The organism is Pseudoflavitalea rhizosphaerae (assembly GCF_003991355.1).
Classification (GTDB): domain Bacteria; phylum Bacteroidota; class Bacteroidia; order Chitinophagales; family Chitinophagaceae; genus Pseudobacter; species Pseudobacter rhizosphaerae.
Genome location: NZ_RCSU01000006.1, coordinates 173,015 through 288,357, shown reverse-complemented (window position 1 = coordinate 288,357; position 115,343 = coordinate 173,015). Strand labels below are relative to the sequence as shown.

At 46.3% G+C, this 115,343-nt stretch carries 104 protein-coding genes, 1 tRNA gene and 1 riboswitch (2 of these 106 running past the window's edge); of the genes, 59 read left to right on the top strand and 46 right to left on the bottom strand.

Going from position 1 to position 115,343, the window contains the following annotated elements; translation table 11 throughout:
• A protein-coding gene (locus tag D9Y29_RS12840) for a DUF5690 family protein (RefSeq protein WP_241237913.1) crosses the window boundary here: on the bottom strand, nucleotides 1–48 show its 5' end (the start). The gene continues 1,233 nt to the left of window position 1, outside the view; the window shows 48 of its 1,281 coding nt (coding positions 1–48); the start codon lies at nucleotides 46–48; the stop codon falls past the left edge of the window.
• A 379-nt stretch (nucleotides 49–427) separates the two neighbouring features.
• Between D9Y29_RS12840 and D9Y29_RS12835 the strand changes: the two genes are divergently transcribed.
• Together D9Y29_RS12835 and D9Y29_RS12830 are read left to right on the top strand one after the other, a co-directional pair.
• On the top strand, nucleotides 428–1,264 hold the full coding sequence (locus tag D9Y29_RS12835; protein ID WP_127128696.1) for a UDP-2,3-diacylglucosamine diphosphatase: 837 nt from the start codon (nucleotides 428–430) through the stop codon (nucleotides 1,262–1,264).
• A 22-nt stretch (nucleotides 1,265–1,286) separates the two neighbouring features.
• Nucleotides 1,287–2,321, top strand: a complete 1,035-nt coding sequence (locus tag D9Y29_RS12830; protein WP_127128694.1) for a glycosyltransferase family protein — start codon at nucleotides 1,287–1,289, stop codon at nucleotides 2,319–2,321.
• A 581-nt stretch (nucleotides 2,322–2,902) separates the two neighbouring features.
• On the opposite strand, the gene D9Y29_RS12825 is transcribed toward D9Y29_RS12830, so the two are convergent.
• The 3 genes from D9Y29_RS12825 to D9Y29_RS12815 all read right to left on the bottom strand — a co-directional run bounded on the left by D9Y29_RS12825 (nucleotide 2,903) and on the right by D9Y29_RS12815 (nucleotide 8,549).
• Nucleotides 2,903–4,324 carry a hypothetical protein gene (locus D9Y29_RS12825; RefSeq protein WP_127128692.1) on the bottom strand — a complete coding sequence of 474 codons (1,422 nt, stop codon included), beginning with the start codon at nucleotides 4,322–4,324 and terminating at the stop codon, nucleotides 2,903–2,905.
• A 47-nt stretch (nucleotides 4,325–4,371) separates the two neighbouring features.
• Nucleotides 4,372–7,170, bottom strand: coding sequence for a TonB-dependent receptor (locus tag D9Y29_RS12820; protein WP_127128690.1), 2,799 nt, complete (start codon nucleotides 7,168–7,170; stop codon nucleotides 4,372–4,374).
• A 158-nt stretch (nucleotides 7,171–7,328) separates the two neighbouring features.
• Nucleotides 7,329–8,549, bottom strand: coding sequence for a porin (locus tag D9Y29_RS12815; protein WP_241237912.1), 1,221 nt, complete (start codon nucleotides 8,547–8,549; stop codon nucleotides 7,329–7,331).
• Between the two features lie 215 nt (nucleotides 8,550–8,764).
• On the opposite strand from D9Y29_RS12815, the gene D9Y29_RS12810 reads away from it, so the two are divergent.
• The 5 genes from D9Y29_RS12810 to D9Y29_RS12790 all read left to right on the top strand — a co-directional run bounded on the left by D9Y29_RS12810 (nucleotide 8,765) and on the right by D9Y29_RS12790 (nucleotide 13,548).
• Entirely contained in the window at nucleotides 8,765–9,412 is a 648-nt protein-coding gene (locus D9Y29_RS12810; protein ID WP_164735392.1) for a DUF47 domain-containing protein, read from the top strand.
• An 11-nt stretch (nucleotides 9,413–9,423) separates the two neighbouring features.
• Nucleotides 9,424–10,446 (top strand): inorganic phosphate transporter, encoded by a 1,023-nt coding sequence (locus tag D9Y29_RS12805; RefSeq protein ID WP_127128688.1) that lies wholly within the window; start codon nucleotides 9,424–9,426, stop codon nucleotides 10,444–10,446.
• A 162-nt stretch (nucleotides 10,447–10,608) separates the two neighbouring features.
• Nucleotides 10,609–11,475: a glucose-1-phosphate thymidylyltransferase RfbA gene (gene rfbA / locus D9Y29_RS12800; protein WP_127128686.1), complete on the top strand. Its 867-nt coding sequence runs from the start codon at nucleotides 10,609–10,611 to the stop codon at nucleotides 11,473–11,475.
• A 22-nt stretch (nucleotides 11,476–11,497) separates the two neighbouring features.
• Nucleotides 11,498–12,553 (top strand): UDP-glucose 4-epimerase GalE, encoded by a 1,056-nt coding sequence (gene galE, locus D9Y29_RS12795; protein WP_127128684.1) that lies wholly within the window; start codon nucleotides 11,498–11,500, stop codon nucleotides 12,551–12,553.
• Between the two features lie 38 nt (nucleotides 12,554–12,591).
• Nucleotides 12,592–13,548, top strand: coding sequence for a transketolase family protein (locus D9Y29_RS12790; RefSeq protein WP_164735391.1), 957 nt, complete (start codon nucleotides 12,592–12,594; stop codon nucleotides 13,546–13,548).
• A gap of 50 nt (nucleotides 13,549–13,598) precedes the next feature.
• Here the strand turns inward: D9Y29_RS12790 and D9Y29_RS12785 are convergent, their stop codons facing one another.
• Nucleotides 13,599–15,470, bottom strand: coding sequence for an AlbA family DNA-binding domain-containing protein (locus tag D9Y29_RS12785; protein WP_127128682.1), 1,872 nt, complete (start codon nucleotides 15,468–15,470; stop codon nucleotides 13,599–13,601).
• Nucleotides 15,471–15,732: 262 nt separating this feature from the next.
• Between D9Y29_RS12785 and D9Y29_RS12780 the strand changes: the two genes are divergently transcribed.
• From D9Y29_RS12780 to D9Y29_RS12770, 3 genes are read left to right on the top strand one after another with little or no spacing between them, the layout of a single operon-like run.
• The gene (locus D9Y29_RS12780) at nucleotides 15,733–16,284 is read left to right on the top strand and encodes an RNA polymerase sigma factor (RefSeq protein WP_127128680.1); all 552 of its coding nucleotides are present in this window, start codon (nucleotides 15,733–15,735) and stop codon (nucleotides 16,282–16,284) included.
• Nucleotides 16,285–16,318: 34 nt separating this feature from the next.
• Nucleotides 16,319–17,074 carry a hypothetical protein gene (locus D9Y29_RS12775; RefSeq protein ID WP_127128678.1) on the top strand — a complete coding sequence of 252 codons (756 nt, stop codon included), beginning with the start codon at nucleotides 16,319–16,321 and terminating at the stop codon, nucleotides 17,072–17,074.
• Nucleotides 17,075–17,084: 10 nt separating this feature from the next.
• On the top strand, nucleotides 17,085–17,513 hold the full coding sequence (locus D9Y29_RS12770; protein WP_127128676.1) for a periplasmic heavy metal sensor: 429 nt from the start codon (nucleotides 17,085–17,087) through the stop codon (nucleotides 17,511–17,513).
• Nucleotides 17,514–17,589: 76 nt separating this feature from the next.
• Here the strand turns inward: D9Y29_RS12770 and D9Y29_RS12765 are convergent, their stop codons facing one another.
• The 8 genes from D9Y29_RS12765 to purD form a co-directional block, all read right to left on the bottom strand.
• On the bottom strand, nucleotides 17,590–18,336 hold the full coding sequence (locus tag D9Y29_RS12765) for an MBL fold metallo-hydrolase (RefSeq protein WP_127128674.1): 747 nt from the start codon (nucleotides 18,334–18,336) through the stop codon (nucleotides 17,590–17,592).
• 18 nt (nucleotides 18,337–18,354) lie between these two features.
• Entirely contained in the window at nucleotides 18,355–19,695 is a 1,341-nt protein-coding gene (rodA, locus tag D9Y29_RS12760) for a rod shape-determining protein RodA (RefSeq protein ID WP_127128672.1), read from the bottom strand.
• A gap of 5 nt (nucleotides 19,696–19,700) precedes the next feature.
• Nucleotides 19,701–21,764: a penicillin-binding protein 2 gene (gene mrdA / locus D9Y29_RS12755; protein WP_127128670.1), complete on the bottom strand. Its 2,064-nt coding sequence runs from the start codon at nucleotides 21,762–21,764 to the stop codon at nucleotides 19,701–19,703.
• Nucleotides 21,765–21,834: 70 nt separating this feature from the next.
• Nucleotides 21,835–22,368 (bottom strand): rod shape-determining protein MreD, encoded by a 534-nt coding sequence (locus tag D9Y29_RS12750; protein WP_127128668.1) that lies wholly within the window; start codon nucleotides 22,366–22,368, stop codon nucleotides 21,835–21,837.
• Complete coding sequence (mreC, locus tag D9Y29_RS12745; RefSeq protein ID WP_127128666.1) at nucleotides 22,365–23,216, bottom strand: rod shape-determining protein MreC; 852 nt, start codon at nucleotides 23,214–23,216, stop codon at nucleotides 22,365–22,367. Before mreC ends, D9Y29_RS12750 begins: the two co-directional genes overlap by 4 nt.
• Nucleotides 23,217–23,237: 21 nt before the next feature.
• On the bottom strand, nucleotides 23,238–24,263 hold the full coding sequence (locus D9Y29_RS12740; protein ID WP_127128664.1) for a rod shape-determining protein: 1,026 nt from the start codon (nucleotides 24,261–24,263) through the stop codon (nucleotides 23,238–23,240).
• 602 nt (nucleotides 24,264–24,865) lie between these two features.
• The gene (locus tag D9Y29_RS12735; RefSeq protein ID WP_127128662.1) at nucleotides 24,866–25,912 is read right to left on the bottom strand and encodes a tryptophan 2,3-dioxygenase; all 1,047 of its coding nucleotides are present in this window, start codon (nucleotides 25,910–25,912) and stop codon (nucleotides 24,866–24,868) included.
• A 17-nt stretch (nucleotides 25,913–25,929) separates the two neighbouring features.
• Nucleotides 25,930–27,207: a phosphoribosylamine--glycine ligase gene (gene purD / locus D9Y29_RS12730; RefSeq protein WP_127128660.1), complete on the bottom strand. Its 1,278-nt coding sequence runs from the start codon at nucleotides 27,205–27,207 to the stop codon at nucleotides 25,930–25,932.
• A gap of 253 nt (nucleotides 27,208–27,460) precedes the next feature.
• Here purD and D9Y29_RS12725 point away from each other — a divergent pair, with 253 nt between their 5' ends.
• The 4 genes from D9Y29_RS12725 (at nucleotide 27,461) to D9Y29_RS12710 (ending at nucleotide 33,322) form a co-directional block, all read left to right on the top strand.
• Nucleotides 27,461–29,194: a peptide MFS transporter gene (locus tag D9Y29_RS12725; RefSeq protein WP_127128658.1), complete on the top strand. Its 1,734-nt coding sequence runs from the start codon at nucleotides 27,461–27,463 to the stop codon at nucleotides 29,192–29,194.
• A gap of 23 nt (nucleotides 29,195–29,217) precedes the next feature.
• Nucleotides 29,218–31,263 carry an OPT family oligopeptide transporter gene (locus D9Y29_RS12720; RefSeq protein WP_127128656.1) on the top strand — a complete coding sequence of 682 codons (2,046 nt, stop codon included), beginning with the start codon at nucleotides 29,218–29,220 and terminating at the stop codon, nucleotides 31,261–31,263.
• A 152-nt stretch (nucleotides 31,264–31,415) separates the two neighbouring features.
• Nucleotides 31,416–32,291 (top strand): hypothetical protein, encoded by an 876-nt coding sequence (locus D9Y29_RS12715; protein ID WP_127128654.1) that lies wholly within the window; start codon nucleotides 31,416–31,418, stop codon nucleotides 32,289–32,291.
• A 131-nt stretch (nucleotides 32,292–32,422) separates the two neighbouring features.
• On the top strand, nucleotides 32,423–33,322 hold the full coding sequence (locus D9Y29_RS12710) for a hypothetical protein (protein ID WP_127128652.1): 900 nt from the start codon (nucleotides 32,423–32,425) through the stop codon (nucleotides 33,320–33,322).
• Between the two features lie 101 nt (nucleotides 33,323–33,423).
• On the opposite strand, the gene apaG is transcribed toward D9Y29_RS12710, so the two are convergent.
• Nucleotides 33,424–33,810: a Co2+/Mg2+ efflux protein ApaG gene (apaG, locus tag D9Y29_RS12705; RefSeq protein ID WP_127128650.1), complete on the bottom strand. Its 387-nt coding sequence runs from the start codon at nucleotides 33,808–33,810 to the stop codon at nucleotides 33,424–33,426.
• 144 nt (nucleotides 33,811–33,954) lie between these two features.
• Here apaG and D9Y29_RS12700 point away from each other — a divergent pair, with 144 nt between their 5' ends.
• Nucleotides 33,955–35,406 (top strand): isocitrate/isopropylmalate family dehydrogenase, encoded by a 1,452-nt coding sequence (locus tag D9Y29_RS12700; RefSeq protein WP_127128648.1) that lies wholly within the window; start codon nucleotides 33,955–33,957, stop codon nucleotides 35,404–35,406.
• Nucleotides 35,407–35,572: 166 nt separating this feature from the next.
• Here the strand turns inward: D9Y29_RS12700 and D9Y29_RS12695 are convergent, their stop codons facing one another.
• From D9Y29_RS12695 to D9Y29_RS12685, 3 genes are all read right to left on the bottom strand, one after another.
• Nucleotides 35,573–35,923: a translation initiation factor gene (locus tag D9Y29_RS12695; RefSeq protein WP_127128645.1), complete on the bottom strand. Its 351-nt coding sequence runs from the start codon at nucleotides 35,921–35,923 to the stop codon at nucleotides 35,573–35,575.
• Between the two features lie 47 nt (nucleotides 35,924–35,970).
• Nucleotides 35,971–36,825 (bottom strand): carboxylating nicotinate-nucleotide diphosphorylase, encoded by an 855-nt coding sequence (gene nadC, locus D9Y29_RS12690; RefSeq protein WP_127128643.1) that lies wholly within the window; start codon nucleotides 36,823–36,825, stop codon nucleotides 35,971–35,973.
• 92 nt (nucleotides 36,826–36,917) lie between these two features.
• Entirely contained in the window at nucleotides 36,918–37,313 is a 396-nt protein-coding gene (locus D9Y29_RS12685) for a DUF4783 domain-containing protein (protein WP_164735390.1), read from the bottom strand.
• A gap of 138 nt (nucleotides 37,314–37,451) precedes the next feature.
• Between D9Y29_RS12685 and gpmI the strand changes: the two genes are divergently transcribed.
• The 5 genes from gpmI to uvrC all read left to right on the top strand — a co-directional run bounded on the left by gpmI (nucleotide 37,452) and on the right by uvrC (nucleotide 43,992).
• A complete protein-coding gene (gene gpmI, locus D9Y29_RS12680) occupies nucleotides 37,452–38,984 on the top strand; it encodes a 2,3-bisphosphoglycerate-independent phosphoglycerate mutase (RefSeq protein WP_127128639.1) in 1,533 nt (510 codons plus the stop codon).
• Between the two features lie 252 nt (nucleotides 38,985–39,236).
• Complete coding sequence (locus D9Y29_RS12675; protein ID WP_127128637.1) at nucleotides 39,237–39,818, top strand: RNA polymerase sigma factor; 582 nt, start codon at nucleotides 39,237–39,239, stop codon at nucleotides 39,816–39,818.
• A 72-nt stretch (nucleotides 39,819–39,890) separates the two neighbouring features.
• The gene (locus D9Y29_RS12670; RefSeq protein WP_127128635.1) at nucleotides 39,891–41,378 is read left to right on the top strand and encodes a hypothetical protein; all 1,488 of its coding nucleotides are present in this window, start codon (nucleotides 39,891–39,893) and stop codon (nucleotides 41,376–41,378) included.
• A gap of 39 nt (nucleotides 41,379–41,417) precedes the next feature.
• Complete coding sequence (locus tag D9Y29_RS12665) at nucleotides 41,418–42,035, top strand: hypothetical protein (RefSeq protein ID WP_127128633.1); 618 nt, start codon at nucleotides 41,418–41,420, stop codon at nucleotides 42,033–42,035.
• Between the two features lie 37 nt (nucleotides 42,036–42,072).
• Nucleotides 42,073–43,992 (top strand): excinuclease ABC subunit UvrC, encoded by a 1,920-nt coding sequence (gene uvrC / locus D9Y29_RS12660; RefSeq protein ID WP_127128631.1) that lies wholly within the window; start codon nucleotides 42,073–42,075, stop codon nucleotides 43,990–43,992.
• A 328-nt stretch (nucleotides 43,993–44,320) separates the two neighbouring features.
• Here the strand turns inward: uvrC and porN are convergent, their stop codons facing one another.
• The 8 genes from porN to D9Y29_RS12620 all read right to left on the bottom strand — a co-directional run bounded on the left by porN (nucleotide 44,321) and on the right by D9Y29_RS12620 (nucleotide 55,302).
• Nucleotides 44,321–45,370: a type IX secretion system ring subunit PorN/GldN gene (gene porN / locus D9Y29_RS12655; protein ID WP_127128629.1), complete on the bottom strand. Its 1,050-nt coding sequence runs from the start codon at nucleotides 45,368–45,370 to the stop codon at nucleotides 44,321–44,323.
• Nucleotides 45,371–45,398: 28 nt separating this feature from the next.
• On the bottom strand, nucleotides 45,399–46,985 hold the full coding sequence (gene porM / locus D9Y29_RS12650; RefSeq protein WP_127128627.1) for a type IX secretion system motor protein PorM/GldM: 1,587 nt from the start codon (nucleotides 46,983–46,985) through the stop codon (nucleotides 45,399–45,401).
• A 77-nt stretch (nucleotides 46,986–47,062) separates the two neighbouring features.
• On the bottom strand, nucleotides 47,063–47,830 hold the full coding sequence (porL, locus tag D9Y29_RS12645; RefSeq protein ID WP_127128625.1) for a type IX secretion system motor protein PorL/GldL: 768 nt from the start codon (nucleotides 47,828–47,830) through the stop codon (nucleotides 47,063–47,065).
• A gap of 151 nt (nucleotides 47,831–47,981) precedes the next feature.
• Nucleotides 47,982–49,256 (bottom strand): T9SS ring complex lipoprotein PorK/GldK, encoded by a 1,275-nt coding sequence (gene porK, locus D9Y29_RS12640; RefSeq protein WP_241237911.1) that lies wholly within the window; start codon nucleotides 49,254–49,256, stop codon nucleotides 47,982–47,984.
• 152 nt (nucleotides 49,257–49,408) lie between these two features.
• Nucleotides 49,409–51,466, bottom strand: a complete 2,058-nt coding sequence (locus D9Y29_RS12635; RefSeq protein WP_127128621.1) for a thioredoxin domain-containing protein — start codon at nucleotides 51,464–51,466, stop codon at nucleotides 49,409–49,411.
• 96 nt (nucleotides 51,467–51,562) lie between these two features.
• Complete coding sequence (locus D9Y29_RS12630; RefSeq protein ID WP_127128619.1) at nucleotides 51,563–52,357, bottom strand: uroporphyrinogen-III synthase; 795 nt, start codon at nucleotides 52,355–52,357, stop codon at nucleotides 51,563–51,565.
• A gap of 25 nt (nucleotides 52,358–52,382) precedes the next feature.
• A complete protein-coding gene (locus D9Y29_RS12625) occupies nucleotides 52,383–53,462 on the bottom strand; it encodes a DUF4271 domain-containing protein (RefSeq protein ID WP_127128617.1) in 1,080 nt (359 codons plus the stop codon).
• A 40-nt stretch (nucleotides 53,463–53,502) separates the two neighbouring features.
• A complete protein-coding gene (locus tag D9Y29_RS12620) occupies nucleotides 53,503–55,302 on the bottom strand; it encodes a BamA/TamA family outer membrane protein (protein ID WP_127128615.1) in 1,800 nt (599 codons plus the stop codon).
• Nucleotides 55,303–55,359: 57 nt separating this feature from the next.
• On the opposite strand from D9Y29_RS12620, the gene hemW reads away from it, so the two are divergent.
• A complete protein-coding gene (gene hemW, locus D9Y29_RS12615; RefSeq protein ID WP_127128613.1) occupies nucleotides 55,360–56,493 on the top strand; it encodes a radical SAM family heme chaperone HemW in 1,134 nt (377 codons plus the stop codon).
• A gap of 307 nt (nucleotides 56,494–56,800) precedes the next feature.
• On the opposite strand, the gene D9Y29_RS12610 is transcribed toward hemW, so the two are convergent.
• The 5 genes from D9Y29_RS12610 to D9Y29_RS12590 all read right to left on the bottom strand — a co-directional run bounded on the left by D9Y29_RS12610 (nucleotide 56,801) and on the right by D9Y29_RS12590 (nucleotide 63,373).
• A complete protein-coding gene (locus D9Y29_RS12610; protein ID WP_127128611.1) occupies nucleotides 56,801–57,838 on the bottom strand; it encodes an NAD(P)H-dependent glycerol-3-phosphate dehydrogenase in 1,038 nt (345 codons plus the stop codon).
• Between the two features lie 38 nt (nucleotides 57,839–57,876).
• Nucleotides 57,877–59,238 carry an efflux RND transporter periplasmic adaptor subunit gene (locus D9Y29_RS12605; RefSeq protein WP_127128609.1) on the bottom strand — a complete coding sequence of 454 codons (1,362 nt, stop codon included), beginning with the start codon at nucleotides 59,236–59,238 and terminating at the stop codon, nucleotides 57,877–57,879.
• Between the two features lie 58 nt (nucleotides 59,239–59,296).
• The gene (locus D9Y29_RS12600; RefSeq protein ID WP_127128607.1) at nucleotides 59,297–60,739 is read right to left on the bottom strand and encodes a TolC family protein; all 1,443 of its coding nucleotides are present in this window, start codon (nucleotides 60,737–60,739) and stop codon (nucleotides 59,297–59,299) included.
• 112 nt (nucleotides 60,740–60,851) lie between these two features.
• Nucleotides 60,852–62,024, bottom strand: coding sequence for a trans-sulfuration enzyme family protein (locus tag D9Y29_RS12595; RefSeq protein WP_127128605.1), 1,173 nt, complete (start codon nucleotides 62,022–62,024; stop codon nucleotides 60,852–60,854).
• A gap of 14 nt (nucleotides 62,025–62,038) precedes the next feature.
• Nucleotides 62,039–63,373 carry an APC family permease gene (locus D9Y29_RS12590; RefSeq protein WP_127128603.1) on the bottom strand — a complete coding sequence of 445 codons (1,335 nt, stop codon included), beginning with the start codon at nucleotides 63,371–63,373 and terminating at the stop codon, nucleotides 62,039–62,041.
• A gap of 61 nt (nucleotides 63,374–63,434) precedes the next feature.
• Between D9Y29_RS12590 and D9Y29_RS12585 the strand changes: the two genes are divergently transcribed.
• From D9Y29_RS12585 to D9Y29_RS12520, 14 genes are all read left to right on the top strand, one after another.
• Entirely contained in the window at nucleotides 63,435–65,507 is a 2,073-nt protein-coding gene (locus tag D9Y29_RS12585) for a TonB-dependent receptor (protein WP_127128601.1), read from the top strand.
• Nucleotides 65,508–65,683: 176 nt separating this feature from the next.
• Nucleotides 65,684–65,900, top strand: a riboswitch (cobalamin riboswitch).
• Between the two features lie 112 nt (nucleotides 65,901–66,012).
• On the top strand, nucleotides 66,013–67,887 hold the full coding sequence (locus tag D9Y29_RS12580; protein ID WP_164735389.1) for a TonB-dependent receptor plug domain-containing protein: 1,875 nt from the start codon (nucleotides 66,013–66,015) through the stop codon (nucleotides 67,885–67,887).
• Nucleotides 67,888–67,905: 18 nt separating this feature from the next.
• Nucleotides 67,906–68,487 (top strand): DUF6580 family putative transport protein, encoded by a 582-nt coding sequence (locus D9Y29_RS12575; protein ID WP_127128597.1) that lies wholly within the window; start codon nucleotides 67,906–67,908, stop codon nucleotides 68,485–68,487.
• A 24-nt stretch (nucleotides 68,488–68,511) separates the two neighbouring features.
• The gene (locus tag D9Y29_RS12570) at nucleotides 68,512–69,456 is read left to right on the top strand and encodes an ABC transporter substrate-binding protein (RefSeq protein WP_127128595.1); all 945 of its coding nucleotides are present in this window, start codon (nucleotides 68,512–68,514) and stop codon (nucleotides 69,454–69,456) included.
• Nucleotides 69,443–69,667: a cysteine-rich CWC family protein gene (locus tag D9Y29_RS12565; protein ID WP_127128594.1), complete on the top strand. Its 225-nt coding sequence runs from the start codon at nucleotides 69,443–69,445 to the stop codon at nucleotides 69,665–69,667. The genes D9Y29_RS12570 and D9Y29_RS12565 overlap by 14 nt, the downstream gene beginning before the upstream one ends.
• Complete coding sequence (locus D9Y29_RS12560) at nucleotides 69,654–70,169, top strand: bifunctional adenosylcobinamide kinase/adenosylcobinamide-phosphate guanylyltransferase (RefSeq protein WP_127128592.1); 516 nt, start codon at nucleotides 69,654–69,656, stop codon at nucleotides 70,167–70,169. The genes D9Y29_RS12565 and D9Y29_RS12560 overlap by 14 nt, the downstream gene beginning before the upstream one ends.
• A 49-nt stretch (nucleotides 70,170–70,218) precedes the next feature.
• On the top strand, nucleotides 70,219–70,980 hold the full coding sequence (locus D9Y29_RS12555; RefSeq protein ID WP_241237910.1) for an adenine nucleotide alpha hydrolase: 762 nt from the start codon (nucleotides 70,219–70,221) through the stop codon (nucleotides 70,978–70,980).
• An 18-nt stretch (nucleotides 70,981–70,998) separates the two neighbouring features.
• Nucleotides 70,999–72,072 carry a nicotinate-nucleotide--dimethylbenzimidazole phosphoribosyltransferase gene (cobT, locus tag D9Y29_RS12550; RefSeq protein WP_127128590.1) on the top strand — a complete coding sequence of 358 codons (1,074 nt, stop codon included), beginning with the start codon at nucleotides 70,999–71,001 and terminating at the stop codon, nucleotides 72,070–72,072.
• A 2-nt stretch (nucleotides 72,073–72,074) separates the two neighbouring features.
• Nucleotides 72,075–72,887 carry an adenosylcobinamide-GDP ribazoletransferase gene (locus D9Y29_RS12545; RefSeq protein ID WP_127128588.1) on the top strand — a complete coding sequence of 271 codons (813 nt, stop codon included), beginning with the start codon at nucleotides 72,075–72,077 and terminating at the stop codon, nucleotides 72,885–72,887.
• Entirely contained in the window at nucleotides 72,884–73,486 is a 603-nt protein-coding gene (cobC, locus tag D9Y29_RS12540; protein WP_127128586.1) for an alpha-ribazole phosphatase, read from the top strand. Before D9Y29_RS12545 ends, cobC begins: the two co-directional genes overlap by 4 nt.
• 51 nt (nucleotides 73,487–73,537) lie before the next feature.
• On the top strand, nucleotides 73,538–74,116 hold the full coding sequence (locus D9Y29_RS12535; protein WP_127128584.1) for a MarC family protein: 579 nt from the start codon (nucleotides 73,538–73,540) through the stop codon (nucleotides 74,114–74,116).
• A 6-nt stretch (nucleotides 74,117–74,122) separates the two neighbouring features.
• Nucleotides 74,123–74,194: transfer RNA gene (locus tag D9Y29_RS12530), tRNA-Arg, on the top strand.
• A gap of 513 nt (nucleotides 74,195–74,707) precedes the next feature.
• The gene (locus D9Y29_RS12525) at nucleotides 74,708–75,631 is read left to right on the top strand and encodes a helix-turn-helix domain-containing protein (RefSeq protein WP_127128582.1); all 924 of its coding nucleotides are present in this window, start codon (nucleotides 74,708–74,710) and stop codon (nucleotides 75,629–75,631) included.
• A 127-nt stretch (nucleotides 75,632–75,758) separates the two neighbouring features.
• The gene (locus D9Y29_RS12520; protein WP_127128580.1) at nucleotides 75,759–76,595 is read left to right on the top strand and encodes an SDR family oxidoreductase; all 837 of its coding nucleotides are present in this window, start codon (nucleotides 75,759–75,761) and stop codon (nucleotides 76,593–76,595) included.
• Between the two features lie 59 nt (nucleotides 76,596–76,654).
• Here the strand turns inward: D9Y29_RS12520 and D9Y29_RS12515 are convergent, their stop codons facing one another.
• Nucleotides 76,655–77,152, bottom strand: a complete 498-nt coding sequence (locus D9Y29_RS12515; protein WP_127128578.1) for a DUF2911 domain-containing protein — start codon at nucleotides 77,150–77,152, stop codon at nucleotides 76,655–76,657.
• A gap of 72 nt (nucleotides 77,153–77,224) precedes the next feature.
• Here D9Y29_RS12515 and D9Y29_RS12510 point away from each other — a divergent pair, with 72 nt between their 5' ends.
• Nucleotides 77,225–77,749 (top strand): NHL repeat-containing protein, encoded by a 525-nt coding sequence (locus D9Y29_RS12510; protein ID WP_127128576.1) that lies wholly within the window; start codon nucleotides 77,225–77,227, stop codon nucleotides 77,747–77,749.
• Between the two features lie 49 nt (nucleotides 77,750–77,798).
• Here the strand turns inward: D9Y29_RS12510 and D9Y29_RS12505 are convergent, their stop codons facing one another.
• The 8 genes from D9Y29_RS12505 to D9Y29_RS26540 form a co-directional block, all read right to left on the bottom strand.
• Entirely contained in the window at nucleotides 77,799–79,019 is a 1,221-nt protein-coding gene (locus D9Y29_RS12505; protein WP_127128574.1) for an acetyltransferase domain-containing protein, read from the bottom strand.
• Between the two features lie 107 nt (nucleotides 79,020–79,126).
• On the bottom strand, nucleotides 79,127–79,807 hold the full coding sequence (locus tag D9Y29_RS12500) for a hypothetical protein (protein ID WP_127128572.1): 681 nt from the start codon (nucleotides 79,805–79,807) through the stop codon (nucleotides 79,127–79,129).
• Nucleotides 79,808–79,942: 135 nt separating this feature from the next.
• The gene (locus tag D9Y29_RS12495) at nucleotides 79,943–81,298 is read right to left on the bottom strand and encodes a TolC family protein (RefSeq protein WP_241237909.1); all 1,356 of its coding nucleotides are present in this window, start codon (nucleotides 81,296–81,298) and stop codon (nucleotides 79,943–79,945) included.
• Nucleotides 81,299–81,368: 70 nt separating this feature from the next.
• Entirely contained in the window at nucleotides 81,369–84,536 is a 3,168-nt protein-coding gene (locus tag D9Y29_RS12490; protein WP_127128568.1) for an efflux RND transporter permease subunit, read from the bottom strand.
• A gap of 24 nt (nucleotides 84,537–84,560) precedes the next feature.
• Nucleotides 84,561–85,649, bottom strand: coding sequence for an efflux RND transporter periplasmic adaptor subunit (locus D9Y29_RS12485; RefSeq protein WP_241237908.1), 1,089 nt, complete (start codon nucleotides 85,647–85,649; stop codon nucleotides 84,561–84,563).
• 105 nt (nucleotides 85,650–85,754) lie between these two features.
• Nucleotides 85,755–86,147, bottom strand: coding sequence for a hypothetical protein (locus D9Y29_RS12480; RefSeq protein ID WP_127128566.1), 393 nt, complete (start codon nucleotides 86,145–86,147; stop codon nucleotides 85,755–85,757).
• A gap of 245 nt (nucleotides 86,148–86,392) precedes the next feature.
• Complete coding sequence (locus D9Y29_RS12475) at nucleotides 86,393–86,803, bottom strand: DoxX family protein (RefSeq protein WP_164735388.1); 411 nt, start codon at nucleotides 86,801–86,803, stop codon at nucleotides 86,393–86,395.
• A 27-nt stretch (nucleotides 86,804–86,830) separates the two neighbouring features.
• Nucleotides 86,831–87,007 (bottom strand): hypothetical protein, encoded by a 177-nt coding sequence (locus tag D9Y29_RS26540; protein WP_164735387.1) that lies wholly within the window; start codon nucleotides 87,005–87,007, stop codon nucleotides 86,831–86,833.
• A gap of 210 nt (nucleotides 87,008–87,217) precedes the next feature.
• Between D9Y29_RS26540 and D9Y29_RS12470 the strand changes: the two genes are divergently transcribed.
• From D9Y29_RS12470 to D9Y29_RS12445, 6 genes are all read left to right on the top strand, one after another.
• Nucleotides 87,218–88,282: a sensor histidine kinase gene (locus D9Y29_RS12470; protein WP_127128562.1), complete on the top strand. Its 1,065-nt coding sequence runs from the start codon at nucleotides 87,218–87,220 to the stop codon at nucleotides 88,280–88,282.
• Nucleotides 88,269–88,970, top strand: coding sequence for a LytR/AlgR family response regulator transcription factor (locus D9Y29_RS12465; protein ID WP_127128560.1), 702 nt, complete (start codon nucleotides 88,269–88,271; stop codon nucleotides 88,968–88,970). Before D9Y29_RS12470 ends, D9Y29_RS12465 begins: the two co-directional genes overlap by 14 nt.
• 25 nt (nucleotides 88,971–88,995) lie before the next feature.
• Nucleotides 88,996–89,433, top strand: coding sequence for a DUF1801 domain-containing protein (locus D9Y29_RS12460; RefSeq protein WP_127128558.1), 438 nt, complete (start codon nucleotides 88,996–88,998; stop codon nucleotides 89,431–89,433).
• 20 nt (nucleotides 89,434–89,453) lie between these two features.
• Nucleotides 89,454–90,023, top strand: a complete 570-nt coding sequence (locus tag D9Y29_RS12455) for a Crp/Fnr family transcriptional regulator (protein ID WP_127128556.1) — start codon at nucleotides 89,454–89,456, stop codon at nucleotides 90,021–90,023.
• Nucleotides 90,024–90,115: 92 nt separating this feature from the next.
• Nucleotides 90,116–90,886, top strand: a complete 771-nt coding sequence (locus D9Y29_RS12450) for a type 1 glutamine amidotransferase domain-containing protein (protein ID WP_127128554.1) — start codon at nucleotides 90,116–90,118, stop codon at nucleotides 90,884–90,886.
• Nucleotides 90,887–91,107: 221 nt separating this feature from the next.
• Nucleotides 91,108–91,401, top strand: a complete 294-nt coding sequence (locus D9Y29_RS12445; protein WP_127128552.1) for an NIPSNAP family protein — start codon at nucleotides 91,108–91,110, stop codon at nucleotides 91,399–91,401.
• Here the strand turns inward: D9Y29_RS12445 and D9Y29_RS12440 are convergent.
• Nucleotides 91,388–92,848 carry a serine hydrolase domain-containing protein gene (locus D9Y29_RS12440; protein ID WP_127128550.1) on the bottom strand — a complete coding sequence of 487 codons (1,461 nt, stop codon included), beginning with the start codon at nucleotides 92,846–92,848 and terminating at the stop codon, nucleotides 91,388–91,390. The genes D9Y29_RS12445 and D9Y29_RS12440 overlap by 14 nt on opposite strands.
• Nucleotides 92,796–93,023 (bottom strand): hypothetical protein, encoded by a 228-nt coding sequence (locus tag D9Y29_RS12435; RefSeq protein WP_127128548.1) that lies wholly within the window; start codon nucleotides 93,021–93,023, stop codon nucleotides 92,796–92,798. Before D9Y29_RS12435 ends, D9Y29_RS12440 begins: the two co-directional genes overlap by 53 nt.
• Before the next feature lie 153 nt (nucleotides 93,024–93,176).
• On the opposite strand from D9Y29_RS12435, the gene D9Y29_RS12430 reads away from it, so the two are divergent.
• Both D9Y29_RS12430 and D9Y29_RS12425 read left to right on the top strand, forming a co-directional pair.
• Nucleotides 93,177–93,737, top strand: coding sequence for an AAA family ATPase (locus tag D9Y29_RS12430; protein WP_127128546.1), 561 nt, complete (start codon nucleotides 93,177–93,179; stop codon nucleotides 93,735–93,737).
• Nucleotides 93,738–93,828: 91 nt separating this feature from the next.
• Complete coding sequence (locus tag D9Y29_RS12425) at nucleotides 93,829–94,224, top strand: iron chaperone (protein WP_127128544.1); 396 nt, start codon at nucleotides 93,829–93,831, stop codon at nucleotides 94,222–94,224.
• 2 nt (nucleotides 94,225–94,226) lie between these two features.
• Here the strand turns inward: D9Y29_RS12425 and D9Y29_RS12420 are convergent, their stop codons facing one another.
• Nucleotides 94,227–95,057: a helix-turn-helix domain-containing protein gene (locus tag D9Y29_RS12420; protein WP_127128542.1), complete on the bottom strand. Its 831-nt coding sequence runs from the start codon at nucleotides 95,055–95,057 to the stop codon at nucleotides 94,227–94,229.
• Between the two features lie 86 nt (nucleotides 95,058–95,143).
• On the opposite strand from D9Y29_RS12420, the gene D9Y29_RS12415 reads away from it, so the two are divergent.
• The 6 genes from D9Y29_RS12415 to D9Y29_RS12390 all read left to right on the top strand — a co-directional run bounded on the left by D9Y29_RS12415 (nucleotide 95,144) and on the right by D9Y29_RS12390 (nucleotide 101,965).
• Complete coding sequence (locus tag D9Y29_RS12415; protein ID WP_127128540.1) at nucleotides 95,144–96,073, top strand: NAD-dependent epimerase/dehydratase family protein; 930 nt, start codon at nucleotides 95,144–95,146, stop codon at nucleotides 96,071–96,073.
• Nucleotides 96,074–96,239: 166 nt separating this feature from the next.
• Nucleotides 96,240–98,633, top strand: a complete 2,394-nt coding sequence (locus tag D9Y29_RS12410; protein WP_127128538.1) for an ABC transporter permease — start codon at nucleotides 96,240–96,242, stop codon at nucleotides 98,631–98,633.
• Nucleotides 98,634–98,684: 51 nt separating this feature from the next.
• Nucleotides 98,685–99,470 (top strand): helix-turn-helix domain-containing protein, encoded by a 786-nt coding sequence (locus tag D9Y29_RS12405; RefSeq protein ID WP_127128536.1) that lies wholly within the window; start codon nucleotides 98,685–98,687, stop codon nucleotides 99,468–99,470.
• Nucleotides 99,471–99,531: 61 nt separating this feature from the next.
• Nucleotides 99,532–100,377, top strand: coding sequence for an ester cyclase (locus D9Y29_RS12400; RefSeq protein ID WP_127128534.1), 846 nt, complete (start codon nucleotides 99,532–99,534; stop codon nucleotides 100,375–100,377).
• Nucleotides 100,378–100,516: 139 nt separating this feature from the next.
• Entirely contained in the window at nucleotides 100,517–101,311 is a 795-nt protein-coding gene (locus D9Y29_RS12395; protein ID WP_127128532.1) for a GNAT family N-acetyltransferase, read from the top strand.
• 21 nt (nucleotides 101,312–101,332) lie between these two features.
• Complete coding sequence (locus tag D9Y29_RS12390) at nucleotides 101,333–101,965, top strand: hypothetical protein (protein ID WP_127128530.1); 633 nt, start codon at nucleotides 101,333–101,335, stop codon at nucleotides 101,963–101,965.
• A gap of 56 nt (nucleotides 101,966–102,021) precedes the next feature.
• Here the strand turns inward: D9Y29_RS12390 and D9Y29_RS12385 are convergent, their stop codons facing one another.
• The gene (locus D9Y29_RS12385) at nucleotides 102,022–102,513 is read right to left on the bottom strand and encodes a VOC family protein (protein ID WP_127128528.1); all 492 of its coding nucleotides are present in this window, start codon (nucleotides 102,511–102,513) and stop codon (nucleotides 102,022–102,024) included.
• 104 nt (nucleotides 102,514–102,617) lie between these two features.
• On the opposite strand from D9Y29_RS12385, the gene D9Y29_RS12380 reads away from it, so the two are divergent.
• Together D9Y29_RS12380 and D9Y29_RS12375 are read left to right on the top strand one after the other, a co-directional pair.
• The gene (locus tag D9Y29_RS12380) at nucleotides 102,618–103,226 is read left to right on the top strand and encodes a Crp/Fnr family transcriptional regulator (protein WP_127128526.1); all 609 of its coding nucleotides are present in this window, start codon (nucleotides 102,618–102,620) and stop codon (nucleotides 103,224–103,226) included.
• A 67-nt stretch (nucleotides 103,227–103,293) separates the two neighbouring features.
• The gene (locus D9Y29_RS12375; protein WP_127128524.1) at nucleotides 103,294–104,109 is read left to right on the top strand and encodes a sterol desaturase family protein; all 816 of its coding nucleotides are present in this window, start codon (nucleotides 103,294–103,296) and stop codon (nucleotides 104,107–104,109) included.
• Here the strand turns inward: D9Y29_RS12375 and D9Y29_RS12370 are convergent, their stop codons facing one another.
• A complete protein-coding gene (locus D9Y29_RS12370; RefSeq protein ID WP_127128522.1) occupies nucleotides 104,110–104,694 on the bottom strand; it encodes a dihydrofolate reductase family protein in 585 nt (194 codons plus the stop codon).
• A gap of 179 nt (nucleotides 104,695–104,873) precedes the next feature.
• Between D9Y29_RS12370 and D9Y29_RS12365 the strand changes: the two genes are divergently transcribed.
• Nucleotides 104,874–106,907: a TonB-dependent receptor plug domain-containing protein gene (locus D9Y29_RS12365; protein ID WP_127128520.1), complete on the top strand. Its 2,034-nt coding sequence runs from the start codon at nucleotides 104,874–104,876 to the stop codon at nucleotides 106,905–106,907.
• A 35-nt stretch (nucleotides 106,908–106,942) separates the two neighbouring features.
• The gene (locus D9Y29_RS12360; protein ID WP_164735386.1) at nucleotides 106,943–107,734 is read left to right on the top strand and encodes a DUF4249 domain-containing protein; all 792 of its coding nucleotides are present in this window, start codon (nucleotides 106,943–106,945) and stop codon (nucleotides 107,732–107,734) included.
• 58 nt (nucleotides 107,735–107,792) lie between these two features.
• Here the strand turns inward: D9Y29_RS12360 and D9Y29_RS12355 are convergent, their stop codons facing one another.
• Both D9Y29_RS12355 and D9Y29_RS12350 read right to left on the bottom strand, forming a co-directional pair.
• A complete protein-coding gene (locus D9Y29_RS12355; RefSeq protein WP_127128516.1) occupies nucleotides 107,793–109,250 on the bottom strand; it encodes a hypothetical protein in 1,458 nt (485 codons plus the stop codon).
• A 267-nt stretch (nucleotides 109,251–109,517) separates the two neighbouring features.
• Nucleotides 109,518–110,912 carry a DNA recombination protein RmuC gene (locus tag D9Y29_RS12350; RefSeq protein ID WP_127128514.1) on the bottom strand — a complete coding sequence of 465 codons (1,395 nt, stop codon included), beginning with the start codon at nucleotides 110,910–110,912 and terminating at the stop codon, nucleotides 109,518–109,520.
• Nucleotides 110,913–111,026: 114 nt separating this feature from the next.
• Here D9Y29_RS12350 and D9Y29_RS12345 point away from each other — a divergent pair, with 114 nt between their 5' ends.
• From D9Y29_RS12345 to D9Y29_RS12325, 5 genes are all read left to right on the top strand, one after another.
• Nucleotides 111,027–111,659 (top strand): Crp/Fnr family transcriptional regulator, encoded by a 633-nt coding sequence (locus D9Y29_RS12345; protein WP_127128512.1) that lies wholly within the window; start codon nucleotides 111,027–111,029, stop codon nucleotides 111,657–111,659.
• A gap of 97 nt (nucleotides 111,660–111,756) precedes the next feature.
• Nucleotides 111,757–113,163, top strand: a complete 1,407-nt coding sequence (locus D9Y29_RS12340; protein ID WP_127128510.1) for an MBL fold metallo-hydrolase — start codon at nucleotides 111,757–111,759, stop codon at nucleotides 113,161–113,163.
• Nucleotides 113,164–113,290: 127 nt separating this feature from the next.
• Nucleotides 113,291–114,112: a helix-turn-helix transcriptional regulator gene (locus D9Y29_RS12335; protein WP_127128508.1), complete on the top strand. Its 822-nt coding sequence runs from the start codon at nucleotides 113,291–113,293 to the stop codon at nucleotides 114,110–114,112.
• 200 nt (nucleotides 114,113–114,312) lie between these two features.
• Entirely contained in the window at nucleotides 114,313–114,819 is a 507-nt protein-coding gene (locus D9Y29_RS12330; protein ID WP_206513772.1) for an anthrone oxygenase family protein, read from the top strand.
• Nucleotides 114,820–114,995: 176 nt separating this feature from the next.
• Nucleotides 114,996–115,343 carry the 5' portion of a hypothetical protein gene (locus tag D9Y29_RS12325; protein WP_127128506.1) on the top strand. The gene runs 30 nt beyond the window's last position, so the window shows 348 of its 378 coding nt (coding positions 1–348); the start codon lies at nucleotides 114,996–114,998; its stop codon lies beyond the right edge, outside the window.

Here is a 115,343-nt window from a genome sequence, read left to right as displayed (position 1 = left end):
CATGATCTGTTTCCTGGAAAAAGTACTGGCAGGGATTCCGGTAGACAAGCTGATCAGGTTAGTGTTGGTGAAAGATTGCAATCATGTTACCAGTAAGATAAGGCATTGTTGTGAGAACCTGGGAATAAAAAAGGGCGAAACCTGGATAAGCTTCGCCGTCAACATTAAGAAACTGCTACGATTGCTCTTGATTTGCCTATAAAAAAATTTGTAGAGTATTCGTGATTGGACATGCAAGATCAGCATTGCATTTGATAAAAAGCACCGGTTCCGGTTTGGTTACAATTTATTAATAGCCATTTTTCGCATATACATGCCTGCTATACTTTAACACTTAATATTCGCTTCACAATAACAATACAATTCCTTAACTCCCTGTTTACGCACAGATCAGCTAATGGTTGGAATTTTGCTAAACCGCTCTCTAATGGAAAAACGACCAGTTGATGTTGTAGTGATCTCAGATGTGCACCTCGGCACATACGGATGCCGCGCCAAAGAATTGGTGGCCTACCTTAAAAGCATCACGCCCAACATCCTCATTCTGAATGGCGATATCATCGATTGCTGGCAGTTTTCAAAACGATACTTTCCAAGTTCGCATATGGCTGTGATCAAAGAAGTGCTGAACATGATGATGCAGGGCACGCGCGTGTTCTATATCACAGGCAACCACGATGAACAAATGCGCCGCTACTCTGATTTCCAGCTCAGCAACTTCACCCTTACAGACAAGCTTGTGCTGGAGATCGATAACAAAATGACCTGGATCTTCCACGGAGACGTATTCGACAATACCACCAAAGGCGGCGCCAAACTGCTGGCCAAACTGGGTAGCAACGGATATGGCGCCCTGATCCTTTTCAACCGGCTGGTGAACAGGATCCTGAAATCATTCGGCAGGGAAAAATTGTCCATCTCCAAAAAAGTGATGGCTGAAGTGAACAAGGCCGTTGTAAGGATCAATGACTTTGAAATGATCGCAGCCGAACTGGCCATCGATAAAAAGTATGATTACGTGATCTGCGGCCATATCCACCAGCCACAGAAAAGAGTGGTGAAAACCGAGAAGGGCGAAGTGATCTACCTCAACTCCGGCGACTGGGTGGAGCATCTCACAGCGCTTGAATACCAGCAGGGCGAATGGAAGATCTTCGAATACGACGAAGCCAAATTCCAGCATGTCCCAAACGCTGACAAGCGTATGCCCCTCAACGTGATCACAGACGAGATCAGTTTTTATATCAATTCACTTGCCATCTAACACAGTTCAAACAATTCAAAGGATGAAAATATTGTATGCAATTCAGGCTACCGGAAACGGACATATCAGCAGGGCGATGGAACTTCTTCCCTACCTGCAAAAGTTCGGAACGGTAGACATTTTTCTCAGCGGCGCCAACAGCACCTTACCGCTGGACGCGGAAATCAAATACCGTAGCCAGGGACTCAGCCTCTTCTATACCTGCAAGGGAAGCCTCAATTACAGGAAGATCATGAGCAATGTTTCGCCCTTCAGGATCATGAAGGAGATGCGGGAACTGCCGGTAGAAAAATATGACCTGGTGTTGAACGATTTCGAGTGCATCACATCCCTGGCCTGCGCTTACAAGAAAGTACCATCTGTGAACTTTGGTCACCAGGCGAGTTTTATGAGCGCCAAAACACCAAGACCTGAAAAGCCCAATAAGATCGGGGAATGGGTGCTTCAGAATTACGCTAAAGCCTCACAATACATCGGACTGCATTTCGAGAGCTATGATGATTTCATCTTCTCCCCTGTGATCAAGGAAGATATCCTGAAAGCTGAGGCCAGCAATAAGGGACATATCACTGTGTATCTTCCATCTTACTGCGATAACCAGTTGATGCAATACCTGCGTCCGCTCACTGATCATCGCTTTGAAGTTTTCTCCAAGGAGGTGAAGGAAGTGAAAACCGAAGGTCATGTTACCTTCATTCCTGTTGGCAGGGAAGCATTCAATAAAAGTCTTATCAGCTGTCACGGCATCGTATGCGGGGCCGGCTTTGAAACGCCTGCGGAGGCGCTCTATCTTAAAAAGAAGATGATAGCCATCCCCATCAAGGGGCAATACGAACAGCTCTGCAATGCAGCTGCGTTGAAGAAGATCGGTGTTCGCACACCAGAGAGTCTTGATGATGATTTCACTGATACATTCAACAACTGGGTGAATGATCCTGAAACGCCTGGCGTTACTTATCAATATTCAACTGAAGCTATCATCAACATACTGATGTATCGTTGTTCATCACTTCGCTATGAGCTGGATATTCCTTATCCTGATCTTATTTTCAACTAAGGTACACTAACTCTTTCCTGCGATTCTTATTGGATTAAACACGGGCCTTCCCAAATGCGAAAGCAGGCGGGGAGGCCTTTTGGTTGATGGAATAAAAAAAGCCGTCACGATAGAAATCGAACGGCGTTAGTCACATGAGAGGAAACCTCTCACTTAAGAAAAACATATAATGAGTTGGACAGTTCTATGGGTTCATACAACACAGAAGGACATGGAAAGGTTTAAACTTTTGCAGGCATTGGTATAATCATGTAGAAGGCAGCGCGCATTAACATTCAAATTTACACGATAATACTTTCAATTCCCAGCAACCGGATCAAGGATAATGATGAACGGTAATCAATGGTGGAATTACGCTACTATAATGATACGATGAAAACCTTATCCGCTGCGCGTTGAGCGGATTAAAATTCTCTAAACCTTATCCAGATTGGGAACTAAAAATACCCAACTGCCATGATTTTGATCTATGATAAGAGTTGAGAAAAAATGAATGAGTGTTAGTTTTCAAAAAGCAAACACCCTGGTTCAGTTGCCTGACCAGGGTGTTCTATTCCGAATGATTAACTAAGATACTTATCTTATTTGAAAGAGGTCCAACCTTTCCACCAGGTAGACTCAGCACCGGAAGCACCTACAGCACCTCTGAAGTTCACCTGATCAAAACCGGAAGCCAGTTTTGCATCAGTGAAATCAGCAGCACCTGCAGCGAGCAGCGGAGAACCTGCCTGAGGAGTGAAATCAGGACCATCATATTTGAAAGGATTGGCCAGCATCAGCTCAGCATTTGTAGCATAGATCTGATTGTTCTTGGCTGGTTCATTGAACCATGTCTGAAGGGCAGCCAGTCCCCAGTCAGCACCGCTGGCGTTCTTTACATAATCCAGTGGTTTAGCACAACCAGAGATGCTCACGTTCTTGATCACGAGTTTGTTGGCCGTAGCGTTGGCACTGGTAGCGTTGCCTTTTGAATCATCGATCAGGAGACCAATAGGCCATCCCATGAATACAGAGTTGAAGATAGAGATGGAAGAGTTACGACGGATCTGTGCAGCAGCCAGGAAGAGGCTGTTACCTTTGTTGTCGGTTGTAGCACGTGGTCCGATGATGGTCATATTGCTGTATACAGCTCCTGTTTGAGGAGTAAGTGTAGTACCGTTTGCATCGTTATCGCTTTCGAACGCTTCTACCTTGGAAATATCTGCACGGCTGGAATCTCTCAGTACGATACCATACTGGATCTTTCCGCTATAACCGTTATCAGTATCGAAATCATCGTCGAGCGTTTTGTAAGTAACGATATGCTTCAGGTTCACAGTACCACCGAAGCACTCGATAGCGTCATCCAGCGCATAAGCGATCTGAACATACTCGATAGTAGTACCGCGACCAACTGCACCCAGTGTAAGACTGTTCAGCTCTTTATCAGGAAGGAACGCGAAACCGGCGTACTCGATCCTTGCATATTTGAGGATACCTGAGTTATCATTGTCGTTGGGAGATCCTTCACCACCGTACAGACCATAGCCTGCTCCATTGTTCACGTTTCCTTCGATCTCACCGATACCGCTGCGGCCGTTGTAGGTTGCATTGGTAGAAGCGTTTCCAAGGATCACTACACCACCCCAGTCGCCTGCTCTCCTGTTGGCTTCAGAAGCCTCGGAAGTGAAAACGATGGGCTTGTCTGCAGTACCTTCAGCATTGATCTTTGCACCTTTGGTAATTACGAGTGTTCCTTTGGTAGCCAGTTCCCCATAAACGGTAATACCGGGCTTAACAGTGAAAGTAGCCCCATTGGTTACATACACCATGTTACGCAGGATGTATTTCTTGGAAGGATCATCCAGGGTCATAGATGAAGTAATATTACCTTCAATGATCACTTCATTACCATTGCCACCGTTATTACCACCGCCATTACCATCACCGTCAACTTCGATCTTACGGCAACTGGTTGCGATCAAAGCAGTGAGCGCGGCCAGCATTAAAAAGGACTTTTTCATTATCGCGTCGTTTAGAATTTTTAATATTGTATTTGTTGAGTAGCAGTTTAAAAGTTGTATCCGAATGTGAGGCTCACATTGGTGCCATAGTTACGTTTGATGGAGATCACATCTTCAGGATTTCCCTTATTGAAACCTTTGCTGTTGTTCAGGTTCTGATAGAAGTAAGCTCTTTTATTCAGCAGGTCCGAAACATTGAGCCTGATCTCACCTTTTTTATCAAGTACCTTTTTTGCAATCTGTAGATCCACCAGAGGTCTTGAAGCTTCCCAGATCTCAGGAAGTGGATCGTTACCTACATACAGGATACGGCGGCCGATCTGATTGTAAAGAACGGTTGCGCTCCAGCCTGATTGTTCATGGTCATATTGCAAAGACAGGTTGGCTACATAAGGCGACTGACCTTGTAAAGGGCGGTCCAGTTTGGTTCCTTCTTCACCTGTAACGCGGCTGTGGATGTAGGCAATATTTGATTGGATGGTGAAATTCTTGAAACCATTGATGAAGTCGAGCTTCTTTCTCACTTCTATTTCTGCACCGTAGTTCTTTGCCTGTTTTGCATTGATGAAGTTGAAAGAGTTACTGCTACCTGCGCCGGTCTGATTGAACATCTGTTCGATAGGATCTTCAAACTGTTTGTAGAATAAGCCAACAGTGAAAACCTCACCAGAACGTGGGTACAGTTCATACCTCAGGTCCAGGTTGGTAACCTTGGTACGTTTCAGGTTTGGATTACCCACTACTGTGGCTCCCAGCTCGAAATCATAGAAGGCCAGATTTGACAACTCACGGAACTCAGGCCTGATAACAGTTTGTGAAGCTGATAAGCGGATATTTGTAAGATTGTTTATTTTGAATGTTGCATTTACAGCGGGTAACCAGTCTCTAACCCTTGAACGCACGTGACGTGCATCTTTCGGATTTACACTTCCCACCAGTTGATCGAAATCTTCCACTCTCACACCCCATACCACGCGAAGCCAGTCGTTGAACTGATTATCCATTTGCAGGTAAGCAGCATTCAGGATTGAATTGGCGAGGTAGCGGAAATTAGGTTCGCTATATTCTTCAAATCCGAATCCGTTACCCCCGAAGTTTTCAGAAGCAAAAACCTGGTCAGCAGGCAATGCCTTTAATGCATTGTTGGAGCCGGGAGGCAGTACGATAGAGAAAGGCCTTGCATTGTACAGGCGATCCTTCACCTGGAAAAGGTATCCACCTTTTACGGTCTGTATGTTGTCGAACAATTTGAAAGTAGTGGTCCAGTCGCCTCCTGCATTATACAGGTAATCGCTGAGGTTGGAATAGAAGATACTTCCTGAGCGTTGTGAGTTGGATGCGCTCATCAGCAGCAACCAGTCGCCATTTGATTCCTGGTTGTACTGGATCCTGCGTTGGAAAGGAATGTACTGGTCCAGGATCGAGAAGCTGCCATACCATTTCAGTTTGGAAGAAAGGGTACTGAAGATATGGTCGCCCGCGATTTGCGTATTGAACAAAGTATTGCTCTTAAAGCTAAGCTCAGTTGCTCGGATCGGAGCAAAGAACTCATAATCGTATCCCGTTCTTTGCGTAGTATAATCAGTTGAATTGATATTGAAGATATTTTTTACAGAGATCTTGTGGTTGTTGTTCAACTGAACAGCCAGGTTTGCCATAGCGCCCCAGAGCACTTCCCTGCTGTACTTGATATTGTTGTACTGGTATGATGAATCCGCTTGTTTCAGGGAATTTCCAGGTACCTCAGTAACGTTGTAAATATTGTTGTCGAATGCAAGTCGCTTTGCATTGTTGGCATAAGTCAGGGCAAATACACCTCCGATCTTTTTATCGAAAAGCGTTCCGTTGAAACCGCCACTTGCCTGGAGCGACATATTCAAAGGAGCATTGCCTTTGCTGGCAGTCCAGATATTGGGAAACTTACTTCCCCACTGAGCTTTTTCAGCTTCGCTTAAATTATCACCTCTGAAAGCGCTCTTAGCTGGCATACCTGCTGGTAAGGCTCTTGCGCCATCATCGATTCCCAGGAAATCCAGGTCCCCACCTTTATAAGTATAGAAATCCTTCCCAATGGTTTGGGAGTTGAAACCCGTTCCCACCTGGATATTGAAAAAGTTTTTAGAAGGGATATCGCGGGTATTGATCTGGATCAGACCACCAGCCCACTCACCGCTCATTTCAGGAACGAAGGCTTTGTTGATGATGATATTGTCCAGCATCGCAGCAGGGAAGATATCAAAGGAGAATGTCTTCCTGTCTGGCTCTGTACTGGAGAGCTGAACGCCGTTCAGCATCGCCATATTATAACGGTCGCTCAGACCGCGCACCACCAGGTATTTTCCATCGATGATACTACTGCCTGGAATACGTTTCAGTACCTCCCCGGTGTTCTTGTCAGGAGAACGGCGGATAGACTCAGCGGAGATCACTGAAGCTACCGTATTGGTGTTCTTCTGGAACTGGATGAGGGAAGCCGTTGATGCCTTAACGGCTGATCTGCGGCTAGCCGTTACTGTTACAGTATTGAGGCTTTTACCGGAGTTTTCCAGAACGAAGATCTGGTCCAGTACCTGGCCGGCTGTAACTTCAACGTCATCGATGGTTTTGGGATCATATCCTACTGCAGACAATACCAGCTGGTATTTCTTGCCGGCCTGGAGATTGAGGGTGAAAAGGCCATCCACATCTGTGGTAGTACCACCCTGGGAGCCGGTGATCTTCACTGATACGCCGGGCAGGGGCTCATTCTTGTTGTTCAACACTTTGCCGGCAATTTTTCCGGTTTGGGCGAATGAAACAAAAGCGAGGCTAATCAAAGCAATAAAAAGAAGGAACTTTTTGCTCACAACAGTCTATTTAATGTGCGGCAAAAGTATCTGCGACCTATTATCGGTATGTTACCGGAATATTACCGAATTGTTAACTGAATAATGGCAGGGTTTCAATGTTACGCAATTGTTACGTGAATATTACCCCAGCATTACCAGATCGGCTAAAACCCTTATCAGAAGCGGAATTGCAAACGGCAGGTAAAAACATCATCTTCCAGGTCATCCGTATAACCAGCAAGCGAAGTGGATTCGTTTGTTACGCGGTCGTACCACAAAAACAGTTTCAGGTTTTGATTGATATAACGCACATACCCGAATCCGAGTGTATTGTATTTGATATCGGCAGGTGTAAGATTTCTCCCTGGCTCACCAATTTGTTTGCCGCTGACCGCAGTATTGGGATCGTACCAATCGTACTTCACCACCAACTGGTGAGAAGTATTTACGATATGTTGCAGAAAACAAATGAATGCGCCATTGAACTTCCTTTGATAGAAGGGTTCATTGGTGAGCGTGCCGGGCGTTTCCGAAGTGTTCGCATAGGCGGTCTGGTTACCAAACCAATATTCACCGCGCAATTCCGTGTTGCCCCATTTTGTTTTGAGCTTCCATTGCATGTCTGCCCCACGGTATTCGCGGGGTGATTTATCGTCTTTATTATCTTCGGAGGAATCCACCAGGAACTGTTTACCGGAAGAACCATCACCCATTTTGTAAATGTATTTGGTAGGACTGGCCAATCCTCCCTGAAGAATGGATACTCCCCCGGATAGGGTGAGCTTAGACGTTATGGGGTAAGGCTTCAGGCCAACATGTGCAATCAGGTCTTTATAACTGTCGTATTCATTGGGGCCGGTCATTCCCTGGCCGTTGAATACGCCCACATCTACTTTCAAGTACCTGAACGGATGATTTTTGACACGGGGGGAGAAAGATAACATTGCGCCGAGGTCGCGTTCCGTTTTCATAAGGATCTGGCTCATGCGGCCGCGCTCAGGCGCTTCACGGTCAGAGGAAGAAAGGTTGATCTCGTAACCGAAAGGACGGGCAAACATACCACCGGTTACCATAAAGAGTTGCCATTTGTTCTCGAACACCCTTCCCCAGAGGTCCCGGATATTGACGCCTCTTTCCGTTCCATCGAATTGTATCGCGAAATGAACGGTGGGTTGGTCCTTCTCATTATAATGTGCATAATCGAACCTGACCCGGCCGCGGCGAAGCATGAAACGGTTGTTTGCCCGGGTGGCGAAATCACCACCGCTATAACTCTTTGCGCCTTTGGAACTGGCAAACTGGAACTGTGGCTGCATGTAACCACCAATAATAATATGATCGAAACGCTTGAACATAGACAGCATACCCCGCCCCATGTCCTTTGTGGTATCGATCATATCCATAAGAAATTGAGCGTCAGACTTTTGAACAAAAAAAAGTAATCCCGCCAATAACGCTATCCTGGGTGTTCGTAACAATTTCTTCATACAAAGGTAACATTGCCCGCAAAGGTAAGAGGTACATCCAAGGTCATTGTTAAGAAATTATTACCAATTCACCTCTACCTTATCTCCGGTGTAATAGTTCTATTTTTGCCGCAAATTTTGATACAATGGGCTTGAATTCCATCATGAAGATCTTTATGCCGAAGGATAAGATTTTCTATTCATTGTTTGAGCAGGTTGCGCACACAGTAGCAAAAATGGGTAAACTCATGAAGGAAGTGGTTACAGAACCCGACTTCGACAAGAGAGCCGCCATCATCGCCCAGATAGAAGACCTTGAACATGTGAACGATGATTTCACGCATAAAATTTTCACCGAGCTCGGCCGCAACTTCATTACACCTTTCGATCGTGAAGACATCCATTACCTGGCAACCGCCCTGGATGATATTGCCGATTATATTTTCTCCTCTGCCAAGAAGATCAATTTCTATAAGGTGAATCCTAACGACCAGGGCATTCAGAAAATGGCAGACCTGATTGAGCAGGGGTCCGAGCAGATCAAGAATGCAGTGATTGAGTTGCGCAACATGAAGAACATGCGCCGCATCACAGACGCCCTGGTAAAGGTGAACAGTATCGAAAACCAGGCTGATGATATTTTTGATATGAGTATCGACCGTTTGTTCGAAACTGAGCCTGACGCCAAAGAAGTGATCAAGAAAAGAGAGATCTACCAGGTGCTGGAGATCGTTACAGACAAGTGTGAAGACGCTGCAAACGTGATCGAATCAATTATCATTAAATACGCATAACCTGAGCCCTTATGACTTTTCTGGTTGTCATTATTGTACTGGCTCTGGTTTTTGATTACATCAATGGATTCCATGATGCAGCCAATTCCATTGCCACTATTGTGTCTACGAAAGTACTAACGCCCTTCCAGGCAGTACTTTGGGCAGCGGTTTTCAACTTCGCTGCTTTTTTTATTGCAAAATATTGGATCGGAGAATTCAAGATCGGTAATTCATTTGCGAAGAGCATCAATGAGCATTTCATTACGCTTCCGGTGATCTTTTCCGCATTGATCGCCGCTATTACCTGGAACCTTCTTACCTGGTGGTTCGGTATACCTTCTTCCTCTTCCCACACTTTGCTGGGAGGCTTTATGGGAGCGGCATTGGCGCATGTGGGCCATTTTGCCCAGGATGGTCACAGCGTGATCAACTACAGTGTGGTAATACCTATCTTCCTGTTCATATTCGGCGCACCACTGATGGGTATGATTGTTTCGCTGATCATAACACTGATCATCGTCAATATCTGCCGGCGTGCCAACCCTTACAAAGCAGATAGCTGGTTCAGAAGATTGCAGTTGGTTTCCTCTGCGCTCTTCAGTCTGGGCCACGGCAGTAACGATGCGCAAAAAGTGCTGGGCCTGATCGCTGCGGCAATGGTGGCGCAGGGACAGATCGATAGTATCAAGGATGTGCCGGACTGGGTGCCCCTGGCCTGTTTCACTGCCATTGCCATTGGCACCATGAGTGGTGGATGGAAGATCGTAAAAACGATGGGAAGCCGTATCACCAAGGTTACTCCGCTGGAAGGCGTGGCTGCAGAAACAGCCGGCGCCGCAACCCTGTTCCTTACAGAACATTTGGGTATTCCGGTGAGCACCACGCATACCATCACCGGCGCCATCATGGGTGTGGGTGCTACCAAACGCTTATCAGCCGTGCGTTGGGGCGTTACCATCAACCTGCTTTGGGCATGGATCCTCACCATTCCGGTGAGTATGGTTCTGGCCGCAATCACTTACTATATTACCAAGCTGGTATTACATTTATAAACAGACCGGACTAACAGTCCGTAGTCCGCCGGAGGGGTCTTTTTCACATCCAATATCGAAGTGAAGAAGACCCCTCTTGTAATTTTAGCCGCATTTCTGGCGCTTTCTTATTATTTTGAGCATTCATTCAGCCAATTATACTCATTAAAACTGCTATATCTGATGAAAGGAATAATTCTGGCAGGAGGTTCCGGTACAAGGCTGCACCCTATAACCTACGCTATCAGCAAGCAGATCATGCCTATTTATGATAAGCCCATGATCTATTATCCGCTGTCTACCCTTATGCTGGCAGGGATCAAAGAGATACTGATCATTTCCACCCCCTATGATCTCCCTCAGTTTAAAAGATTATTGGGAGATGGCACGCAGTGGGGTTTACAGTTCACTTATGCCGAACAGGCCGTTCCGAATGGACTGGCACAGGCTTTCGTGATCGGCGCCGATTTTATCGGGAACGATAATGTGGCCCTGGTGCTGGGCGACAATATCTTCTACGGAGCAGGCCTGGGCGAACAATTGTCTAAAAACACAGAACCCGATGGCGGCATCGTATACGCATATCACGTGAGCGATCCCGAACGCTACGGTGTTGTTGAATTCGATAAGAACAAAAATGTGATCTCCATCGAAGAAAAACCCGAATCACCCAAAAGCAATTATGCGGTGCCCGGCCTCTATTTCTACGATAATGAAGTGGTGTCCATCGCCAAAGCATTGGCGCCCAGTCCACGCGGAGAATACGAGATCACTGATGTAAATAAAGAATATCTTCGAAGAGGAAAACTGAAAGTATCGATACTGGACAGAGGCACTGCCTGGCTGGATACCGGCACTTTCGATTCACTGATGCAGGCTTCACAGTTTGTGCAGGTGATTGAACAAAGGCAGGGGATCAAGATCGCCTGCATCGAAGAGATCGCTTACAGGAAAGGTTTCATCAACAGGGAACAACTGGAAGTGATGGCCAAACCCCTGCTGAAAAGCGGATATGGTCAATATCTGATGAACGTATTAAAAGAACAATAAACACCACTACTATTCATTACCAATGAGCAAGATACTCGTTACCGGCGGTTGTGGCTATATAGGCTCCCACACAATCGTTGATCTGGTTGAAAATGGCTTTGATGTGATTTCTGTAGACAATAACTCAAGATCTACGCCGCGTATTCTCGAAGGCATCGAAAAGATCACCGGTAAAAAAATCAAGAACTATAAAGTTGACTTGTGCAATTTCGACGATACATTCGCGATCTTCCAGGAAAACAGTGATATTTCCGGCATCATCCATTTTGCCGCTTACAAAGCTGTGGGTGAATCTGTGGAACAACCGTTGATGTATTTCGAGAACAACCTGGTTTCCCTGATCAACCTGCTCAAATGTGTGCAGGAGTTCAATATTCCACATTTCGTGTTCTCCTCTTCCTGCACTGTTTACGGAAACCCTGATGTGATCCCGGTTACAGAGGCAACGCCTCCCAAACCTGCAGAATCCCCCTACGGCTATACTAAGCAAATGGGCGAACAGATCATCAACGAGTTTTCCAAAACGGCCAGCGCTCAGTGTGTGCTTCTCCGTTATTTCAACCCGGTTGGCGCACACCCCAGCATCCTGATCGGCGAACTGCCCATCGGCAGACCAGCCAATCTCATTCCCGCCATCACACAAACAGCCATCGGCAAACTGCCACAGATGACCGTTCATGGCGCAGATTATGATACACGCGACGGAAGCTGTATCCGCGACTTCATCCATGTGAGTGATATCGCCCATGCACATACGCTCGCCATCAAATACCTGATCGAAGGCCGCAATACCAAACGCTGCGAAGTGTTCAATCTTGGCACCGGCAATGGAGTATCAGTGCTGGAAGCGATCAATACATTTGAAAAAGTAAGCGGCGTGAAACTGAACTATGTGATCGGACCCCGTCGCCCGGGCGATGTGATAGCCATTTACGCCAATAACGATTATGCCGTCCAATCACTGGGCTGGGATATCCGCTATGGCCTGGAAGACATGCTGTCTACCGCCTGGAAATGGGAACAAAGGCTGAAGCTGGACGAAAAATTCTACCAGAGCAAGCCGGTTGACCTGAATTAACCAGACTTTCCTTTACTTTGCACCACCAAATTATTATCATGCTTAAAGATATTCAGTCCACAGGTAAAAAAGATACGCGCAGCGGTTTTGGCGATGGCATTGTTGAAGCAGCGCGCTCCAATCCCAATATTATCGCATTAACTGCTGACCTGGCCGGCTCCCTGAAGCTGAACCAGTTCATGAAAGAATTTCCTGAGCGTTTCATCCAGGTAGGCATTGCAGAAGCAAACATGATGGGCATCGCAGCTGGTCTCACCATCGGCGGCAAGATCCCCTTCACCACCACTTTTGCCAACTTCTCTACCGGCCGCGTGTACGACCAGATCCGTCAATCCATCGCTTATTCCGGAAAGAATGTAAAGATCTGCGCTTCTCACGCAGGCCTTACACTCGGAGAAGATGGCGCTACACACCAGATCCTGGAAGATATCGGCATGATGAAAATGCTGCCCGGTATGACGGTGATCGTTCCCTGCGATTACAACCAGACTAAGCTCGCAACCATGGCTGTTGCCGAATACCAGGGATCGGTTTACCTCCGCTTCGGACGTCCGTCATGGCCTATCTTCACTGATCTGAACCAACCCTTTGTGATCGGAAAAGCACAACAGTTCTCCGAAGGAACCGATGTTTCCATCTTTGCCTGCGGACATATGGTTTGGAAAGCGATCGAAGCCGGTAAAGCACTCGAAGAAAAAGGCATCAGTGTTGAACTGATCAATATACATACCATCAAACCGCTCGATGAAGAAGCTGTTCTGAAATCCATCCGCAAAACTAAATGCGCGGTGACTGTTGAAGAACATAATATCATTGGTGGATTGGGCGATAGTATTGCACAAGTGGCCAGCCGTCATTTCCCTGTTCCCATCGAGTACGTTGGTACAAATGATACTTTTGGTGAAAGCGGAACACCTGATCAATTGCTCACCAAGTACGGTTTGGATACGCCCAATATTATCGAGGCAGTAGAAAAAGTAATGAAGAGGAAATAATTCCTTTCAGAATATTTGAAAAGAGCTGTGCAGAAATGTGCAGCTCTTTTTTATTGATCAAATAAAGACTTTGTTCGCTTGAAGTTGGTGTTCACTTTGTAATTAGGCCGGCCATCAACTTTTAGTAAGTACATTTTATTTGTTAGGCTATTAATAATATTGCGAACCTTCCTCTTATAATCATTATAATGTTTGACATCTAAAATTTTCTGATTTTTTCTAAAGTAAAGGAAATCTCCGACCTGCGCGGCATTTACATCTTTATTGATTTGGCTGAACTCGTTAAAATGATAAATCACATTGAGAACGTCTTTATAATCAAGCTTAAGGTCATCATATGCTCCTCCAAAGATTCGCCTTAAATCGTCTATAAAATCAAATTTGGTTAGCGTTCTATCAACTAAATAAACAGGATACAAATCAGGACCGTTTGGATGTTTGTAAATTAGCCCCCAATCCTCTAACTGGGATATTACTGCAAAATGATTGTTATCCGGCGTTAATGCAATTGTATATTTTTCGATCCTGTTAAGTCTTTCTGACTTGTAGAAATAAGATAATACGGTCTTTTGTTCCTCAGTTAAATCACGGCCATTGGTTTTTCTGTAAATATATCCTCCAAAACTCCTAAGCCACCACTCGGCCTCTTCATCCAGAACACGACCTTTATTGATGAACAATCCAATATCCTGCTCGGCATACAAAACATAGTAAGCGATATCGACCTTATTTTCAAGTGCGAGGCTCGTCAATGAAGACATCCCCCAACCTTTGCCTTCCCACCGATCAAAAGATTTTAGAACATCAGCTAATCTGGGGTTTTGGGCTTTGGGAATCGGAATAATCCTACGTATCGGAATAGAATCATTGCTACGTAAGATTTGTTCGTTCCTAAACTTCCCTGGATTTCTGATTTCGATATGATTCCCGGGCGCGATCGTAATATTTACAAATTTATTTACACTGTAATCCCTATGAGCCAGCGCATTATTGACAGTCTCCCTGATTAATCTTTCCGGGTATTCAAAAGTAGTAGACCCTCCTTTTGCTGTACTAATACCAGTTGAAATATTAGTAATCACAAACCCCAGACTACTTTCCAGCAATGGAATTACATTGTCCTTAAATACTTTCTTGTTACCTGCAATGTCTATCGGACTTTCAACAAACCCATCTACCTGACACCTTCCCTGAACATAATCGTAAATATTCATTCCGCAAACCAACATACCTAATAATGTTGGTTTAGCATTTATTACAAACTTCTTCCTTTCCAAAAAAGATAAGGCTGAAGGGATATCTGCTTTTAGTGTTTCTACTTTCATTCCCTGGTTCAATCGCTGAATATAATCGTTAAGCTTATCAATGCTTAAATCTTCCAGGGAAGTATCATCAACAGTTCTAAGCTCTCTCGCCAACTCCAATTCTGCTCTAAGTTCTTTTTGCGTTTCTATTTCATTTCTTGTAATCTTGTGATCTCCAGTTAACTTTCTTTCGTACGCATTCCCTTCAAATAGTACATATTTTTTATCATCCGGCAACTTTTCAATCGGAACAATGCAAACTCTTCCATCACGGAAATCCACTATTTCAAATAAATCCGTTCTAATAAAATCCGATAGGTCTAATGGCTTCCCTTCATCTGATGTAAACAATCCTGGAAGTTCTTTGAGTTTACTTTCATTGTTGGGATTGAATCCCCTGAAAGTATATTTACTCTTATCCTTTGCCTCATTTATTCCAATAATAACAATTCCACCATTTGTATTCAGGAAGGCATTAACAGATTTGTAAAGCTCTTTCCAATTATCGCCAGTAGAAAGATCTTTAAGTTCAATTTTGTCTGTTTCAACTTCCTTAAAAGTTTCATTTTCAATACATTCATTTATTTTTTTTAATATCTTATCGACTACTGGTACCATTTGAGGAAATTTACCTGGACTTAAAAACAGCCTTCTTAGATTGCAATATGCAATATAGAGATAGCATTGAAATGTCCGAAATAGTTATGAATTTAGGAGTTTTATTTTTGCTTACCGGACAAAACCTGCGGAAATCGTAATAATCCACTGGTAATCATCTTTTCTTGCTATACGATTATATGCTCTTTAACAATACCTTGCCATTCAGCCTTTTAAACCAATTACTGTATCTTTAATCCAATCTCTAATAAACAGCTAACCTATGGCGGTAACCACTCAGGACAGTGAACTGCTTACCCTTTTCCGTAACCCATCAACAAGGGAAAGCGCTTTTACTGCCATCATAAAAAAATACCAGGAGCGTCTGTACTGGCATGTCAGACGAATGGTTGTAGAACACGAAGACGCCAATGACGTTTTGCAGAATGTGTTCATCAAAGTTTGGAAAGGCCTCGAGAATTTCCGGGAGGACGCACAGCTCTATACCTGGCTGTATCGTATTGCCACCAATGAATGCCTCAGCTTTATGGAGCAACAGAAAAAAAGAACAGCTGTTTCCCTGGACGAGGTGGAAAGCAACCTGGAAAACAAGATCAAAGCAGATAAAGACTTTGATGCCAATAAACTCGAATGGAAATTGCAACTGGCCATTCAGCAACTGCCTGAAAAACAAAGGGTCGTTTTCTCTTTGAGGTATTACGACGAGATGCCTTACGAAGAAATGAGCCGCGTACTGGATACCTCCGAAGGCGCACTCAAAGCATCTTATCACCATGCCGTTAAAAAAGTGGAAGATTATATCCTGAACCATTAAACTTCTCTTAACAAATCAGGTCTATTAAGTGCTCATGGAAAGCAGTAACAACATATTAAAAGAATTGAAGGAAATAAGCCCGGTGCTGGCTTCCAGTTTCCCGCTGCCTGTTCCTTACAAAGTGCCGGCAGGCTATTTCGGGCAACTGCCATCCATTGCGTTGACCACTGTCAAAGGCGGATCAGACAATGCAGCCGATGAACTGCAGACCCTGTCGCCACTGCTGGGCAGCATTTCCAGGAAAACTCCCTACCAATTACCGGAAGGTTATTTCGAGGGTTTATCCGGGAATACGCTGGCAGAAACAAAGGCTGTAGCTTTTGTTCAGGAAGAACTGGATGATTTCTCACCCGTTCTTCATAATCTCAAACATGCATCTCTGTATGAAGTGCCTACGGGTTATTTTGATCAACTGCCCGGTATTATTCTGAGTAAAGTACAATCTGGGCAGCCGGCAAAAGTGGTGAAGATGGCCAACCGCAATGTCTTACGCAGATATATAGCCGCAGCCGCTGTTCTGGCAGTAATGATCACCGGAGCATGGTGGTATTTCCAGCCATCATCAAAAACCGAAAATCCAACAACAACAGTAGCTATCCAGCAGGTACCTGATGAGGAACTGATCCGCTTTATAGATGATCAGGCGCTCGCTGCTGAGATCGCAGGTAACACCATCGCTTATACGGAATTCGACAACAATGATATGCATGATCTGCTGGCCGATGTAAGTGACGAAGAACTGCAACAGTACGTGGAAAAGAACAGCAGCATCATCAATGCCTATAATTAAAGAACAGATTATGAAACAAATTTTTTCAATACTTACCTTGTTCCTGGCGCTCAGTTTTGCAGCAACTGCACAGAGCGGGCCGGGCAGGAAGGATAGCGCCGGCAATAAAGTAGCTGCTATCAAGATCGCTTATCTCACCAGCAAATTGAACCTGTCGCCCGAAGAAGCGCAAAAGTTCTGGCCTATTTACAACAAATATGCTGAAGAGCTGCGCAAAGTGCGCAATGATGCCAGAAAGAACAATACTCCTGAACTGGAAGTGGAAGAGAAAGTACTCGCTATCCGGAAAAAATATAACTCAGAATTCAGCAAGGCATTACCTCCGGAAAAAGTAAATGCTTTTTATAAAGCTGAAAAAGAGTTCGGCACCATGTTGAAGAAGGAATGGATGGAAAGAAAAAAGAAAAGAGGAGAAAAAGGTGCAAGAGCTTCAGAATAAGAACAAGTCTCTACTCGTGTTTTTCATAGGTTAGCTATCAGGCTGCATCCAGGTTACGATGCAGCCTTTTTTATTTTCAGAATTTGTATACCGGGTTCTTTACATCATGGTAGAAAAGGAAGGTCCATTTATTCTGTTCTCCTTCTTCCCACCATTGTTTGCGCAGCTCCATGGCCTTCTTCCCATCGTAATCGTATTTGGCCACGAACTTACTTTTCATCTGGTTGAGTTGCGGCGCATCATCGGCTCCGAAGAAAACGGTCTCACCGCCATCAACAATGCGGAAAACCTGGTGGAACGGGCTGTGCGCACCGGTAATCTCATATTTGATATATCCGTCTATCACGCCGTCGCCTTCCAGCCATTGCACCTGAGGTGCATCGCGCAAGCATTCCAGCTCATCCGTGATAAAAGAAGGGAACCCTGTTTCAAAAGCAAATTCGAATTCTTTTCGCTGCACATAATATTTTGCCTGCGGAAAGCTCAACTGGCGTGGTGCTGACGGATCAGTGGGATGCACATCGCTCACTGCGCCGGCATGGTCCTTATGTAAATGGCTCATCAGCACTTTGGTGATCTCGGAAGGGTTGATACCATGCTCCATCAGGTTGCGATGCAATTGCAGTTTTCCATCTTTCTGGAAACCGAGGCCGGTATCGAGCAGTAGAATATCTTCAGAAGTGATCACAACAAAAGGTTGCACTTCTACCAGGAGGCTTCCTGTTGGGCGCGCCTGCAGGTCATCATTATCCAGGTCGAAGGGAACAAATAGTTTTGATTTGTCGATCGTAAAAGAACCTTCACTGAGTGGAATAATTTTCATACACACTGTTTTTTGTTTCTAACGCAACACCATCTGCCTGTCTGCATCCAGTCTGATCAGGATGAACAGCATAATGGAGAACGAAAGTAAGGAAGTACCGCCATAACTGATCAAAGGCAGCGGAATTCCGATCACAGGTGCGAGACCGATGGTCATGCAAACATTGATAGCTATATGGAAGAAAAAGACCGAAGCCACACCATAAGCGTAACAACGACTGAATACGCTTCGTTGCCTTTCGGCGATGGTTACGATCCTTAGCAATAAGAAAAGATAAATCCCCAGTACAAGAGCGCTGCCCACAAATCCGAAGCCTTCACCAATGGTACAAAAGATGAAATCCGTTCGCTGCTCCGGAACGAAATCGAAACGGGTTTGCGTTCCCTTCAGGAAACCTCGGCCAACAAAGCCACCGCTACCGATCGCGATCTTACTCTGACGAACATTGTAATCTGTATCTTTCTTTTTGACAGGTACTGCTTCTTCCTCGCCCTCTACTGTATTGAGCGCCGCATATGGATTCTCTTTACCGATAAGCGAGAAGATCCGCTCCACCTGGTGCTTTGCAAATACCTTGGTGAACAGGAACGGCACCACAAACCTCTGCACGCCCACACACCCTACCCATATGCCCACAATCACGAACAATACGGCACGACTTCTCCGTATCTGTTTGCGCAGAATATAAATGGCACCTGCTGCAATAGCCGTTAGTATGATAGCGAGCACATCTTTATCCACTACCAATGTAGCCACAACCAGCACCGCCAGTGAGAATCCTATGATCAGGTACCCGGGCGGCAAACCTTCGCGGAACATCACGAGGAAGAAAGAGAAGAATACCAGCGCCAGACCGGTCTCTTTCTGCGCAATTGTGATCAGCGCCGGTAATACCACGATAGCAGCAGCTATGAGCTGTGACCTCGGCTTGCTGAAATCTGTTTCAACGCGCGACAAGTATTTCGCCAATGCCATGTTCACAAACACTTTCATCAATTCCGCCGGCTGAAGATTGAAGCCGCCGATACGGATGATGGACTCAGTTCCTTTCACTGCCGTATGCAAAGGAAACACAAGCAGTAACAGCAACATCCCCACGGCGTACCAGATATTGGCGGTTGCGGTAAAGAATTTACTATCGGTGAGCAGTATGAACAGTCCCAATACCATCGATACGATAAAAAAATAGAACTGCTTGCTGTAATCCGTTTTGAAACCGAGAAAGGTCTGTATCACATTGTCTCCATCATGATAGGTAACGGAGAATATACTCATCAGCCCGATGCCAACCAGCAGGAGGTACAACCAGAACATCACCCAGTCTACGCCTTTCGATATTGCAGGATTTCGTTGGTTCATGCCAGTTATGCGTTGAAGGGTTTGTTGAACAATCGGGGATCCGGTACTACCATTGTTGTCCTGCGTTTATCCCTTGAAGAAGGGAATGGAGGACGGGTAGGATTGTTTCGATAGAATTTCCTGATCTGTGAACTGTCTTTATAACGTTCAGCCCAGTTATATGCGCGGGCTGAATCTTCTATGTACTGAAGATATTTGATATAACTGGGCATCAGGTTGGCATTCGCGACCCTGTCCACTTCTTTCATTCTGTCAGCAGGGATACTGTCTTTCAGGTAACGTTCCAGCATCAGGCCGGCAATAGGCGCCGCCCAGGTATTACCAAAGCCGCTGTTCTCCACTACAACTGCCAGCGCGATCTTCGGATCATGCCTTGGCGCAAAACAAACGAACACGGAGTTATCATCCAGCTTGATCCTTTTTCCCTGGATCACGCGGTATTTTTCGGCAGTACCTGTTTTACCACAGATCTCGATCCCTGCTACTTTTGCGCGGCTCGCGGAACCATCCACCACCTGCTGCATTCCGGACATGATGGCTTCATAGGCATCTTCCGAGATATTGGTAAGCACTTCATGTTTCTTCCTGAATTCCTTCATCAAGGTGTCCATGGCACTTTCATCATCTATCTTCTGCACAAAGTGAGGCGTGTAATAATATCCTTTATTGGCTATTATACACATGGCGTTGGCCATTTGCAAAGGCGTAGTCTGCATCATATCCTGACCGATACCCAGCGTTAGGTTGGTACAGCTGTTCCAGGAACCACGATAAACGCGGTTGTACCGGGCTGTGTCCGGGATCAGTCCGGCCTGCTCACTCACCAGGTCAACACCTGTGCGTTCACCGAGCCCGAAATGATTCATGTACTCTCTCCATTTTTCGTAGCCCTTCTTCACGTTGCCATATTTGGGATTGTCTACCGTATTTCTGTACACCTGCACAAAATAGGAGTTGCAGGAATTAGCGATTGCGAGACGAAGGTTGGCGGCATGACCGGGATTGCTGTGCGTGCAGGCAGGTTTACCATGTCCGCATCCGTAATACCTGCCTCCGCAATTATATCCATAGCTAGGTGTGATCACTCCTTCGTTCAGAGCAACGAGACCACCCAATGGTTTGAATGTTGAACCTGGTTCATACAAACCGGCAATAGCCCTGTTGAGCAATGGGCCTGCCACATCCAGCGCCAGCTGTCCGTAATTCTTTTGTTTGTTGGGACCGGTTAGACTGTTGGGATCATAAGTAGGTCCGGAAGCCATGGCCAGGATACCACCTGTTTTTGGATCGATGGCAACCACGGCGCCCACTTTGTTGCGGATCAGTTTTTCCGCCAGCACCTGGAGATCGATATCTATATAGGTACGAAGATTTCTTCCTGCAATAGCAGCAGTATCGAAGATGCCGTTCTCATAGCTTCCAACAAGACGGTTCTTATTGTCTTTGATCAGGTATTCCACACCGCGCTGTCCCATGAGCACCTGTTCATAATAAGCTTCGATGCCTGACCTTCCAACGTAGTCGCCCATGCGATAATAACCACCCGAGCGTTTGATGATGGAGGAATCGGCTTCACCGATATAACCCATGATATGCGCACCCGCATTGTAGGGATAAACGCGCACAGGTCTTTCGATGAGGGCGAAGCCAGGGAACTTCCAGATATTTTCATCCAGCCGGGCATGGAGCTCAGGCGTGAGCAGGCCCTGGAAAATGGACGGGCGATAAGGCCCATTCTTGAACCTTGCATCCAGCATGCGTTTGCGATACTCGGCTGTATCGATGCCAAGGATCTCGCAGAGACCGAATGTATCGGTCTTGCGCGCTTCATTGGGCGTAACCACCAGGTCGAACATGATGGTATTATTGAGAATGGGTCTTCCCTTGCGATCGTAAATGATCCCGCGGTCCGGGTATTTCACTTTCGGGAATACGGCATTATCCATAGCCAGTTGCTTGTATTTCCCTGATAATATCTGCAGATTGAATAACTGTACGATAATGATGAGGAATACACCAACGAAGATGAGACGGATGATATTACTGCGCGACTGATTAAATAAAGCCATAGGATTGGCAGATCAATATACAAAAATAAGAACAACCTGAAAGTATCCGGTACAATTAACAAATCCTGCATTAAGCGGAATTGGTCCTGAATTTCTCTTTCCTGTAAAACAGCAGTTCAGTGATCATGATCAGCAACAGGCTGATGCCGGTTGTTGCCACCACCTTACCCAGGAGGAATATAAATGATTTCACCGATAGCCATTCCAGCAATACCAGGTAGAAATTATGTATAAAAGTAAGGATCAGAACATAAGTAGCATAGGGAGCCCATCCCATACTTGTGGGGGAAGGCGATTTATAGCTTTTATCAGCTCCTTCCTGCGGGATCAGGATATTGATGAGGAAGGGCCGCAGGTATCCGATGAGCACACAGGGCGCAGCATGCAGACCCGGAGTTTTTGTAAAGAAATCCAATGATAGCCCCAACAGGAAAGACACCAGTGTAACTGCCATCCTGGGCATATTGAAAGGCAGCCAGAGGATATAAAGGAAATACAGGTACGCCACCACAAAACTGTGGATCGGTGGAATACGGAACAACACGTATACCTGTATCAGGATAAACAGGAAGAACCGGATAATATTTCTGACGAGATCGCTCATTGATTCTTTTTTACTGCCTCTTCTAATTTCTTTTGTTCATCAGCCTGCAGATTTTCGATCACCAATGCATGCTCAACACTGCCGAAGTTAGTAGCAGGCTTGAGTTTGAGGGTGTAGAAATTGCTGGATTTATCGTTAATGATTTCCATTACTGTTCCAATCAGTACCCCCTGGGGGAAATAAGTTCCGTACTGGCTGGTAACGATACTGTCGCCTTTCTGGATGGGTACGCTTTTCGGAAGGTTGCTGATGAAAATAGTGGAAGGGCTTTTACCATCCCAGTACACCTGTCCTGTTTCTCCGCTTTTCTTTACGCGGCCGCTGATGCGGCTTTGCAGGTGGAGCAGGCTCATCACTACGGAGTAGTTATCGCCGGTGTTCACCACCACTCCCAATACGCCATCGGGACTGACCACTCCCATATCTTTTCTCACTCCTTGTTTTTCTCCGCGGTGGAGTGTGAAATAATTGTTGGGGAAGATGAGATAGCGGTTCACCACTTTTGCATCACGGTACAGGTATTTGCGGCGGATGCCGGTAGTATCGTAGGGAATGGAATCTATCCTTAGCGCAGTGCTGGTATCGGCTACTTCGAAATCCTGTTTGAGCAGGTTCCTGAGCATGGTATTTTCCTGCACCAGGCTCTCATTGGTCTTTTTGAGATGGAAGTAGTATTCAACGTTGTTGTAGCGTTTGCTGAGCTTACCCGTAATATCATTGGCTACGCCCATAAAGGCTGCTTCATGGAATTCATTGTAATGAAACAGCATGTACAGCGCGGTAATCTGCATCACCAGGAAGAAAAAGAAATTGAAGAATTTTCTGATGAAGAGAAAAATGTTACGCAAAGGAGGTAAGTTTTAAAAGTCCTAACGCATTACAAACGGATAGTGCTCGTAGTTCTTCAGGGCCAGGCCGGTTCCGCGAACAACGCTTTTCAGCGGATCGTCTGCCACGTGTACCGGCAGTTTGATCTTTTGGCTGAGGCGTTTGTCGAGGCCACGGAGCAGGGCGCCACCTCCAGTGAGGTAAAGGCCTCTGCGATAGATATCGGCAGCCAGCTCGGGCGGCGTCATTTCCAGGGCTTTGAGGATGGCTTCTTCGATCTTGAAGATGCTCTTGTCCAGCGCTTCCGCGATTTCCTGGTAACTCACCATGATCTGTTTGGGGATACCGGTTACGAGGTCGCGACCGTTGACGGGGATATCATCAGGCGGGTTGTCCAGGTCCTTCATGGCTGCGCCGATATTGATCTTGATCTGTTCGGCAGTACGTTCACCAATCAGGAGGCTATGGTAGCGGCGGAGGGCTTCCATGATATCCGCCGTGAATTCATCACCTGCGATACGGATACTCTGGTCGCACACGATACCGGCCAGTGCAATCACTGTGATACCGGTAGTACCACCACCTATGTCGATGATCATGTTACCAACTGGTTCTTCAACATCGATCCCGATACCCAGTGCCGCCGCCATGGGCTCATGGATCAGGTACACTTCTTTGGCTCCCGCCTGCTCCGCACTGTCGCGAACAGCGCGTTTCTCCACCTCCGTGATGCTGCTTGGAATACAGATCATCATCCTCCAGCTTGGGGGAAACAGGGGTTTCTTGGGATACACCATTTTGATGAGTTCACGGATCATCAGCTCGGCAGCATTGAAGTCCGCGATCACACCATCTTTCAGGGGACGGATCGTGCGGATGCTTTCGTGCGTTTTCTCGTGCATCATCAGGGCCTTCTTCCCTACCGCCAATACATTCTTCAGGTTATTACGGTCCAGCGCCACTATACTCGGTTCATTCACCACTACCTCATCGTTATGTATAATCAGGGTATTAGCGGTACCCAGGTCAATCGCGATCTCTTGGGTGAAAAAGTTGAATAAGCCCATTTTGAAAGGTCAGATTTTTGGATTGAAAGTTATGCCTGCAAAATTGAATTAAATAATCGATACTAACAAAGTGTAATCACAGCGAAACTGTGATCCGGACAGTAATTTTTCAACAAGTGTGGATACCAGCAAAGCCTGTATCCTTTCTATGCACTAACGCCACTTACTACCGTAAATTGTATTTTGAAAAGTATTTCATTTTTCTGACAATTGAAGTACTATTCACGGAGAAAAATGAACGCAAATAGAAAAAACTGGCCCTGTTTTATTCATCATCTTCTTTTCTTCACTCCTGGTGCAGTCTCAGGAGAAGAAAGTTCCTTACGGCAACAATCCTGCCACATGCAGATTTCTAAACCGGGTGTCTTTCCAATAACATTTTCATTATCTCATTCAAAGGAATCGCCGTTACCCCTTCTCCTAATGAAAATCCAAGCACAAGGTTTATCTCAGCCCCAACCCGGTGAGCGATAAAAGTATGGCTGAACCCTGGCCGGCAGGACGGAAAGAATATTTTCAATATTGTCGAGATAAAACAAAATAAGTCGACAAATTTAACACGTAGTATTAAAATTGTCGACTTAATAATAAATTTCTACTCCTTACTTCTGCACAAATCCAAGCCTCATTTCCATGGCTTTGCTCAGTTCAGGCAGCCTTCTTCTTTCAATGAGAAAGCTGGTCAGCCTGGCGATTTCGGCAAACACATAATGCTTGTCCAGCGCGCCTTTTAAATATTCTTTACCGGTACTGCCACCAGTACCGATGCGGGTTCCGATGATGCGATGCACCATACTCATATGCCTGTATCGCCAGGTACTCATCTGCTCATCGATCTCCAGCAAATTGTTGAGCAACTGGAAAGGCAATTGCAGGATCGGGTAACCACGGTACAACATGATGAAAAGTGCAGCCCGACTGGCGCGGGGGCTCAGTTGATTTTCCTCGCTGGCAGATGAATCCAGGAATACTTTATCGAAATAGGCTTTGTTGGCATTCTCCGCTTCAGCCAGGCTACCGGAATACAACTGACGGTAATCGGCCCAAAACTGGTGCAGGCCTGTATTTCCGGGATCGGCGCCCAGGGATTTGTATTCAGCCCAGAGATTTCCTTCTTCAAAGAATGGCATTCTTTCCAGCCAGCCATTCAATAATTGCAGCAGGCTCTTCTGTGATTCTGCTTTTTTGATGATGTCTATCTGTTGCTGACGAAGCTGTGAAATATAATATTCCTGGCCATGACGATGCTGGTATTTAAGTCCCAGCCTGGCTTCCAGCTCTTTGAACTGCCAGCTCTGGAAACCGGATGCAGGACGAAGCATATCCCTGAAGTCCAGGAAATCCATCGGTGTCATCGTTTCCATGATATCGATCTGGTGCACCAGCACTTTTAGAATGGATACCACCCTGTTCAGGCGATGAACAACGGTTTGCAGGCCGGGGGAATTATCGTTCACGGGTTTTTCCATGATCTCCGCCACGGAATTCACTTCAAACAAGAGTTGCTTGAACCAGAGCTCATAAGTCTGGTGAATGACGATGAACAGCATTTCATCATGCGCATGCTGATTGAGCTTGTCACTTTCCAGGAACTGGGCGTCCAGGATCTTGTCCAGCTCCAGGTAATCATTGTAGTGTACTTCTTTCATATAGCTTAAAACGTTTATCAGAACTCGTAACCAATATCGTTGCGGTAGTACATGCCATCATAAGAGATCTGCTCCAGCGCTTTCCTGGATTTGCCTACAGCCTCTTTGACGGAATTGCCATAAGATGTAACGCAGAGCACACGCCCACCGGCGGTTTCCGTGATGCCATTGCGGATGCCGGTCCCGGCATGGAACAGCAGGCTGTCAGCAGGTAATTCAGTATCAAGACCACTGATAGGAAGACCTTTCTTATAATCTCCTGGATAGCCGCCACTCACCGCCATTACGGTGCAGGCTACACGAGGATCCTGTTCCACCTTCAACTGCGCCAATGTACCATTGTCGGCAGCCAGTAACATTTCCACCAGGTCGGAAGCCAGTCGCGGCATTACCACTTCCGTTTCGGGATCGCCCATCCGGCAGTTGTATTCGATCACATAGGGATCATTGCCTACTTTAATAAGGCCGAAGAATACGAATCCTTTATAATCGAAGTTCTCTTTTTCAAGACCTTTTATCGTTGGCTCGATGATTTGATCTATTACTTTCTTCATGAAGCTTTGGTCAGCAAAGGGCACGGGGCTTACAGCGCCCATCCCGCCTGTGTTCAGACCGGTATCGCCTTCGCCGATGCGCTTGTAGTCCTTGGCTTCGGGGAGCAGCACATAAGATTTACCGTCGGTGAGCACAAATACGCTCAGCTCGATACCGGAGAGAAAAGCTTCCACCACTACTTTTTTGCTGGCTTCACCGAATTTGCTCTGCTGTATCATCTGCTCAAATTCGCTCACAGCTTCTTCCGTAGTTTGACAGATCAGCACTCCTTTGCCGGCGGCCAGTCCATCTGCTTTCAACACTACCGGTAATGGATGTTGTTTCAGGTATTCAACGCCGTCATTGAAGTTGGTTGCATCAAATTCGCGGTAAGCCGCAGTGGGAATATCATGACGTTGCATGAACTGTTTGGCGAATGCCTTGCTGCCTTCGAGCTGTGCAGCGTACTGCGATGGTCCGATGATCACTACCTGTTTCAGGCTTTCATCTTTCCTGAAGAAATCTGTGATGCCCTTTACCAGAGGTTCTTCGGGACCAACCAACACCAGGCCGATCGCATTCTTTAAAACAAAATCCTTCACAGCAGGAAAGTCGGTGGCTGAGAGCGCCACATTGGTGCCGCACTGCGCGGTGCCGGCATTACCCGGTGCAATGAATAACTGATCACAATGAGCACTCTGCACCAGTTTCCAGGCCAGTGCATGTTCGCGGCCGCCAGAGCCAAGTAGTAAAATATTCATATATTATTATGCTAACCTTTTTTGACCGTGCGAATTTCGGTATTCACCCTTGATTTGGCGAATTTTATTGATGAATCCGGCACTATGGTGAATTTTTCACTATTTTACGCCGCTAAAATGGATCGGACACAGCCGGAGGGCGGTTTGCAGCGGGATCGTGTATCCCTAAACACGTAGGCCTTAATCGGAAATTGACTTCTCTCCGGGCCCTGAAGCACGATCCACAACGATTGCAACACCCAAAATCCATTATATGAATTCACCCGCTGCGGGAAATCCGGGAAAGCATCCCAAAGGATTATTTGTTCTATTTTTTACAGAGATGTGGGAACGATTCAGTTACTATGGCATGCGCGCGCTGCTGGTACTGTACGTTGTTAACGGCCTGATGATGACAGATGGCTACGCCAACGATGGCGTTTATGGTAGCTACACGGGACTTGCATTCCTTACTCCATTATTGGGTGGATATTTTGCCGACAGACTCTGGGGCAATCGCCGTTCAATTGTTGTAGGCGGATTCATGATGGCTGCCGGTCAGTTACTGATGTTCTTCAGTGCATCTGTGTATACCAATGTTCCCCTCGCTCATACAATCATGTGGATTGGCCTGGCAGTGCTTTCACTGGGTACTGGCTTCTTCAAACCTAATATCTCCAGCATGGTGGGGCATCTGTATCCGAAAGGAGACAAAAGGCTCGACTCTGCTTATACCATATTCTATATGGGCATCAACCTCGGCGCTTTCATCGGTCCCCTGGTCTGCGGTGGATTAGGAAACCTGTACGATGAAAACAAGAACCCGATCCCCGAAGCTTTCAAATGGGGCTTCATGGCTGCAGCGGTTGCAATGGTTTTCGGTACTCTCTTCTTTATCTTCCTGAAGAATAAATATGTTGTGGACCCCGAAGGCAATGGCATCGGTATCGGTCCCAACAAGAACAATATCAAAAATGAAGAAGGCCGCGCACGTGAAAGCAATAAATCTTCTTTCGTATCAGTTGCCGTATGGTCTGCCATCGGCCTGGCGATGTTCTTTGTATTCAGGTATGTTGGCGATCTCGATTATATCGGCTGCTTCATTTTCAGTGTTGCGATAGCTGTATCCGGGCTGATCCTTTTCGATCAATCCCTTACTCCTTCTGAAAGAGGAAGGGTGATCGTTATCTTCATATCTGCTTTCTTTGTGATCTTCTTCTGGGCTGCATTTGAGCAGGCCGGCTCTTCACTCACATTATTTGCAGAAAGGAATACCAACCGGAGCTATGAAGTGCATACCAGCATGGGTAATGTAATCCTCTTCATCCTGGCCATTGCTGTTGTTCTGTATTATTTCCTGCAAAGAATGATGGAGATCCCATCTGAATTGAAAAAATTGTTTGCGGGTCTGGCCATTGCGGCTGTTGTACTTGCTATATATTATTATGTACAGGGCACGGCCTACGATCTTACAGAGATCCCTGCAAGCTGGTTCAACAGTGTGAACTCGATGTGGCTGATCCTGACGGCTCCCTTCCTCAGCCAGTTCTGGCAATTCCTGGGTAAACACAATATGGAGCCAAGTTCTCCGAAGAAACAATCATTCGGTCTCTTGTTGCTGGCTGCAGGTTACCTGCTCATCGCTTATGGCGTGAAAGATGTTGTAGGCACAGTAAGCATGATGTGGCTGCTGGGTCTTTACTTCCTGCATACAGTTGGTGAACTTTGCTTGTCGCCCATTGGCCTTTCACTGGTGAATAAACTGGCGCCTGCCCGTTTCACTTCCATCCTGATGGGTGTATGGTTCCTTTCGAATGCGGTGGCCAATAAATTCGGCGGTCGTCTCGGAGCGTTATTACCCAGCCAGGGACCCACACAATTCCTCGGTTACCAAATCAACAACCTATACGATTTCTTCATGCTGTTTGTGGTGATGAGCGCTATTGCTGCAGCATTGCTCTTTTCGCTGTCCTACTGGATGGAAAAAAGAATGGGTACAGTGAAATAGGTTTCTAAATTCAACGCTAAACTATGTCAGAACAAAAGTTTCAACCTTTCGTACCGGCCGACATGAAGATGGCGGAGTTCACCTTTAAGTCTGTGATAACAGGGGCGATCTTCGGTATCATCTTCGGTGCAGCAACTGTGTACCTCGCGCTGAAAGCGGGTTTGACCGTATCAGCCTCCATTCCCATTTCCGTGATGGCCATCACCCTCAGCCGTCTCTTCCTCAAAACCACCATCCTGGAAAACAATATCATCCAGACCACTGGTAGCGCGGGTGAGAGCATTGCCGCCGGTGTGGTGTTCACGCTTCCCGGATTCCTCTTCCTGAGCGATCCCAGCAGCGCTGATTATTTCAACTATTTCACTATCCTCATCCTCGCGGTTCTCGGTGGTTTCCTCGGAACACTGATGATGATCCCGCTCCGTCGTCCTTTGATCGTGAAAGAACATGGCAACCTTCCTTATCCCGAAGGAACAGCCTGTGCTTCTGTACTCAAGGCAGGCGAGAAAGGTGGCGACTTTGCAAAGACAGCCTTCTTAGGTTTGGGCGTTGCCGTGGTATATGCCTTCTTCCAGAAGATCCTGCACCTGATTGCAGAAACGCCTTACTTCATGACCAAACAGGCTAATAAATATTTTCCCTCAGCAAAACTGAGCGGTGAGATCACACCTGAATATTTGGGTGTAGGTTATATCGTTGGACCGAAGATCGGTGGTGTACTGGTTGCCGGTTCAGTACTTTGCTGGTTCGTGTTCATTCCCCTGCTGGCTTCACTGGTAGATCCAATGGCCATCGCCATGCAATTGAATAAGATCGGTTACCTGAAAGATATTGCAGTGGCTGGCGGCGCCGGTAACTGGGATCCCGTGAATAAAACTTTCGGAGATTTCTCACAGGCTATCTACCTCGCTTACGTTCGCCAGATCGGTGCGGGTGCAGTAGCAGCCGGCGGTTTCATCATGCTGATCAAAACCATTCCAACCATTATCTCTTCTTTCAAAGGAAGTCTTGGTTCTCTGAAAGGCGGACAGGGTACTGAAGCAGTAGAGCGTACCGATAAAGACCTTTCCCTGAAAGTGGTAGGTTTTGGCGTACTGGCGCTGATCATTCTGATTACTTTACTGAATGCCATTCCCGGCGAAGGTTTCGTCAGCAAGTTGATGATCGGTATCCTGGTTGTGATCTTCGGCGCCTTCTTCGTAACTGTATCCAGCCGTATCGTGGGGTTGATCGGTTCGTCCAATAACCCTATCAGTGGTATGACCATTGCAACGATCATGGGTACCTGCCTGGTGTTCATCGCCGTGGGCTGGACTGGTAAAGTATATGAGCCAATGGCGCTGGTAGTGGGCGGTCTGATCTGTATCGCTGCGGCCAATGCCGGTAATACATCCCAGGATTTGAAAACCGGTTATATAGTTGGAGCTACGCCGAAATTCCAGCAACTTTCATTGTTTGTCGGAGCGATCGTTTCTTCCATTGTGATCGGTCTTACCATTAAAGTACTTGATACTCCCACTCCTGAAATGGTGCAGGATGGAATCCAGCACGCAATCGGTACTACCAGTCTCCCTGCTCCCCAGGGTACATTGATGGCAACCCTGATCAAAGGTATCCTCGGTGGTGATCTCGACTGGCAGTTTGTACTGGTTGGTGTATTCATCGCCATCTTCATCGAGCTTTGCGGTATCAAAGCATTGTCTTTCGCTATCGGTATCTACCTGCCGCTGGCTACCACACTCCCAATCTTCATCGGTGGTATGATCCGTGGTATCGTAGACAGAAGGAAAAAGAAGAAAGGCGACCTCATTGAAGGTGCCGAAGAAGACCTTCAGAAAGGCAATCTCTTTGCAACTGGTCTTGTTGCCGGTGGCGCTATTGCCGGAGTGATCGTGGCCTTCCTTTCTGCGAATACTGGTATCCGTGAGGGACTTGAGAAGATCAGTGTGGAACATGGTCTTTCTGCAAGTCTTGGTGAAACAGGTTATTACCTCCTCGGCGCCGGTTTCTTTGCGTTGATGGGTTATATTTTGTATAGAGTAGGTATGAAGAAAACAGTAACACTGTAATCTTTTTATCCTCAATTATTTTGCAAATGCGCCTCCCCGTGAGGCGCATTTTTTATGATAAGGCTGCCCGGGGCAACGATTTTCACCGATTTTTTGTGTATTTTTCTTGACAAAGCATCTACCTGCTACAAACACCCTTAACCTTGTGAGGTATGAAATATTCTCTCTTTATTGTTTCCAGCTTGTTCCTTTTCTCTTGCAAAAAAGATAACAAGCAAGCCTATTCCAATGACACGGGTATCAGGATCAGTTCTTACAAAGCACCGGCAACTGAAGTGCAGCTTACCTATACTGATCAGAACCTGATCAGTACAATCGTAGCAAAGCAATACAAACAAAATACACTGCCTTTACCCATCGCTTCTTTTTCCATTGCCACTACTAATGTTGAGTATGTGAACAGCACTCCGGTAAAATTGGCCACCAGTATTGCAACGGGCGATATCAATGTGAGTACCAGTTCAACTTTGAAGTGGAGCGGCAAAGGCGTACTGCAGCAGATCGTTAATGAAAACCCCAGTTACCTGCCGGTCAACTGGACCGCAGATGCGCAGGGAAGGCCAACCGGTTTTTCCGATGTGGGTCCCGGAAAAAAATGGACGTACGATAAGAATGGAAATGTTGTACCGGAGAATATTCCAAACGGCTCAAGCGGTACCAAAACTTCAAACATCACTTTCACTAATCATAAGAATCCTTTCAATAATGGACGGATCGGTCTGCTGCTTTATTTGAATGCGTCGCTACATGAACCCATCGACGCTGTTCGTTACTTCTCAGCACACTTACCAGAAAAATGGGAAATTATTACAACCCGCCCCATTTCCAATATTCCCGGAGATTTGTTTCCACCGGCCACCACGTTCACATCCAAAACAATTTTCAGCTATAGTTATCTTTTTGATGGGTCCGGTTTGCTCACTGGTATTACTGAGAAAATATTGATGGAAGACAGAAGAGATGATCTGCTGGTGTATCAATCGGAAACAACTACCAATTATCCTGTAAGCAGTTACAGGATTCGATAATTAGATTGGGCGAATAACCGATTCCAAAATAATTGTACCTTAGGTCTTCCTGCCACAGCCACTGAACTTCTCAGAGCGGGATTTTGGATCCTATATTCCTATTGAACTCATTCCCGCAACAAATTCTTTTTATGAACAAGTATTTTCTATCCCTGCACAGGGCTATAAGCCTGTTATTGATCAGTGTTTCTGTACTCCTGTTTTCCTGCCAGAAAGAAACAAATGATCCGCCTCCCGAAGAACAGGAACCTTCAGATGAATATTTGATCACCGAGATGGATAATAACTATGGCAGGTATAAATTGACCTACAACGAAAAAGATCAGCTTACAGTTGCCGAATTTTTAGAGAACACCAATGATTCTCCTGATCCCAGGCCTTATCAAAAGGTAGAATACAAATATGAAAATGGAAAGGTTACAGGATTCTCTCAATGGTTTTACAACACCAGCACAAAGACCTGGGGGTCTCAATCAGAAGCTGGTTTTGTTTACGACCAGAATGGAAGAGTGAGTAAAATGAACGGGCTATCAAGTACAACCACTTATGAATATGATGTTGAAGGCAGGCCCATTAAGATCAGTCCGTCAAATTACAGGGCATTAGAATTCAGCTATAATGCAGATGGGAATGTAGTGTATGCTTTCATCACATCTGATTATCCTGGCTATCCTTATCGCTATTGGTCAGACATGAAATACACATCTCATAAGAACCTGCTTCTGAGAAATGGAACAGCATTTTTGTTATACACAGCGTTTGGAATAATGACGGGCAGACCCACCGAGGTTTTCTCAGCTCATTTACCAGAGAAGTACGAAACATTATCAGTGAGAATTCCACCGGCCCCTGTATCAGAAAGTAATATTTTCAAAGGAACGAACCTTTCAGAATATTCCTACATTTTCGATAACGATGGACTACTCAAGTCCATTACCGAAAAATACAAGAACCAGACATTTTATGGAAATACATTGGATTCAGATAACAGTGATGAGGCGCATTATGAAATCATCGCCATCAAACGATAGTCATAATTGTTATAAGGAAATTATCCAGGAAGTGAAGTAACGATAAGGATGCTACGATAAACTTGCCGACCCCAGGCAGGTTTATTTTTTTATTGCAGCAATCAATTCATCTTAAAAGGCACTATCATCTCAAATACCGGAATGTTCACCTGGAACTGGGTTTTGTTGTGCAGGTTCTCCATCTGATAAGTGCCATACATCTTTCCCATTTCACTGCGAAGATTACAACCACTCACATACTGATAGCGTTCGCCAGGTTGCAATGAAGGCTGTACACCCACCACACCTTCGCCCTCCACTTCCCTGTTACTGCCATTACTGTCCGCAATATACCAGTGACGACGGTTGAGCTTAACGGGGAATCGGTTATGGTTCTCTATGGTGATACGGTACGCAAACATATATTCACCGGAAATGGGGTTAGAGTAATCCGGCTGGTAAAACGTTTCTACGCTGATTTCTATGCCCTCGGAAATTTTAGATACCATGTACTGCAGTTTCACTTTACTATTAAAGGTAATCAAAAATCCAGCCCTCCTGAAGGAAATACACACAATTTTAATGGGGTTTAATCAACAAGCAATATACCTTTGCCTGTCGAAAAACAAAAACATACAATCAATTATTTATATATGAAAATAGCTGTAGCCAAAGGTGATGGCATTGGCCCCGAGATTATGGATGCCGTGCTGAAGATCTTTGAAGCCAATAAAGTTCCCCTCGAATATGAATTGGTTGAAATGGGTAAATGGGTGTTCGATAAAGGTTTCTCCAATGGAATGACGCCCGAAGCCCAACACACCATTGAGAATCTCGGTATCCTTTTCAAAGGGCCGATGGAAACACCCAAAGGAAAAGGCGTAAAAAGTGTGAACGTAACCGCCCGCAAAACCTGGAACACTTACGCCAACAAACGCGTGTTCCAAACCCTGCACGGTGTGGACACTGTTTTCTCCAAAGCAGGGATTCCCATAGATATCACCGTTGTACGTGAGAACATCGAAGATACTTATGGTGGTATCGAGCATATGCTCACGCACGACGTGGCCCTCAGCCGTCGCTTCATTACCCGCCCCGGCTCACTACAGGTGATCAAGTACGCTTTCGAAATGGCCAAGAAGAAAGGCGCTCGCCGCATCACCTGCGGTCATAAGGCCAATATCATGAAGATCACTGACGGCCTCTTCCTGGAATGCTTCTACGAGGTAGCCAAAGAATATCCCGATCTCAAATCAGACGATGTGATCGTAGATGATCTCTGTATGAAACTGGTTACACGCCCGGACACATTCGATGTGGTGGTGCTCACCAACCTGCAGGGTGATATCGTATCTGACCTCTGCGCAGGACTGGTAGGTGGACTGGGCTTCGCTCCTTCCGCCAATATCGGAGATCATATCTGCATCTTCGAAGCCGTTCACGGAACCGCTCCGGATATCGCGGGAAAAAATATCGCCAACCCAACAGCGCTCCTGCTCAGTGGAATCGCTATGCTGCGTCACCTCGGCCTGATGGAGAATGCCGCTATCATTGAGAACTCACTGTTATACACACTCGAACAGGGTATCCGCACCGGCGACTTCGGCGATAAGAACAAAACCGCTCTCAACACTACACAATTCTCTGAAGCCATCATCGGCAACTTCGGTAAGAAGCCTGAACAGGGTGCAAAGGAACTGCTGCCCAATATGCCTGTTACACAAACCGTGTTCAAGCTGGAAAAGAACCCCATGCTGGTTTCCAAAGAAATGGAAAACGAGAAGATCGTGGGCGTTGACATGTTCATAGAAAGTGACGAACAACCAGATATGATCGCAAAGAAATGCCAGCGTCATGCAGGCGTGAAATTCAACCTCATCAATATCAGCAACCGCGGTACACAGGTATGGCCTACAGGTTCTATCTACACCAACCTGGTGAACCAGTACAATGTCCGCTTCGAAAGCCTCGACGGATCTGCACTGAACCAGCAGGATGTTCTGGGATTGTACGTGAGCCTCAGCGGAGATTTCAAGATCTGTTCTTCTGAACTGTTGAATATGTGGGGAGATAAGAGAGCATATAGTCTCGCACAAGGACAATAATTATAACGATATAGATACAGCGTGTGGCAAGGAGATACAGCGTGTGGCCAGTCGCTCGCCTCCCGGCGAGTGACCTGTATTTGTTCGCCTCCGGCGAACACCGTGTCGCCGGAGGCGACAGAATAGAAGTCACTCGCCGGGAGGCGAGCGACTGGGCACTGCGAAATTATCCTCCTGCTTTCTTTGTTTTGCTGTATCCGTTCTTCTGCAGGAACTGCATGGTTTTTTCTCTTTGATCCCCCTGGATGATGATTTCGCCATCTTTCACTGAACCACCGGTGCCGCAGAAATTTTTCAGTTGTTTACCCAAAGCTTCCAGGTCATCATATGTTCCAACAAATCCATAGATCAGGGTTACTACTTTTCCGGCCCTTTGCTTATTATCCAGTTGAACGCGTAATTGCTGTTGCGCTGCCGGCAGCGTTGCAGCCTCATCCGCACTCTCTTCCTCATATTTGAAGTTTGGGTCCGTACTGTAAACAAATCCCCTGTTATCGCCTTTATTTTTCTTCGACATGATTTCAGTAATTGTGATTGAATAATCAGTTTTCCTGCCAGATGAATTTACACAAATTTCGCTTTCAGGCTAAGGTCCAGGCTTTTTGCCTGGTGGATCAATGCTCCCACACTTACAAAGTCAACACCTGTTTCCGCAAAGCTCACGATGGTATCCAGGTTGATGCCGCCGCTGGCTTCAGTTTCATATTTCTTATCGATGATCTGAAGCGCTTCACGCAGCTGGTCCGTTGTGAAATTGTCCAGCATGATACGGTCTACTTTTCCATATTTTACAACGCGTTTCACTTCGTCCAGCGATCTTGTTTCCACTTCGATCTTCAATCCGGGCTTCACTTCTGTAACGTAACGGTGCGCGCGTTCGATGGCCTGTTCCAGTCCGCCGCTGTAATCAACATGATTGTCTTTCAGCATGATCATATCGTACAGGCCCATACGATGGTTCACGCCGCCGCCTATGCGAACTGCCTCTTTCTCCAGCAAACGGAAATTGGGAGTGGTTTTGCGCGTATCCAGCACACGGGTATGATAACCTTTGATCTTATCGGTGTATTCCCTTGTGAGGGTAGCGATGCCGCTCATGCGCTGCATGCAGTTCAGCACCAGTCTTTCACACTGAAGAATGGTGTACACGGAAGCGCTCACTTCAAAAGCGATCTCGCCTGCCTTCATATGATCACCATCTTTCTTGAAAGCTTTGAAATCAACGGAAGGTTCTTTGTAACGGAAGATCTTCTCTGCGATCTCCATTCCGGCAAGAATGCCATCCTGTTTGATTTTAAGTACGGCAATGCCTTTTGTTTCCGGGGGAATGCTGCTGAGTGTGGAGTGGTCGCCATCGCCGATATCTTCCTGCAGGGCGGCTTTAACGAGTATGTCTAATTGTTCGTCGAATGAAAGCATAGATCACAAAGGTAGTGAACAAAAAAACAAAAAGACCCGGGGCTTGCGCCACAGGTCTTCAAGTGTTTTCAGGGATAATAAGTTGTACGTGCTTATTCGGTCAGGAGCTCGAAGCCCATTTCCTGCACTACCTGCTGATCACCCTTCTGCTTCATGTAAAATTTCGTACGATAGTTTCCGTTTTTGGTTACAAGCGTTCCAATGCAGAACTGAGCGCCATTCTGTTCGCCTTTGTGCTTTACCTGGAAGCTCTTTACTCCATTGCTGGCAAAAAAATCTTTCAGAATGATCTCTGCCTGACTTTTACTGTAGTTATCACTCTTGTTTGGAAGAGAAATATCCACCCTGCCATCGAAATACTTTGAAAGTTGGGCAGCATTTCCGCTTTTCAGGGCTGCTACTACATCTTCAATTGAATAGAATCTTGTAGTAAAGGATACCAGGAAAAGCGAAACAAGCATTGCCGCAATTCCCAGAGTCTTTTTCATAATCAACATTTTTTATGTTCGGGGTAAAAATTGCTAATTCCATGCCAAAGTAAGAATACGTTGAAAAATTACCTGCAACGATGTATTCCATTAACTTTGCTCTTTCATTGAACAAATCTAACACAATCATTCCGTTATATGAATACCAGCAAAGCAATACTGATCATTATGGATGGATGGGGCCTTGGAAAGGTGCAGGCATCCGATGCTATTCAACACGCCAACGTGCCCTTTGTGTCTTCCTTATACAATAAATATCCGCATACTACGCTGGTTACCTGTGGAGAACAGGTAGGATTGCCTGAGGGACAAATGGGCAACAGCGAAGTGGGGCATCTCAACCTGGGCGCCGGCCGGATCGTTTACCAGGAGTTGCAAAGGATCAATGTTGCCATCCGCGATGGTGAACTGCAGCAACATCCTGCCCTGATCAGTTCCATCCGTTATGCACTCGATAACAAAAAACCACTGCACCTCCTCGGTCTTGTTTCCGATGGCGGCGTGCATTCACATATCGATCACCTCAAAGCTATCGTGTCTGTTTGCGCAGAACAAGGTCTCTCCGAAGTTTATATCCATGCCTTCACAGATGGCAGGGACACAGATCCCAAAAGCGGTTACGGTTTCCTCACCGATCTGCAGAACCACCTGGATGTAGTGAAAACCGGAAAGATCGCTACCGTGAGCGGACGCTATTATGCCATGGACCGCGACAAACGCTGGGAGCGCGTGCAACTGGCTTACGATGCAATGGTAAATGGAAAAGGAGAAAAGAAGAAAGATGCACTGGAGGCCGTACGTGAATCATATGCTCATAACACAACTGATGAGTTCATCAAACCCATCGTGATCACAACTGCAGATGGCAATCCGGTTGCACAGATCAAAGACGGCGATGCAGCCATCTGTTTCAATTTCCGTACAGACCGTTGCCGCGAGATCACTGCTGTACTTACGCAGCAGGATTTCCCTGAGCAGGGTATGAAGAAACTGAAACTGCACTACACTACCATGACCGAGTACGATGCTACTTTCAAAGATGTACATGTGATCTTCGAGAACGATAATCTGCACAATACACTCGGCGAGATCCTTGCAGCCAATGGCAAGAAACAGATACGTATAGCCGAAACAGAAAAATACCCGCACGTTACTTTCTTCTTCAATGGTGGAAGAGAAGAACCATTTGATGGCGAACGCCGCCTGATGGCGCCTTCACCCAAAGTAGCCACCTATGACCTGAAGCCAGAAATGAGCGCTTACGATATCGTTGATCTCATCGTTCCGGAAATTGAAAAACAATCTGCCGATTTCATTTGCCTGAACTTCGCCAATGCAGACATGGTAGGACATACGGGCATTTGGGATGCAGTGATCAAAGCGGTGGAAACAGTTGACAAATGCGTAGAGCGTGTTGTTACAGCCGCACTCGCCAATGGTTACACCGTGTTCCTCACAGCAGACCACGGCAATGCAGATTATATGATCAACAGCGACGGTACGCCCAATACCGCGCACAGCCTGAACCTGGTGCCACTCTTCGTGATCGGTAAAGATTTCAAAGGCACACTGAAACCCGGCAAGCTGGGAGATATCGCTCCAAGCATTCTTACCGTGATGGGCTTACCCATTCCGAAAGAAATGACCGGCGAAGTGCTGATTGGCCAGTAAGACATTATACTACTGCACTGTACAGATAATGAAAAAAATGGAAGCGGAAGCGCCGGAAGGCATTTCCGCTTTTTTATTTGATGGTCCGGGAGTATCTCGATGCTTCCCTGCCGCTTCACGCTCCGGTTTCAGAACTATGGGTTTCATCCATAAAATCACGGGTCCAGGCGATTTTTCTCCCTGTTTTTTTGCCACCCGCGCAGCTATCTCTGCCAAAAATTGTCTAAATTAGAGGGCAACCAAACGGTTCATATGACCGAAGAAGCCATACTTCAAGGCTGTTTACGTAATAACACGACTGCCCAGCGGGAACTTTACCAGCGCTTTAGCCCCCGCATGCTGTCGGTGTGTTACAGGTTTGCCCACAACAGGGAAGATGCAGAGGATATGTTGCAGGAAGGTTTTATTAAAGTGTTCTCCCAGATACACACCTTCCAGAACAAAGGCGCTTTTGAAGGATGGATAAGACGAATAATGGTTCATACCTGCATCAACCATCTTAAAAAAAACAAGAAGTTCAACGAAAGCGTGGATATCATCCATGCAAATAGTGTACAGGTGAGGGAAGAATCTGTGCCCTCCATCGTACAGGCGAAGCAGGTTGTGGAATGCATCCGCTTATTACCGATAGGTTACAGAACAGTGCTCAACCTTTATGCCATCGAAGGTTACACGCATAAAGAGATTGCAGACATGCTGGATATTGAGGAAAGCACAAGCCGATCACAATACACGCGCGCCAAACAAATGCTGGAGGATATTCTTGTCAGAAAAAAGATCATTCAAAAACCGAAAGAAAAAGTCAACTGGCTGGGGATCGCAAGCGGCCGCTAAGATCTTCAGTGTATAAAATGCTTTATCCAAACCTTTGAAAAATTAAAAAACCCGTACAAACACAAAAGCATTATGGAGCGCGGTTTTTACAATGATGACTTTGAGCAACTGATCAGGCAAAAAGCTGACCAATACAAAATGTTTCCTTCCGAAAATGCATGGAAAGGAATTCATCGCTCATTGCATACGCGCAGAAAATGGTATGGTCTTGGTTTATTGCTTTTCCTTGGCGGCATCAGTTACCTCGCATCATTGCAACTGATGGCACCTTCCACTCCTGCAAAAAAGATCCATAACCATTCTCCTGCTTCAGGCACAGCCGATCAATCCAGCAATTCATCTTCCAATACTATTTCTATCAATGGTCCTGTTGCAGTAGCTTCCAATGCTTCCGGCCCAGGTCGGAACGGGTCCGGTTTCACCGTATTCTCCCCCGCGCCATTCATAGGTACCAACAAAGATGATGAAGAAACTACGGCTAACTATCCATCCGAATCAGATCTTCCTCATACCATTGTGATCACAGAATTGCCTGAACGAACAATCGTGGATGAGATCTTCCTGGAAAAGCCCGGAAAGAATGTGGACCCGGCCGGCAATGCTGCAACTGCATTCCCAGTATTCCCCGGCCAGCCTGAACAGGTACCTGTGGCCGGACTGGCGCTGGTAACCGATGTTCCCGATACCGGGACCAACAGTCACGAGATCAAATCCCCATCTGCTTCCAAAACATCTGCCAGTACTCAAAAATCCGGCAGGGAAGAAGATGAAAAGAGGATCAACTGGCTCCAGGAATATGCAGTGTATGAGCTAACGCCGCCGCCTATGCGCAGATGGGCCTGGCAACTGGCATTCTCACCAACCATGAACTATCGCAAACTCACCAGCAATACGAGTGTATATGACCAGATCAATATCAAAGGTCTTCCCGCAGGCGCTATTGAAGGTAAACCCGAAACCCTTGTAAGCCATCAACCTGCTTTGGGCTTCGGACTTGGATCTTATATAGTATACTCCATCAACAAGAATTTCAGGGTAACTGCCGGTCTGCAACTGAATTATTCCCGCTACGCTATCAAAGCATATACTGCACCAGTTCCGGAAAGAGGAAAGATTGCACTGGATGTTGCGGGCAGTCTACCCGACAGTCTCGTAAGCTATACAAGCCTGCGCAACTTCAGCGGAGAGAAGGCCGAGGATATACAGAACCAATACTTCCAGCTCTCTGCTCCCATCGGTATGGAATTGAGCCTGCTGGGTAATGAAAAACTGCAGGTAAATATCGCCGGAACCATTCAGCCTACATATCTTCTAAATCGCAACTCATACCTCATCACAACAGATTTCAAGAACTATATGAGAGCGCCCAGCCTCGTGCGCCGCTGGAATGTGAATGCCGGCGCCGAGATCTTCGTGAGCTACAAAACAGGAAGCCTCAAATGGCAGGTGGGACCGCAATTCCGCTACCAGTTGCTGAGCAGCTATGTTAAGGAATACCCCATCCGCGAATACCTGATGGAATACGGCGTGAAGATCGGTGTTACAAAAACCATTCGCTAGGCTGTTGCTTCCGCAATTGCAATTACTTATTTTTACCGGATGAAAATGAACCTGGTGATCCTGGCCATCTGCTCCTGCGTGGCTATCTGGTCCTGCAAAGATAAACCTGCACAAACGCCGGCTGAAACAATGAATGCCGACTCTTCTGCCGCTTCCGGTAAAGAAATCTCCTACCTCCCGGTTGGCGACCTCATCCGCGAAGACATTCGACGCGTGGATTCATTTGCAGCAGGCATCCTCTATAAAAAAGAAAACATAAAGACCGATTCCTCCTATATCAACCTGGAAGCATTCAAAAAGATGACAGCACAATTCCTGCTTCCCGAACTTGACTCCAGCAGGTTCCAGCAACTCTTCGGCAATGAATCCTTCATGGACGAAACCACCGAAATGATCAATTTCATCTATCCTGCAAAAGACACCACCACTTCTCTCCGCAAAGTTGTAGTATACATCAGGCCATCACTGAGCGTAGACAAAGTGAACCGGATCTACATGGAAAAAGAATTCAGGGATGGGAATGACTTCGTTCAACAGAAACTTACCTGGGTGATCGAGAAATACTTTTACATCCTCACAATCAGGCATCCGGAGAAAGGAGAGCCCGTTTCCAGCGTCGAGAAAGTGATCTGGGACCCGCAAAGCTACGCCTATTAGTAATTCCGGGCATTCCGTACCTTCGTAGGAACAGACTATGACGGCACAGGAATTTCAGCAGCAGTCCCATAAGATCCCCACCGATCCGGGCATATACAAATACTATGATACACAGGATAATCTCCTGTATGTTGGTAAAGCCAAGAGCCTGCGCAAACGGGTGAGTTCTTATTTCAGCAAGACCTTCACCTCCTACAAAACGCATGAGCTGGTGCAGCGTATCGCGCGCATCGAATTCACCATCGTGGATTCCGAACAGGATGCCTTCCTGCTGGAGAACTCCCTGATCAAACAATTCCAGCCACGCTACAATATCAACCTGAAAGATGACAAGACCTATCCTTATATCGTTCTGAAAAAAGAACCATTCCCCCGCGTATTCCTCACCCGCCGTAAGATCAACGACGGATCAGAATACCTGGGGCCATTCACTTCTGTAGCGCGGGTTCGCGAGCTGATCGATTTCATCAGGTCCAATATACCTCTGCGGACCTGCAAGCTCAATCTAACTGAAACCAACATACGAAAAAACAAATTCAAGGTCTGTCTTGAATACCATCTCGGTAATTGCAAAGGTCCCTGTGAAGGATTCCAATCCGAAGAGGACTACCAGGATGGATTGAACCAGGTAAAGAATGTACTGAAAGGAAATCTCAACCCGGTTATCCAGCATTTCAAACAGGAAATGCGCGCAGCCGCTGAACAACTGGCTTTTGAGAAAGCCGCTATCCTGCACAAAAAGATAGAGCACCTGGAACAATACCAGGCGAAGTCCATCATCGTATCCAACAGGATGATGACGGCCGATGTGTTCTCTATCCTGCGGGATAACGATCTCGCCTACGTGAACTATCTTATGATGGAGAATGGCTCCATCGTTCAAACACATACCGTACAACTGGAGACCCATCTGGATGAAACGGATGAAGAAGTGCTGGCTTTCGGTATTGCCCAATTGCGTTCCACTTTCAACAGCCTCGCTGCCGAGATCATCCTCCCCTTCCCCATCAACTACGAAGAACCTGGCGTGGTACTCACTATCCCTAAAGGCGGCGACAAAAAGAAACTCCTGGAGCTCTCAGAAAAGAACGTGAATTATTTCCGCGAAGAGTTATTCAAGAAAAAGATACTGCAACTGGAAGGCAAGGATGATATGGAGCGAAAGAAGGTGTTGTACCAACTGCAGGATGATCTGCAATTACCGGAAGTACCGGTGCATATCGAATGTTTCGACAACTCCAATTTCCACGGAAGTTATCCCGTTTCGGCGATGGTCTGCTTTAAAGATGGTGTGCCCAGCAAGAAAGATTATCGTCATTACAATGTGAAAACTGTGCAGGGTATCAACGACTTCGCCACGATGAAGGAAGTGGTTGGCAGACGTTACAAACGCCTGATGGATGAAGGTGCATCCCTGCCTCAACTGGTGATCATCGATGGTGGCAAAGGGCAGCTGGGCTACGCGCTGGAAGCCATTGAAGAACTCGGATTGCAGGGAAGAATGACATTGGTAGGCCTTGCCAAGAATGAAGAGGAACTCTTCTTTGCAGGTGATCAGCAAAGTCTGAAGCTTCCCTATAACAGCGAAAGCCTGAAACTGATCAGGCGCATCCGCGATGAAGTGCATCGCTTTGGCATCACATTCCACAGAAAGAAAAGAAGCCAGGGTACATTTAAAAATGAACTGGAACAAATCAAAGGGATCGGAAAGAATACTGCAGATCAGTTGCTGAAAGAATTCAGAAGTGTAAAGCGAATCAGGGAAGCCGGGGAAGAAGCGATTGCCAAATTGATCGGATCATCAAAAGCAAAGATCATTGCAGCCCATTTCAAAGCTACAGATAACAATGGCAATGCAGACCCCAGCAAAATTGTCAACGGCGAAAATGAAGGCCCTGCGGCTCCGCAGGAAGGCCATGCAGATAACTCATCAGATCCAAACGAAAGCGATGTCTGATAAAAGTAATACTCCAATAATTTCCGGGTAAACAAAATGTATTTGGTCGACGAATAGCGGTTTTTTGAGAGAGAGAAATGTCCTAAAAAAATAAGGGGCCCGGATAGACATCCAGCCCCGTTTTTAAAATCCAATATCCTATGAAAAACCAGTGTAAAAATAGTGAATAGGCATCACAAAACAATAACGGAAATGGGTATTTTCTAAAAATCTTACGGTGTGTTGAACCAAATCCGTCCTCAAACTGAATCATTTATAAACATTTGTATAAAAAAAATGGCATCGTAAAAATACGATGCCATTTTTTTATACCAGATTGCTTTCTGTATTAATATGACCAGAGATCCTGTTCGTAGTTGAAAATCTTCTCTTTTACATTTTCTCCTTCGAGTAATGCGAGGATTGGATCTTTTACATAAGATTTGATGAACAGATCATTCGGGTTGTTGATGGTTGACTTGATAATTCTGCTGGAGAACATACGGCTCTCGAACAATTCTTCCCAGCTAACCTTTGCTCCGAAGTTGCGGCCATTATACACTTCGTACCTGGCGAAAGTGGGGCGAAGATCAGGATAGTACACCCAGAACAACGGCGTTACATCGCGGAAGGAACCATCTTCATTATAAATGGATTTCAGCGGAGCGATACCGAGAATGCGGGTGAACAGCCTGGAAGACTCTTTGTCGAAGATCACATCTTCTTTGATCCAGTAACGTTCAACGGATTTATCAGGATCGAATTCATCGATGATGGTTGTATCCTTCATGAGGCCTTTGGAACCATCAACATCATTCACCAGGTCAGGGATCTGGATGCTTCTCGGTTTACCCACGAGCGCTTCAGAAATCTCTTTGAAGGTGATCGGGGTAGTGAACCTGTCGTCAAGAGGAGCGAAAGCAGTGATGCTGTCGTTCTTGATGGCATTGAGAAGGATCATGATAAAGCGTTGGTTACCGAGGTCGCCATCTGCTCTATAAACGAAGGGTAAGTTCATTTTTTCGTGTACATCGATCTCTCTCCATACACGTTGAACATACACCGCATCATCTTCACGGATATGCTCATACGCCAATGGAGTTCGCTCTTTTACGAGGTTGCGTTCAATGGCATTGTCGTTGCGCAGAGAAGGCTTCAGTGGCGGTATGTTAAGGTCTGCTTCCAAAGGTGCAGCCACAACGGGCTTCACGGTATCGGGAGCCGGTGCGATAGCAGCGGGATTGGCAGCAGCCTGTGTTCTGGTGCTGTTTGTTTTCTTCGCGGTGGTAGTGCGGGTAGACTTCGTGCGAACAGGCTTCTTGGCCTGCGCATCCACCTCGGTGGAAACAAACGCCAACACTGCGAGCAGCATTCCGAGTTTGATAAGACGGTTCTTCATTGTTCCCTTTGTTTAAAAGAAGTTTATATTATTTCAGCTTGAAGCTCATTGATCCGATATCGCGTTGTTTTCCGTCAGGGCCGATTACTGTGATATTATCGAAGAATACAACAGAGCCGGGGCCTGTGCGGGAAACCAGTTGAGCAGCCTGACCGCTCCAACGGTTACCGTTGTTGGTAGCTTCAGCATAAACCTGGATGGGTCCACCCTGAGCACCGAACCTGTAGCTGACAACTTTATATGGCGCTTCAAAATCTGAGTCTTCCAGTTTGGCGATGATACCACCAATGGCTTTGAATTCAGCAGCTCCGATATTACCGCTTTTCTTGGTGCCGAGGAAGGCAGCAGGATTAGGCAGGTATTTTACACGCATGGGGAACTTGTAACTTTTGCCATCGGCATTCACTACAATGTCAGCCATGCCCGGAGTTCTGGGACGTGCAACGTAGTTGTCGCCACCAGATTTGCTGATCTCACCATTGCTGAAGCTTACGCGCACTTTTTCTGCGCCTACGCTACCGCCGGAGATGGTCATTGGGTTGTCTACACCGATATACAGTACGTTCATCTTCTGAAGGAACACAGAGGCTCCTGATGGTGTACCGATTGTGTATTCAACTATTTCATTTTTTTCCTTCACTTCACCATCAGGTGTAGTGTAGCGGATCTTTACATTGATCTTTTGTGTGCCAGCGCCTGAAGCAGTGGTTTTATAGATCGCTTTACCACGCTCAAGCTGCATTTGTTTTCCACCGATGAAGATCTCTGGTTTGGCAGCTTCACTGAAAGCGCCGATACCAGCAGTGATCTCGATGGGGTCGCCGGGCATCGCATAAGTTCTGTTGGCCTGTGCGATAGCTTCAAACTGATCGTATACAAGTTTCACAGCGCCGATCTGCTGGTGGCAGAAGTCGATCACCTGGGCTTCAGAGTTCCTTACGTCGTTCTGCAATTTGTTCAGGATGGTCATGGCGGCGATTGCGGGCGTCATATGGAAATTGCTCATGGTCCAGCCATTGGCATTGTTCTCATATTTATTACCGCTGGTAGATTTCGGAACCGTCAGATCGATCGGCAGCGATTTCTGGAAATCAGCTACGGCCTTGGCTACAGCAGCTTTGGTGGCAGGATTTTCAGCGAAAGCGGGATCGTTAGGGTCCAATACACCGATCAGTTTCTTTTTGAAATCATCGATCTTTTTATACAGTTCCTCGCCTTTACCTTCTTTTTCAAGGAGACGGGTAGAGGCATCGAGTTTGTCTGCGTTCATTTTTTGTTCGCCGTTCTCTTCATGAGAACCTGCGTATTCAGCAAGCTGATTTTTCAAATTTTGAATCTCAGAATACATCGATGCAGCGAGGGCTTTTGCCGCCTCGGCCTTTGGAGCCCAGATGGCAGCCTTTGCGGCAGTTTGCTGATCTTTTTTCTTCTCATCCAGAGACTGGTAGGTCAGAGCGTTCTTATCGCTGATGATCTGGTTGGAAGTAGTGATACTGTTATTTACGGTCTCGAAGGCATTGATGATTTCTGATGATACGTTGAGTGCCAGCAATGCTGTCAACACCAGGTACATCATATTGATCATCTTCTGCCGGGGCTCTTTAGGTAAAGCCATGGATCTGGGTTTTTCAGTTTAAACAATTCAAAGTCTAATGCGTACGATTGGGTACAGGATTATTGGACTGCCTGTGATTAGCGACCTTGCATAGCGCTGAGCATATTTCCGTAAACGGTGTTCAGGCTGCTGAGGTTGCCCGCCAGTTTGGCGATTTGCTCATGAGCTTTCTTCGCATCATCAACACTGTTCTGCATGGTTTGAGAAGCAGCGGCGAGGTTGCCATAGAAACCTTTCATGGCTTTCAGGTGGTTGTTGGTGTCCTGTAATTCCAGTTCGTAGATCGCATTGAGAGAACCGAGGTTCTTTGTCAATACAGAAACCTGCTCATGGAATTGTTTAGTGCTGTCTGCTGCAGAGTTGAATGTAGTGATGGTAGCAGTAGCGCCCTGGTAGGCAGTTGTCATCTGTCCCAATGCATTGGCTGCTTCTTTTGTTTTAGCAGAGTAGTCATTGGTAGATTTTACTACATCAGATACATCAGCAATATTGCTAACAGATGTGCCCAGTTTTTTGAATCCGTCGCTCAGGCTTTTCAGGCTGGCTGGGGTGATGTCGGCATCCTGCATCATTTTGTTCATGTTGTCCAGAGCAGGGTTACCGGAAGAAGCGCCACCGGCCAGTTTAGGCAAAGCCTCAGCTATAGCGTGCATTTCAGATCCGGGAGGAGGTAAGAATGCGTATACAACAAAAATAACTGCTTCTGTGATCAGACCTGCTGTAAGGAAGAAGTCTGCCAGAGGTTGGTGCGTAATCTTCTGCCAGGCGCCAAAGATTACGATAGCAGCGCCCATACAAACGATTATGTTTACAATTCTTTCTGTTGATTTAGAAACTCCAGCCATAGATTAATTTTTAAATGGTTAGAAAACGGGTTTTCAGGGTTTGGAAATTAAATGTTTAATGCCATTACAATAAGATACTGGTTTGCTTCTCTTCGTAAATCAAAGCAATTAACGATTCAATACAGTCACAAATTTTCTACTTAGCAGAAATTTAACGTTTCTTCTGCGAAGCTGGTAAATCAATCACGCAACGGAAGCCAATATAAGCTTTAGCAGTATCCATGTACTCATAGTTCCTGGCGCTTGTCTGGAGGAAGTAACCTACATCTTTCCAGCTGCCGCCACGGATCACCTTACGCTTCATTCTGGGAGGGTCAGAATCCTGCGCGTTGAAGCGGATATCAGGATTCATGTCATGTTGGAAATTATATGCACCCTCATAATACAGGGAAGAAGTCCATTCAGCTACGTTACCAGACATGCAGTAAAGGCCGAAATCGTTGGGCCAGTAAGCATCGGCACGTGCAGTGTAGAAAGCTCCGTCCTCAGGGTAGTTACCACGGCCGGGTTTGAAGTTGGCCAGGAGGCAACCCTGTTTGTTACGGAGGTAGTAGTTACCCCAGGGGAACATTGATTGTGAACGACCGCCACGGGCTGCATATTCCCACTCTGCTTCTGTAGGCAGACGGAAGTCAGACTCTGTAGCTCTCTTCTTGGATTCCAGGAAAGAATTCAGATAATGCGTTCTCCATTCGCAGAAAGCAGTGGCCTGGTTCCAGTTCACACCTACCACGGGATAGTTACCGAAGGCAGGGTGGGAAAAGTAACGCTTGGTCATCGGTTCATTGTAGGAATAGCTGAAGTCGCGGATCCAGATCAATGTATCGGGATAAATCTTGATATCTTTCTTTACGATGAATTTGCTGCGGGGAACACCTTTGTTCTCACGTTTGGCTGCTTCTTTCAGATCAAAAGTTTCAGAATGATAAACGATCTTATCCGGATCGATCTCTTTCTTACCAAAGATCCTGTTCTCAGGAGTCAGGATCATCTGGTCGATCTTCTCGATAGTAGCCTTATCGTTGTACTTGATGGTTTTGGCTTTTTTCCAGTCAACCACAAACACGCCATCCACTTCCTTACCGTATTGCAGTCTTACGGCGGCAGTAGAGTCGCGCACCCAGTTCACGAACTGGCGGTACTCGTTGTTGGTGATCTCGGTGGCATCCATCCAGAAGCCATTGATGGAAACCTGCTTATTTCTGGCAGTATAGTTGAAGTTGATGTCCTCATCAGAGGGACCCATATGGAAGGTTCCAGGTGGGATATAAACCATTCCGAGCGGCTTAGTCAGGTTGTTGGCATTAGCCGGAGCAACACCATGAAGCTGGCCGTCATTAGGCAGTCCTTTTGACTTTCCGCTCTTGCCGCAACCGGTGGCAATGACCATCACCCCCAGGGCTGTCAAAACGGATAGGTTTTTCATTTTCATCATATTAAAGGGTATTGGGCAAAAATAATGTTTTACCGACTTCATCGCAAGTTTAGAATTTATTTTTTAAAACTGCAAACACCATCAGAGCTTAGGTTTAAACGGCTCCGGACACGCTATTATTGTATCAACTACAGATTTAAGTTTTACACATCATCAAGCTGCTTAATCAATGCATTAAGTTGTGTAACAGGTGCATTGCAAGCATAATTTTTACATAGGAAGATCAGGGTTTCTGGGTAATCAGGTTTGCCGGACAATAGGGGGAATTGTTCATCAGCCTGGTGTGAGGACTGAAAGATACGGAAGGGGATAAAGGTTTTCAAAAAATCCTCACGAAGCGTAGCAAAATTCCCGCCAACAATCACTATTTCCGGAATTCCGTACGAGAATGCCTGAATCAGGGTTGCCCAAACTCCAAACGATGTGGGATACCGCGTTACTGCCTGCAACAATCCCGCGCACATCGTAGCTGCCCGCTCTTTCCATGCTCCTTCGTCGAAAACCATTCCGAGGTAATAAAGATTGGAGGCCATTACTGCATTGCCGGAAGGGACCGCACCATCATAGACTTCTTTCTTACGTACGATAATATCTGCCTGACCGCTGGGTGTATAAAAGAAAAATCCTGTTTCATCTTCACTGAACTTGTCCAGTACATATTCCAGTAATTTCTTTGCCTCATTCAGATAGGTTTTGTTACTGGTCACTTCCTGTAGCTGGACCAGCGCTTCCAACAGGCATGCATAGTCGTCCAGGAAGGCAGGATATTTCGCCACTCCTTCCTTGTATGTATGATGAAAACTATTATCTGATCCCCGGAATGCTTTCAGCAGAAAATCCATATTGGCTTCTGCGGTCTGCAGGTATTCTTTCTTCCCCAATATGGCATACGCCTTACTGAAGGCGATATTCATCATCGCATTCCAGCCTAGGAGTTGTTTGTCGTCTAGCGCAGGCCGGATACGGGTTTCCCGATGTTTCAACAATTTCGCTGAGGCTTTTTCCATTCTTTGCCACAATTCATCTTCCGTGATCTCCCAGGCGTCTGCAATATCGGCTGTGCTTTCTTTGATGCGGAGGATATTGGTATGTTCCCAGTTTCCGTGAGGCGTTACATCATACACCTCATTGAAGAGCTCTGCATCTTCCCCCAGAAGCAGGTCCGTTTCTTCCTTACTCCATACATAGAACTTTCCCTCCACTCCTTCGCTGTCTGCATCCAGGGCCGCATAAAAACCGTTTTCGGGCGATAACCACTCCCGGGCAACAAAAGCTAACGTTTGTTCGATAACGCGCTTATAACGGTCTTTCCCGGTGACCTGGTAAGCTTCGCAGAGCGTGATCACCAGGAGAGCATTATCGTATAACATTTTCTCGAAGTGGGGCGCCAGCCATTCTGCATCGGTAGAGTACCGTGCAAATCCTCCGCCAAGTTGATCGTAAATGCCGCCATCGATCATTTTATCCAAACTGAGAGTAGCCTGTTGAAGGGCTTCCGCATTTTTGGTGCGATGATGATAATGCAGGAGGAAACGAATGGTGAAAGTTTGCGGAAATTTTGGAGCCTTTCCGAAGCCGCCGTCAGTACGGTCGGCCTGCTTCATGATATTCGCAAACATCTCGTCCACTTTTTCTTTCGTGAAAAGCGATTCGGGAGTGATGTCCACCGCCTGGTTCGTCAATCCGAAACCATTGGAGGAAATAAGATGTTGGGTTAGTTGTTCCGCCTGCGCATCGATATCTGCACGTTTATCGCGGAAGGCGTTCGCCACACCGTTGAGCACTTCCGTCCAGGAAGGTCTGTTGTATACTTGCTTTGGCGGGTAATAAGTGCCGCCATAAAAAGGTTTGGCATCAGGTGTGAGAAAAACATTCAGTGGCCATCCACCTGAGCCGGTCATTGCCTGCACGGCATCCATGTAAATATGGTCCAGGTCCGGCCTTTCTTCACGATCGATCTTGATATTGATGAAATGCTCGTTCATGAGGGCCGCAGTGGCTTCGTCTTCGAAACTCTCGTGTTCCATCACATGGCACCAGTGACAGGCGGCATAGCCGATACTGACCAGGATGGGCTTATCTTCTTTTTTTGCTTTTTCCAATGCTTCAGTCCCCCAGGGGAACCAGTCCACCGGATTATGGGCATGTTGCAATAAATACGGGCTGCTCTCTTTTGCCAGGCGGTTGGTGAATGTGGCCATACGTAAGCTTGAATCTTTTAAAGCTACAAAAAAATGAGCATTGGACATTCCGGTGAATGTGCAATGCTCATGCAATATTTCTGCCAGTGGATGGATCTATTTTCTCTTCAGCGCGGAGCTAAGGTATGCTTCCAGCGCGGCTACCATGGAAGGAGCCTGTGGTTGCGGAGCCCTGATCTCAACGCCCAGTCCGGCATCTTCAGCAGCGCGGGAAGTATTGCTTCCGAAAGCGCCGATACGGGTACCGTTCTGCTCAAACTTGGGGAAATTATCGAACAAACTTTTCACACCGCTAGGCGTGAAGAAGCAGATGATATCGTAATTATTCTTACTGAAGAGTTCTTTCACATCATTGCTGATGGTGCGGTACATAAAGGGATTCGCAAATTCACAGCGATTGTTCTTCAACCAGTTCACGATCTCATTGTCCTGCTGGTTCTCAGACACAGGGTAAATGAATTTCTCATTTTCCTTGTGCTTGTTGATTACGTCGAACATGCTCTTATTGGTGCCATCGGCGCCATAGAACACTTTACGTTTTCTGTAGAGAATGAATTTCTGCAGGTACAATGCCACAGCTTCAGTAATGCAGAAGTACTTCGTATCCTGCGATACGTTCACTTTCATTTCCTCGCAAATTCTGAAAAAGTGGTCGATTGCATTTCGGCTGGTGAAAATAACAGCGGAGAAATTGGAGATCTCAACTTTCTGTTTTCGAAAATCTTTTGCAGGAACGCCCTCCAACCTGATAAAAGGATGAAAGTCCAACAAAACACTGTATTTCTTCGCTAACTCGAAATACGGCGATTTATCGGTCTCAGGTCTGGGTTGTGTGATTAGTATTTTCCTAATCGTGTTATCACCAACGTTTTTAGCCCCGTTCTTAACCATATTTGTTACGTATGGATTTGCAAAATTAATAACTTCTTTCCACAAAAACCAATAACACCTTGTAAATCAGCAAAAGGGGTGCTATTTCGAAGGCGCAAAGGTATAGAAAAAAATGGAAACGAGTTACTTTAATTTCGTTTCTTATCGGCTTATAGCTGATAATGAACCTGTAACCAAAGAAAAGAGCCAGCATTATATAGCTGAGTGTGAGCACAACAGGGAACATTGCAGGGTATGGAAAGGCCATCAGTACCAGCACCGGCAGCAGTAAAATTCCGATGATCTTATTCACCAGGAACACAATGAAAATATAGGTATCGGTAGCTGCGCTGATATTAAAAATCCAGCCAGCCAGTTTGAGCAGGATGAATTTGCCCAAATACACTGCCAGCAACAATCCTGCGCCATATGCGAGCAACAGCCAGTCGTTCTCTGTGATCTTCACTCCATAATATCTTCCAACCAACACCATATACATGCCGCCACTCACCAGGAAGAGAAGATTCAGGAAAAACGAAGCCAGTGGCGTTTGCAACATCTGGTCCCTGATCTGCTGCTGCCGCATGGTCACACGGAAGAAGAGGGTCATGATATTGTCCACATATTTCCGGAAGAAAACTTTAATCAAAGCATAATATAGCAAGAGGCCCGCAATAAAGTAAAAAAGGGTGTCCTTGTCTTCTTTTTTCTTTTCCAATTCCGGCATGGCAATGGCCCTGCCAAAGAAATTGAAATAAGGATGACCACGCAGTGCATCCTGGAACCGGCTGATCCTTGCCAGTTGCTGAGGACTGGCTTTAACCACCACAGCAGGAACAGTATCTTTACTGATCTGAGATGAATCGAACTTTACTGTCCGTTTCCGGGAGGTATCTGCAACATTGGGAGCCTGCTTTCTTTTAGTGGTATCGGTGATGGCAGTACGACGAAGTGAATCGGAAGCTTTCTTCCCAGCAGTAACAGCCTTGCGGCCCGTATCTACCTTTACCGCACGGGCAGGTTTGTCAGTGTCTTTGAGAGGTACTACTGAATCGCCTTTAGACTGGGCAAATGACAGTACGGCGATCAGTAAAATTCCTGTAAGAAGTACTAAACTTTTTTTCACTAATGGTTGTTGCGTGTGCAAAAATAAAAGAATCGGCCCACTAAAAATAATTCACATACCCCAAATGTATCTTGGCTTGTCTTAGATTGAATTTGGTATCATCCCGCTTCCCTACTGCATAGGAAATATTGAATATACCTGCCTTTGTTTCGAATGCCATGCCGATACCGGTTCCCAAAAACGTATTGTTGACTTTGATGTTCCTGCTGTCTGACCTGGCCCATCCGAAATCTATAAACGCAAAAAGAAAAGAATTCTGTCCTAACAGGTAGCGGTATTCTGAAGTTCCTACCGCATATGAAGATGCGTAAATGCTTTCTTCATCAAAACCACGCAGCAACTTATAGCCCCCGATCTGGAACAGCTCATTGCGGAAAATGTCCGGGCTCTGGAACCAGCCACCGTTGAAAGCCATTTTCAGCGTACTCACTCTGGTAAGCTTGAAATATTGCGAAGCCACGGCTTTCACGCGGAACTGGTAAGAGTTCAACTGGAAAGTATCGTAGAGGGAATTGTAATCGAATTCAGGATTGCTCTGGTCTTTCAGTTTTACGATCACGTTGTTCTTGCGGATCTTCCTGGTGCCGGCAGAAGCGCTGATGAACAGATCGGTGCCCTTCCGCGGATTGAAGCGATAATCGGTATTGTACCATTCATAGTTCACGCCCAGGTTCACGGCGCTTACATCGGCTTCGGGTGGTAATTTTTTTTCATTCTTCACAGCATTGGTGTCTACTGTCAACAAGTTACTGCGGGTATTCTGAATGAACACAGATCCTGTATTGCCGGTGGATACAGCGTATTGCGCACCCAAAAGAAAGCTGATATTGAGGAAAGAGGAATCTTTTTTGAAGAGATCAAAAGCCGCATTCATCCCAAACGGAGAATTGAAAAGATAGGGCTGCTGAAAGGCGAGGTTGAGCCTGGGCGATTTCGGTTGTATCTGCTGCCAGTTGAGGCCAATAAGCTCCCCTCCTCCCAGGGCATTCTTGAGATTCACAGTAGCTTCGCCGGTTACCAGCAGCTTGCTGCTTTGCGCTGCGCCGTTATTGTTGTTATCAGGAAGAAGACCGATCAACACGTTCACCTGGCTGCTCTTTTTCGGTTTCAGGTATACGTTAAGGATAGATCCTTCGCCCAGCAGGGTAAGGTCCCAGGGGCGCTCTTCCTCCACAAATGGCAGTTCCCGCAATCGTTGACTGATCAGCTGCAGTTTCTTTTTCTGATAGATGCTTCCATTCAGGATGCCGAGATAATGTTGCAGGTAATTGGAAGAAAGATTGGCTTTCCCGTTGTTCCGGATGCTGTCGATCTTATACATAGGCCCTTTCTCCACGCGCAGCATAGCTGAGAATTCCTCCCCCTGCAATCCGATACTGTCCAGCAGTACTTTCGCAAACGGATAACCGCTGTTCTCCAGGTGGTCCAGTATCTTCTCCTGTAATTCCTGCACTTTCAGCATGTCTATCCGTTTGTACTCAAAATCCTTCCTGTTCCAGGCCACGGCATCGAGGATGCGTTTATCGATAGAGTCTGTATTGAGATATGCCCAGCGGAGCGAAGCACCTACATAAAGTTCAATGGTGGCTTCCGTTGAATCATAACGCTCACTATCAACCGAAACAACCGGATATCCCCTCTGCTGCAGGATAGCAGGGATCTTTCGTACATACTCTTCGCATTTTTGCCGGTCCTTGAAATTGCTTTGCAGTTTCAGACTGTCCCTGATAAAGGAATCATTGCGGTCTACAGGAATGATACGTAGCACATATTGTGCGCCTGCGGCCATGGGCCAGGCGAAAAGCAGGAATAATATCGTTTGTAAACGGAGTTTTTTCACTTAATGCTTTGTCAGCTACCTTTGAACTGTAATATTCGCTAAAATATCCGTAACAATATGGCAGGCATCTATATACATATTCCTTTTTGCAGGCAGGCCTGTCATTATTGCAATTTCCATTTTTCCACCAGCAGGGGACTGGAGAACGAATTCCTGAACGGTTTATTGGCTGAGATCCCGCTACAGCAGGGATTTCTGGCGGGAGAAACGGTGGAAACAGTTTACTTCGGTGGCGGTACTCCATCCCTCCTGGATGCAGAAAGCCTCAACAGGGTCCTGAATGCACTCCGCGAAAATTTTTCCATTCATCCCGATACAGAGTTTACACTGGAAGCAAATCCGGATGATATCAACCCCGTTAGCCTTCAATCCTGGAAGGATGCCGGCATCAATCGCCTTAGCATCGGCATCCAGAGTTTTTATGAAGAAGATCTTCGCTGGATGAACCGTGCACATACCGCAACGCAGGCGATCGATAATCTAAAGCTGGCGCTGGCATTCTTTCCTAATATCACCATCGACCTTATCTATGGAAGCCCCGGCCTCACAGATGAAAAATGGGCTTCCAATGTACAAAGGGTGATCGATATGGGCATTCCGCATATCTCCTGCTATGCCCTCACAGTAGAACCGAAGACAGCACTGGAAACTATGATCCGCACACATAAACGTGAAGCGGTGAACCCTGAAGACCAGGCCCGGCAATTCATTCAACTGATGGAATGGCTCAGGGCTGCTGGTTATGATCATTACGAGATTTCCAATTTCGCCCTGCCAGGCAGGCGCAGCAAGCACAACAGCGCTTACTGGGAAGGCAAGAAATATCTGGGTCTCGGACCTTCGGCACATTCCTATGATGGCGCCAACCGGCAATGGAATATTGCCAACAATGCGCTTTATATCCAGGCATTGAAAAATGGAACTGTACCATTTGAAAAGGAAACGCTCACGCCGGTACAAAGATTGAATGAGTATATCATGACTTCTCTCCGTACCATTGAAGGAATGAGCCTCGATATTGTAACAAGGTTGAGTGATCCCAATACCGCTTCGTTACTGCGCAAACTGAGTGAAAGATTGATTCGTGAAGGATTGATGAAAGAAGAAGATGATCATCTGATCTTAACCCAACAGGGCAAACTCTTTGCAGATGGCATTGCTGCCGATCTTTTCAGGGATGAGCCGGAGTAGCAGAGTGCTGCCAGTCGCTCGCCTCCCGGTGAGTGACTTTTATTTGATCGCCTCCGGCGATCCTTCGCCAGAGGCGAAGAAATACAGGTCACTCGCCGGGAGGCGAGCGACTGGGCGAACCCAAAATAAAACGGCCCACAAACCTGTGGACCGCTTCTTATGATTTAACACAAACTTTCCTTAGTGATGCTGATGCCTTCTTCTCAGGTGTTTCACCAGCTCGGCAATACTGAGTATCCCGATCATGATCAGGATGCCTGCAACACCAAATGATTGAAAAGATAGTGGCATAATATGCTTTTACAAATTAGACGAGTTCCTGTTCAATTTGTTTGTACCCAACTGAAGGTTTAACATTTTCCCAAAGGATCCTGTAAATCGATTCTGCAATCGGCATCTCAGCCCCTACAGTTTTGTTGATCAGGTGAATGGATTTGGCAGCATTGTAACCCTCCGCCACCATGTTCATTTCCAGCTGTGCTGAACGAACGGAATATCCTTTCCCGATCATATTACCAAAGGTACGATTCCTGCTGAACAATGAGTAACAGGTTACCAGCAGATCGCCGAGATATACAGAAGCGGCGTAGTTGGGTGTTTTGCGGTGCGTAACCGGGTCCTGCCCTTCATGCACGCCTACTTCAATTCGTTGAATACCTACTTTTTTGAGAAATACAGCCATTTCATCTGCACAATTCGCAATCAGTACGCTGAGGAAATTATCGCCATATTCAAGTCCGTGAGCAATACCTGCACCCAGTGCGTAGATATTTTTCAGGATTGCCGCATACTGAACACCTACCACATCGGTATTCACCACAGTATTCAGGTATTCTGTATTGAACCTGGCCGCGATCTTTTCGGTTAATGCAGCATCTGTTCCTGAGAAAGTGAGATAGCTCAGCTTTTCAGCCGCAACTTCTTCTGCATGGCAGGGGCCCATGATGGTATAATAGTTTGAAATATCAACGTTGAACTGTTGCGCCAGATAGTCGTTAAGCAACAGGTTGCTTTGTGGGATGATGCCTTTCACGGCAGAGATCACTTTTTTTCCCTCGAAGGCATTCTCAGGCAGCGGCTGCAATGTATCGATGATATAAGCTGATGGTACGGCAATAACAATATATTCGTTTTCTGCAACAACTTTATTTACATCCGTACTGAGGTCTACCAGGTCTGCATCAAAATAGGCGCTGCTCAGGTAAGAAGGATTATGACGGCGGTGTTTGATATGAGTTACGATATGCTCAGAGCGCACCCACCAGCCAATCGGGTTCTTATTGTCCGTAAGTATTTTGGCAAGTGCAGTAGCCCAGCTTCCGCTTCCGATGATTCCCAATCGCATGAATCAGTTATTTGCGGCAAATGTAAGTAAATGACTGCTTACTTCTTTGCTTCAAACAACTTATCAGCCGGCACCACTTTTACTTTGGTCCCCGTTTTCAGGAGCTTACTCACTACATTATATGGTGCTGTAACCACGGAGTCCCCTGCTTTCAGGCCGGAAAGGATCTCGATATGGTTCATGTCCTGGATGCCTGTGGTCACTTTTACTTTCTTTACAGAATTGTCTTTTTGCAATACGTACACCACTTCGTCCAAATCGCTGGTAAGTCCGGCTTTCACTGTTTCCTGCAGACCTTCTTCTTCTTTTTTGTCTTCATTTTTATTGTCAGCCACATCATCGCTGCCTTTTTTGCGGGTGGTCACGGCATTGATGGCTGCAGATATCACATTGTTCTTGGTAGTGGTTTGAATATCTGCGCTGGCATTCATTCCGGGACGGAAAGGAAAACGGGTTCCGTTGGCGGTAAGATCGCTGTAAGAATCTGCCAGGAGACGGATATGCACTTTATAGTTTGTAACGTCATTGCTGGTAGTTGCGGTGGTTGAAGCTGCTGTGGTATTGCTGCTGGCGATCTTGGTCACAAGTCCTTTGAATTTGCGATTGGTATAAGCATCCACTTCCACGAGGGCAGAATCTCCGAGCTTTACTTTCGGGATATCATTTTCACTCACGTCTACCTGTACTTCAATCACACTCATGTCTGCAATGCGCATCATTTCCGTACCGGCCATCATACCTGCTCCCACTACGCGCTCGCCTCTCTTCACGCTCATGAGTGAGATAACACCATCACGGGGAGCAACAACCGCAGTTCGTCCCAGGTCTTTATCGGCTTTGGCCAGGTTGGCCTGTGCGCCCTGGATACTGGCTTCTCCTCTCTTTACGTTTTGCAGGGCTGCATTGTAATTAGCCTGAGCGGAACGCAGGCTGTTTTCTGCCTGCTCAAATTCAGAAGCGGAGATCACTTTCTCCGCCACCAGTTGCTTTTGGCGGTCATAAGCGCGCTGAGCCAGTTCCACAGCGGATTTCAGGCCTGGTAATTGCGCGCGTGTATTTGCAACGTTGGCACGTTCCATATCAACAGCAGCAGCAGCCTGGTTGCGTTGTGTAGAATAGATATCTGCATAGATACGGGCCAGTACAGCTCCCTTCCTAACGCTATCGCCTTCTTCATAATTCAGTTCCACAATCTCACCTGAGATATCCGGACTCACTTTCACTTCAGTTTCGGGATACACTTTTCCACTCGCGTTCACTGATTCGATGATGGTCCTCGCCTCCACTTTTTCCACCGCCACTTTAAGGCCTTCATCTTTTTTGAAAACGCTGCCCAATGCGAGCAATGCAATGATCACGATGATCCCGACAATGATTATCCACAAGGTTTTCTTCTTCATGATTGTAACTGTTTGGTTGGGGGCCGGCGAGCCTTTGCTGTTAACCGGCAGTTGCGAATTATAATTTGATGCCCTGGCCTTTATAGAACTCCAGTACTTTCAGTTTGAATACATAATCATACTGGGCAGTGAGCTTGTCTATTTTGGCTTTGAACAGATTATTCTGATTGGTCAGCAGATCGATTGTATTGAGCAATCCGATATTATACCGCTTGGTAGCGAAATCGAATGCTTTCTGCGATGTTTCTACAGATTTGATACCTGCGATATATTTCTGGAATGAAGCAGTGGCTTCAGTATATGCTTTGTATATGTCCTGCTTCAGCGTTTGATTGTCCAGCTCCTGTTGCAGTTCTGTATTGCGCAGATCAAGTTTTGCCCGGTTATGCTGAGTGCGCAGCTGGCCCTGGTTGAAAATTGGTACAGAAAGCGATAAACCGATCGACTGCCCGAACGACTTATCCATTTGTGAAAAGAAGCTGGGGTTCCTCACCAGGTTGTTAACGCCAACAAATGGAGCATACACTTTATAGTTTTGATTAGCGATGGTTACAAAGGCAGAGGAATCAACTCCGGCATAGGGAGTTCTTCCGTATACTTCCTGCAATTTATTGTTGTAGGCCGTTCCAAGTCTGCCATATGCAGAGAGGGTCGGCATCATGGCGCCCCTGGTGGCTGCAACATTCTTATTGGCGGCTTCCACGCGCAACTGATTCACTCTTTGCAATGGCATGTTTGCCATTGCAAGCTGGAACACAAATTCAGGTTGAAGCTCAGATAAGGGTTCAACAGGGATCAGTTCAACAGGAGGCGCAACGATATCGAATGGTTGTGCCGCATCCAGGTTTAACAAAGCCTGCATTTGCAGCAGGTTCACTGCGGCAGTTTGTTGTGCACCCACCAAAGTTGCGCTGTCGCGGGCCAGTTGAGCTTCCAGTTCAGCGGCATTCAGTTCCGGAACGGAGCCTGCAATCACCAGTTTCCTGGTGTTCTCCAATTGTGCGAGTGTGAGCTTCACCTGCAGCTCACTGGCGCTCACCTGCTCTTTACTGAGAAGCGCCTGAAGATAAGCTGCTGCTACATTGAGAGAGATATCATTCTTTACTTTATCGATATTCGTTTTGGAGGCTTCAGCTTCGAGCCGGCTGGCCGCAACAGTATTCCGGATGCGAAACCAATTGAATAATGTAACGGAGCTTGACAAACTGAATGAACCAGAGATATTGCTTTCATTGATCACACTGAAGTCAAAAGGGTTCTGTGTCCGGCCTGCATTCAAACCAAGACTGCCATCAAAACCAAGTGTAGGTATCTGCGAAAGCCTGGACTGGTTCAGGTTGAGAGCGGCAATGCGTGCCTGCACATCGGCTTGTTTCACCGAAATATTATTGGCCAGAGCATATTCCACAGATCTTCTGAGATCCCACTTATCCTGGCTGAACGAAACTGATACGAGGCAAATTTGCAAACAAACAGTCAGAAATAGTTTCCATTTCTTCATAGAACAAATGTAATTGTAATGAGAGGCCGGGGGCCTGTTTTTTGATAAGCGGTCGGGGAGCTGGTAACCACCAAATTACAAGCTACGGTTCAAAGTGCGAAAAAAATTACTGTTAAACCATTTTAGCAAAAGCCTGTTCCAGATCGGACTTCAGGTATTCCGCATCTTCCAGCCCGAAATAAAAACGGAGCATCCGGTGCTCCGGATCGGAGGCATCGAAGGCTTCGGGTTGAAGGGATGCGCAACGCGGGATCACCAGGCTTTCATGACCTCCCCAGCTAACTGCCATGAGAATATGTCGCAGCGATTCTGAGAAGGTTACAATCTCTTCCATTTTTTTTGCATGTACTACAATGGTCACCAGGCCGCAGGCACCGCTCATTTGTCTTTGAGCTAATTCATATTGAGGAAAGGAGGGGTCAAAAGGAAAGATCACCTGCGCCACTTTGGGATGATGTTTCAGCCATTCAACCATTATCCGCGTAGTGGTTGAAACCCTGTCGAGACGCGCCTGCAACGTGCGTAAGCCTCTCAGTAACAGCCAGGCATTGAATGGAGAAATCCCATTGCCGGCATTCAGCATGGCATTGTTAAATACATGGTCCATCATTGTTTGCGTGCCGGTAAGCACGCCCGCAACCACATCGCTGTGGCCGCCGATATATTTGGTGGCGGACTGCAGGCTCATGTCGATCCCGAAATCCAGCGGACGCTGGAATAACGGTGTGCAGTAGCTGTTATCACAAATTGTTATAATACCTTCTGCCTTCGCCAGGTCGGCCACTGCACGCAGGTCCTGCAATACAAAGTCCCAGCTGTTCGGGGATTCCAGGTAAATGATCTTTGTAGATGGAAGAATGGCCCGCTCAAATGCTTCGATCTCCCTGCCATCTACATACGTTGTTGCCACACCGAAACGCGGCAGCACTTCATCAAATAATTTCTTCGCCCAGCCATAAGGCCGGCTTACTGAAACTATGTGGTCACCACTCTGCACATTCGCAAAAACCGAAGCGAAGATGGCGGATGAACCACTATTGAACACCAGGCATTCTTCCGCATTGTCCAGCGCCGCCAGTTTCTTCCGCAGGATATTGACGGTTGGGTTCATCCCCTTACTGTAGATCAGGTTGTTGAACTCATCTTCAAAAGCCCTTCGCATATCCGCCACCGATTTGAATGCGAAATTGCTGGTTTGATAAATGGGAGGAGCAACAGCATTGAAATAGTCTTCCCTGTCTTCTCCCAGTTCATTGAGGATATAAGAAATGTCTGGTGGTAACATGGTGATTGGTTTGATCAGTCGCTTTCCTGTTTGGTGCGTTTGCCCATCAGGAAATACAAGACCATAAAAGTAAGCAATACCCCTATGCCGATACCTGCTGTTTTCGGTTTGTCTATAGCAATGCTGATACCCACAAAAGTATAAGCAAGAATAAAGATGATGGGCAATAAGGGGTACAGCTTCATACTGTAAATGCCGGTTCCGTCCAGGTGTTTGGTTCGCTTCCTGAGTTTGAAGATGGCGCCGGCAGACATGGCCATGCCGAAGCAATCCAGGAAGATGGTGAAGCTGAGGATCTCGTTGAAAGTTTTGGCAAAGAAAAGAACAATGATACAGGTAGCAGCAAACACAGTGAGCGATGTAAGCAGCACTTCCTTTTTTGCCGTTTGTTTTTTAAAGATCGGAGGTAGCACACCATCATCGCTCATAGCATACATCACGCGGGGATTGCTCATCAGCAGCACATTCACGTAGGCGAGTACAGAAAGGAAGAGCAACCCGGAGAACACCGTTGAGCCAGTAGGCCCGAACATCTTCTCCGCCACTACCGACGCAATTTCATTGGTGGTTTTGAGTTGCTCGAACCCGATCAGTTTATAATAACTGAAGTTCACGGCCAGGTAAAGTACAATGATGGTAGTGATGCCGATGAAGATCCCTTTCGGCACGTTGCGCGAAGCGTTCTTCACCTCATGTCCGAAATTGATACTTTGCTGGTAACCTCCATAGGTAAACGAAATAGCCACCAGGCACAGTCCGAAGGAGCGAATGGAATCGCCCCAGGAATGTTCCGCCGCAGGAGCTACTACCGGCGCCGGTTCCACGTAGAGATCAGGAAAGCAGAGCGCAGCGATCAGCAACAATACCATACTGATCTTGATCAGCATCAATACATTTTGCGTTCGCGAGCTCATCTTCAACCCCATGAGATTCACGCCATAGAAGATCACGATAGCAATGATGGCGATGATCACTTTGGTGGTGTCCGTGGCAGGCTGGTTGAACAGCACACGGCTGATATACCCTGATCCGATCAGGGCTACAGCCGACAACGATGCAGCATTGCTCACCAGGATGATGCAATTGATGGAGAAGGCCAGCGAAGGATGGTACGCATAAGAGAATATCTTATAGTAGCCACCGGTTACAGGATGCCTTGAACCGATCTCGGCATAGGTAAGGGCTCCGCACAATGCTACCAATCCTCCCACAATCCATCCCGCAAAGAAAATGCCCGGTGTGAGTGCATCTTTGGCGGAATCAGTGGCCGCGCGAAAGATACCCATGCCAATCACCAGGCCGATCACGATCATGGTCAGATCGAATAAACCAAGTTTGGAAGACTTCATGTTTGGAAGATAAAAAATATTTGCCGTTCATTTTAACGTAAATTCGGTTATCCTTTCCAATATGAAACACGTTGTTACAGCTCTGATCCTCGGGTGCTCCATTTCATATGTTACAGCACAGACGGGCAACCCGCAAGATTCCGCAAAAACATTACAGGAGGTGGAGGTCCGTGCATTCGGACAAAACCGCCAGTTGAAGGAAGCCGGAATGGCCGTGAGCGTGATCACGCCCGCTCAATTGGAGCGTTATAATAATATGAGTTTGTTGCCTGCCATCAATGCCACGCCTGGCGTGCGTATGGAGGAAAGATCACCCGGCAGTTACCGCCTGAATATCCGCGGCAGCAGCCTCCGGTCGCCCTTCGGCGTGCGTAACGTAAAAGTATACTGGAATGGCATTCCATTCACTGATCCTGGCGGAAGTACCTACCTCAATCAATTCAGTTTCTATAATATCAGGCAGGTGGAGATCGTGCGCGGACCAGCCAGCAGTTTGTATGGCGCGGGCACCGGGGGCGCCGTGCTGCTGAACAGCCGGACCAATGATTTCAAAGCCGGGGCAGAGATCGGCTATGGCGGTGGCAGTTTCGGGATGCTCAACCTCAATGCACAGATCAGAACAGGCGATACAGACCGCAACAATATTTTCAGTTATTCCCGTCAGTCGGGTGATGGTTACCGTGATCACACCAGTTTCAGAAGGGATATGGCCTGCTGGGAATCGCAGTTCAGCTTCAATGAGCGGCAAAGTCTGCAAACTTCCGTTCTTTACGGCGATCTCTATTACCAAACTCCCGGCGGCCTCACCAAATCCGAATACCTCGCCAATCCACGCGGGGCACGGCCTGCAGCAGGCATGTTCCCCGGCGCTGACCAGGCAAAGGCCAGTATCCGGCAGCAGACTTTCCTCGCCGGCATCACACATAATTATGCATTCAGTGAGGTCTTTGAAAACACAACCACTGTATACGGAGCTTTCAGCATACTGAAGAATCCCACATTCAGGAATTATGAAAAAAGATCTGAACCACATTTTGGCGGCCGCTCGGTTTTTACCTGGCGTAAGGAGATCAGTAACGCAACCCGTCTCACCGTTCTCACAGGCGCAGAAGCGCAACGCGGATTCTTCAACACCAAAACCTTCGCCAATAATGGCGGCAACCCGGCTGCGTTGCAAACCGATGACGAGATCAACAACTGGCTCTACTCAGTATTTGCACAGGCAGAACTGCAATTCAAAACAGGAACTACCATCCAGGCCGGTGTGAGCAGTAATAAATCCAGCATCAGCATCCAACGTTTATCCTCACCCGAACTACCTGTTCAAAAGAGAACTTACAATAATGAATGGGCCCCTCGCGTGGCCGTTTCACAGAAACTGGTTCCGCAGTTATTATTGTATGCCAGTGTGAGCCAGGGCTTCTCCCCCCCCACTTCACAGGAAGTACTGCCCAGCACAACCGAGATCAATACTGGTCTGAATGCCGAGCATGGCGTGAATTACGAAGCAGGCATAAAAAACAACTGGTTCAATAATGCATTGTATATCGAAGTGAATGCATTCCGTTATCAATTGCAGGAGGCCATCGTACAGCGAAGGGATGGTAGCGGTGCAGACTATTTCGAGAATGCAGGCAGCACCAGGCAGGAAGGCATCGAATCACAGGCCCGTTATCTTTTCGTCCCCCAAAAACCTGGTTTTCTCTCCAGCATACAGCTCTGGGCCAGTCATACCTGGTACTTCTTCCGCTATCGTAATTTCAAACGAGTGAATACCGATCTGGGCGGAAAGGCATTGCCCGGTGTTGCCCCTCACACAGTGGCTGCCGGATTGGATGTAAATACCAAGCCTGGCCTCTATACTAATATTACTTTCTTCTACAGTGATCCTGTGGCCTTGAACGATTCAAACTCAGATTATGCAGGCTCTTATCAACTCACCGGCGCCAGGGCCGGATGGCGAAAGGCATTCAACGCACATATCAGTTTTGATCTTTACGCGGGAGCAGACAATCTCTTCAACACCGAATACAGCCTGGGCAACGATGTGAATGCCGCCGGTGGGCGCTATTTCAACAGCGCAACTGGAGTAAATTATTTCGGAGGCCTCACGTTGAGATACAGTTGGAAATAGCTCAGCGTGCTGGCAGTCGCTCGCCTCCCGGCGAGTGAGTTCTATTTGTTCGCCTCCGGCGAACACCGCGTCGCCGGAGGCGACTAAATAAAAGTCACTCGCCGGAGGCGAGCGACTGCCAGCTGTCTAATAACACCCGTTAGTAAATAGTTTTTGTGCAGTTCATTCACAGGAGTACATTTGCAGCCATAATTGGTTTCCCGGACCCGAAAGGTCCCGGGATTAAAAGGGAAACCGGTGCAATTCCGGTGCTATCCCCGTAGCTGTAAGTTGCAGATGCAGTATTTCGACCCCGCTGCATCATTGTTCAATCTTCATACCACTGTCTTTTTTCGATGGGAAGGTGTTGAACAGGTAACGAGCCAGAAGACCTGCCAGTTATGTTTCAATCACATCAACGAGCTTTCGGGTGAAAAGCCGGGATGAAATGAGCGCTTCATCGCGCTGCCTCACATTTCATTTCTGTAATGAATTTCCGAAGGCTCATAGTAAACTAACTATGAGCATGAACAAAAAACTTCTCTCCCTTGCCGCATTGCTGGCCGCAACGTATGCCAATGCGCAAGACTCCACTTCCAGGAAACAACTGGATGAAGTGGTGGTAACAGCCTCCAAGTACGAACGCAAAGCATCTGAAACAGGAAAAGTGATCACCGTGCTGGACAGAACTGTCCTGGACCGTAGCACCGGTAAAGACCTCGCTCAACTGCTCACCGAGCAAACAGGCATGGTAGTGAACGGCGCAACCAGCAATCCCGGAAAAGACAAATCGATCTTCTTCCGCGGCGCTACTTCCAATTACACCGTAATCCTCATCAATGGCATTCCACTGGCCGACCCTTCCGGAACCGGCGGCGCATTTGATCTGCGACTGATCCCCATCGATCAGATCGAAAGGATCGAGATCCTCAAAGGAGCACAATCCACTCTGTATGGCTCCAGCGCAGTTGCCGGTGTGATCAATATCATCACCCGCAAAGGCACCAAAGGCAAACCTGCTGAAGTGTACGGCAGCTATGCCATGGGCAGCTACAATACCATCAAGGCTGATGCCGGAATGGGCGGAGGAAACGATAAACTCCGTTACAATATCGGGTTCACCCATTTTGAAACGAAAGGCGTCTCTGAAGCGCTGGACACTGCCGCCATCAAGACTTTCGATAAAGATGGCTTCCACCAGAAATCCGTAAATGTGAACCTCGACGGCGAGATCATCGAGAACCTCCGCGTAAAACCTTTCTTCCGTTATGCCGCCATCGGTGGTGATTTCGACGGAGGCTCCTTCTTCGATTCAAAAACCAATAACTACGATAGCAAACTCATCACAGCAGGAACCCAGGTGAATTACAAGTTCAAAAAAGGACAGGTAACCGCCCAATACCAGTTTGATGATGTAGACAGGATCTCCGGCGGCTTCGCCTACAGGGGCAAAGCACAGCTGGCTGAAGCATTCGCACAATATGACGTGCATGACAAAGTACAGGTGCTGGCAGGCTTCGATGCACGCATCCAGCAACTGCTAGATACTACCATCGAAAACAAAAATCCGGACATTACCATTCTCAGTCCCTATCTCTCTGTTTTCGTAAAAGACCTCAGCGGCTTTTACCTGGAAGCGGGTGCAAGGCTCAATAACCACAGCGAATTCGGCAATCATTTCACTTACAGCATCAACCCTTCTTATCTTATCAATAAGAACGTGAAAGTATTTGCAAACCTCGCCTCTGCATTCAGAGCGCCCAGTCTCAACGAACTCTACGGACTCTGGGGCAGCAACCCTGAACTGAAACCGGAAAAATCCTATACCTGGGAAATCGGTACACAGGCATCGCTCATCGATAATGTACTGGAAGCACGCGTTGTGTATTTCAACAGGCATATCAAGGATGTGATCACCTGGATCAATAACCGAAACGAAAACCTGAACGAACAAAAAGACCAGGGCCTCGAGATCGAACCATCCATCAATATCACCAAAGACCTCAACATCAAATTGTATTATAGCTATGTTGATGGCAAGGTGACTACCGACAATAATGGAAAAGACAGCAGTTACTACAACCTCGTACGCAGGCCCAAACACGCTTTCGGCGCTACCATCGGTTACCAGGTAACGAAGAACCTGTTTGTGAGCAGCAATGTATACACTTATGGAAAACGGTACGACTTCTCCTTCGGTGGTCCTCCGAACTATGAGCAGATCATGGTGCCATTGAACAGCTATACCATCTGGAATGCCTACGCAGAATACAAACTGTGGAACAATCGTCTCCGTATATTTGCAGACGTAAAGAATATCACTGATGCCAAATACCAGGAAGTATTGGGTTATGGCACACTCGGCACCAATTTCATTGCCGGTGTAGCAGTCAGGTTATAAACTATAAAAAGAACACTCATGTCATTGAAACAATTCAATCCACGCAACACAGTACTGTTCGCCTTTATGGTAGTGGTTGCGCTGATGAGGATCTTCCTCAGTGCAGAAGCGCCCATGAACCCCATCGCCACTTTTACTCCACTCGGAGCAATGGCTTTGTTTGGTGGGACCTATTTCAACAACAGGACCAAATCGGTGCTCTTCCCTGTACTCACACTCTGGATGAGTGATATCATCCTCAACCGTTTTGTTTATTACAATGAATGGAGATTCTTTTACGAAGGTTTCTACTGGACCTATATCTCTTATGCACTAATGGCAGTGGCCGCCAAATTCATCATCCGCAAAGTGACGGTGAGCAATATCATCATTGCATCACTGGCCGCCACACTGATCCACTGGATCGGCACCAGCCCCGGCTGCTTTATGATAGAGAACAGCATGTATCCCAAAACATGGGCCGGCTATTTCACCAGCCTGGTAGCAGCCATTCCCTACGAAAGGAATTTCCTGATCGGTACACTTGTGTACAGTGGGATCCTGTTCGGAGGTTTTGAACTGCTGCAACGCAGGTACAGTGCATTGCGACCTGCACATTAATTTCAACACATTCAATACAGCAACATGACAGCCTCTTCCTTTCTTCCCGCCGCCACGCAGATGATCTACGATATGCAGCTGCAACATCTCTTGCAGGGCATCACGTTTGAATGTCCGCCACAGGCGCTGGCCGAAAAAAGAAAAGTGGTCCGTTGTGTGCTGGAAGGCAAGCAATACAGCAGTATCGAAATTGACAGGATCTTCTCCGCATCCAAAGCACAGGGCAAAAGTCTCTACTATGTGGATGAGGCAGCCCTGCAGGAGATCGCACCGGATGTGATCTTCACGCAGGATGTATGTGAGGTCTGCCAGATCGATACTGCCTGTACCGCTGCCGCAGTGGCTAACCTTGATAAACAACCGAAACTGGTGGCGCTCACGCCGAACAATCTCCAGGATGTTTTTCAAACAGCCATTACTATCGCCACTGCATTGGGCGCAGAAGAAGCCGCCTATCCATATCTCGCCAAACTACAACAACGCATCGATACTATCATCGATACACTCCGCGCTCATCGCGCTGCTCCAAAGCGTGTGATGATCATGGAATGGATCGAACCCGTATACAACTGCGGTCACTGGATCCCCTTCCAGGTGGCTTATGCAGGCGGGATCGATATGCTTTCCAATCCGGCGGGCGACAGTATCGTTACTCCCTGGGAGAAGATCCTACGCTATGATCCCGAAGTGCTCGTGATCGCTCCCTGCGGTTTTGATGTTAAAAGAAGTCGGGAAGAATTGCATCTCCTCACACAAAAACCCGGATGGGAGCATCTTACTGCCGTGAAAGAGCAAGCCGTTCATATTGCCGACTACGATCTTTTCACACAACCCAGCGCCGGAACACTGGTGGATGGTATTGAGATCCTGGCCGCCTGTTTTCATCCTCAGTTCTTTTCCGTTCCCGATCAGCTTCGTCATAAAACTGCCTCACTCTTTCAAACCGGTAAAGCCTATGTGCAAGCATGAAGCAAAAAAATGCCCGCGCTGTGAAGCAGGCTTTGAATGTAAAGTGGGCGATGTAACCCATTGCCAATGCTATGGCATTGCACTCGATCAGGAAGAAAGATCGTTCCTGGAAGCACGTTATGGCGATTGCCTCTGCCGCAACTGCCTGCTGGAACTGAAACAGAAAGATGTTTTCTTCAGGGAAAAACACGCATGGCATGACAACCGCTAACCGAATCATTTACATCACCGGCGGGGTCCGCAGCGGCAAGAGCCGATACGCACAGGAAATAGCGCTGGCCCTCAGCAATAATCCCATCTATCTCGCCACAGCAAGGATCTGGGACAATGACTTCAAAGATCGCATCCGCCGTCATCAGCAGGACCGCGATGAACGCTGGACCAATCTCGAAGAAGAAAAACATTTCGCTTCCCTTCCCCTCGACAACCGCGTGGTGGTGATCGACTGCGTTACGCTCTGGCTCACCAATCTTTTTACGGACACGAAAAGCAATACCGATCAGTGTTTGTCTGTGATTGAACAGGAAATCCAGTTGCTCAAAAAACGTCCCGGTATATTCATCATCATCTCCAATGAGATCGGAATGGGCATGCATGCAGATACCGAACTGGGAAGAAAGTTTGCCGACCTGCAGGGATGGGCCAACCAGCTTATTGCAAAGCAGGCGGATGAAGCCATTTTCATGGTATCCGGAAGACCGATAAAATTTTGATTTTTCGCAGCAATTGATCCGTAATATTGCAAGTCTATTTACGAAACCCATGAGCCAGCCCTTGCACCATCCTGTACAGCAATCTGTAAAGCAGTCATTCATGAACTGGAGTGGCGGCAAGGATTCTGCGCTCTGCCTTCATCGTATCAAACAAGATCCTACTTATCATATCAATGCATTGCTCACCAGCGTGAATGCTGTTCATGATCGCGTGAGTATGCATGGTGTTCGCCGTAGTCTCCTGGAAGCCCAGGCCGCTTCATTGAGCTATCCGTTACACACACTGGAATTACCGGAGATGCCCGGCATGACGGAATATGAAAGCATCATGACCAATCAACTGAATGCTTTCAAAAAGCTCGGTTACACCCATTCCGTTTTCGGTGATATTTTCCTGGAAGATCTTCGCGCTTACCGCGAGATCAAACTTGAAGCAATGGGCCTGCAGGCAGCATTCCCTCTATGGAATATTCCAACAGATCAATTGATGGAAGAATTCCTCGACCTTGGTTTCAAAGCGATCATCGTTTGCGTAAATGATCGTTACCTCGATAAAAGTTTTTGCGGACGATTGATTGATGGCTCTTTCGTTCGTGATCTTCCACCTGGTGTGGACGTATGCGGAGAGAATGGCGAATACCATTCCTTCGTATTCGATGGCCCCGTTTTTAATCATCCAGTTACCTTTACCAAAGGCGAGATCGTGCGCCGAACCTATGATGCACCCCGCACTAACACCCTGAACCCCGATTCTATGGATCAGCCATCTTCGTATGGCTTTTATTTTTGCGACCTTTTGCCTTCTGTCTGAATCAACAATTCAAGAACTATGAGTAACCAGCTGAACCAGCTCCGGCAGCAATTACAATTTGCGATCGACAACAAGACCAAGCCACCCGGCTCACTGGGCTTGCTGGAAACCATCGCCCTCCAGGCAGGATTGATACAGCAATCACTGCGCCCCACTGTGCAGGACCCGCAGATAGTGGTATTTGCCGGTGATCATGGCATCGCGAAAACAGGACTGGTGAACCCATTCCCCCAGGAAGTGACTGCACAGATGGTGATGAATTTCCTCCGCGGAGGCGCCGCCATTAATGTATTCACAAGGCTGCACAATATCGGCCTCACCGTAGTTGATGCCGGTGTGAACAACGAAGACTGGGACGAAATTTTTGCTTCCGATCACTTCATCGATGCAAAGATCGCGCGCGGAACCGCCAACTACCTGGAAAGCGATGCCATGAGCGAAGCCGCTGTGGTGGCCGCTATCGAAGCAGGCCGCTCCATTATCACCAACCTGGCATTGCAGGGCTGCAATACCATTGGATTTGGTGAGATGGGAATCGGCAATACATCTTCCGCAGCATTGATCATGTCTGCCATCACGGGAATTCCTGTTGAGAACTGCGTTGGCAGAGGCACCGGAGTGAATGATGATCAGTTGAAAGTAAAAATTGAAACCCTTCAAAAAGTATTTCAGTACCACAAGCTGGAACTGTGTTCCAATAACCCCATTTCATTGCTCGGTAAAGTGGGCGGCTTTGAGATCGCGATGATGACAGGCGCTTTCCTGGCTGCTGCGGAACATCGTATGATCATAGTTGTTGATGGCTTCATCACAACAGCTGCATTGCTCCTGGCTCAGCAAATGGAAACTTCTGTGAAGGAGTATTGCCTCTTTGCACATACCAGTCATGAGCAGGGGCATGAAGGCATGCTCCGTTACCTCGATGCACAACCGGTCCTGCACCTCGGCATGCGCCTGGGAGAAGGTACCGGCGCAGCACTGGCCATTCCCCTGATACGCAGTGCAGTGGCCTTTCTCAATGAAATGGCCAGCTTCGACACAGCCGGCGTAAGCAATGCCACCGAATCCACTACATCCCGGCCAAAAGCCTGAACATGAAAAAAGAGATCCGCATATTCTTCACAGCCATGATGTTCCTGACGCGGTTACCAGTCCCCAGCTACACTGACCATTCGCAGGAATACCTGGAAAAATCAGCCAAATATTTTCCGTTGATCGGCTGGTTCGTGGCCGGCATCAGTTGGTTGACCTATGTAGTGTTCAGCAAGTATATAGGAGAAGACATCGCCATTATCGCTTCTATCATTGCAGGCATCCTCACCACAGGCGCTTTCCATGAAGACGGCTTCGCAGATTGCTGCGATGCTTTCGGTGGCGGCTGGACGAAAGAAAAGATCCTGACCATCATGAAGGATAGTCGCCTCGGAACTTTCGGCGTGATCGGACTTATCAGTATCTTATCCGTAAAGTTCTTATTGCTGAAAGAGATTCCGAAGTTCACACCAGACCTGGGCGCTCCTTCTGTAAATGTTTTTGCCAATTATGGACAGTTCCTGCTTTTACTCCTCGCTGCACATGGCGCCAGCAGACTGATGGGCGTATACACGATCCGATTCTACGATTATGTTACTGATATCGATGCCAGCAAAGCCAAGCCCATCACCAGCAAGAAGCCATCCGCAGGGCTGTTGGCTGTGGCTACCATTTTTGCACTGGCTCCTTTTGCATTGCTGGATTATCGCTTATTGATTGCTGTTGTACCTATGGCCCTGGCTGCCTGGCAGGCCAATGTCTATTTTAAAAAATGGATCGGAGGTTACACCGGCGACTGCCTGGGCGCTATTCAGCAAATCACCGAGATCCTTTTCTATCTTAGTGTGATCATTCTCTGGAGGTATTGGATATGAGCATTTATCTTATCCGGCATACAGCCCCGCTGATTGATAAAGGCACTTGCTATGGTCAGGCCGATATCGATGTCAAAGAAAGTTTCTACGATGAGGCCGCTATCATCAAAACTGCCATGCCTGTTGAGCTGCAGAAAGTATGGAGCAGCCCTTTGCAGCGATGCAGGAAACTGGCGGAACATCTTTTCCCCGCTCATCCCATCAATCTTGAACATAAACTCAAAGAGATCAATTGCGGCGAATGGGAGCTGCAGAAATGGGACGATATCCCTTCACATATCATCGATCCCTGGATGGAAGATTATGTGAATGTTCGCATACCCGGCGGCGAGAACTACCTAGATCTGTATGATCGCGTGGTTGACGCCTTTCTGAACATTGCATCCGGCGAAACGCCTGCCGCCATTGTAACACATGGTGGTGTAATAAGGAGCATCCTGGCGCATATCACAGGTACTCCCCTGCTGGATTCCTTCAAGGCATTTTCCATTTATTACGGTTGCGTGATCAGGGTTAGCCGCAATGGCGACGGATTTGTTCACGAGGTGCTGTCAAATATTCCCACTGCGAAAGAACAGCACAAGCCCAGTCCGAAATGATTGCATTGGATCTCCGCCGAATCATGTATATTGTTATACAAACGAAATACTATGAACTGGTCGGCGGATCATTTGATCACAGTCACTTTCACGCTGTTTGCGGTGATAGATATTTTCGGGTCCATTCCTTTACTGATCTCACTGAAGCAGAAAATGGGCGGCATTCATGAAGCCCGCGCCACCATGATTTCCGGTGCATTGATGATCGTTTTCCTCTTTGCCGGTGAAAAATTCCTGGGAGTACTGGGATTGGATGTAGGCTCATTTGCTGTAGGCGGATCGATCGTGATCTTTATTTTGGGTCTTGAAATGGTGCTGGGGATCGAATTCTTCAAAGCGGAAGGCGATAGTAAATCCGGCAGCCTGGTTCCCATAGCATTCCCGCTGATAGCGGGTTCCGGCACATTGACCACCATCATTTCACTCAATGCGAACTATGATAAATGGGAGATTTTGATCGGGATCCTGGTGAATCTGCTGATTGTTTACCTGGTTTTAAGATCATTGAACTATATTGCGAAACTTTTAGGACAAGCCGGATTGTTGGCAGTGAGAAAGTTTTTTGGCGTAATTTTGCTCGCCATTGCCGTAAAGATATTCGCAACGAATGTGGGAGGTCTGATAAAGTAATGATTTGGTCTCGTAGTACAATGGATAGTATGAGAGTTTCCGAAGCTCCAGATCCAGGTTCGATTCCTGGCGAGACCACAAATTTTTTTCGAAGATGCCGGTAAGATCGGCATCTTTTCTTTTTTAGCTAGTTTGGTTGTCCCAATGGTTGACCCTAGCCTTTCTGTGGGGGCAATACTGCCGCTCTCCCCTTACTACTCCTCATTTGTCTTATTCCTCTTGCCATCGAAAATTCAAGGATTTTTCCTGAGATGTTAGCAGGTGAAACTTTAACACCTTAATGAGCCTCCATGCTGGGCCAGCAAATCACAATTGATCTTTATTACCTGAAAGCCATATTTTGAAAGAGCTTCCTCATTTACATTCTTGTAATACATAGTTTCCTTCAAATTAGTCAAGGTGTATTCTGGAAGAATAATTGTATTATTCAATCGAAGGAAATTCACATGTTGCGCAGACAAGGTAGTTTAGAAACAAATTCTGAAAAAAAGGAATGCAGCAGGTGACATTACCCTGCTGTTTTCCATTCCGGGATCATTTAATATCTCCTTGTCAGAAAAATGTTTGATTTTTGCAATTCAAGCAATTCCCATGGCAAAAGCACAATCACTCGAAAGTTTCTACCAGGAAAAATTCAACTGGATGCCCGGTAATCTCCAGAGAGAGATCGGACATTTCAATGTTTTCAGGCTGGAAGACTGCATTGGAGAAGGAAAACATGTACAATACAGTCGCAAGGATTTCTATAAGATCTCCCTGGTACGTGGCAACTGGTTATATCACTATGCAGACAAATCCTTGAAAGTGTCTGGCCCAACACTTCTCTTTTTCAACCCAACCGTCCCCTATACTTTTGAACTATTGTCGGATGACCCTACCGGCTTTTTCTGCATTTTCAGGGAAGGCTTCTTCACCCAACATCTGCGCAACGGGATGAAACAATTTCCCATGTTCCTGCCAGGTAATAACCCCGCTTACAAGCTGAATAAATCGCAGGACAAACAGGTATCTGCCATTTTCAGCAAAATGCTGCAGGAGATCGGCTCAGACTATGTTTACAAATATGATCTCATCAGGAATTACACAATGGAGATGATGCATTACGCCATGAAGATCCAACCCACAGAAACATTGTACCAGCATACAGATGCCAACGCAAGGATCACTTCCGTTTTTACAGAATTACTGGAAAGACAATTTCCTATCGAATCCTCCTCACAACGATTTCAACTGAAGTCTGCAAGAGATTTTGCCGATCAGCTCAATGTACATGTGAACCACCTGAACAGGGCCATCCGCACCGTAACCGGCAAAACCACAACAGATCTTATTGCAGAAAGGCTGACTACGGAAGCCAGGGCACTACTGGTGCAAACCAACTGGAATATTTCTGAAATAGGCTATAGCCTTGGCTTTGAAAGTCCCGCGCATTTCAATCACTTCTTCAGAAAACAAACCAGCCTTACTCCCTCCACTTTCAGGAAAGCCCCCTCTCCTGTCACCCAGGCCGGTTGAGCTACAACCGGATTGTTTGAATTATACAATGATCAGTTTGTTATCGGCAATGTTCATGGCCGGTACCCGGCCTAATTTTGTGTTCAGTTTCATGAAATAATAAAACTAAAATTTTAAAAAAATGAACATGAAAAATAAAGTCTGGTTTGTTACAGGAGCGTCCAAAGGACTGGGATTATCACTGGTGAAAGAATTATTGATCAAAGGTTACAATGTTGCAGCCACTTCCAGGAACATTTCAGAGCTCAGCAAAGCTGTCGGCAACAACAGTCAATCATTCCTTCCGCTACAGATGGACCTGGTGGAAAATACAAGCGTTGCGCAGGGTATTCAAAAAACCATCGATCAATTTGGCAGGATCGATGTAATTGTGAACAATGCAGGCTTTGGCCTGGTGGGCGCCATTGAAGAATTGAGCGATGAGGAAACAAGGTTGAACTTCGACGTGAATGTTTTCGGAACGCTGAATGTACTCCGTGCAACATTACCATACATGCGCAAACAGGGATCCGGCCATATAATGAATGTGGCTTCCGTAGGTGGTTTAGTAGGCACTTTCCCCGGATTTGGCATCTACTGCGCCACCAAATTCGCCATGCATGGATTTTCAGAATCACTGAGCGCTGAACTGAAAGAGTTCGGTATCCAGGTAACTGTAGTTTCTCCCGGATACCTCCGCACCAATTTCCTGGGCGCAGGCTCCCTGGTTGTGCCGAAAAATGAAATTCAGGAATACAGCTCCGTAAGGGAGGCTCAAAACCTTCACCAGCATAATATCAACGGAGCCCAGCCCGGAGATCCGGATAAAGCCGCCAAAGTGATCATCGAAGTGGCTGAACAAGAACAACCGCCACTGCATCTGTATCTCGGCGCAGACGCATACGGAATGGTGGAGTCGAAATTGAAAAATGTAAAAGATGAAATGGAAAAAGTGAAAACACTGGCCACTTCTATCAATTACTAAACAAAACAAAAAGCCGGACCTTGCAAGATCCGGCTTTCTTATTTCCTTTGTATATTAGTTTACTTCACTGGCACTTCCACTTTAGTCTGGTCCCACTCCAGCAATAGCTTTCCTTCCGGCAGGGTAATGGTCAGCTTTTCAACGGGATCGCCGCCGATCTTAGATGATTTCACTTTTACTGACAACACATCTTTTCCTTTTATCTGTTCATATTTATAAGAACCCCATTGCTTCAGTTCACTGTTCAGAATGAATGTCCATTCCTCTTCTCCCGGAATAGTGAACAATGAATAAGTACCAGCTTTCACAGGCTTTCCTCCAAACGATCCATCCTTCGTGAATGTGATCTCAGTAGCTTCGTTCGCACCAGTGCGCCACACTTTTCCGTAAGGGACCAATTTGCCGAAGATCTCCCGCCCTCTTTTGGAAGGCTGGCCATAACTTATTTTGACATCGTTACCTTCTGCGGTGATCCTTGGGCTCTTGGGTGCGTCCTGGGAAAAAGCCACTGTGCTGCTGCCTGCAATAATTGCTGCTGTCAGAATTATTTTGTACATGTTTTGTATGATTTAGTTTTATTGAAAATAGCTATTATTTTATACCCGGAATACGACTAAATGATAAACGGAATGCGCTGGCTTAAAATAATTTTCTACCTGTTCGTACCTCTTACCATGGTGATGGGTGCGTCCTTTCTTCTACAGGAAGTAATAAACAATGATGCTGTAAGGACGGACCCTGGCTTCAAACAGGCCCAATGGCCTGCATTGCCCGCCACAATTATACCTGGCAATCCCACAGGGCTCGGCATAGACACCAATCAGAACATCGTGGTTTTCCACAGGGCCGGCAAAGAATGGCCACTCCTCGGGTCCATCTCCAAAGACATCATCAAAGACAATACCATTTTGATCATCCACAACAAAACAGGTGAACTTCTTTCCAGCCGGGGAGGCGAAATCTTCGTGATGCCGCATGGACTTACCACCGATAATGAAAATAATATCTGGGTGAAAAACATCGCGGGTCAGACATCGATGTGTCAGACACCATCGGCATCGCAGTCAACAGATTCGGAAGAAGCAGCGGGATCCAGGAGCAGACTTGCTGGTTTCACGACATTGTCATCGACAAAGAACAAAACATTTTTGTAAGCGATATCCTCAACAACCAGGTCCTGAAATTCGAACGCATCACGAAACCTTAGAAATAACTCAACCATTTCTTACTTCCCTGGTTCATCTGTTTATATTTACTGAATCTCAGGCAAAGCGGATACAATATGGCCAGGGTCACCAACCAAATCAGGTATACCACAGGCAGCCCAAATCCATAGCCCACCAACTGAGCATTAGCCGTAACCCAGGTAGTGAAATTCACCATATCCGATGCCGGCCTTCCGGATAGCATCGCTGCCAGCACACCAAAGCCATGGATCAATGGGATATGCAGGAGATAAAAGAACATTGGCACCTTTCCGAATACAATCACTTTTGAAGTAAGCCAGCTCAACGGCTTCTCTGCATACGCCAGGAACAGCAATGCCGGTCCGAGTGTCATTAATATGAATAAAAGAGAAGGTGGATACTTCGATACATTCACAAATGAGAAAATGGTAAAAAGAAAATCCTTTTGTACTGCCCAATGTGCAGGATCGCCATATTGATCGATGAGGCGAAGTACAATGAATAAGAGAATGGCTCCAATACCAAGATTCCGTAGTATCCTTTTGCGATAGCCCGCATCAACTGCCGCACCATACAATGTCCCGAGACAATATCCAAGAGAGATGATACCAATATAAGGTAATACAGGATATCCGATTACCAGGTTGAATGGTCCCAACCGGTAACCTGTAAAATTGGGTTCGTGCAGCAAAGACCAGAAAAGATCGGAAGCCGTATGTTCCGTGCTGTGGATCCCATCCAGCGCATTATGCCCGAATACGATGAACAAACCGAGAAACAATAAAACAGTACGAGGCAGATGGATCAGCAATGCCAGGGCCATCATACTGAATCCCAGCGCCCAGATCACCTGCAGGATGAATACCGGGTAATGCGGATTGAATGTCCAGGCCAATGTTACATACACCAGCTCCAGCAGCACCAGCCAAAGCCCGCGGGAAAATAGAAAAATGGATAGACTCCTGCGATCATGTTTCATTCCATATAAACAGGCAGCAACACCGGCCAGCAAAGTAAAAACAGGCGCACAATAATGTGTGATCCACCTGGTCAGAAAGATAGGCACGCTGGTATGCTGTAAGTCAGTAGGATCGTGAATGTAGGAGTATGCGTGAAAATAATCGCGCACATGATCGAGACACATGAACACGATGATGAAGCCCCTAAGCAGATCGATAGATTCGATCCGGCGACTTCTCATAGCAGAATGGGCAAGGCCCGGAACCGATTTGGTCATAATATCAGGTTAAGGTTACAACTTGATAAATACACCTGCTGTTGCAATTGGTTCGCCAGAATAAATGAAAAAAGATAATTGACGCAATTATACCTGCTGAGGTAACTCTATTTAATACTATAATCCTGCAACTCTACTACTGAAGTTACAGAAACCGGAATTCCGGGAGGTGTTTCGCTATCGATCTTAATGATGCCAACACCTTTTGCAACATAATAATCATAGATCATAAAATCTGTGGTGCCAACAACGGGCATTTCATACGCCAGGGTCAGCTGAGTATGGATCACATTGGTATAATTTTTTCCGGCCACGGTCATTGAGAGATCGCGTTCGATGATCTTACCGGGAATCTTGGCAGTAAAACCGCCCCCCTGTCCACCATTGAAATCCCAGGTATAACCAGCCGCTTCTTTGTCGTTCAGGAACAACATAGTAAAATCGAAAGACGCACCGGTATTGGGTGAATTGCCAGATTGCTTTATATAATAGTTGGCGCCTTTTTGCGCCATAAGCCCTTCCACAACTGTTCCCTGGAAATCGCTGGTCACCACGGTGAAGTTTATATTATTTACCGTTTGTTTCCGGTCAGTGACAGTCATGGTATATTCAGCATCTGCAAAACCGGTTTCTTTATATTTCCAGGTAGTGCCTTTTGTAAGAGGCAGGTAGGTATCTGCTGCGCGAGGATTGTTATCATCATCACCCGGCAATTCGCCATCAATATCTTTCTGACAACCGGTAACAAAGATCGACAGGATCAGGCTATACAATAAAGTTCTTTTCATAACAATCGATGTATTGGGGTTTATCGAAAATACCAAATTTCCCACTTTTAAGCAATGCATCCGGCTGAAGCAGGGTGGGCAGCAGTTACAACAAAGCCGGCTCCAGGGAGCCGGCCTTCAACTAAAACGTATACTCTATCTCCAACCACCGCCCAGGTCACGATACACATTCACTGCGGCATTCAGTTGTTGCTTCTTTGTTTCGATCAATTCAAGCTTTGCTTCCAAAACATCCCGCTGCGTCATCAATACTTCCAGGTAATCAGCCCTTGCATTTCGGAAAAGATCATTCGCAATATCGATGGACCTCGTGAGTGCACTCACCTGCTTCGACTTCAGGCTATAACTTTTTTCAAGGTTGCTGATATTTGACAATTGATTGCTCACTTCCAGGTAAGCATTCAGAATTGTTCTTTCATAATTGTAAACTGCCTGCAATTGTTTTGCATTGGCGGTATTGTATTCAGCCTTGATCGCATTACGGTTGATCAGTGGTGCGGCCAGATCACCCGCCAGTGAATACAGGATCGATTCCGGCATCTTCACCAGGTAGGAAGGTTTGAATGCCTGCAAACCCAGTCCTGCAGATATTTCCAGCGTAGGATAGAATTCTGCTCTTGCTACTTTCACATCCAGTTTGGCCGCAGCCAGGTCCAGTTCTGCCTGCTTGATATCCGGACGGTTGGCCAGCAACTGCGAAGGAATTCCTGTACCCACTGTTGCAGGAAGCAGATCTGCATAATTGCTTTGATCTCTCGTGATAGGTTGCGGATAGCGCCCCAGCAGGAAATTGATCCTGTTCTCTGTTTCCCTGATCTTTTGAAGGATCTCGAATTCCATGCTCTGCGACTTCAACACTTCCGCCTCAAATTTTTGCACCGCCAATTCCGTAGCCCTCGATGCTTCCTTCTGGATCTTCACTACTCCCAGCGCATTTTGCTGCAATTCGATATTCTGCTTTACGATCGTTAGCTGATTGTCCAACGCCACCAGTTCGTAATAAGAGTTCGCTACTTCTGCAATGAGATTGGTGAGCACAAAATTCTTTCCTTCTACAGTAGACAGGAACCTGTCTATGGCGGCCTGCTTTGAACTGCGTAGCTTTTTCCAGATGTCTACTTCCCAGTTCGCGAAAACGCCAATATTGAAATCACCCAGCGGGTCCGGCATTTCTTTCCCTGGTTCTATTTCTGTACTTGCATCGCCTGCACCCTGGCTCGTATATCTTCCTACCTTTTCCACGCCGGCGCCTGCCTTTGCTCCCACCATCGGCACTAATGCACCCTGCCGAACACGGATATCATTCCTCGCTATCTCGATCTCCTGCAGCGTGATCATCAGTTCCTGGTTGTTCTTCAGTGCTGTATCGATCAGGTTCACCAATGCCGGATCCCTGAAAAAACTTCTCCAGGGAACTGCGGCTGTATTGGTTGTATCACTGTGATCATTATACGCAACAGGAACTGTCTTGTTTTCATCGCGTGATATCATGGCAGGCGCTTTACATCCGGCAATTGCCAGACAAAAGCTTACTGCCGTAATACAGTGATGTATCCTGATTTTAAACATTGTGATCAATTTCTTCTGTTAAAGGATTTTCTTCTTCATCTCTCACCAGCTTCCGGCGCGCCGCTATCTTTCCGAATATGAAATACAATCCGGGAATGATCAGTACGCCGAAAATAGTTCCGAACAACATACCACCAGCGGCAGCCGTACCAATGGTCCTGTTCCCGATCTTACCCGGACCGGAGGCAAACACCAGCGGGATCAAACCTGCAATGAATGCGAAGCTGGTCATGAGGATTGGACGGAACCTGGCTTTGGAGCCTTCCAGCGCCGCCTCGAAAACTGAAGCGCCTGCACGATGCCGCTGCACAGCAAACTCTACGATCAGTACTGCATTCTTTCCCAGCAGACCTATCAGCATCACCATGGCCACCTGTGCATAGATATTGTTTTCGAGCCCCGTCAGCTTCAATAAAAGGAAGGCTCCGAAAATACCGGCAGGCAAAGAAAGGATCACTGCCAGCGGAAGAATGAAACTTTCGTATTGCGCAGCAAGGATCAAATAAACGAAGCCAAGACAGATAAGAAAAATATAAACAGCCTGGTTACCCTGTGCTACTTCATCCTTAGAAATGCCCGCCCAGTCTATCCCATAGCCACGTGGCAAAGTTTGGTCAGCTACTTCATTGATCACTTTGATGGCAGTACCGCTACTGAAACCCTGAGCCGCAGCGCCACTGATCTCGGATGCGGTATACATATTATGTCTCGTGATCTCGGACAAGCCGTATACTTTTTCCATTTTCATGAATGCAGAAAATGGAACCATCTCCTCTTTATCATTCTTTACATACAATCTCAGGATATCTTCCGGCAAAGCCCTGAACTGAGGCGCAGCCTGAACGATCACTTTGTATTGACGACCATATTCGATGAAGCTGATCTCATAGTTACTGCCCACCAGTGTTGAAAGCGTATTCATCGCATTCTCGATGGTAACGCCCTTCTGTTGTGCAATATCATTGTCCACACTAAGCAGGTATTGCGGAAAACTGGCGCTGTAGAAGCTGAACACGGAAGAAAGTTCTTTTCTCTTTTTCAATGCTTCCACAAATTCATTATTCACTTTTTCCATTTTGTGGTAATCGCCAGATCCCGTTTTGTCCAGCAAACGAAGCTCGAAACCACCGGCTGCACCATAACCAGGAACAGCGGGCGGCTGGAAGTATTCAATTTTGGCGCCAGCGATGTCTTTTGATTTTTCTTCCATTTCCTCAATGATCTCCTGCACGGAATGCTTACGCTCCGACCAACTCTTCAGGTTGATCAGACAGGTACCCGAGTTGGCGCCTGTACCTTCCGTCAGGATCTCGTATCCAGCAAGTGCAGACACAGACTGTACTCCTTCTACCGTTTCTGCAATCTTCTGCAGCCTCTCAGTGATCTCATTCGTTCTTTCCAGCGATGAACCGGGTGGCGTTTGAATGATAGCGTAGAACATGCCCTGGTCTTCATTCGGAATAAATCCGGAAGGAACTTTACCACTCAGGAACCAGGTGCCTGCACAGAACGCCCCCAGCATGAGCCAGGTGACCAACCTCCTGTTCACGATCTTCGAAAGCGTGCCCAGGTATTTTACTGAAGTACGATTGAACTGATGATTGAAGCCATCGATGAATTTGTCAGCGATGGATTTCTTTTTCAGTTTTCCATGATTGTTCTTCAAAATCATGGCGCATAGGGCAGGCGTTAACGTTAGCGCCACCACTCCGGACAAAATGATGGCAGTAGCCATGGTGATGGAGAACTGACGATAGAACAATCCAACAGGTCCGGACATGAATGCCACAGGAATGAATACCGCCGCCATAATGAAGGTGATGGCAATGATGGCTCCCGCAATTTCATGCATGGCCTTTTTTGTGGCCCGGTACGGCGACAAACGCTCTTCCTCCATCTTCGCATGCACTGCCTCTATCACAACGATTGCATCATCCACTACCACACCAATCGCCAGCACCAATGCAAACAGCGTGATCAGGTTGAGGGTGATCCCAAAGAACTGCATGAAGGCAAATGTGCCTACCAGAGAAACGGGAACGGCCATCGCGGGGATCAGCGTAGAACGCCAATCCCCCAAAAAGATGAACACCACAATTCCGACCAGGATAAAAGCCTCCACCAGTGTATGTACCACTTTGTCTATAGAAGCATCCAGGAATTTGGAAACATCATAGCTGATCTCATAATCCATTCCTTTGGGGAATGAACTGGCCTTGATCTCTTTCATCTTTTCCTTCGCTGCTGCAATCACCTGGCTTGCATTACTGCCGTAAGATTGTTTCAGCACGATGGCGGCAGAAGGTTTTCCGTTGAGGTTGGAATAGATATCATACATGGAGCTTCCGAACTCTACGTCCGCCACATCTTTCAGGCGGAGGATCTCTCCATTCGGGCTGGAGCGCAGGATCACATTTTCATACTGTTCCTTATTCCTGAATCTTCCGGTGTATTTCAATACATACTCAAAAGACTGCGAACGTTTACCGGAGCTCTCGCCGGTCTTACCGGGCGAGGCTTCCAGGCTTTGCTCACTGAGTGATTTCATCACTTCATCCGCAGAAATCTTGTAAGCCAGCATGCGGTCGGGCTTCAGCCATATACGCATCGCATACTCACGGTTACCGAGGATATCTGCATAACCTACGCCGTCCACACGCTTCAGTTCAGACAGCAGGTTGATATCAGCAAAATTGAAAAGGAATTTCTGGTCTGTGGCGGTATCTGTACTGTACACGTTGATGTACATAAGCATGTTGGACTCTTCGCGTGTGATCTTCACTCCTTCACGCACCACCAGCGGCGGTAACTTGTTCACAACCGAAGCCACACGGTTTTGCACGTTCAGGCTCGCCACGTTTGGATCTGTGCCCAGGTTAAAAACGATTTGAAGGCTGGCCTCGCCATCATTACCGGCATCAGCTGTCATGTATTTCATTCCCGGCACACCATTGATGGCCCGCTCCAATGGAATGATCACAGATTTGATCATCAGTTCGCCATTTGCACCGGGATAATCCGCCGTTACATTTACCTTGGGCGGAGAGATAGACGGGAACTGGGTTACAGGCAATCCTGTAATGGCCAGTACACCCAGGAACACGATGATAAGTGATATAACGATAGACAGCACCGGCCGCTGTATGAACTTATTAAACATTGAACTCGCAATTAGGGTGAACTACTATTCCGCTTTTAATCTCAAATGTGAAATCACTTGCTTCGGTTCCAGGTATTCAAAGTTGACATGATCTTCCTCTTTTACTTTCTGCACCCCTTCAAGCAATATCTTTTCATCGGCCGCCAATCCTCCTGCCAATACATACAAGTCAGGTATTTCAGCAGCAACGGTAATGTGGCGCGACCTCACCCTATTGTCTTTACCCACTACAAAAACATATTTTTTGTCCTGAATTTCATAAGTCGCTTTTTGCGGAATGATGATGGCATTTTTCAGTGGCATCGTCATCATCACTTTTCCTGTTTCCCCGTTTTTCAGCAGCCTGTCGGGATTCGGGAACCTGGCCCTGAAAGCGATATTCCCGGTTTCATTATCGAATTCGCCTTCGATCACTTCTACTTTTCCGGGGTATGGCAGCAGCGATGCATTCGCCAGAAGGAGGTTCACCTGCGCATGTGCACGGCTTTTGGAATTGGTCTGGTATTCCAGGTATTCCGGTTCTGACACATTGAAATAAGCGAACATCTGGCTGTTATCTGAAAGACTTGTCAGCAGCTCTCCTTCATCGATAAGGCTGCCGAGTTTTTTGGGGAGACGATCGATCACACCATCAAATGGAGCGCGGATCTCCGTAAATGAAAGATGCAGTTTTGCCAGCGCCATCTCAGCTTTGGCCTGGTCCAGCTTTGCCTGCGCTACTGCCTGTTCATTCCTGGATACGATATTCTTCTCCACCAGCGCCCTGGTATTCTGCAGTTCGATGTCTGCCGCTTTGGCTTCCGCCTCAGCCTTCATCAGTTCCGCTTCATACAGTTTGGGCATGATCTTGAAGAGGAGCTGTCCTGCTTTCACAGATTGCCCTTCATCCACATAAATATTTTCCAGGAATCCTTTTTCCTGTGCCCGGATCTCGATGTTCCTGACAGACCGGATCTGCGAAACATACTCTTTCGTAAAGGAAGTGTCCAGCATTACCGGACTGGTTACAGCAAATTTGCTGGCCTCTTCTCTTTCCTCTGCTTTAGTGGTGCAGCTTGTCTGATACAACAGACACAACAAGCTGGCGAACAAAACGATTTGTTTCATTGACATTAGTGAAAATTGAGCGATTAAAACCCTAGGTTAAAGGCATGGCTATACTGTGTGTAACCCACAATTTGATTACACCATTGATAGCCGATGCTTATTGTTCAGTGATCAGATCCTTAAAGCCCGTTGAGCAATGTATTTACAAGGCAAATAGTTGCCGCCAGGCAAGCAATCGCTCAGGCAACCGTAGAGGTAATTTTGAAAGAAGGTATGGGTAGGAACAGAGAGATACCCGGTAAGTAGTTTATATTTTCTGGCGATGTTGTGATTATCGTTTTCTACTATTTCCTCGAAGACCAGGTCCTGTTGATGATCAAGGGCATGTATGATCCTGATGGTACCCTGATCTTCTCCTGACTGGCTGCCCCTGGCCTCTTGTGTTTTCCTGAATTCCTGCTCTGCCAGAAAACAGGTGGTATGCACCAGTTTACCTGCAGACACCTGATCAACCCCTCGCAATAAAAGGGTAAACAGGAATATGAAAAAAAAGGCTCTCTTCATTGGGCTATCAAATACGTAAAAATCTTGAGGCACAAAATTCAGGACTTTTCTGATTTCATTTGCTATGGATATATCAAAATCAGGTTAATAAGAGGTTAACGAACTCATTAACAACAAACCGCAGCCCCCTTTACCGGAACTGCGGCGAAACCGGAATGGTCCGGCATTTATCTAAACTCACCAGTCACATTTTTTCAGTTTCAGGGGCAATTCCTTTGATCCCGGAATTGAATCAAAAAGGGAGTTTAGAAAGATTTCTGTGAAGGATTATTCCCGGCAGCCGCTACCACCAGCAAGGCCATGATCAACGCAAAACTGTACTCACAGCCGCCGCTTCCATGTTCTCCCACAAACCATCCTCTTTCAATATGGATCAATGCACAGCCCGCCAGTAACAACACAATGAATCCTGCCGAAATACACCTGATATAACGACCTGCAATAAGCGCAATTCCACCAATGATCTCAAAAAAAGTTATCATCCAAACAATGGCCGTTCCAAATACCAATCCTTTATTGTTGAGATATCCTGCAAACTGTTCAACCGAACCACTAAGCAACAATCTTACTACAGCATGGGCCAGGAATATCAATGCAACGCTGTATCGCAGCAGCAACAGGGATTGACGAATTGAAATAAAAGGGAAGCTTTGCATACACATTGTTTTGAAGGTCTTTCAAAATCATTCCGGCAGGTACAGGATCGCAATCTTTGCACTGGCTCCCTGCATGATGCGGGACTGTGACCAGAAATCCGTGTTTCCGGGTTCAGGATCGCCTGGTTCAACTGGAGTAACAGGTTTTATTTCCAGGAATATTCCCGTCATCAACACCAGGAACGGGGGTAAATATTTTTTCATAAGGGAGAACTAAATGGTTATCCAAAACTAGCAACAGCCGTGATTATCCGCCGGACTGTACAAACGGTTATGCATACCGTATGTTGAAGGATTCCACTATTTGATGTTCTCACCACGGCACCAGCAGCCGGATCCCAAACATTCATAGACGCTTTCCTGCCGTTCACGAAGCTATTTGGGCAGAAAAGCGGTTTTACCGATTTTTACCTGATGAAGAAAGCGCTTCCGCATGTTTTGTTCTGGCTTGGATACTGGGCCCTGCTGGAGTATTCTGAATTCCTTTGGATGAAGAACTATATGCCGGACTGGGCGATGAATAAGATCGCTACCCGGTCTGTGATCGGTTCATTCCTGTACGGGCTCGTGCATCTTTCTTTTGCTTATTATCTTACCTATTTTGCATTACCGAGGATCGTGAAGAACAAACAGTCGATCTTAATAAATATTTCGCTGATACTTATTCCCTATGTTGCTGCTATCTGTTCCATTATCGTGCTGGCACATCATGTGGTGCTCCCATTGGTATATGAAGGAGCGGTGCCGCCCGCCCGCGCATTCTTCGATCCACAAAAATTCTTCAGCCTCATGATTGAAGTGGCTTTCCCCGCCGGGCTGCTCCTGGCATTCCGCCTGGTGAATACCCAGCTGGCCGCCAGGGAAAGGGAGAAAGAACTACTGAAAGAGAAACTCAGCACAGAGTTGAGATTGCTCAAAAGCCAGCTCAATCCTCATTTCCTTTTCAATACCCTGAACAATATCTATGCGCTTACGCGAAAGAAAAGCGATCTGGCCCCGGAAGTAGTACTCAAACTTTCCGAGCTGCTCAGCTTCATGCTCTATGAATCAGGAAACGATACCATTCCCCTCTCAAAAGAAGTTAAGTTCCTGGAAGACTATATCGATCTGCAAAAGATCAGGTATACAGACGAACTAACCGTAACCTTCAATCGAAATATCGATCAACCATCCCAGCCCATCGCTCCTTTATTATTATTACCCCTGGTGGAGAATGCTTTCAAACATGGGGCCAGTGAAAATCATTTCGATTCCTTCATACATATCGACCTTACGGTAAAGGAAGGACTATTGAATTTCCGTGTGAAGAATAGTTTCGAAAAGAATGGAAATCAGCAGCAGACCAACAATATCGGGCTCAACAATACAAAGCGTCAGCTTGAACTGATATACAAACAACAGAAGCTGGAGATCGATCCATCAGAAAATGTTTTCAGCGTAACACTTTCGGTAAACCTGAACAGCTATGGAAAAATTTAACTGCCTGATCATTGAAGACGAACCCCTGGCCGCAGAAGTGATCCAGGACTATATTTCACAGGTCCCCTTTCTCGAATATGCCGGTACCTGCCGTGACGGTATTTATGCTATGCAGGTACTGCAGAAGGATAAGATCGATGTGATGTTCCTGGATATCCACCTGCCGAAGATCAAGGGGCTTGATTTTTTACGCACCCTGAAAAATCCACCGCAAGTGATTGTAACCACTGCGTATCGCGACTATGCGATCGATGGCTATGATCTCAATGTAGTGGACTATCTCCTGAAACCTATCCACTTCAACCGCTTCCTTACGGCAGTGAACAAACTGAAAAATCAGCAGGCTCCCGGTAGCGTTCCTCCTTCTTCAATTATTGAACAGGCGCATATCCTCATCAACATCAATAAGAAAAAGATCAAGATCGGGTTAAACGATATTCTTTACATCGAAAGTAAAAAAGAATACATCAGCATCGTTACAACCGAGAAATCATACATCACCAAATGTTCATTGACGGAAATGGAAATGCAGCTGCCAAAAGATAAATTCCTGCGGATCCACCGAAGCTTCATCGTAGGCAAGGAAAGGATCACAGCTTTCACCTCCGTTGCAACTGAGATCAGCGGGAAGAGCCTTCCCATCGGCAGAAGCTACCGGGACCTGGTGCAACAGGTACTTTCAAAATAGAAGGGATTTTTGTAACTTGACTTTCATGGCTACACGGAATATCCATCCAGATTTTCTTTTCCTCCTGGAATTCAAAGAAACCTCTTTGGTCCGGTTGTATAAAGAACTCCGGACCTTCATACTGGATATCTACCCTGCCAGCAACGAAATGCTCTATCATACGCATGCACTCACCAGCACTTATTCCATTTCGGACAAACTCGCTGACTCCTTTTGCATGATCCCCATTTACACCAATCATCTTAATCTTGGTTTCAATAAAGGCACCCTGCTCAAGGACCCCCATCAATTGCTCACCGGAACAGGTAATCTGATCCGCCATATCCCCATTGAAACCGTGAAGGATTTCAACAACAAGAAAGTGAAGGACCTGGTGAAAGCCTCGGTGGAATTTGCTATCCGGGATATGGACAATCCCACTAAAATCACAGGAACAACCATCTCGAAAATAAAAGCTAAGTAATTCCGTAGATTCGTACCCGAATGAGTACAATCCTGCGCCAGCACATAGAAAAGATCGTTCCCTTATCGGATGAAGAATTCAGCCGGGTAATGTCCCATTTCAAAACGCGAAAACTGAAAAAACACCAGTTCCTGCTACAGGAAGGTGATATGGCGCATGCTCATTTCGATAATTTTGTTGTATCCGGGCTGCTGAAAGTATACCATACCAGCGATGACGGCCATGAACATATCCTTCAGTTTGCCCCGGAAGACTGGTGGGTGGCGGATTACAGGGCCAACTATTTTGAATCACCTGCAGTGGTGAACATCAGTTGTGTTGAAAACAGTGAACTGCTTACCATCAGCTATGCGAACAGGGAGCGGCTCTGCAAAGAATTCCATAAGCTGGAACATTTCTTCCGGAAAAAAGCAACCGGAGGTTTTGTATCCCAGCAGAGGCGCATTCTCTCGCTGCTCAACAACAATGCAAAAGAACGCTATGAAGAGTTCCTGAGCCTTTACCCCGGCCTCAGTCAGCGACTCTCCAAAACCCTGATCGCCTCCTACCTCGGCGTGTCCCGCGAAACCCTCAGCCGCCTGTCCGATTAAAAACTGTGATCTACCTCACAGAAAATTTGTGACCTGCCTCATTGGCCACCCCTGCCCGACGCCCCAACTTTGTGCTGTAATTCAAAAGAGAAATGAAAAAGATACAGACAGTTGCAGTGGCGGTGGCAGCATTATTGCTGACAACCTTTCACCTGGAATCAACAGCTCAAACAAAAAAATCAATTACCATGAGCAAGAAAATTTTATTCGTTGTTACGAGTCACGACAAAAAAGGAAATACCGGGGAGCCAACAGGCTACTATCTCGGAGAGGTTTCCCATCCCTGGGAAGTGCTGCATGATGCCGGATACGAGATCGATTTCGTGAGTCCCAAAGGAGGTAAAGCACCCGTTGACGGCTTCGACCTGAATGATCCTGTCAATAAGAAATTCTGGGAAGATCCTACTTATCATGCAAAAGTGGAAAACACGATGAAACCATCGGAAGTGGACCCTTCAAAATATGCAGCTATCTTTTATGCAGGCGGTCACGGCGCCATGTGGGACCTGGCCGATGATAAAGGACTGTCCGATATTGCCACAATGATCTATACCAATGGTGGCATTGTAAGCGCCGTTTGTCATGGTCCCGCAGGTCTGGTGAATGTAAAAGACGCCAATGGGAAATACCTGGTGGACGGGAAGAAGATCAACGCTTTCACCAATGAAGAAGAGGAAGCTGTAAAAATGGAAAAAATAGTTCCTTTCGCACTTGAATCCAAACTCATTGATCGCGGGGCAAAATTTGAAAAATCAGGTCTCTGGCAGAATCACGTTACTGTTGATCAGCGCGTGATCACCGGCCAGAACCCGCAATCAGCCAAATCTGTGGGCGAAGCTATTTTGAAAGAACTGAAAAAATAAGCGGTACAAGTTCATAATTCGCCGGCGGGGTTTCAGTTCCCTGCCGGCATTTTTTTGTCATGTTCCATCCCTCCGCGGCCTGATACGGCAATTCTTCGTAATAGTAGAAAAATAGACAGCCGGTTACTGCGGATTGAAATAACTTCGAAAAGCAATTCAACCTATCTCAGCTTCATATCGCTCCAATACCCATCGATTATTCAATCATCAAACTCATAACAATGATCATTGTACACGACATTTTCGTTTGCAAGCCAGGCAACGCCTCCAAACTCGCAAAGAAATTCAAGGAAGCCATGGCAGGTTATTCAGAAATAAAACATATCATGACCGATGTAACCGGCCAGTTCAACAGGGTGATACTCGTTTCAGAATACGAAAGCCTCACAGCCTATGAGCAAAGCTGGAAAAAATATGAGGAAGACACAGAAGTCAACCGAAAAATGCAGGAAACAATGCAGGGATATACCGATATGTACCTTACTGGTTCCCGTGAGATATTCAAGGTTTGGTAAGATCAGCTGTTGTTAGCCGTTGCAGGAGCATCGCACCTTGCTTGTCTGCCCCCACTGTGCTGTTCACCAGGATAACCACCGCCACTTTCTTTTCCGGGGCTACACCCAGGTAGGAACGAAAGCCACCTGATGCTCCGTTATGGAAAAGCGCGTTGAGTTTTCCATATTTCAACAGCACCCATGCCATACCGATATGAAAATTCTTGTCTGAAAAAGTGGTATCATGCGTAAGCTGTATTGCTTTTTCCAGTTTTTTGTTGGGCGCATCCCATTGTGCCTTTGCATATTTAAGCATATCGGCAGCGTTGGAGCGCAATCCGCCTGCGCCCTGGTAAATTGGAGGCAGGTTACGGGGAAAATGATAACTGCCATCTTCATCATACCCTTTGGCATAGGCTGCGGAATCCTGCTGACGGATATCGATGCGTATATTCTTCATCCCCATCGGATGTGCAATGAATTTTTGCACCATCTCTTCATAGCTCATATTGTAGGTCCTTTGCATTATGGTACTGGCCAGTGCAAATCCGGCATTGGAATACTCGCTCTTCAAACCCGGCTCCCGCGTGAGTTTCAGGTGCTTCAACCAACCGAAGAATTTTTCAATGGGATAAATGATGGTCCCATTTTCATCGATCCTTTCATCTTTGAAATCCGCCGGCATCCGCGGTAAGGCCGATGTATGGTTCAGCAAATCTTTTATGGTAACAACACAGCCATTGAATTCCAGGGAAGGAATGGAATCAGGAAGATATTTGTTCACCGGGTCATCCAGCTTCACCTTACCCTCTCCTATGGCCAGCGCCACGATAGTAGCAGTAATGGTTTTACTGATCGATCCCAGTTCAAACAGCGTATTGCTGGCCGGAATATTGTGCTTTGTTTTATCAGCCTCTCCGTAACCATAAAACCAGGTTGTACCGTTCTTCAGGATGCCGATACTTGCACCTTCTGTTCCTGCCTGCTGCAAGTAGGTCCTTACGATGGAGTCAACTATTTTGTCCTGCTCCGTTTTCAAAGGATTATTGTGCGGGATCTTTTCAACGCCTGCCCTTGGGGCGATATATTGCCTGAAGAAAAAAGTAGACACTTTATCGCCATCGCCCAGTCCTATCGCCAATGTCATCGGCTTCGTGGCAAATATGCCTTTGTAAAGGATCACGCCATCTGCATTCCTTTCAAAGATGATCTCCTTCAGTTCGCCCAATGGGAAAAGAGACTTTTGTGTAACGTTGATGAATTCTTCTTTTTTGATTGCATTTTTGAAATCCTGTGCCGTGAGATCATACAACTTTTCTGCATCTTTTTCATTCACGTATTTTTTTGTCAGCGCAGCAACAGAGTCGGTCCGCTGTTGAAGGGTTCGCTGTGCGAAGCCTGTCAGGGATAGCACGCTAAGCAATAAAATGCAGGCAGATTGTGTCAGTAGTCTGGAGAGGATTGTCATTTTGCAGAATTTTTCTGTAAGGATGATCAAATATGGCAATTGTTACGGGCTTTTCAAAGCTGTATTGATGACCGGTAGCGATGATAATCCGAATCGCCTGTTTTTCATACCAATGCTTATTTTTTTTATATTTGACAAACATTCCTTTCCCGGTAACCGGGACCAGCTGCTGCATTCCTTTCGAAATACTTACTCCAAACCAGGGACCGCTCTCCTTTTGTTTGCCAGTTGCCCTGAATCAGCCCGGACCTTTAACTGTAACTATTAACACATATGATCATCAGCAGCACTGACGGGATATGCAGGCTGCGATTAATCCGTTGACCGAATGTTGCCATTACTTACAAAATCAAATTTCATCATCATCACCGGAGGCCCGGGTATGGGTAAGACTGCATTGGTGCAGCATCTCTCGGAATTAGGCTATCGTCATGTTCCGGAAACAGGCCGCGCTATCATTCAGCAACAGGTGCAGGATGGTGGCGATGCGCTGCCCTGGAAAAACAGGGCCGCATATGCACAACTCATGTTCAACAAAAGCCTGGAAGATTATTTCAAACTCATCACCAGTTCCGATCCTATTTTTTTCGACAGGGGCATTCCGGACGTGATCGGTTATCTGGAGCTTTGCAAACTGCCGGTTCCATATGCCATGATTGAAACGGCCAGGAATAACCGCTATCACCGCGATGTGTTCATAACGCCGCCCTGGCAGGAGATCTACGAGAATGATACGGAAAGAAAACAGGATTTTGACGAAGCCGTCAGAACCTGGGAAATGATGAAAGAAATATACACCCGCTTCAACTATAACCTGGTGGAAATCCCCAAACTACCAGTGAGTGATCGCGTCTGTTTTATGCTGGACCATCTTCACAATGTGCTGTGACGCTGATCACCCTGAAATTGTCGCAACCCACTTGTGCCGGATTCATGCGCTTGCGGTAAATTGCAGTATCCATTCACCTAAATACCGGATCATGCAAAACTCCAGGAAATTTAAAACAGTGGATGAATACATCGGTACATTTCCTCCCGATATCCAAATCAAACTGAGAGAGATCAGGGCGCTGATCCGCGAGGCTGCACCTAAAGCGGAAGAAATGATCAGCTACAATATGCCTAGTTACAAACAGAATGGCATGCTGGTGTATTTTGCCGCCAACAAAGCTCATCTCGGTTTTTATCCGGCAACTACCAGTCTGGAAGTATTCAGCAATGAGCTTTCAAAATTTAACGGCACCAAGGGTTCTGTTCATTTTCCCTATGATGCGCCGCTGCCTGCAAAATTGATTTCAGGAATTGTGAAACTCAGAACAAAGGAAAATGATGCGCTGGCAAAGATCAAAGCAGAAAAGAAAAAGGTGAAAAAATAGAATCAGTCCCTGCTCGTACAAAAGTCCCCGCTATCATTCATTCCCAGGAATTGGGTAGGCGTTCCGCCGGTATAGAATTTGAAATCCCTGATCAGATGGCTCTGGTCGTGATAACCAAACTGTACAATCAGGTCAAACCAATCAACTGGCTTACCCCTTTCATTCATAAGATACGCCACCACTTGTTTGAAGCGGAGATAGCGGAGTAGTTCTTTGGGAGAGTATCCCACATATTTTTTAAAGCGCATTTGCACAGCGCGCTCCGTGATGGCCGCTTTTTCAGCGATCACTCTGGAAGGACTAAGCGCGGGATCAAAAAAAACTGATGCATTTTCCAGCAGTGGCTGTACAGCATCTTCTCCTTCTTGTACAGCTTTTGCGATATAAGCTTTCAGTAATTCAACTCGAAGCTCAGCACTAAGTAAGCCATTCATCTCTTCCCAGAGCGTATTCAGATTGTCTGCATATTCAGCCACGCTATTTTCTTCCGACAGATTCACATTATTTGTGCTTAGCTTCATGAAGCGATAAAAACCATCATTCACGAAGGGAAGTGTAAGCAGGTCGGTTCCGGGTTGCAGCTCATAGTTGAGCATTTTCCGCATGGGGCCAATGATCCCGATCCTTTCAACCTGTTGCTCAGCGATCTCTTCATCGCCAAAAGAAAATTTGAGAGCTGGCCCGAAATTAAATACCAGAACCATCTCCAGGCTGGGTGAAAGATGGAACACAACAGGATCCGCATCCTCCTTCATCCTGATACCATAGATATGCCTCACTATTTCAGTGAGCACACCCTCAAGCTCATACCGTGTGCCATTGTCTGACCTCATCTGCTTCGTTTTCGTACAATGAGACGGGAACCCGCCGTTCTACATTTGTGTAACAAAACAAAAATAGACAAATAAAAAATCATAATATGGGATTACACACTTTACTGGGAGCCAACGGCACAATTGCAGATGCACTCGTTCCTGTTTTACAGGCTAATAATGAAAAGATAAGGCTGGTTTCCCGCAAGCCGAAACCCATTCCAGGCACAGAGATCATGGCAGCAGATGTGACCAACAGGGAACAGGTGTTTGCAGCGGTAAAAGGTTCGGAGATCGTTTACCTGCTGGTAGGCATTCAATACAATATCGATGTGTGGAGGGGGGATTGGCCCGTGATCATCCGCAATGTGATCGATGCCTGCAAAGCAGCCAACGCAACACTGGTATTCTTCGACAATGCATACATGTATGGAAAAGTGGACGGGCCCATTTCAGAAGAAACACCATACAGGCCTTCCAGTAAAAAAGGACAGATACGTGCAGCTGTTGCCACTACCCTGCAGGAAGAAATGAGATCGGGTGGGCTTAAAGCTATCATCGCAAGAGCCGTTGACTTCTATGGGCCGGGCGTAACGGAGAAAAGCGCCCCAGGACTACTCGTGTTCACCAATATGCGTAATGGAAAAAAAGCACAATGGTTCATCAATCCCAATGTTCCCCGCTCCTACAATTACACACCCGATGCAGGAAAGGCTTTGTACATGTTGGCGAAAACTCCATCCGCTACCGGACAGGTCTGGCATCTTCCCACAGTCAATCCGCCACTAACCGGCAAACAATTTGTTGCCAAGGCAGCGAAATACATGAATGCTTCAGAGAAATTGATAGTATTACCCAGATGGATATTGAAGATCGTGGGGCTCTTCAATCCATTCATGAAAGAGATGTACGAAATGCATTACCAGGATGAATTTCCATTTGTATTCAGTTCCTCCAAATTTGAAAAGGCTTTCAATTTCAAACCCACATCCTGGGAAGAAGGGATCCGACAGACGGCAGAATGGTATAAACAGTAGCAGGTGGGATAGTCAAATTCTCCGCCAATACTTACCCACGCAACAATAACAAAAAACTATTGTATATTTCTTGTAACAACTCCGTTCCTCCGGCCGTATAACCTTATTATCCGTGTTCCGGCACGGAGAAGGTATCACTTGTCATCACCATTAACCAACGCATCTCATGTTGAGAAACTACTTCAAAACTGCATGGAGAAACCTGAGCAGGAACAAAACTGCCACCCTTATCAATATTACGGGATTGATGATCGGCATGACCTGCTGCCTGCTGATCGGTTTGTATGCCTGGCATGAAATGAGCTACGATAACTTCCATGAAAAAAAGGATCGCATTGCCCGCGTGATCATGGCCTATCAGTTCTCCGGAGAAAAGGGCAATAAAGGAGATTTCACAAGCACTAAAGTATTGCCCACCTTCCAGCGGAATTTTCCGGAAGTGGAAAGTGGAGCACGCATGTTACTGAACAATGGCATCATCACAGTGGACGACAAACAATTTGAAGAATCGAAGATCCTCTTTGCAGATTCGTCTATGTTGAATGTATTCTCCTTCAGGTTATTGAAAGGCAATCCGGAACATGCACTTTCAGGTTTGTTCAAGATGGTTTTGTCTGTCTCCACTGCCAAAAGATATTTTGGAAACGAAAACCCGGTGGGACAGATCGTAAAACTCGGAGCCCAGGCCCAACCGTATGAGGTCACCGGTATAGTGGAGGACTGTCCTTCCAACTCGCAGATCAAATATGATATGATCGCGTCATTCTCTTCCAAACAACAGAACCAGGAGCAAACCTATTTCAATGCCAATTACACAACGTACCTGTTATTCAAAGATCCTTCGGGTATTGCCAGCCTGCAGCAAAAGCTCCCGGCTTTCATGAAGGAAGAGACGAAAAACATGAGCAATACCACCATCAACTTCTTCCTGGAACCTTTTAAAGATATTCATCTGTATTCCGGGTACGATGCAATGGAACCTAATACCAGTATCAGCTACATCTATATTATCGGGGCTGTGGCGCTTCTGATCCTTGCCATCGCCTGCTTTACTTATATTAACCTGAGCACTGCCCGCTCCATGGAAAGGGCCAAAGAAGTGGGTATCCGAAAAGTAGTAGGTGCTGAAAAATCACAAATCTTCCGGCAATTTCTCAGTGAATCCGTTACCCTATCCAGCATCGCACTGATACTGAGTTTTGGCCTCGCGATATTATTGCTTCCTGTTTTCAATCATTTATCTGACAGGCAACTGGAACCCCGCTTGCTCTTTTCTCCTTTCGTGATCGGCATGTGTTTCTTTGCCATCATTTGTATCGGAGTGCTTGCAGGGAGTTACCCAGCCATCGTTCTCTCGGCTTTTCAACCCGTTCGGGTCCTGAAAGGAGCATTCAAAGCCACTTCTTCAGGCGTATTGCTGCGCAAATCGCTGATCGTTTTCCAGTTCAGCATTTCTGCTTTCCTGATCATCGCCACCTTTATCATTCAAAAACAATTGCATTTTATCCAGAACAGGAAACTTGGTTACGAACGTGAACATGTACTGGTGCTGCCTTTTGATGAAAATGTAAGGAAAAACCTTGGCGCTATCAGAACAGAATTTAAGAGTCATCCCGATATCCTGAATGTATCCCGCACAACCAATGCCCCCACCCAGATAAATAGCGGATACAATATGCGAAGCGCCAATATGCCGGAAACAGAACAGATTTCCGTAAACGCCGTTATCATCGATGAAGAATACATCAAAACAACAGGCATACAGATTGTCGCAGGAGAAGACCTCAACCAGCAGGATATGCTGGACGTGGCTTCCACAGAACCTGATGCCAAAAAATATTATCACTTCATCCTGAATGAATCAGCGGCAGCCACCATGGGCTGGACGCCACAGGAAGCTATCAATAAATTATTCTGGTTAGATGAAAGCCGTCCTGGAATTGTGAAAGCAGTTGTGAAGGATTTCAATTTCCAGAGCATGCATAATCCCATCAAACCATTAGTGCTGTTCCCAGAACCCTGGGCCCGTCAATTGCTGGTGAAAGTTTCCGGCAAAAATATCTCCCAGACACTGGAACATATGGAAGCGAAATGGAAACTGCTGGTGCCAACGCGTCCCTTCAATTATCATTTCCTGGATGACGATTTCGATAAACTATACAGAAGTGAGATCAGACTGGGCAAAGTGATCAATATCTTCGCGGGGATCGCTATCAGCCTGGCCTGTCTCGGCTTGTTCGGTCTTTCATCCTATACCACGCAGCAAAGAATCAAGGAGATCGGAGTGAGAAGAGTGATCGGCGCTTCCGTTTTCAATATTGTATTCCTGCTGTCGAAAGACTTTGTGAAATTTGTTATTATTTCATTTGCTATTGCCACACCGCTGGCATGGTGGATCATGAACAACTGGTTGCAGGATTATGCTTATGCCATTAAAATGCCTGTGTGGGTATTTGCATTGGCCGCTGTACTGATCATTATGATCACTTTGATCACCATCAGTCTTCAATCCATCCGGGCTGCATTGATGAACCCGGTCAAAAGCCTGAGGTCAGAATAATCGATTCCATTCCCGGTAATGCCCAGGGCATTTTTTTTGGTAACTTAGTGCATGCCTTCCGGTATCACCATCTCCAGATTTTCGCCCAGCATTCCCCTGATGCCATTCATCAGGGAGTATATGATCATTGAAGCAGAACAGGAACTGATCAACAGCCTGGTTCCGGATACCTTTATGGCGATGGCCATCCGCATCAAAGGCAGAACAGGCATTCTCTCCGGCAATGACTTCACTGAAATGCCTTCCGGAATTATCAGTGGCCTTACCGATACCACCAGAAGAGTTGGTTACCACGACAACAGCGCCAACCTGATCATCGCATTCAAAGACGGAGGTATGGCCGCTTTCAGCCCGGTCCCCGCGCATGAGCTCTTTGCTAAAAGCATTGCTGCCGACAATATCTTTCCACCTGCAGAGCTGCAAAGCCTCAGTGAAAACATACAGGATGCCTTCACTCATGAAACACGCATCCAACTACTTGAGCAATTCCTTTTGAATAAATTGAAAAATACCCCCTCCGACCCGATGATCAACAGGGCGGTAGAGCTCATTCGAAAACACAATGGCATTATCAGGGTGAAAGACCTCGCCAAGGCATTGTATATCAGTCAGGATCGGTTTGAAAAAAAATTCAGGTCCAGGATTGGCACTTCTCCTAAAAAATTCGCTTCCATTACACGCATACGTAACCTCATCAACAATTACTCTGCCTATACTTCGCTTACAGATGCCAGTTATGATGCAGGCTTCTATGATCAATCACATTTCATCAAAGAGTTCCGCCAATTCACCGGGAAATCTCCTTCTGAATATTTCAGTGCTGCCCCTGCCTGGTAAAAAATGATTTTTTACAATTCCTGCACCCTGCGGGATTCTAGCTTTGCAATAAATCAAAAACATGAAACTTGTACAATACTGTATAGCGATGTTGATCATCACCATCACCCTTACTATACCCGCTCAGATGAAGGCTCAACACAATAAAGCAATCAAACAAAAAAAGGAGGCAGACATGGATCAACTGACCGCAAACAAAGCGCTCGTCCGGCAATTATTCGAAACAGCATTGAACCCAAGGAAATTTGAACTGGTGCAACAATTCATTCACCCTGAATATACCAGTCAAACAGGCCAGCAGGGACTGAACGCCTTCACCAGCCAGGTGACCGATCTCCTCAAAGCCAATCCCGACCTTCAATGGACCATCCATGAACTGGTTGCGGAAAACAATAAAGTATGGGCACGCTGGACCACCACCATTAATCCATCTTCAGATAAGCCCATCACCACAACAGGAATCGGCACGTATATTATCGAAAACGGAAAGATCATCCGCTCTTTCGCATTGATAGACAGGCTGAGCTTTTTTCAGCAAAAGAAACTATTGCCTGAAAATATCGGCATCTTGCAAGCAAAGGCAAGCCCTGAAAAAGTTATCTTTATCGATAGGTTTGTAGTGCCTGCCAGTGCTTTGACCGAATTCAAACAACGTGTGAAGATCAACAGGGAACTGATCAGGACCATCCCTGGATTCATCGAGGACGCAACTTTTGAAAATAAGGATTCAAATGGCAACACCATTTACGTTACTATTGCCCAATGGACATCACAGGAATCGCTGCAAAAAGCAAAAGAAGCTGTGCAGGCTGCCTACAAAAAAGAAGGCTTTGATATCGCAGCAATGTTGAGCAGACTTAATATTACGCTCGACCGGCAGCAATTAAAACCAGCCGCAGAACTTTAAAAATCAAAACCGGATACAATACAAACTCCGACGAATCCCAGCTCCCGTTGCACAACGCATCTTCATCAACAAATATCTTTTTAGGCCTTAACAAACAGCAGAAGATTATTGAGTAACTTCAATGCTACATCCATAGCATATGAATTTTCACACTACCGTTCCAATATTGTATTCAAACGATGTATTGAAAAGCCTGGAATACTACACAGATGTCCTGGGCTTCGATTGTAAATGGGACTGGGGATCGCCACCCACATTCGGAGGCGTGAGCAAAGATGGTGTTCAGATCTTCTTCTGTGAAAAAGAACAGGGCAATCCCGGTACCTGGCTCAGCATCATGCTGGATGATGTGGACGAATATTATGAAAAGATAAAAGCGAAAGGCGCCATCATTTTAGCGCCCCCCGAATCCATGACCTGGGGCATCCGCGAAATGCTGGTGCAGGACCATGATGGCCATTGTATCCGATTCGGACATAATATTGCTCACAGACCAGGCAACTCTGCTCCTTTACCGGATACTGTTCGCATCGTGGAGCGAAAGCCAACTGTTGAAGAATACAAAGAACTCGTTGCAGCTGTTGGCTGGACGGATTCACAGCAAAACGCAGACCCTGAGTTGATCCTGTCGGCTCCCATCTTTGCAGTGGTGGCGGAAGAACTGAATACAGGGAAAGCAATCGGATGCGCATTGTTGCTTGGCGACAATACCAGTTTTTATTATGTAAAAGATGTGATGGTACAGCCTGCCTGGCAAAACAAACATATCGGAACGGAAATGATGAACAGCATTTCAAAATGGCTGGATCAAAACGCACCCACCAATGCATTGGTTGGATTGTATACCGGGGGCTATCTCGCGCCCTTTTATAACCAGTTTGGGTTCAAACATGCATATGGCATGAGTTTTCGCGTACAGAACCGGCTACCTTAATTCCTGCATTAACCTCATGCCATGGACCCGCAGCCACCAGAAAAAAAAATCAGGTTGCTTTTTCCTGCTATCGGCGCCATCATCTTTTGTGGCCTTTACCTGGTTGCCGCCTGGCGATATCCCGGAGGGTCGCAAACAGATGCGAAGAGTACCGGCTTCAGCTGGACGCAGAACTATTGGTGCAACCTGCTCAACGAAACCGCTATTAACGGACAACCTAACAGCAGCAGAACGGTGGCCATGATCGCCATGCTGGTGCTGGCCATCACACTGATCTATTTCTGGTATTTCTTTCCACAGCAGGTGGGATTCAATACCATCAGCCGCCGCATCATCCAGGTTTCAGGAGCGGCGGCCATGCTGACGGGATTGTTCATGTCTGGTGAATCACATGATATGATCATCAACCTGGCTTCGTTGTTCGGCCTCATTGCCATTGGCGGAACATTTGCAGGATTGTACAAACTGAAATGGAAAATCTTTCTCTGGTTTGGTGTTTTGAACCTGTTATTGGTAGGACTGAATAATTACTTGTACTACAATGAAGCACTCAGATACTACCTGCCGGTAGTGCAGAAGATCACTTTCTTTAGTTTCCTGCTCTGGATCAGCCTGATTTCAGTGAAGCTGTATCGAAGCAGTCAGGAACAATAAAAAATCCGGCGAGAATGAAAGGTCCCGCCGGTTGAATTTATATCGATGTAAGAATATTATGCAGCGCTGACAGCAGCTTCCAGGTCTGCCAGTACGATCTTCTTCATCTTCATCATTGCCTGCATGGCAGCACCAGCTTTTGCCGGATCTTTATGGGTGATCAGTTCTATCAGCCTTGGAGGAGTTACCTGCCAGCTTAGTCCGAACTTGTCTTTGCACCAGCCGCACATGCTTTCCTGTCCGCCATCAGAGGTAAGTGCATTCCAGTACTTGTCGATGTCTTCCTGCGTTTCAGCCGGGATCACAAAAGATACACTGTCATTGAACTGTCCCTGTGGACCGAAGTTCAACGCCACGAAATCCTGTCCGAAAATATTGAAAGAAGCAGTGATCAATGTCCCTTTGGGAGCAGGTCCATTATCACCGGCACGCAGCTCGTTGCCCACAGTTGTTCCGGGAAAAAGATCTTTATAAAATTTGACGGCTTCATCGGCTCTTCCGTTAAAGCATAACATGGTGGTGAGTTTTTGCGAATTGAGCTTTTGCATATCGTTTGTGTTTTAAGGTCCGTAATTATTGACATCACAAACTTAGTTTTCTGATCTTGTATTGAAGAGGGCCAACTGCGACTAATATCGGGTATATTGCGTCCATGAGTTTTAATGCTGCAGCTAAAGAGATCCTGCAGGAGTTCCTGCAAAAACTAACCGGACTGAGCGCGGAAGAAACCGCTCCGCTCTTCAGCACCACACGCCATGTTCAACTGACCAACAACCAGGTTTACATACCCATCGGCGACAAAAGCCGAAAACTGGCCTTCATAGAAAAAGGCGTGATGCGCGCCTATGCCGTAAAGGAAAATGGAGATGAAGCCACGTTGTATATCAGGTGGGAAGGGCAGTTCATCGCATCCCACGATACCATCATCAATTACCAGCCCTCGCGCTTCATCTACCGCGCACTTGAAGATTGTACGCTGATGGAAATCGATTATGATACGCTGGACCAGATCATGCGCGAACAACCCAAATTTGAACCGCTCCGCAATTTCTTCCTGATGCGCATGCTCTCGGAAACCCTGGATATGATCGAGTCATTTGTATTCCTTTCTCCCGAAGAACGCTACCAGAAACTGATCACAGACCGTTTCAATATCGTGAACCGGGTGCCGGATAAACACCTGGCGTCCATGCTGGGCGTTACCCCGGTGAGCCTTAGCCGCATCCGCAAAAGGATCCAGCAGCAGAAAAAGATTAATTAACTTTTGTTAACCATTCCAGCCTGCACCTGCCTATACATTTGTTTTATCAAAAACATCCGGTATAGCCATGGAACAGGTAACCAAAATTTTCCTTGAAATCTTCAGCATCTCTGCTGTCCGTTATTTCGTGCTGGCAGGTATTCCCTTCCTGCTTTTTTATCTTTTCTTCAACAACAAAATGAAGCATCTCAAGATCCAGCAACGACAGGCTGCCCGGAAAGATTTCTGGAGAGAGATCTGGCATTCGATGCAATCCACTTTCGTGTTCACCATCATCATCGTGATCCTGGCCGCAACCCCGGTCAGACAGTATACCCAGATCTACACGAATGTTTCTGATTATCCTGTATGGTGGATCCCCGTTAGCGTGGCGCTGGCCCTCGTGATCCACGACACTTATTTTTACTGGTTCCATCGCCTGATGCACCACCCGAAAATTTTCAAGTATACTCACCTGGTGCATCACAAATCCACCAATCCTTCTCCCTGGACCTCTTACTCTTTCCATATGCTTGAAGCAGTAGCCGAAGGCGGTGTACTTGCTGTGTTGGTATTTGTGATGCCAATGCACGGGCTGGGAATTCTGTGGTTCACTATCGCAGCTTTTATCATCAACGTGTACGGTCACCTGGGATATGAGATCATGCCGAAAGGACTGAGAAAATCCTTCCTCTTCGAGATCATCAATACCTCAGTACACCATAACCTGCACCACAGCAAATTCAAAGGCAATTACGGCTTGTACTTCCGCTACTGGGACCGTATGATGGGAACAGAGAACCCCGATTATGTGAAGGAGTATGATAAGATCCAGGCCCAACGTTTCGGCCAGGAGGCCGTTCCTGCAAAAGTAGTGGCCGAGCCTGTTGCCAAAAGAGCCTGATCAATGCAGCACCTGGTAATGCAACAAGACCACACCGGAAGGAAATGTAGTGGAAGTGAGTAGTTGCAGGTCCTGCTGATCAAAATATTTTCCAAAGAAAGGCTTTCCCTTTCCGATGAGTACCGGGTGTATCCACAACTGGTACTCATCTATCATTTCTAGCTTTATCAATGCAGTCACCAATCTGCCGCTTCCATAGATGATGATGTTCTTGTTCTGACCGCCCGACTCTTCCCTTAATTTCTGCATCCCTTCCTCGATCTCATCTTTCAGGATAATCGTATTGGTCCAGTCTGCTTTCTGCATTCGTCTCGAAAACACAACTTTCTGGTGATGGTTCATCATTACGGCGTATGCATAATCTTCACGGGCACAAAGCGGGTTGGAAGTCTTCCCCGGCCAGAATCCGGCCATCGCCTGATATGTAACGCGACCCAGCAGTATCGTATCCGCCTTGCTCAGCTCTTTAGCCAAATGCTCACCCATCTGAGGGTCCCAGCATTCGAAATGCCAGTCGAGCTCCCCATTGGGGCCAGACATATAGCCATCCAGCGTAATATTCATCGATACAATCACTTTGCGCATTCGTCCAGATTTTAGTGTACGGGGTTAATAAACAGTATTATCCTCCATACAAAATTATCCAGTCGTACACTGGAAATGCGGGTGTGAAGTTGACAAATGAGGGTCATTTTACGACAGACTAACTCATAAAAATTGTATTTTCACAACATAATGTCATTAACCCCTTATCATCTGCATACTTGAAAACCGGACTAGCTTTTACCCTTTCTCTACTCTTCTTCAATCTCCTGTATGGCCAGTCCGTAGTGGACACATACAAAAAAATGGATACCGTAACAGTTTCCAGGCAAAAGCAATTGATCAATGGCGTGAACAGGCTTACATTAAGTGCAAAGCAGATAGAAGCGGCGCCTAAGTTACTGGGAATAGCAGATCCTCTTAAATCAATTCGCTTCCTTCCAGGTTTTGGCAATGGGGGCGATGCCAATTCGGGTGTACAATACAGAGGGCTTCCATCTGGGAACAACGGCTATTTTTACAATGGCGTTATCGTGCATAACCCAAGCCATCTTTTCGGACTATTCCCTTTATTCAATAATAATGTTGTTGAAGACCTGAAGATCTACACGAATGTTGTTCCGGGAAAGTATTTCGGAAAGTTATCCGGCTACATCGATATCAACAGTAACTGGCAGATCAGGGATACTGCCCTCATTAAAGCAGAAGCCTCGCTTGCGCATCTTGGAGTAGGCGCCAGAATTGAACAGGACTCCATTCAAATGGTGGAAATATTCTGGAGGAATACCTTCATGAATCAAACGCTCTGGCCAGTACTAACCAGAACTGGAAAGGATTTAGAAGGCATGAACTATGACCTGTTCGATTTTAACATGAACGTCAAAAGGATTTTCAACAAGCATTCGATAAAGGCCTTCTTATACACGGGCAGAGATAAAGCCATGTTTGATCTGTATGAAAAGAAAGCAAATAATAGTTTGAACTGGGGAAACCTGGCCATGGGCATAACGCACTCTGCAGCTCTCCGGCAATACCTGCAATGGGAGAATAATATCGGATACTCAAAGTACGATTCCCGCGTTGCTTTTGACTTGTATGGCGAAGAGTTTGCACTGTTCAATCATCAGAAAACGTTAAGCGTAAATTCTACCCTGACCTATCGAAAACAAGGCCGCTCGGTGGAAACAGGCATCCTTTATATGATGGATGACCTGGGCACCACTCTTCAGAATGAAGGACAACCTGTTGAATCTGGTGGCAACGTTCGTTATAAGAGTGTTCAGCATTTATTCAAGTATTTTTTGAATGCCAAAACCCCATTGTCGGAAAAATTTGAACTGGAAGGCTCCATGAATCTTTCTACGGTTTCGGCTGTTGAACGTTCGCTGTTTCTCAACCCGGCACTGTCAGTTTCCTGGCTGATGGATGCTAGCAATACTTTTTTCTGTGGTTTATCGATGGCTTATCAGCCGATACACCAGGTTGGTCTTACAAATATTAACCTGCCTGTTGATTACGTTATTCACGCCAACCGTGATCTTCCTGTTTCTAAGATCAGGGAAATCTCCGGCGGATACCGTTATGGCGGGTCCAGGATCGAATATAGTATTGATGCTTATTACAGATGGTTGACCGGATTAAAAGAATTCAACGGGAACATCGTCTCTTTAAATGAAAGTAATGATATTGCCAGTGGAATAGAGAATGGTGATGGAGTTACTTATGGAGTCGATTTTTTTGCAAGATTGATCTCGCCACGCAATTACTTTACGATAAATTACTCCTATTCAAGAAGCTTCAGAAAATTTGATGCGATCAATAACGGAGAATGGTATAAATACATTTACGACCGGCCTCACAATTTAAGTATTGTGAACTCCTATAAGATCAATCCGAAACTATCCTTCTCTATAAGTTTCATGTTCAATAGCGGAAGCGCATATACTCCTACGATAGGAATGTATTATTTTGGCAATTCCATATTGGCGGAGTATGGAGCCAAAAACAGTGCCCGGATGGCTGCCTATCACAGGCTGGATGCAGGGATAAACTGGCTGTTGAAGAAAACAGGTAAAAGCAGACAAACCCTGGGTATTTCAATTATCAATATCTACAATCATTCTAATCCGGTTTACATATACCAAAGTTATGACCGGGAATATTTTCAAAAGCATAGTGCTTTTAAAATGATCCAAAAAGATGGCGCCAGTTTGCCTCTCTTACCTGCCATTACTTATTCACTGGAACTACTATGAAAAAGCTAATAGTAACAATCATTATAAGCGCGATATTGTCTTCATGCATCAAGGAAGGCGAACAAAAAAAGTTCGATCCCAAATTTATAGTGGAAGGTGTGATCGAGAACGGAGCAGTGCCTGTGGTGAAAGTGATGCACAATATACCTGTCAATTATATTATCGATGATGAGCAACTGGAAGCGCTGATTGTTCGTTGGGCAAGCGTGAAAGTTTCTGGCGGTGGAGAGGAAGAGTATCTGACATTGACGCGCAATGATAATGTTTTTCCTTATTTATTTTATGTGGGTAGTTCTCTGAAAGGAAAGGCAGGGCAGCAATACAAACTGGAAGTCAAATACAATAATGATATTCTTCTTTCTGAAACAGAGATCCCTCTTTATACCCCCGCCATTAAAGGCGTATCAAATGAGTGGCTTGATCCGGAAAAGGCTCAGCCTGTTGTAAGTATTGACAATGCAAATCCGGAAGCCAATTATCTTTTGTTTACGAAACTGATTACGCAACATGAATACTATGCAACTACTCCCAGGGGAATCAAAGCTATTGATCAGGCAGGCAAACAATTTTCCGTATCATTATTGAGAACCCGATCAGTAATGGATTCCGTTAACGCTTCCAGGTATTATGAAAAAGGTGATGAAATAGCAATAAAGGTATCTAACGTTTCTGCAGCAAGTTATTCTTTATGGTCTGCTGTGTCCCAGCAAGGGCTTGCGCTTTCATTCCTGAATTACTCTTCTGATTTTACCGGTAATATAAAAGGGAATGCTGTGGGTATCTGGTATGGCGCCAATTCTTCGGTTAACAACCTGACTATTGAATAAAAAATGCCATCACGTTTTGCGTGATGGCATTTTTATATTATCTGATAAGCGTCAGGCTTTAATTCTCGAATTTTTCCAGCAAAGCTTCGATATCGTCGATCAGGTTCTCAAAACCCGTTTCTCCAAATACTTCAAAGCTGACTTTCGATCCATCTCCAAATACCAGCAGCGGTTCTACATTATATTCATGTACAGTAGTATTGCCGTATTGGTATACATCATCTTTTAGCACAAAAGTGATAGCTGCTATTTTCTTCTTTGTTTTTGTGTTTACGACAACAGCAGCACTGTGCTTGTTCAAGAGGCTTGCAAACAAAGTATAATATTCTTTTTCAAACTTTTCATTATCACTCCGATACTTTTGATAGGCAGCATCGTAAAGGATGTTTGCGGCTTCCATTTTCTCCCAATATTCGTCAACAGCATCCTGGTATTCCTGTTGGCTGTTATATTCCTCATAAACAGGATATTTAATGTTTCCAAAATAAGTATCCCAATCTGGATAAGCAGGCTCTTTGTCGCGAATTGTTTTCAGTTCATTGTGGATCGTTTTATAATCAATTTGTCCACCCATTGTTACGTTGCCCAATGCAAATGTTGTGTTGGCTGAAACGAACAGGTCCAATGCTTCGTCATCTTCCGAATTCACCAGGTTGTCATAAGACAGCGAGCTGAAATTAGAATTGGCTTCCAGTGCTACTAAAGTTTCAGCACCTTTGGAGAAACTGAATTTGGTCCCGGCTACCTTACTGTCTGAATTCACTTCCAGCTTCGCGGCATATGATCCGAGTGAAAGGTTTACAGTAACCATTTTGGGGAGATTATCGTCCTGATAAGTATAAATTGAAGACAAGTTCATCACTTCCGAACTGTTGATCGTCATTTTAGCCAATAATTCGGAGGGTAATTCATAAGTTTCTTCTGTGTTTACTTCAACAGGATCGTAGTTTCCTGTTCCAGGATTGTACACATAATCATAATGCGTACTATTGATGACATGAGATTTTCCGGACTTCTTATATGTAATGGTCAGGACCGTATTGTTCGTATTTCCATTCTGTGTAGCAGGAAAATGAAATTCAATTTTGTCGTTGGATGCTGTCAGGTCCCACTCTTTTGATATTTGATTGTATTTGTAGATCCCAAACGCTTTACTAAGCTGGTATGATTTCTTTTCAGTAACAGAATTTGTTGTTATTGAAGATAGTGCACTGTTGACGGCAGCTATTATCTGAGGTCCCGCTCCCAGTTTTTTGACGGCATTAACCGTAATATCCACTTCAGGAGCTTCCAGCATATTGAAGTTTTCCAATGCTTCAATAGCAGGGTTGGAACTCAAATCATCAATTTTTTGCACAAAATCCCGCCCTTCAGTCTCCATAAAGGCTTTATTGGCGGTTACATCTTCTGTGTTATAGGGTAATTCATAAATGGAAGTATCAGAGTCCTTTGATTTCTTACATGCACTGAATACGAGCGGTGCTGCAATCAACAGCAATGCAGTTGTTTTTTTCATAATAAAATAAAGTTTTCAAGAATGGTATTTAAGAGAGGGTAAATAAGAAATAAGCTTTCAGGATTTAGTTATAGGTTAAAACGGGGCGAAATTACATTTATTATGTAATAAGTAAAACCGGTGGAGATTGTTTATTATTAATCTGAGGGCTAAATACAACCTATAAACGAAGAATTGATACAATTTATTCTCCCTTATGACCCTGGGACGTTTGAATACTTATCCTGATCAGTATTTATGACAATTATGAATGCGCAGAATACCCAATTACCCCGGATTATTGTTGTTCTCGATCATCATTTCCGCCACTGCCCTTGCATTCAGCTCAACCGGTTCCACATCGGGAACTTCCTTGCTGGTGAAGGAACCACTCAGTGCCTGTAATTTTTTCGCCTGAGGAATGAAGCGACTCTCCAAAGAAGAAACCGCCTGGTTATAATTCTTCACGGCTGCATTGAGGCTGTTTCCGATATTACTGAAATGTCCGAGCAATGTAGCTGTTCTGTTGTACAGTTCAACGCCGGCGCCACGCATCTCTTCGATATTTTCGGTTATACGCACCTGTTGCCATACAAAACCAACGGTACGCAGCAGCGTGATCAAAGTGGTTGGTGTGGCAAACACCACTTTCCTTCGAATACCTTCTTCTATCAAAGTAGGGTCGGCGGCTAATGCTGCACCGAAAGAAGATTCGATCTGCATATATAAAACCACGTAGTCCGGAGATTCACTGAACTGGTTCCAATAGGCTTTGTCGCTGAGATTACGCAGGTGATCACGTACCGCCTGGGCATGCTGTGCCAGCAGTTGCCTTCTCTCTTCTTCGTTCTCCGTTTCAAAGGCACGCATGTATGAACTGAGCGGAACTTTCGAATCCACCACAATGATCTTCTTCTCCGGCAGGCGGATGACCATATCGGGTCGAAGCGTTCCTTCTGTACTTGCTACGGAAACCTGCTCTTCAAAATCACAATGCTCGGTCATGCCTGCAAATTCCACCAGTCTCCGCAATGCTATCTCACCATAACGGCCCCGTGTATGCGATGTTTTTAATGCAGTAACAAGGTTATGCGTTTCCTTTTGCAGTTGCTCCGTCATTTGCGCCACACCCTGCATGTACTGGTTGATCTGACCATGCTGTTCCATGCGCACTTTTTCCATTTCCTGGATTTTGTGATCGAATTTACCAAGACTATCCGCCAATGGTTTCACCAGTGCATCGATGGCCTGTTGTTTTTTCTCCAGGTCGCCCTTCGCCTCCGTAACCTGTGTTTCCAGTGTTGTTTTAGCCAGCGTAACGAAGGATTCATTATTGTGTTTCAGCACTTCTGCGGAAAGAGCGTGGAAACTGGCTTTCATGGTTTCCGCTGACCGGTCCATGAATGCCTGCTGTTCTGCCAGACGTCTCTGCAACTCCTTTTGCTCTGCGGCAAGGCGAATGGTTTCATCCCTTCGCTGATTGAGCTTATCATTCAATTCATTGATAGAAATATTCGCTTGCTGAAGTTTCTGATTGGCAGCGAGATGTAATTCCTGTTCCGCATTCAGGCGGGTAGATAATACCGCAATTTGTGAGGTGGCTTTATTCTTTGCAATGAAGTAGGTCAGTATGCAACTGATCACAACAACCACCAAAGCGCCTCCCAGGATTAGTAAGTTCATAGTAGATCCTTTGGTATTGAATAACCAAATGTCACCATTTTTTTTCAAGAAATATACAATACCATGTATATTGCCCGGTAATAACCCTCAATCAAGACTCCTTTACACCATTTTATGGCAACCAAAACAACGGGCGGCAACCAACAACTGATCGACTTCTTACAGTCGTTATCTCCACTTAATGACGAGATCATTGGGTATCTCAATCAAGCTGCCATTGAGAAAAAAGTAGGTCGCGGAAAATTATTACTCACTGCCGGTGAAGTATGCGAACATTATTACTTCATCAAAAAAGGGCTTGTCCGCGGATTCATTATTGAAGACGGTAAAGAGATCACTACCTGGATCTGCCGGGAAGGGGAAGTGATCACTTCCATCGTGAATATCCTGGATATACAGGCCATGGGCGAGAACATGAAAACACTGGAGAACAGTGAACTGATTGTAATGCCAACTTCAGGTATACAATACCTTTATGATCGCTACCCGGATTTCAACAGGGTAGGAAGAAGGTTGCTGGAAAGATATTATTACGATGCGCAGCAACGTGCCATCATTTGCCGGATCCCCAATGCGGCCAAGAGGTATGAACATTTTATCAATACAAGACCTGAACTGGTGAACCGCGTGCCCGGTAAATACATCGCCAGTTTCCTCAACATGACGGAAGAAACACTCAGCCGCGTAAGAAGCGCCCGCACCAAAATCAGGCGGAAACCGGTGAGCGGAAATCAGGAAACCGCCTGATCCAGGTCAACTTATTGCAGGTTCGATTTCAGCATATTTGTAAGACTTGCTGGTACTGCGTCTCAACAGCATCAGTGGATACATTAAAAAGCTCTATATGAAAATCGAACAGATCTACACAGGCTGCCTGGCACAGGGCGCCTATTATATCGAAAGCAACGGTGAAGCCGTAGTGATCGACCCGCTCAGAGAAGTTACTCCTTATATTGATAAGGCCATTGCCAACGGTGCAGTGATCAAATACGTTTTCGAAACACATTTTCACGCCGACTTTGTTTCGGGGCATCTCGACCTCGCTGAAAAAACAGGTGCGAAGATCGTTTATGGCCCTACTGCCCAACCAAAGTTCAATGCTATCATCGCAAAAGATGGCGAGCATTTTAAGGTGGGCGATGTTAGTTTTGAAGTATTGCATACACCTGGCCATACTATGGAAAGCTGTTGTTTCCTGTTGAAAGATGAATCTGGCAAACCCATAGGACTTTTCTCCGGAGACACCCTGTTCATCGGGGATGTTGGCCGTCCGGACCTGGCGCAGAAAGCCGCCGGAAAAACAAAGGAAGAGCTGGCTTCCATACTCTATCATTCACTCCGCAACAAGATTATTCCGCTGCCTGATGATATCATCGTTTATCCGGCACACGGCGCAGGCAGCGCCTGCGGCAAGAATATGAGCCGCGAAACCACCGATACCCTTGGCCATCAGAAACAAACGAATTATGCCTTACGTCAAAGTATGACCGAAAATGAGTTCGTGAAGGAAGTCACTGAGGGACTCACAACGCCTCCCGGCTATTTTCCCTTCAATGTAAAAATGAACAAAGAAGGATACGATAGTCTTGATACCATTATGGAACGCGGCAAAACAGCTTTATCGCCTGACGCCTTTGAAGTTGCTGCCAATGAAACCAATGCGCTACTGCTGGATACACGCGATCCGCAGGTGTTTGCAAAAGGCTTTGTTCCCAACTCCATCAATATCGGCATCGATGGAAATTTCGCTCCCTGGGTGGGTGCGCTGGTCCCGGACATTCAACAGCCTATCCTGGTGATCACGGATGATGGCCGCGAAGAAGAAGTGATCACACGTCTTGCACGAGTGGGTTATGATAACACCATCGGTTACCTTAAAGGGGGATTCTCCGGCTGGCAGAGCAGCGGCAAAGAAACCGATCATATCCTGAGTGTGTCTGCCGCCACTGCACTGGGCATGATCCGGCAACCGGATATATCGGTGATAGACGTACGAAAACCGGGAGAATTCAGTCTGGCGCATATCGTAAATGCCAACAACGTTCCTTTAGATAATATCAGCCAGGAGATCGGGTCCCTGGACAAACAGAAAAAGTATTTGGTCCATTGCGCCGGTGGTTACCGGTCCATGATCTTCTTATCGATACTCCGTTCCAGGGGATTCGATCATATTACCGATGTGCAGGGTGGATTCAAAGCGATCCGTGAAGACGGCCGCTTCCCCCTCACTGCGGGCGAACCTGCACATTGATTTAGTTGCATAACCCTACACATGAACGCCGGCCCCGGATAAAATGTCCGGGCCGGCTTCAATTTTAGATCGATGGTTAATCAATATGACAAGTGATGCCACAGAATTGGTATCTTCATGAAGCATTATGAAACCATTATCACCAGTCAGCTTTCATCATATCCCACCGCCAGCTCATCTGCAGCAATACGTAAAGGCATTCTGGCATGCGGAAGGGACCGGTGCGCTCACCCTGGGCGCCATTGCGGACGGATGCCCCGGCCTTGTTTTCCATCAAACTGAACGCGGACTGGTTTGGGGAGAGCAAAAGAAAAAATTGTCGAGCCTCTTTCTCTACGGACAAACAACGAAGCTGAGCAAAATGCAGACCGGTGGCGCTTTCAGGATGACAGGCGTAATGTTCTACCCCCATGTGATGAAGATCCTCTTCGGATTCAACGCCAGCGAAGTCACCGATGATTGTGTTGACCTGCTGCTGCTGTCAGGCAATGAAGGAAAAGAACTGGTGCACAAAATGGAAGGCTGCTCCGAGAATGCAATATTGTACTCACATATCAATAACTATCTCAGTAATATCATTAATAAAAAGAAGATCACGCATGACACTATCATTCAGCATGCAGTGATCCAGCTCATGCAAAGCAATGGCGATATCAGCCTGAAGCAATTGCAACAATCCCTGTTCATTACCGAGCGCACTTTCGAGCGGAGATTTGAACAGTATGTTGGTATTTCCGCCAAGCTTTTTGCCCGTGTATGCCGCTTCCAGGCATCGTTGCAGCAATTGCGCAATGGAGAATACGAAAAAATTTCAGACATCGCTTTCAATAATGGCTATTCCGATCAATCGCATTTCATCCGCACCTTCAAACAGTTCTCCGGTTATTCTCCTGTTGAGTTCACTAATGAAAAGAAAGCTGAAGAAGTTGCTTTTTTGCTGATCCGGTAAAGTATCAGATCGTGTGCAGTCGCTCGCCTCTGGCGAGTGACATTATATTTGTTCGCCTCCGGCGAACACCGCGTCGCCGGAGGCGACTAAACAAAAGTCACTCGCCAGAGGCAAGCGACTGCCGGCTCTCCGATGAATGTCGGTTTTATTCAATGCCGGGGCTCCCCAGGATTTTAGTTTTACATCATAAACATACCATTATGGAAATGCTGACTGTTCCCAACCTCGTTTTAGCTGTGGGCACACTGATCACAGGATTGATTGCCGGATTATTCTTCGGTTTCTCTGTAGCTGTGATCCCCGGCCTCACCAGGTTTCCTGATGCCGGTTACCTGCAGTCCTTTCAACATATCAACACGGCAATCATGAATCCCGTTTTCCTGTTTTGCTTCATGGCGCCGCTGATATTATTACCTGCATCAACGCTGATGCTATTCAGGCAGGGCGGTTCTTCCGCCTGGAGCTGGGCGCTGGCTGGCACCATCATTTATGTGATTGCAGTATTTGGTGTAACTATCGCGGGCAATGTGCCACTCAATGATATGCTTGCCAAAATGGACCTGGCCAATGCTGCTGTGCAAACACTGGCAACAGATCGCGCAGCTTTTGAGCCACGCTGGAATAATTTCCACAGTATCCGTACCATCGCCAATATCATATCATTGGCATGCCTCATCATCTCCTGTTTCCTCACAATGAAAAGATAGATCCATGTTAAGGCGCCTCTTCTTTTTAACCCTCATGTCTTTGCTCCTCAGTCTAACGCCTGCCCCACCGCCTCATGGGAATGAAAGGAATAATAGAAGTGAAATAATGAAAATAAATACGCGCAAACAGTAGTGTTGTTAAGCGTTTGATTGTAATTTTGCAGCACATCGGCGAGATGAACATGTTCAAACAACTTACCGCCATATTACTTCTCTTCTCCATTACAGTGCAAACCTTTCACAAGGCCATCATTGTGATTGACTTCTACAGCAACCAGGAATACATCGCCAAAAATCTTTGCGAAAACCGCTTCAGGCCTCAGTTACATTGTGATGGACATTGTTTGCTCGCTAAAAAACTACAGCAGGCAGAGAAGAAGGAACAACGCAATCCAGACCTCAAAGGAGAGAATAAGCAGGAAGTGGTTTCATCCAAATCTTTCTACCCTGCAATTGAAACTACTACCATTGAACCTCTAACACCTCACTACTCATTCAACAAGGGTAAGCCTGTTGACTTTGCA

Bases quoted from the DNA above. Each gene is read 5' to 3' on its own strand.
- D9Y29_RS12455 (WP_127128556.1), top strand. From the start codon at position 89,454: ATGAGTACAATCCTGCGCCAGCACATAGAAAAGATCGTTCCCTTATCG.
- D9Y29_RS12410 (WP_127128538.1), top strand. From the start codon at position 96,240: ATGTTGAGAAACTACTTCAAAACTGCATGGAGAAACCTGAGCAGGAAC.
- D9Y29_RS12815 (WP_241237912.1), bottom strand. From the start codon at position 8,549: ATGATCGATACCACAAAGGACATGGGGCGGGGTATGCTGTCTATGTTC.
- D9Y29_RS12400 (WP_127128534.1), top strand. From the start codon at position 99,532: ATGAAACTTGTACAATACTGTATAGCGATGTTGATCATCACCATCACC.
- D9Y29_RS12505 (WP_127128574.1), bottom strand. From the start codon at position 79,019: ATGACCAAATCGGTTCCGGGCCTTGCCCATTCTGCTATGAGAAGTCGC.
- D9Y29_RS12370 (WP_127128522.1), bottom strand. From the start codon at position 104,694: ATGCGCAAAGTGATTGTATCGATGAATATTACGCTGGATGGCTATATG.
- gpmI (WP_127128639.1), top strand. From the start codon at position 37,452: ATGAATACCAGCAAAGCAATACTGATCATTATGGATGGATGGGGCCTT.
- D9Y29_RS12835 (WP_127128696.1), top strand. From the start codon at position 428: ATGGAAAAACGACCAGTTGATGTTGTAGTGATCTCAGATGTGCACCTC.
- D9Y29_RS12785 (WP_127128682.1), bottom strand. From the start codon at position 15,470: ATGGTACCAGTAGTCGATAAGATATTAAAAAAAATAAATGAATGTATT.
- D9Y29_RS12715 (WP_127128654.1), top strand. From the start codon at position 31,416: ATGAAATATTCTCTCTTTATTGTTTCCAGCTTGTTCCTTTTCTCTTGC.
- D9Y29_RS12335 (WP_127128508.1), top strand. From the start codon at position 113,291: ATGAAACCATTATCACCAGTCAGCTTTCATCATATCCCACCGCCAGCT.
- D9Y29_RS12525 (WP_127128582.1), top strand. From the start codon at position 74,708: ATGGCAAAAGCACAATCACTCGAAAGTTTCTACCAGGAAAAATTCAAC.
- hemW (WP_127128613.1), top strand. From the start codon at position 55,360: ATGGCAGGCATCTATATACATATTCCTTTTTGCAGGCAGGCCTGTCAT.
- D9Y29_RS12440 (WP_127128550.1), bottom strand. From the start codon at position 92,848: ATGACAATCCTCTCCAGACTACTGACACAATCTGCCTGCATTTTATTG.
- D9Y29_RS12485 (WP_241237908.1), bottom strand. From the start codon at position 85,649: ATGTCAATGAAACAAATCGTTTTGTTCGCCAGCTTGTTGTGTCTGTTG.
- uvrC (WP_127128631.1), top strand. From the start codon at position 42,073: ATGACGGCACAGGAATTTCAGCAGCAGTCCCATAAGATCCCCACCGAT.
- D9Y29_RS12390 (WP_127128530.1), top strand. From the start codon at position 101,333: ATGGACCCGCAGCCACCAGAAAAAAAAATCAGGTTGCTTTTTCCTGCT.
- D9Y29_RS12605 (WP_127128609.1), bottom strand. From the start codon at position 59,238: ATGAAGAAGAAAACCTTGTGGATAATCATTGTCGGGATCATCGTGATC.
- D9Y29_RS12475 (WP_164735388.1), bottom strand. From the start codon at position 86,803: ATGCAAAGCTTCCCTTTTATTTCAATTCGTCAATCCCTGTTGCTGCTG.
- D9Y29_RS12460 (WP_127128558.1), top strand. From the start codon at position 88,996: ATGGCTACACGGAATATCCATCCAGATTTTCTTTTCCTCCTGGAATTC.
- D9Y29_RS12775 (WP_127128678.1), top strand. From the start codon at position 16,319: ATGGAAAGCAGTAACAACATATTAAAAGAATTGAAGGAAATAAGCCCG.
- D9Y29_RS12610 (WP_127128611.1), bottom strand. From the start codon at position 57,838: ATGCGATTGGGAATCATCGGAAGCGGAAGCTGGGCTACTGCACTTGCC.
- D9Y29_RS12345 (WP_127128512.1), top strand. From the start codon at position 111,027: ATGGCAACCAAAACAACGGGCGGCAACCAACAACTGATCGACTTCTTA.
- D9Y29_RS12350 (WP_127128514.1), bottom strand. From the start codon at position 110,912: ATGAACTTACTAATCCTGGGAGGCGCTTTGGTGGTTGTTGTGATCAGT.
- D9Y29_RS26540 (WP_164735387.1), bottom strand. From the start codon at position 87,007: ATGAAAAAATATTTACCCCCGTTCCTGGTGTTGATGACGGGAATATTC.
- D9Y29_RS12720 (WP_127128656.1), top strand. From the start codon at position 29,218: ATGTCAGAACAAAAGTTTCAACCTTTCGTACCGGCCGACATGAAGATG.
- D9Y29_RS12725 (WP_127128658.1), top strand. From the start codon at position 27,461: ATGAATTCACCCGCTGCGGGAAATCCGGGAAAGCATCCCAAAGGATTA.
- D9Y29_RS12385 (WP_127128528.1), bottom strand. From the start codon at position 102,513: ATGCAAAAGCTCAATTCGCAAAAACTCACCACCATGTTATGCTTTAAC.
- D9Y29_RS12580 (WP_164735389.1), top strand. From the start codon at position 66,013: ATGAACAAAAAACTTCTCTCCCTTGCCGCATTGCTGGCCGCAACGTAT.
- D9Y29_RS12665 (WP_127128633.1), top strand. From the start codon at position 41,418: ATGAAAATGAACCTGGTGATCCTGGCCATCTGCTCCTGCGTGGCTATC.
- purD (WP_127128660.1), bottom strand. From the start codon at position 27,207: ATGAATATTTTACTACTTGGCTCTGGCGGCCGCGAACATGCACTGGCC.
- D9Y29_RS12700 (WP_127128648.1), top strand. From the start codon at position 33,955: ATGAAAATAGCTGTAGCCAAAGGTGATGGCATTGGCCCCGAGATTATG.
- porM (WP_127128627.1), bottom strand. From the start codon at position 46,985: ATGGCTTTACCTAAAGAGCCCCGGCAGAAGATGATCAATATGATGTAC.
- D9Y29_RS12450 (WP_127128554.1), top strand. From the start codon at position 90,116: ATGAAAAAGATACAGACAGTTGCAGTGGCGGTGGCAGCATTATTGCTG.
- D9Y29_RS12590 (WP_127128603.1), bottom strand. From the start codon at position 63,373: ATGAAGTCTTCCAAACTTGGTTTATTCGATCTGACCATGATCGTGATC.
- D9Y29_RS12500 (WP_127128572.1), bottom strand. From the start codon at position 79,807: ATGAAAAGAACTTTATTGTATAGCCTGATCCTGTCGATCTTTGTTACC.
- D9Y29_RS12825 (WP_127128692.1), bottom strand. From the start codon at position 4,324: ATGAAAAAGTCCTTTTTAATGCTGGCCGCGCTCACTGCTTTGATCGCA.
- D9Y29_RS12600 (WP_127128607.1), bottom strand. From the start codon at position 60,739: ATGAAGAAATGGAAACTATTTCTGACTGTTTGTTTGCAAATTTGCCTC.
- cobC (WP_127128586.1), top strand. From the start codon at position 72,884: ATGAGCATTTATCTTATCCGGCATACAGCCCCGCTGATTGATAAAGGC.
- D9Y29_RS12710 (WP_127128652.1), top strand. From the start codon at position 32,423: ATGAACAAGTATTTTCTATCCCTGCACAGGGCTATAAGCCTGTTATTG.
- D9Y29_RS12380 (WP_127128526.1), top strand. From the start codon at position 102,618: ATGAGTTTTAATGCTGCAGCTAAAGAGATCCTGCAGGAGTTCCTGCAA.
- apaG (WP_127128650.1), bottom strand. From the start codon at position 33,810: ATGGTATCTAAAATTTCCGAGGGCATAGAAATCAGCGTAGAAACGTTT.
- D9Y29_RS12375 (WP_127128524.1), top strand. From the start codon at position 103,294: ATGGAACAGGTAACCAAAATTTTCCTTGAAATCTTCAGCATCTCTGCT.
- D9Y29_RS12670 (WP_127128635.1), top strand. From the start codon at position 39,891: ATGGAGCGCGGTTTTTACAATGATGACTTTGAGCAACTGATCAGGCAA.
- D9Y29_RS12675 (WP_127128637.1), top strand. From the start codon at position 39,237: ATGACCGAAGAAGCCATACTTCAAGGCTGTTTACGTAATAACACGACT.
- mrdA (WP_127128670.1), bottom strand. From the start codon at position 21,764: ATGGCTTTATTTAATCAGTCGCGCAGTAATATCATCCGTCTCATCTTC.
- D9Y29_RS12555 (WP_241237910.1), top strand. From the start codon at position 70,219: ATGAGCCAGCCCTTGCACCATCCTGTACAGCAATCTGTAAAGCAGTCA.
- D9Y29_RS12765 (WP_127128674.1), bottom strand. From the start codon at position 18,336: ATGAAAATTATTCCACTCAGTGAAGGTTCTTTTACGATCGACAAATCA.
- D9Y29_RS12420 (WP_127128542.1), bottom strand. From the start codon at position 95,057: ATGAGGTCAGACAATGGCACACGGTATGAGCTTGAGGGTGTGCTCACT.
- D9Y29_RS12685 (WP_164735390.1), bottom strand. From the start codon at position 37,313: ATGAAAAAGACTCTGGGAATTGCGGCAATGCTTGTTTCGCTTTTCCTG.
- D9Y29_RS12560 (WP_127128592.1), top strand. From the start codon at position 69,654: ATGACAACCGCTAACCGAATCATTTACATCACCGGCGGGGTCCGCAGC.
- D9Y29_RS12515 (WP_127128578.1), bottom strand. From the start codon at position 77,152: ATGTACAAAATAATTCTGACAGCAGCAATTATTGCAGGCAGCAGCACA.
- rodA (WP_127128672.1), bottom strand. From the start codon at position 19,695: ATGAACCAACGAAATCCTGCAATATCGAAAGGCGTAGACTGGGTGATG.
- D9Y29_RS12510 (WP_127128576.1), top strand. From the start codon at position 77,225: ATGCGCTGGCTTAAAATAATTTTCTACCTGTTCGTACCTCTTACCATG.
- D9Y29_RS12750 (WP_127128668.1), bottom strand. From the start codon at position 22,368: ATGAGCGATCTCGTCAGAAATATTATCCGGTTCTTCCTGTTTATCCTG.
- D9Y29_RS12535 (WP_127128584.1), top strand. From the start codon at position 73,538: ATGAACTGGTCGGCGGATCATTTGATCACAGTCACTTTCACGCTGTTT.
- D9Y29_RS12425 (WP_127128544.1), top strand. From the start codon at position 93,829: ATGCAAAACTCCAGGAAATTTAAAACAGTGGATGAATACATCGGTACA.
- D9Y29_RS12470 (WP_127128562.1), top strand. From the start codon at position 87,218: ATGAAGAAAGCGCTTCCGCATGTTTTGTTCTGGCTTGGATACTGGGCC.
- D9Y29_RS12695 (WP_127128645.1), bottom strand. From the start codon at position 35,923: ATGTCGAAGAAAAATAAAGGCGATAACAGGGGATTTGTTTACAGTACG.
- porN (WP_127128629.1), bottom strand. From the start codon at position 45,370: ATGAAGAACCGTCTTATCAAACTCGGAATGCTGCTCGCAGTGTTGGCG.
- D9Y29_RS12805 (WP_127128688.1), top strand. From the start codon at position 9,424: ATGACTTTTCTGGTTGTCATTATTGTACTGGCTCTGGTTTTTGATTAC.
- D9Y29_RS12330 (WP_206513772.1), top strand. From the start codon at position 114,313: ATGGAAATGCTGACTGTTCCCAACCTCGTTTTAGCTGTGGGCACACTG.
- D9Y29_RS12490 (WP_127128568.1), bottom strand. From the start codon at position 84,536: ATGTTTAATAAGTTCATACAGCGGCCGGTGCTGTCTATCGTTATATCA.
- D9Y29_RS12810 (WP_164735392.1), top strand. From the start codon at position 8,765: ATGGGCTTGAATTCCATCATGAAGATCTTTATGCCGAAGGATAAGATT.
- D9Y29_RS12495 (WP_241237909.1), bottom strand. From the start codon at position 81,298: ATGATATCACGCGATGAAAACAAGACAGTTCCTGTTGCGTATAATGAT.
- D9Y29_RS12830 (WP_127128694.1), top strand. From the start codon at position 1,287: ATGAAAATATTGTATGCAATTCAGGCTACCGGAAACGGACATATCAGC.
- rfbA (WP_127128686.1), top strand. From the start codon at position 10,609: ATGAAAGGAATAATTCTGGCAGGAGGTTCCGGTACAAGGCTGCACCCT.
- D9Y29_RS12340 (WP_127128510.1), top strand. From the start codon at position 111,757: ATGAAAATCGAACAGATCTACACAGGCTGCCTGGCACAGGGCGCCTAT.
- D9Y29_RS12415 (WP_127128540.1), top strand. From the start codon at position 95,144: ATGGGATTACACACTTTACTGGGAGCCAACGGCACAATTGCAGATGCA.
- D9Y29_RS12790 (WP_164735391.1), top strand. From the start codon at position 12,592: ATGCTTAAAGATATTCAGTCCACAGGTAAAAAAGATACGCGCAGCGGT.
- D9Y29_RS12635 (WP_127128621.1), bottom strand. From the start codon at position 51,466: ATGGCCACATTCACCAACCGCCTGGCAAAAGAGAGCAGCCCGTATTTA.
- D9Y29_RS12405 (WP_127128536.1), top strand. From the start codon at position 98,685: ATGCCTTCCGGTATCACCATCTCCAGATTTTCGCCCAGCATTCCCCTG.
- D9Y29_RS12595 (WP_127128605.1), bottom strand. From the start codon at position 62,024: ATGTTACCACCAGACATTTCTTATATCCTCAATGAACTGGGAGAAGAC.
- D9Y29_RS12445 (WP_127128552.1), top strand. From the start codon at position 91,108: ATGATCATTGTACACGACATTTTCGTTTGCAAGCCAGGCAACGCCTCC.
- D9Y29_RS12545 (WP_127128588.1), top strand. From the start codon at position 72,075: ATGAAAAAAGAGATCCGCATATTCTTCACAGCCATGATGTTCCTGACG.
- D9Y29_RS12480 (WP_127128566.1), bottom strand. From the start codon at position 86,147: ATGAAGAGAGCCTTTTTTTTCATATTCCTGTTTACCCTTTTATTGCGA.
- D9Y29_RS12585 (WP_127128601.1), top strand. From the start codon at position 63,435: ATGAAACACGTTGTTACAGCTCTGATCCTCGGGTGCTCCATTTCATAT.
- D9Y29_RS12435 (WP_127128548.1), bottom strand. From the start codon at position 93,023: ATGCAGCAGCTGGTCCCGGTTACCGGGAAAGGAATGTTTGTCAAATAT.
- D9Y29_RS12575 (WP_127128597.1), top strand. From the start codon at position 67,906: ATGTCATTGAAACAATTCAATCCACGCAACACAGTACTGTTCGCCTTT.
- D9Y29_RS12740 (WP_127128664.1), bottom strand. From the start codon at position 24,263: ATGGGCTTATTCAACTTTTTCACCCAAGAGATCGCGATTGACCTGGGT.
- D9Y29_RS12630 (WP_127128619.1), bottom strand. From the start codon at position 52,357: ATGGTTAAGAACGGGGCTAAAAACGTTGGTGATAACACGATTAGGAAA.
- D9Y29_RS12395 (WP_127128532.1), top strand. From the start codon at position 100,517: ATGAATTTTCACACTACCGTTCCAATATTGTATTCAAACGATGTATTG.
- D9Y29_RS12520 (WP_127128580.1), top strand. From the start codon at position 75,759: ATGAAAAATAAAGTCTGGTTTGTTACAGGAGCGTCCAAAGGACTGGGA.
- D9Y29_RS12735 (WP_127128662.1), bottom strand. From the start codon at position 25,912: ATGAAAGAAGTACACTACAATGATTACCTGGAGCTGGACAAGATCCTG.
- D9Y29_RS12430 (WP_127128546.1), top strand. From the start codon at position 93,177: ATGTTGCCATTACTTACAAAATCAAATTTCATCATCATCACCGGAGGC.
- D9Y29_RS12780 (WP_127128680.1), top strand. From the start codon at position 15,733: ATGGCGGTAACCACTCAGGACAGTGAACTGCTTACCCTTTTCCGTAAC.
- galE (WP_127128684.1), top strand. From the start codon at position 11,498: ATGAGCAAGATACTCGTTACCGGCGGTTGTGGCTATATAGGCTCCCAC.
- cobT (WP_127128590.1), top strand. From the start codon at position 70,999: ATGAGTAACCAGCTGAACCAGCTCCGGCAGCAATTACAATTTGCGATC.
- porL (WP_127128625.1), bottom strand. From the start codon at position 47,830: ATGGCTGGAGTTTCTAAATCAACAGAAAGAATTGTAAACATAATCGTT.
- nadC (WP_127128643.1), bottom strand. From the start codon at position 36,825: ATGCTTTCATTCGACGAACAATTAGACATACTCGTTAAAGCCGCCCTG.
- D9Y29_RS12770 (WP_127128676.1), top strand. From the start codon at position 17,085: ATGAAACAAATTTTTTCAATACTTACCTTGTTCCTGGCGCTCAGTTTT.
- D9Y29_RS12465 (WP_127128560.1), top strand. From the start codon at position 88,269: ATGGAAAAATTTAACTGCCTGATCATTGAAGACGAACCCCTGGCCGCA.
- D9Y29_RS12570 (WP_127128595.1), top strand. From the start codon at position 68,512: ATGACAGCCTCTTCCTTTCTTCCCGCCGCCACGCAGATGATCTACGAT.
- D9Y29_RS12355 (WP_127128516.1), bottom strand. From the start codon at position 109,250: ATGAAAAAAACAACTGCATTGCTGTTGATTGCAGCACCGCTCGTATTC.
- D9Y29_RS12565 (WP_127128594.1), top strand. From the start codon at position 69,443: ATGTGCAAGCATGAAGCAAAAAAATGCCCGCGCTGTGAAGCAGGCTTT.
- porK (WP_241237911.1), bottom strand. From the start codon at position 49,256: ATGAAAAACCTATCCGTTTTGACAGCCCTGGGGGTGATGGTCATTGCC.